The sequence below is a fragment of the Arthrobacter caoxuetaonis genome, from assembly GCF_023921125.1.
GTDB lineage: Bacteria > Actinomycetota > Actinomycetes > Actinomycetales > Micrococcaceae > Arthrobacter_B > Arthrobacter_B caoxuetaonis.
The window spans coordinates 282,075-396,172 of sequence record NZ_CP099466.1; the positions used below are offsets into that span (position 1 = coordinate 282,075).

At 64.9% G+C, this 114,098-nt stretch carries 102 protein-coding genes and 2 tRNA genes (2 of these 104 cut by a window edge); 55 read left to right on the forward strand and 49 right to left on the reverse strand.

Features of this window, described 5'->3' with window-relative positions; all coding sequences use genetic code 11:
- Positions 1 to 1,304 carry the 3' portion of an acyl-CoA synthetase gene (locus NF551_RS01395; protein ID WP_227896306.1) on the forward strand. Its footprint begins 223 nt before the window's first position, so the window shows 1,304 of its 1,527 coding nt (coding positions 224-1,527); its start codon lies off the left edge, out of view; it ends in the stop codon at positions 1,302 to 1,304.
- Positions 1,301 to 2,491, forward strand: a complete 1,191-nt coding sequence (locus NF551_RS01400; RefSeq protein ID WP_227896305.1) for an acyl-CoA dehydrogenase family protein — start codon at positions 1,301 to 1,303, stop codon at positions 2,489 to 2,491. The genes NF551_RS01395 and NF551_RS01400 overlap by 4 nt, the downstream gene beginning before the upstream one ends.
- A gap of 22 nt (positions 2,492 to 2,513) precedes the next feature.
- Here NF551_RS01400 and NF551_RS01405 read toward each other — a convergent pair whose 3' ends face one another.
- The 5 genes from NF551_RS01405 to NF551_RS01420 form a co-directional block, all read right to left on the reverse strand.
- Positions 2,514 to 3,278 carry a hypothetical protein gene (locus tag NF551_RS01405; RefSeq protein WP_227896304.1) on the reverse strand — a complete coding sequence of 255 codons (765 nt, stop codon included), beginning with the start codon at positions 3,276 to 3,278 and terminating at the stop codon, positions 2,514 to 2,516.
- 34 nt (positions 3,279 to 3,312) lie between these two features.
- Complete coding sequence (locus NF551_RS01410) at positions 3,313 to 4,431, reverse strand: N(5)-(carboxyethyl)ornithine synthase (RefSeq protein WP_231704522.1); 1,119 nt, start codon at positions 4,429 to 4,431, stop codon at positions 3,313 to 3,315.
- A 41-nt stretch (positions 4,432 to 4,472) separates the two neighbouring features.
- Complete coding sequence (locus NF551_RS01415) at positions 4,473 to 4,619, reverse strand: hypothetical protein (RefSeq protein WP_227896302.1); 147 nt, start codon at positions 4,617 to 4,619, stop codon at positions 4,473 to 4,475.
- A 165-nt stretch (positions 4,620 to 4,784) separates the two neighbouring features.
- Positions 4,785 to 4,913 carry a hypothetical protein gene (locus NF551_RS18945; protein WP_269437266.1) on the reverse strand — a complete coding sequence of 43 codons (129 nt, stop codon included), beginning with the start codon at positions 4,911 to 4,913 and terminating at the stop codon, positions 4,785 to 4,787.
- Positions 4,914 to 5,111: 198 nt separating this feature from the next.
- Positions 5,112 to 6,674 (reverse strand): sulfatase-like hydrolase/transferase, encoded by a 1,563-nt coding sequence (locus tag NF551_RS01420; protein ID WP_227896301.1) that lies wholly within the window; start codon positions 6,672 to 6,674, stop codon positions 5,112 to 5,114.
- Positions 6,675 to 6,922: 248 nt separating this feature from the next.
- On the opposite strand from NF551_RS01420, the gene NF551_RS01425 reads away from it, so the two are divergent.
- Positions 6,923 to 7,933: an NADPH:quinone reductase gene (locus NF551_RS01425; protein ID WP_227896300.1), complete on the forward strand. Its 1,011-nt coding sequence runs from the start codon at positions 6,923 to 6,925 to the stop codon at positions 7,931 to 7,933.
- A gap of 22 nt (positions 7,934 to 7,955) precedes the next feature.
- Here the strand turns inward: NF551_RS01425 and NF551_RS01430 are convergent, their stop codons facing one another.
- Both NF551_RS01430 and NF551_RS01435 read right to left on the reverse strand, forming a co-directional pair.
- Positions 7,956 to 9,029 (reverse strand): DNA polymerase IV, encoded by a 1,074-nt coding sequence (locus tag NF551_RS01430; RefSeq protein ID WP_479768621.1) that lies wholly within the window; start codon positions 9,027 to 9,029, stop codon positions 7,956 to 7,958.
- A gap of 103 nt (positions 9,030 to 9,132) precedes the next feature.
- Complete coding sequence (locus NF551_RS01435) at positions 9,133 to 9,939, reverse strand: serine hydrolase (RefSeq protein ID WP_227896299.1); 807 nt, start codon at positions 9,937 to 9,939, stop codon at positions 9,133 to 9,135.
- 38 nt (positions 9,940 to 9,977) lie between these two features.
- On the opposite strand from NF551_RS01435, the gene NF551_RS01440 reads away from it, so the two are divergent.
- Positions 9,978 to 10,955 carry a LysR family transcriptional regulator gene (locus tag NF551_RS01440; RefSeq protein ID WP_227896298.1) on the forward strand — a complete coding sequence of 326 codons (978 nt, stop codon included), beginning with the start codon at positions 9,978 to 9,980 and terminating at the stop codon, positions 10,953 to 10,955.
- A 23-nt stretch (positions 10,956 to 10,978) separates the two neighbouring features.
- Here NF551_RS01440 and NF551_RS01445 read toward each other — a convergent pair whose 3' ends face one another.
- Genes NF551_RS01445 through NF551_RS01460 form a run of 4 tightly spaced genes read right to left on the reverse strand, consistent with a single transcriptional unit; the run spans position 10,979 to position 15,134 of the window.
- Entirely contained in the window at positions 10,979 to 12,580 is a 1,602-nt protein-coding gene (locus NF551_RS01445) for an N-acyl-D-amino-acid deacylase family protein (protein WP_279324716.1), read from the reverse strand.
- Positions 12,580 to 13,347, reverse strand: a complete 768-nt coding sequence (locus NF551_RS01450; RefSeq protein ID WP_227896297.1) for an amino acid ABC transporter ATP-binding protein — start codon at positions 13,345 to 13,347, stop codon at positions 12,580 to 12,582. The genes NF551_RS01445 and NF551_RS01450 overlap by 1 nt, the downstream gene beginning before the upstream one ends.
- The gene (locus tag NF551_RS01455) at positions 13,340 to 14,239 is read right to left on the reverse strand and encodes an amino acid ABC transporter permease (RefSeq protein ID WP_227896296.1); all 900 of its coding nucleotides are present in this window, start codon (positions 14,237 to 14,239) and stop codon (positions 13,340 to 13,342) included. Before NF551_RS01455 ends, NF551_RS01450 begins: the two co-directional genes overlap by 8 nt.
- A gap of 37 nt (positions 14,240 to 14,276) precedes the next feature.
- A complete protein-coding gene (locus NF551_RS01460; protein WP_227896295.1) occupies positions 14,277 to 15,134 on the reverse strand; it encodes an ABC transporter substrate-binding protein in 858 nt (285 codons plus the stop codon).
- A gap of 446 nt (positions 15,135 to 15,580) precedes the next feature.
- Here NF551_RS01460 and NF551_RS01465 point away from each other — a divergent pair, with 446 nt between their 5' ends.
- From NF551_RS01465 to NF551_RS01480, 4 genes are all read left to right on the forward strand, one after another.
- Complete coding sequence (locus tag NF551_RS01465; protein ID WP_227896294.1) at positions 15,581 to 16,000, forward strand: hypothetical protein; 420 nt, start codon at positions 15,581 to 15,583, stop codon at positions 15,998 to 16,000.
- 4 nt (positions 16,001 to 16,004) lie between these two features.
- Positions 16,005 to 16,439, forward strand: a complete 435-nt coding sequence (locus tag NF551_RS01470) for a helix-turn-helix transcriptional regulator (protein WP_227896293.1) — start codon at positions 16,005 to 16,007, stop codon at positions 16,437 to 16,439.
- Positions 16,440 to 16,453: 14 nt separating this feature from the next.
- On the forward strand, positions 16,454 to 16,861 hold the full coding sequence (locus tag NF551_RS01475; RefSeq protein ID WP_227896292.1) for a VOC family protein: 408 nt from the start codon (positions 16,454 to 16,456) through the stop codon (positions 16,859 to 16,861).
- Positions 16,862 to 17,076: 215 nt separating this feature from the next.
- On the forward strand, positions 17,077 to 17,682 hold the full coding sequence (locus NF551_RS01480; protein ID WP_227896291.1) for a class I SAM-dependent methyltransferase: 606 nt from the start codon (positions 17,077 to 17,079) through the stop codon (positions 17,680 to 17,682).
- 320 nt (positions 17,683 to 18,002) lie between these two features.
- Here NF551_RS01480 and NF551_RS01485 read toward each other — a convergent pair whose 3' ends face one another.
- Entirely contained in the window at positions 18,003 to 18,182 is a 180-nt protein-coding gene (locus NF551_RS01485) for a Sec-independent protein translocase family protein (RefSeq protein WP_227896290.1), read from the reverse strand.
- 208 nt (positions 18,183 to 18,390) lie between these two features.
- On the opposite strand from NF551_RS01485, the gene NF551_RS01490 reads away from it, so the two are divergent.
- The 3 genes from NF551_RS01490 to NF551_RS01500 are packed head-to-tail and all read left to right on the forward strand — an operon-like array spanning position 18,391 to position 21,120.
- Positions 18,391 to 19,125 (forward strand): FadR/GntR family transcriptional regulator, encoded by a 735-nt coding sequence (locus NF551_RS01490; RefSeq protein ID WP_227896357.1) that lies wholly within the window; start codon positions 18,391 to 18,393, stop codon positions 19,123 to 19,125.
- The gene (locus tag NF551_RS01495) at positions 19,122 to 19,865 is read left to right on the forward strand and encodes a glucosamine-6-phosphate deaminase (RefSeq protein ID WP_227896289.1); all 744 of its coding nucleotides are present in this window, start codon (positions 19,122 to 19,124) and stop codon (positions 19,863 to 19,865) included. The genes NF551_RS01490 and NF551_RS01495 overlap by 4 nt, the downstream gene beginning before the upstream one ends.
- Positions 19,866 to 19,878: 13 nt before the next feature.
- Complete coding sequence (locus NF551_RS01500; protein ID WP_227896288.1) at positions 19,879 to 21,120, forward strand: N-acetylglucosamine-6-phosphate deacetylase; 1,242 nt, start codon at positions 19,879 to 19,881, stop codon at positions 21,118 to 21,120.
- Between the two features lie 63 nt (positions 21,121 to 21,183).
- Here NF551_RS01500 and NF551_RS01505 read toward each other — a convergent pair whose 3' ends face one another.
- The 3 genes from NF551_RS01505 to NF551_RS01515 all read right to left on the reverse strand — a co-directional run bounded on the left by NF551_RS01505 (position 21,184) and on the right by NF551_RS01515 (position 24,362).
- Positions 21,184 to 21,471 (reverse strand): DUF1905 domain-containing protein, encoded by a 288-nt coding sequence (locus tag NF551_RS01505; protein WP_227896287.1) that lies wholly within the window; start codon positions 21,469 to 21,471, stop codon positions 21,184 to 21,186.
- A 296-nt stretch (positions 21,472 to 21,767) separates the two neighbouring features.
- The gene (locus NF551_RS01510) at positions 21,768 to 22,802 is read right to left on the reverse strand and encodes an isopenicillin N synthase family dioxygenase (RefSeq protein WP_227896286.1); all 1,035 of its coding nucleotides are present in this window, start codon (positions 22,800 to 22,802) and stop codon (positions 21,768 to 21,770) included.
- A 660-nt stretch (positions 22,803 to 23,462) separates the two neighbouring features.
- Complete coding sequence (locus tag NF551_RS01515) at positions 23,463 to 24,362, reverse strand: Cof-type HAD-IIB family hydrolase (protein ID WP_227896285.1); 900 nt, start codon at positions 24,360 to 24,362, stop codon at positions 23,463 to 23,465.
- Positions 24,363 to 24,483: 121 nt separating this feature from the next.
- Here NF551_RS01515 and NF551_RS01520 point away from each other — a divergent pair, with 121 nt between their 5' ends.
- Genes NF551_RS01520 through NF551_RS01530 form a run of 3 tightly spaced genes read left to right on the forward strand, consistent with a single transcriptional unit; the run spans position 24,484 to position 26,365 of the window.
- Positions 24,484 to 24,783: a type II toxin-antitoxin system VapB family antitoxin gene (locus NF551_RS01520; protein WP_066299736.1), complete on the forward strand. Its 300-nt coding sequence runs from the start codon at positions 24,484 to 24,486 to the stop codon at positions 24,781 to 24,783.
- Entirely contained in the window at positions 24,776 to 25,456 is a 681-nt protein-coding gene (locus NF551_RS01525) for a LytR C-terminal domain-containing protein (RefSeq protein WP_227896284.1), read from the forward strand. Before NF551_RS01520 ends, NF551_RS01525 begins: the two co-directional genes overlap by 8 nt.
- A gap of 57 nt (positions 25,457 to 25,513) precedes the next feature.
- Positions 25,514 to 26,365, forward strand: a complete 852-nt coding sequence (locus tag NF551_RS01530; protein WP_227896283.1) for a 4'-phosphopantetheinyl transferase family protein — start codon at positions 25,514 to 25,516, stop codon at positions 26,363 to 26,365.
- Here NF551_RS01530 and NF551_RS01535 read toward each other — a convergent pair.
- Positions 26,337 to 27,536 (reverse strand): heparan-alpha-glucosaminide N-acetyltransferase domain-containing protein, encoded by a 1,200-nt coding sequence (locus NF551_RS01535; protein ID WP_227896282.1) that lies wholly within the window; start codon positions 27,534 to 27,536, stop codon positions 26,337 to 26,339. The genes NF551_RS01530 and NF551_RS01535 overlap by 29 nt on opposite strands.
- A gap of 338 nt (positions 27,537 to 27,874) precedes the next feature.
- Between NF551_RS01535 and NF551_RS01540 the strand changes: the two genes are divergently transcribed.
- The 7 genes from NF551_RS01540 to NF551_RS01570 all read left to right on the forward strand — a co-directional run bounded on the left by NF551_RS01540 (position 27,875) and on the right by NF551_RS01570 (position 37,388).
- The gene (locus NF551_RS01540) at positions 27,875 to 31,981 is read left to right on the forward strand and encodes a Pls/PosA family non-ribosomal peptide synthetase (RefSeq protein WP_227896281.1); all 4,107 of its coding nucleotides are present in this window, start codon (positions 27,875 to 27,877) and stop codon (positions 31,979 to 31,981) included.
- A 9-nt stretch (positions 31,982 to 31,990) separates the two neighbouring features.
- Entirely contained in the window at positions 31,991 to 32,932 is a 942-nt protein-coding gene (gene dapA, locus NF551_RS01545) for a 4-hydroxy-tetrahydrodipicolinate synthase (protein WP_227896280.1), read from the forward strand.
- Between the two features lie 101 nt (positions 32,933 to 33,033).
- Complete coding sequence (locus NF551_RS01550; RefSeq protein ID WP_252604974.1) at positions 33,034 to 34,284, forward strand: heparan-alpha-glucosaminide N-acetyltransferase domain-containing protein; 1,251 nt, start codon at positions 33,034 to 33,036, stop codon at positions 34,282 to 34,284.
- A 38-nt stretch (positions 34,285 to 34,322) separates the two neighbouring features.
- Positions 34,323 to 35,324 (forward strand): hypothetical protein, encoded by a 1,002-nt coding sequence (locus tag NF551_RS01555; RefSeq protein ID WP_227896278.1) that lies wholly within the window; start codon positions 34,323 to 34,325, stop codon positions 35,322 to 35,324.
- Between the two features lie 62 nt (positions 35,325 to 35,386).
- A complete protein-coding gene (locus tag NF551_RS01560; protein WP_227896277.1) occupies positions 35,387 to 35,614 on the forward strand; it encodes a hypothetical protein in 228 nt (75 codons plus the stop codon).
- Positions 35,615 to 35,647: 33 nt separating this feature from the next.
- On the forward strand, positions 35,648 to 36,970 hold the full coding sequence (locus NF551_RS01565) for a M1 family metallopeptidase (RefSeq protein WP_227896276.1): 1,323 nt from the start codon (positions 35,648 to 35,650) through the stop codon (positions 36,968 to 36,970).
- 52 nt (positions 36,971 to 37,022) lie between these two features.
- Positions 37,023 to 37,388 carry a VOC family protein gene (locus tag NF551_RS01570; protein WP_227896275.1) on the forward strand — a complete coding sequence of 122 codons (366 nt, stop codon included), beginning with the start codon at positions 37,023 to 37,025 and terminating at the stop codon, positions 37,386 to 37,388.
- On the opposite strand, the gene NF551_RS01575 is transcribed toward NF551_RS01570, so the two are convergent.
- From NF551_RS01575 to aceA, 3 genes are all read right to left on the reverse strand, one after another.
- On the reverse strand, positions 37,385 to 38,830 hold the full coding sequence (locus tag NF551_RS01575) for an amino acid permease (RefSeq protein ID WP_227896274.1): 1,446 nt from the start codon (positions 38,828 to 38,830) through the stop codon (positions 37,385 to 37,387). The genes NF551_RS01570 and NF551_RS01575 overlap by 4 nt on opposite strands.
- Before the next feature lie 188 nt (positions 38,831 to 39,018).
- Positions 39,019 to 40,650, reverse strand: a complete 1,632-nt coding sequence (aceB, locus tag NF551_RS01580; RefSeq protein ID WP_227896273.1) for a malate synthase A — start codon at positions 40,648 to 40,650, stop codon at positions 39,019 to 39,021.
- 143 nt (positions 40,651 to 40,793) lie between these two features.
- Positions 40,794 to 42,107: an isocitrate lyase gene (gene aceA / locus NF551_RS01585; protein ID WP_227896272.1), complete on the reverse strand. Its 1,314-nt coding sequence runs from the start codon at positions 42,105 to 42,107 to the stop codon at positions 40,794 to 40,796.
- 147 nt (positions 42,108 to 42,254) lie between these two features.
- Here aceA and NF551_RS01590 point away from each other — a divergent pair, with 147 nt between their 5' ends.
- Positions 42,255 to 43,751 carry a helix-turn-helix transcriptional regulator gene (locus NF551_RS01590; protein WP_227896271.1) on the forward strand — a complete coding sequence of 499 codons (1,497 nt, stop codon included), beginning with the start codon at positions 42,255 to 42,257 and terminating at the stop codon, positions 43,749 to 43,751.
- Positions 43,752 to 43,856: 105 nt separating this feature from the next.
- On the opposite strand, the gene map is transcribed toward NF551_RS01590, so the two are convergent.
- Positions 43,857 to 44,633 (reverse strand): type I methionyl aminopeptidase, encoded by a 777-nt coding sequence (gene map, locus NF551_RS01595; RefSeq protein WP_227896270.1) that lies wholly within the window; start codon positions 44,631 to 44,633, stop codon positions 43,857 to 43,859.
- A 249-nt stretch (positions 44,634 to 44,882) separates the two neighbouring features.
- Here map and NF551_RS01600 point away from each other — a divergent pair, with 249 nt between their 5' ends.
- The 9 genes from NF551_RS01600 to NF551_RS01640 all read left to right on the forward strand — a co-directional run bounded on the left by NF551_RS01600 (position 44,883) and on the right by NF551_RS01640 (position 53,695).
- Positions 44,883 to 45,266: a DoxX family protein gene (locus tag NF551_RS01600; RefSeq protein WP_227896269.1), complete on the forward strand. Its 384-nt coding sequence runs from the start codon at positions 44,883 to 44,885 to the stop codon at positions 45,264 to 45,266.
- A gap of 124 nt (positions 45,267 to 45,390) precedes the next feature.
- Positions 45,391 to 46,308, forward strand: coding sequence for an RNA polymerase sigma-70 factor (locus NF551_RS01605; protein WP_227896268.1), 918 nt, complete (start codon positions 45,391 to 45,393; stop codon positions 46,306 to 46,308).
- A 72-nt stretch (positions 46,309 to 46,380) separates the two neighbouring features.
- Positions 46,381 to 47,268, forward strand: coding sequence for an Fpg/Nei family DNA glycosylase (locus NF551_RS01610; RefSeq protein ID WP_227896267.1), 888 nt, complete (start codon positions 46,381 to 46,383; stop codon positions 47,266 to 47,268).
- A gap of 119 nt (positions 47,269 to 47,387) precedes the next feature.
- Entirely contained in the window at positions 47,388 to 48,407 is a 1,020-nt protein-coding gene (locus NF551_RS01615) for a VOC family protein (RefSeq protein ID WP_227896266.1), read from the forward strand.
- Between the two features lie 4 nt (positions 48,408 to 48,411).
- Positions 48,412 to 49,389, forward strand: a complete 978-nt coding sequence (locus NF551_RS01620) for a fumarylacetoacetate hydrolase family protein (RefSeq protein ID WP_227896265.1) — start codon at positions 48,412 to 48,414, stop codon at positions 49,387 to 49,389.
- Entirely contained in the window at positions 49,386 to 50,399 is a 1,014-nt protein-coding gene (locus tag NF551_RS01625) for a cyclase family protein (protein ID WP_227896264.1), read from the forward strand. The genes NF551_RS01620 and NF551_RS01625 overlap by 4 nt, the downstream gene beginning before the upstream one ends.
- A 32-nt stretch (positions 50,400 to 50,431) precedes the next feature.
- Positions 50,432 to 51,559, forward strand: a complete 1,128-nt coding sequence (locus NF551_RS01630; RefSeq protein WP_227896263.1) for an FAD-dependent monooxygenase — start codon at positions 50,432 to 50,434, stop codon at positions 51,557 to 51,559.
- On the forward strand, positions 51,556 to 52,680 hold the full coding sequence (locus NF551_RS01635) for an amidohydrolase family protein (protein ID WP_227896262.1): 1,125 nt from the start codon (positions 51,556 to 51,558) through the stop codon (positions 52,678 to 52,680). Before NF551_RS01630 ends, NF551_RS01635 begins: the two co-directional genes overlap by 4 nt.
- The gene (locus tag NF551_RS01640) at positions 52,673 to 53,695 is read left to right on the forward strand and encodes a fumarylacetoacetate hydrolase family protein (RefSeq protein ID WP_227896261.1); all 1,023 of its coding nucleotides are present in this window, start codon (positions 52,673 to 52,675) and stop codon (positions 53,693 to 53,695) included. Before NF551_RS01635 ends, NF551_RS01640 begins: the two co-directional genes overlap by 8 nt.
- A gap of 39 nt (positions 53,696 to 53,734) precedes the next feature.
- On the opposite strand, the gene NF551_RS01645 is transcribed toward NF551_RS01640, so the two are convergent.
- From NF551_RS01645 to NF551_RS01665, 5 genes are all read right to left on the reverse strand, one after another.
- The gene (locus NF551_RS01645) at positions 53,735 to 54,694 is read right to left on the reverse strand and encodes a LysR family transcriptional regulator (protein WP_227896260.1); all 960 of its coding nucleotides are present in this window, start codon (positions 54,692 to 54,694) and stop codon (positions 53,735 to 53,737) included.
- 80 nt (positions 54,695 to 54,774) lie between these two features.
- On the reverse strand, positions 54,775 to 55,716 hold the full coding sequence (locus NF551_RS01650; RefSeq protein ID WP_252604975.1) for an ABC transporter permease: 942 nt from the start codon (positions 55,714 to 55,716) through the stop codon (positions 54,775 to 54,777).
- A gap of 134 nt (positions 55,717 to 55,850) precedes the next feature.
- Complete coding sequence (locus NF551_RS01655) at positions 55,851 to 57,509, reverse strand: sugar ABC transporter ATP-binding protein (RefSeq protein WP_227896258.1); 1,659 nt, start codon at positions 57,507 to 57,509, stop codon at positions 55,851 to 55,853.
- A complete protein-coding gene (locus tag NF551_RS01660; RefSeq protein WP_227896257.1) occupies positions 57,509 to 58,687 on the reverse strand; it encodes a sugar ABC transporter substrate-binding protein in 1,179 nt (392 codons plus the stop codon). The genes NF551_RS01655 and NF551_RS01660 overlap by 1 nt, the downstream gene beginning before the upstream one ends.
- Before the next feature lie 214 nt (positions 58,688 to 58,901).
- Positions 58,902 to 62,525 (reverse strand): S8 family peptidase, encoded by a 3,624-nt coding sequence (locus NF551_RS01665; RefSeq protein ID WP_227896256.1) that lies wholly within the window; start codon positions 62,523 to 62,525, stop codon positions 58,902 to 58,904.
- Positions 62,526 to 62,956: 431 nt separating this feature from the next.
- Here NF551_RS01665 and NF551_RS01670 point away from each other — a divergent pair, with 431 nt between their 5' ends.
- The 3 genes from NF551_RS01670 to NF551_RS01680 are packed head-to-tail and all read left to right on the forward strand — an operon-like array spanning position 62,957 to position 66,456.
- Entirely contained in the window at positions 62,957 to 64,060 is a 1,104-nt protein-coding gene (locus NF551_RS01670; protein WP_227896255.1) for an aromatic ring-hydroxylating dioxygenase subunit alpha, read from the forward strand.
- A gap of 13 nt (positions 64,061 to 64,073) precedes the next feature.
- Complete coding sequence (locus tag NF551_RS01675) at positions 64,074 to 65,066, forward strand: PDR/VanB family oxidoreductase (RefSeq protein ID WP_227896254.1); 993 nt, start codon at positions 64,074 to 64,076, stop codon at positions 65,064 to 65,066.
- A 43-nt stretch (positions 65,067 to 65,109) separates the two neighbouring features.
- Positions 65,110 to 66,456 carry an MFS transporter gene (locus NF551_RS01680; RefSeq protein ID WP_227896253.1) on the forward strand — a complete coding sequence of 449 codons (1,347 nt, stop codon included), beginning with the start codon at positions 65,110 to 65,112 and terminating at the stop codon, positions 66,454 to 66,456.
- A 165-nt stretch (positions 66,457 to 66,621) separates the two neighbouring features.
- On the opposite strand, the gene NF551_RS01685 is transcribed toward NF551_RS01680, so the two are convergent.
- The 4 genes from NF551_RS01685 to NF551_RS01700 form a co-directional block, all read right to left on the reverse strand.
- Entirely contained in the window at positions 66,622 to 67,329 is a 708-nt protein-coding gene (locus tag NF551_RS01685) for a DsbA family oxidoreductase (RefSeq protein ID WP_227896252.1), read from the reverse strand.
- 95 nt (positions 67,330 to 67,424) lie between these two features.
- Positions 67,425 to 68,258, reverse strand: a complete 834-nt coding sequence (thiD, locus tag NF551_RS01690) for a bifunctional hydroxymethylpyrimidine kinase/phosphomethylpyrimidine kinase (protein ID WP_227896251.1) — start codon at positions 68,256 to 68,258, stop codon at positions 67,425 to 67,427.
- A gap of 94 nt (positions 68,259 to 68,352) precedes the next feature.
- Entirely contained in the window at positions 68,353 to 68,832 is a 480-nt protein-coding gene (locus tag NF551_RS01695) for a hypothetical protein (RefSeq protein WP_227896250.1), read from the reverse strand.
- Complete coding sequence (locus NF551_RS01700; protein ID WP_227896249.1) at positions 68,825 to 69,532, reverse strand: TetR/AcrR family transcriptional regulator; 708 nt, start codon at positions 69,530 to 69,532, stop codon at positions 68,825 to 68,827. The genes NF551_RS01695 and NF551_RS01700 overlap by 8 nt, the downstream gene beginning before the upstream one ends.
- Before the next feature lie 223 nt (positions 69,533 to 69,755).
- Between NF551_RS01700 and NF551_RS01705 the strand changes: the two genes are divergently transcribed.
- Positions 69,756 to 70,487 (forward strand): queuosine precursor transporter, encoded by a 732-nt coding sequence (locus tag NF551_RS01705; RefSeq protein ID WP_227896248.1) that lies wholly within the window; start codon positions 69,756 to 69,758, stop codon positions 70,485 to 70,487.
- Here the strand turns inward: NF551_RS01705 and tgt are convergent.
- The 3 genes from tgt to NF551_RS01720 are packed head-to-tail and all read right to left on the reverse strand — an operon-like array spanning position 70,484 to position 73,254.
- On the reverse strand, positions 70,484 to 71,749 hold the full coding sequence (gene tgt, locus NF551_RS01710) for a tRNA guanosine(34) transglycosylase Tgt (RefSeq protein ID WP_227896247.1): 1,266 nt from the start codon (positions 71,747 to 71,749) through the stop codon (positions 70,484 to 70,486). The two genes, NF551_RS01705 and tgt, sit on opposite strands and share 4 nt — an antisense overlap.
- A 34-nt stretch (positions 71,750 to 71,783) precedes the next feature.
- The gene (locus tag NF551_RS01715) at positions 71,784 to 72,656 is read right to left on the reverse strand and encodes a DUF6707 family protein (protein ID WP_227896246.1); all 873 of its coding nucleotides are present in this window, start codon (positions 72,654 to 72,656) and stop codon (positions 71,784 to 71,786) included.
- 58 nt (positions 72,657 to 72,714) lie between these two features.
- Positions 72,715 to 73,254: an NUDIX hydrolase family protein gene (locus NF551_RS01720; protein WP_227896245.1), complete on the reverse strand. Its 540-nt coding sequence runs from the start codon at positions 73,252 to 73,254 to the stop codon at positions 72,715 to 72,717.
- A gap of 115 nt (positions 73,255 to 73,369) precedes the next feature.
- Between NF551_RS01720 and NF551_RS01725 the strand changes: the two genes are divergently transcribed.
- Together NF551_RS01725 and NF551_RS01730 are read left to right on the forward strand one after the other, a co-directional pair.
- A complete protein-coding gene (locus NF551_RS01725; RefSeq protein WP_227896244.1) occupies positions 73,370 to 73,963 on the forward strand; it encodes a YdeI/OmpD-associated family protein in 594 nt (197 codons plus the stop codon).
- Positions 73,964 to 73,972: 9 nt separating this feature from the next.
- A complete protein-coding gene (locus NF551_RS01730) occupies positions 73,973 to 74,848 on the forward strand; it encodes a class II glutamine amidotransferase (protein WP_227896243.1) in 876 nt (291 codons plus the stop codon).
- Here NF551_RS01730 and NF551_RS01735 read toward each other — a convergent pair.
- On the reverse strand, positions 74,845 to 75,972 hold the full coding sequence (locus tag NF551_RS01735; RefSeq protein ID WP_227896242.1) for a glycoside hydrolase family 76 protein: 1,128 nt from the start codon (positions 75,970 to 75,972) through the stop codon (positions 74,845 to 74,847). The genes NF551_RS01730 and NF551_RS01735 overlap by 4 nt on opposite strands.
- 143 nt (positions 75,973 to 76,115) lie before the next feature.
- On the opposite strand from NF551_RS01735, the gene NF551_RS01740 reads away from it, so the two are divergent.
- The 4 genes from NF551_RS01740 to NF551_RS01755 all read left to right on the forward strand — a co-directional run bounded on the left by NF551_RS01740 (position 76,116) and on the right by NF551_RS01755 (position 78,981).
- The gene (locus NF551_RS01740) at positions 76,116 to 76,892 is read left to right on the forward strand and encodes an SDR family NAD(P)-dependent oxidoreductase (protein ID WP_227896241.1); all 777 of its coding nucleotides are present in this window, start codon (positions 76,116 to 76,118) and stop codon (positions 76,890 to 76,892) included.
- 9 nt (positions 76,893 to 76,901) lie between these two features.
- Positions 76,902 to 78,086 (forward strand): acyl-CoA dehydrogenase family protein, encoded by a 1,185-nt coding sequence (locus NF551_RS01745; protein ID WP_227896356.1) that lies wholly within the window; start codon positions 76,902 to 76,904, stop codon positions 78,084 to 78,086.
- Between the two features lie 92 nt (positions 78,087 to 78,178).
- Positions 78,179 to 78,625, forward strand: coding sequence for a hypothetical protein (locus NF551_RS01750; RefSeq protein WP_227896240.1), 447 nt, complete (start codon positions 78,179 to 78,181; stop codon positions 78,623 to 78,625).
- Between the two features lie 50 nt (positions 78,626 to 78,675).
- On the forward strand, positions 78,676 to 78,981 hold the full coding sequence (locus NF551_RS01755; RefSeq protein ID WP_227896239.1) for a hypothetical protein: 306 nt from the start codon (positions 78,676 to 78,678) through the stop codon (positions 78,979 to 78,981).
- Here NF551_RS01755 and NF551_RS01760 read toward each other — a convergent pair.
- From NF551_RS01760 to NF551_RS01775, 4 genes are all read right to left on the reverse strand, one after another.
- Positions 78,923 to 80,134 carry a TspO-related membrane protein gene (locus NF551_RS01760; protein WP_227896238.1) on the reverse strand — a complete coding sequence of 404 codons (1,212 nt, stop codon included), beginning with the start codon at positions 80,132 to 80,134 and terminating at the stop codon, positions 78,923 to 78,925. The genes NF551_RS01755 and NF551_RS01760 overlap by 59 nt on opposite strands.
- Before the next feature lie 155 nt (positions 80,135 to 80,289).
- On the reverse strand, positions 80,290 to 81,207 hold the full coding sequence (locus NF551_RS01765; protein WP_227896355.1) for an RluA family pseudouridine synthase: 918 nt from the start codon (positions 81,205 to 81,207) through the stop codon (positions 80,290 to 80,292).
- Complete coding sequence (locus NF551_RS01770) at positions 81,207 to 82,052, reverse strand: DNA-formamidopyrimidine glycosylase family protein (protein WP_227896237.1); 846 nt, start codon at positions 82,050 to 82,052, stop codon at positions 81,207 to 81,209. The genes NF551_RS01765 and NF551_RS01770 overlap by 1 nt, the downstream gene beginning before the upstream one ends.
- Before the next feature lie 26 nt (positions 82,053 to 82,078).
- A complete protein-coding gene (locus NF551_RS01775; RefSeq protein ID WP_227896236.1) occupies positions 82,079 to 86,899 on the reverse strand; it encodes an ATP-dependent helicase in 4,821 nt (1,606 codons plus the stop codon).
- Positions 86,900 to 87,082: 183 nt separating this feature from the next.
- Here NF551_RS01775 and NF551_RS01780 point away from each other — a divergent pair, with 183 nt between their 5' ends.
- On the forward strand, positions 87,083 to 87,571 hold the full coding sequence (locus NF551_RS01780; RefSeq protein ID WP_227896235.1) for a hypothetical protein: 489 nt from the start codon (positions 87,083 to 87,085) through the stop codon (positions 87,569 to 87,571).
- 6 nt (positions 87,572 to 87,577) lie between these two features.
- Here the strand turns inward: NF551_RS01780 and NF551_RS01785 are convergent, their stop codons facing one another.
- From NF551_RS01785 to rlmH, 4 genes are all read right to left on the reverse strand, one after another.
- A complete protein-coding gene (locus NF551_RS01785) occupies positions 87,578 to 88,288 on the reverse strand; it encodes an alpha/beta fold hydrolase (protein WP_227896234.1) in 711 nt (236 codons plus the stop codon).
- Between the two features lie 62 nt (positions 88,289 to 88,350).
- Entirely contained in the window at positions 88,351 to 89,853 is a 1,503-nt protein-coding gene (putP, locus tag NF551_RS01790) for a sodium/proline symporter PutP (protein ID WP_227896233.1), read from the reverse strand.
- A 166-nt stretch (positions 89,854 to 90,019) separates the two neighbouring features.
- On the reverse strand, positions 90,020 to 90,664 hold the full coding sequence (locus NF551_RS01795) for a DUF4232 domain-containing protein (protein ID WP_227896232.1): 645 nt from the start codon (positions 90,662 to 90,664) through the stop codon (positions 90,020 to 90,022).
- 91 nt (positions 90,665 to 90,755) lie between these two features.
- Entirely contained in the window at positions 90,756 to 91,211 is a 456-nt protein-coding gene (gene rlmH / locus NF551_RS01800) for a 23S rRNA (pseudouridine(1915)-N(3))-methyltransferase RlmH (protein WP_227896231.1), read from the reverse strand.
- A gap of 116 nt (positions 91,212 to 91,327) precedes the next feature.
- Between rlmH and NF551_RS01805 the strand changes: the two genes are divergently transcribed.
- A complete protein-coding gene (locus NF551_RS01805; protein ID WP_227896230.1) occupies positions 91,328 to 92,209 on the forward strand; it encodes a patatin-like phospholipase family protein in 882 nt (293 codons plus the stop codon).
- Between the two features lie 92 nt (positions 92,210 to 92,301).
- Here the strand turns inward: NF551_RS01805 and NF551_RS01810 are convergent, their stop codons facing one another.
- Positions 92,302 to 92,745 (reverse strand): DUF1905 domain-containing protein, encoded by a 444-nt coding sequence (locus NF551_RS01810; RefSeq protein ID WP_229973048.1) that lies wholly within the window; start codon positions 92,743 to 92,745, stop codon positions 92,302 to 92,304.
- Positions 92,746 to 92,783: 38 nt separating this feature from the next.
- On the opposite strand from NF551_RS01810, the gene NF551_RS01815 reads away from it, so the two are divergent.
- On the forward strand, positions 92,784 to 93,803 hold the full coding sequence (locus NF551_RS01815; RefSeq protein ID WP_227896229.1) for a DUF808 domain-containing protein: 1,020 nt from the start codon (positions 92,784 to 92,786) through the stop codon (positions 93,801 to 93,803).
- 57 nt (positions 93,804 to 93,860) lie between these two features.
- On the opposite strand, the gene NF551_RS01820 is transcribed toward NF551_RS01815, so the two are convergent.
- On the reverse strand, positions 93,861 to 94,463 hold the full coding sequence (locus NF551_RS01820; protein ID WP_227896228.1) for a hypothetical protein: 603 nt from the start codon (positions 94,461 to 94,463) through the stop codon (positions 93,861 to 93,863).
- 124 nt (positions 94,464 to 94,587) lie between these two features.
- Between NF551_RS01820 and NF551_RS01825 the strand changes: the two genes are divergently transcribed.
- Genes NF551_RS01825 through NF551_RS01835 form a run of 3 tightly spaced genes read left to right on the forward strand, consistent with a single transcriptional unit; the run spans position 94,588 to position 97,009 of the window.
- Positions 94,588 to 95,283 (forward strand): CDP-alcohol phosphatidyltransferase family protein, encoded by a 696-nt coding sequence (locus tag NF551_RS01825; RefSeq protein ID WP_252604976.1) that lies wholly within the window; start codon positions 94,588 to 94,590, stop codon positions 95,281 to 95,283.
- Positions 95,280 to 96,020 carry a lysophospholipid acyltransferase family protein gene (locus NF551_RS01830; protein ID WP_227896226.1) on the forward strand — a complete coding sequence of 247 codons (741 nt, stop codon included), beginning with the start codon at positions 95,280 to 95,282 and terminating at the stop codon, positions 96,018 to 96,020. Before NF551_RS01825 ends, NF551_RS01830 begins: the two co-directional genes overlap by 4 nt.
- Positions 96,017 to 97,009 carry a phosphatidate cytidylyltransferase gene (locus NF551_RS01835; RefSeq protein WP_227896225.1) on the forward strand — a complete coding sequence of 331 codons (993 nt, stop codon included), beginning with the start codon at positions 96,017 to 96,019 and terminating at the stop codon, positions 97,007 to 97,009. Before NF551_RS01830 ends, NF551_RS01835 begins: the two co-directional genes overlap by 4 nt.
- Before the next feature lie 66 nt (positions 97,010 to 97,075).
- On the opposite strand, the gene NF551_RS01840 is transcribed toward NF551_RS01835, so the two are convergent.
- The 3 genes from NF551_RS01840 to tadA all read right to left on the reverse strand — a co-directional run bounded on the left by NF551_RS01840 (position 97,076) and on the right by tadA (position 98,277).
- Positions 97,076 to 97,165: transfer RNA gene (locus NF551_RS01840), tRNA-Ser, on the reverse strand.
- A gap of 82 nt (positions 97,166 to 97,247) precedes the next feature.
- Positions 97,248 to 97,739 (reverse strand): pyridoxamine 5'-phosphate oxidase family protein, encoded by a 492-nt coding sequence (locus NF551_RS01845; protein ID WP_227896224.1) that lies wholly within the window; start codon positions 97,737 to 97,739, stop codon positions 97,248 to 97,250.
- A gap of 58 nt (positions 97,740 to 97,797) precedes the next feature.
- The gene (tadA, locus tag NF551_RS01850) at positions 97,798 to 98,277 is read right to left on the reverse strand and encodes a tRNA adenosine(34) deaminase TadA (protein WP_227896223.1); all 480 of its coding nucleotides are present in this window, start codon (positions 98,275 to 98,277) and stop codon (positions 97,798 to 97,800) included.
- 79 nt (positions 98,278 to 98,356) lie between these two features.
- Here tadA and upp point away from each other — a divergent pair, with 79 nt between their 5' ends.
- The 3 genes from upp (at position 98,357) to NF551_RS01865 (ending at position 101,038) form a co-directional block, all read left to right on the forward strand.
- A complete protein-coding gene (gene upp, locus NF551_RS01855) occupies positions 98,357 to 98,992 on the forward strand; it encodes a uracil phosphoribosyltransferase (protein WP_227896222.1) in 636 nt (211 codons plus the stop codon).
- A gap of 505 nt (positions 98,993 to 99,497) precedes the next feature.
- A complete protein-coding gene (locus tag NF551_RS01860; RefSeq protein WP_227896221.1) occupies positions 99,498 to 100,355 on the forward strand; it encodes a winged helix-turn-helix domain-containing protein in 858 nt (285 codons plus the stop codon).
- A 155-nt stretch (positions 100,356 to 100,510) separates the two neighbouring features.
- Positions 100,511 to 101,038, forward strand: coding sequence for a SixA phosphatase family protein (locus tag NF551_RS01865; protein WP_227896220.1), 528 nt, complete (start codon positions 100,511 to 100,513; stop codon positions 101,036 to 101,038).
- 3 nt (positions 101,039 to 101,041) lie between these two features.
- Here the strand turns inward: NF551_RS01865 and NF551_RS01870 are convergent, their stop codons facing one another.
- Both NF551_RS01870 and NF551_RS01875 read right to left on the reverse strand, forming a co-directional pair.
- Positions 101,042 to 102,466, reverse strand: a complete 1,425-nt coding sequence (locus tag NF551_RS01870) for a dihydrolipoyl dehydrogenase family protein (protein ID WP_227896219.1) — start codon at positions 102,464 to 102,466, stop codon at positions 101,042 to 101,044.
- A gap of 130 nt (positions 102,467 to 102,596) precedes the next feature.
- Positions 102,597 to 102,672 (reverse strand) — tRNA-Arg (locus NF551_RS01875).
- A gap of 306 nt (positions 102,673 to 102,978) precedes the next feature.
- Here NF551_RS01875 and NF551_RS01880 point away from each other — a divergent pair.
- Together NF551_RS01880 and NF551_RS01885 are read left to right on the forward strand one after the other, a co-directional pair.
- Positions 102,979 to 104,874, forward strand: coding sequence for a phosphoenolpyruvate carboxykinase (GTP) (locus tag NF551_RS01880; protein ID WP_227896218.1), 1,896 nt, complete (start codon positions 102,979 to 102,981; stop codon positions 104,872 to 104,874).
- A gap of 1,159 nt (positions 104,875 to 106,033) precedes the next feature.
- Positions 106,034 to 106,426 (forward strand): HU family DNA-binding protein, encoded by a 393-nt coding sequence (locus NF551_RS01885; protein WP_227896217.1) that lies wholly within the window; start codon positions 106,034 to 106,036, stop codon positions 106,424 to 106,426.
- Between the two features lie 102 nt (positions 106,427 to 106,528).
- Here the strand turns inward: NF551_RS01885 and NF551_RS01890 are convergent, their stop codons facing one another.
- Positions 106,529 to 106,924: a hypothetical protein gene (locus tag NF551_RS01890; protein WP_227896216.1), complete on the reverse strand. Its 396-nt coding sequence runs from the start codon at positions 106,922 to 106,924 to the stop codon at positions 106,529 to 106,531.
- Between the two features lie 271 nt (positions 106,925 to 107,195).
- Here NF551_RS01890 and NF551_RS01895 point away from each other — a divergent pair, with 271 nt between their 5' ends.
- The 3 genes from NF551_RS01895 to NF551_RS01905 form a co-directional block, all read left to right on the forward strand.
- Entirely contained in the window at positions 107,196 to 109,706 is a 2,511-nt protein-coding gene (locus NF551_RS01895; protein WP_227896215.1) for a helix-turn-helix transcriptional regulator, read from the forward strand.
- Between the two features lie 67 nt (positions 109,707 to 109,773).
- On the forward strand, positions 109,774 to 109,953 hold the full coding sequence (locus tag NF551_RS01900) for a hypothetical protein (RefSeq protein ID WP_227896214.1): 180 nt from the start codon (positions 109,774 to 109,776) through the stop codon (positions 109,951 to 109,953).
- 363 nt (positions 109,954 to 110,316) lie between these two features.
- Positions 110,317 to 114,098 carry the beginning of an SdrD B-like domain-containing protein gene (locus NF551_RS01905; RefSeq protein WP_227896213.1) on the forward strand. It continues 11,461 nt past the right edge of the window, so the window shows 3,782 of its 15,243 coding nt (coding positions 1-3,782); the start codon lies at positions 110,317 to 110,319; the stop codon falls past the right edge of the window.

Genomic DNA, 114,098 nt, shown 5'->3' on the forward strand with positions numbered 1-114,098 from the left:
TCGCGGCGACGCGGATCGGGGCCGTCTGCGTGCTGGTCAACGCCCGGCTTGCCCCGGCCGAGGCAGAGTACATCCTGCAGGACAGCGGTGCTTCCGTGCTGTTCTTCGGCCGGGACCAGGCCGAGGCCACAGGGCTGATCGCCGGGAGGATCCCCGCGTCAGTGCTGGTGGACGTGGACGGCACGGGCGCAGGGACGGCGTACGCGCAGTTGCCTGGAGATTCAGTGCCGGTGCCGGAAGTCTGCTGCGGTCTGGATGACCCGGCCGTGCTGATGTACACCTCCGGCACCACCGGCCGGCCCAAGGGTGCTGTACTGACGCACGGGAACCTGTTCTTCAACGACATCAATGTCCTGATCGAAACCGATCTCCGCCCCGACGAGGTGTGCCTGGCTGCCGCGCCGCTGTTCCACATCGCCGGGCTTAACGGTCTGGTGCTGCCAACGTTCCTCAAAGGCGGCACCATCGTGGTGCACCGCAGCGTGGAGCCGGCGAAGATATTCTCCGCAATCCAGGAGAAGGGGGTGACCAGCATGTTCGCTGTGCCGGCGATGCTCGACGCCTTGGCCCACCACAGCCTGTTCAACCAAACAGATCTGTCCTCGCTGCGCACCATCGTGGTCGGCGGAGCGCCGGTGCCTGAACGCATCCTGCGGGTCTGGGCCGGGCGGGGCGTGGCCGTCCAGCAGGGCTACGGACTGACTGAAACAGCCCCGGCGGTGCTCAAGCTGGCCGCCGAGGACGGTATCCACAAGGCCGGGTCCGCCGGCAAACCGCAGTTCCTTGTCGACGTGCGCCTCGTGGCACCGCACGGCGGTCCGGCGTCTTCCGGGGAAATTGGGGAAATCCAGACGGTAGGACCGAACGTTATCCGTGAGTACTGGCAGCGTCCCGAGGCCACCGCGTCGGCGTTTGCCGGCGGGTGGTTCCGCACCGGCGACGCCGCGGTGCAGGACGAGGACGGCTACTACTGGATCCGGGACCGGTACAAGGACATGTATGTCTCCGGAGGGGAGAACGTGTACCCGGCGGAGGTCGAGTCCGCGCTGCTGAACGTTCCCGGCGTCGCCGAAGCCGCCGTGATCGGGGTGCCGGATGAGCAGTGGGGCGAGGTGGGCAAGGCCTTCATCGTCCCCGAAGAGGGCGCCGAGCTCACAGCCGAAGGCATCCGTGCCGCCGTCGCCCACGCACTGTCCCGGTTCAAAATTCCCAAGCAGATCCAGTTCATCGATGACATGCCGCGCACCTCCACCGGCAAGCTGCTGAAGACCGATCTGCGCGCCCGCCAAGGAGCCTCCCGATGAGCACCGCCACCGCATCCGCCAAAACCCAGAACCATGACCCGCTGCTCTTTGAGGCGCTGCTGGATCCCTCGGAGCGGGCAGTGCTGGAGGACTTCCGTTCAGCCTTGTCCGGCCTGGACGACACCGTGCTGAACCGTGCGTGGGAGAGGGCGGAATTCCCGTTCGATCTCCTGCAGCCTCTGGCCGCCACCGGGCAGCTGGGCCGGCACTTGCACCCCGGAGCCGAACCCAGCCACCTGCTGCGCGGAATGCTCACCGCGGAACTGGCCCGCAAGGACGCCTCCCTAGCCACCTTCGCAGGAGTCAGCGGCTCGCTGTTCGGGCTTTCGGTGCGCCGCTTCGGTTCACCCGCCCAGCAAGCCCGGATCCTGCCCGCGGTGGCCAGCGGTGAACTGGTCGGTGCGTTCGCGCTCACCGAACCCGGCTCCGGCTCCGACATCGCCGGCGGGATGAGCACCACAGCGCGCCGCGACGGCGACGGCTGGGTCATCAACGGCACCAAACGGTGGATCGGCAACGCCACTTGGGGTCATGAAGCTGTCGTCTGGGCCAAGGAACAGGGCGGAGACGGGCGGTTCCTGGGGTTCCTCGTCCCCACCGGCACCCCAGGATGGTCGGCCGAAAAGATTGAGGGCAAGTACAGCCTGCGCAGCGTGCAGAACGCCCACATCACCCTCAACGACGTACGCGTCCCGGACACAGCCCGGCTGCCCGGAGTCGAATCCTTCCGCCAAATCTCCGAAGTCCTGAAGTTCACCCGCCTGGAGGTCGGATGGACGGCCCTGGGCAACGCGGTCGGTGCCTTCGACGCGGCCCTGGCCCACGCCGTCAACCACCACCAGTTCGGCCGCCCGCTGGCACGGTTCCAACTCGTGCAGGACCTGCTCGTCCGCGCCGAAGTGAACATCACCTCCACCCTCGGCGCACTGGTCCAGGCAGCACGGCTCGCCGACCGGGACGAGCTGCAGGAGGAACACGCCTCACTGGTGAAACTCATGGCCGCGTCCCAGGCGCGCGAGACCGTCGCCCTGTGCCGGGAGGTGCTCGGCGGCAACGGAATCGTGCTGGAGAACAAGGTGATGAAGCACTTCATGGACGCCGAAGCGATCTACACCTTCGAAGGCACGCACCAGATCAACACCCTGATCGTCGGTCGGGCCCTCACCGGCCACTCGGCCTTCGCCTAGGGGACCCGGGGAGCCCGGTGCCCTACGGTTCCTGGGTGCCGGGCCGGACGCCCGACCACGACGCCGTGCCGCCGGAACCGGGGAAGACGGTTTGCTTCATGGCACTGTCTCCGGCGACCGCGGGGGAGACGTAGTAGCCCGAAAGATCGGGCACGTCCGGGTCGTATGCCCCATACAGCCCCGGAGCGAGCGCCACGAGCCGGCCGTCCTTGAGCCTGCTGCTGAACCAGGCGGCGACTCGGTAATCCACGGATGCAGCATCCACGACCAGTGGATAGCCGGGGTACGCGGTACTGATACCGTCCGCGGGCGGCACCGCCATGCCGGCCTCGTAGCGGGCGCAGACGGAGAGGATTTCCCCGATCGTGCCCGTCCAGGCGTACGGGTCGAACGTTGCAGCCCCACTCGGCTTTTCCGCTAACGCGATGACGCCCCCCATCGCCTGCGTCAACTCTTTCAACTGTGGTGCCATCGCGGACGGTGCGTCCGCCGCGATGCCCCGGAGCGTTTCATCGAGAGGGCCGACAGCATCCGGAGATCCGGCGAAGCCGAACGTCCCGTCCCCGATCATCACGAGGGAGATTGCCTGGTACAAAGGCCCCTTGCCGTCGTTTCCGAGCAGTGCGGAGCAGGTCTGCTCTTCTGTTGCCTCAACCGCTGTTGTGCTGGAAGGAGAAGCAGACGGCGACGCCGGGACCGGAGAAGCAACCGCCTCCGACTCTGCGTTCGTGCACCCGGTAATAAGGAGCAGCAGGGCAAGGACAGGGACAGCAGCGGTTTTTCTCATGATTCCCCCGGAGAATGTGAACAGTCGTCTTACCCTACCGGCTGCCCAGCGCGGCGTGCGGGTAGCCGGACTCCCGCTGCTGGAACTGCAGCACGTCCTTGTTCTGGATGACGCCGCCGCGGATTTCGATGGCTTTCCGGATGGTCTCGTTCTCGTGCCATGCTTCGGGACCCGCAAGGACCGTCTCCAGGAAGGGCAGCAGCGCCTCGCTGATCTCCCAGCTGGCGGAGTTCCAGAGGTAGGACGGGCTGTGGTCCACGGCGTAGTAGCTGATGCGCTCGCCAACCTCGAACATGGGATCCGCGAAACTGGTGGTTTTCGCCCATTCGAAGCCCATGCCTTCGTCGCAGGAGACATCCACGATCAGGCTGCCGGGCCGGAATGCGGCCAGGTCCCCGGTGCGCAGGTAGGTCAGCGGCGCGTTGGGATCCTGCAGGGTGCAGTTCACCACGATGTCGCTTTCGGCGAGGAACGGGGCCAGCGGCACCCGGCCGTCGTCGGTGATGACCTCGCTCAGGAACGGTGCCTGCGGATCGTGGTCGAACTGGCTGATCCGCGCCGAGTGGATCGGTGAACCGACCGCCGCGACGTCGCGGTTGGTCAGCACCTGCACATCGTGGATGCCGTGGGCGTTCAGGGCGGTAACGGCGCCGCGGGCAGTGGCACCGAAACCGATGACGACGGCGCTCAGCCGCCGGCCGTAATCACCTGTGGACCCGGTCAGGGCCAGGGCATGGAGCACGGAGCAGTAACCGGCAAGCTCATTGTTCTTGTGGAAAACGTGGAGCCCGAAGCCGCCGTCGCTCTTCCAGTGGTTCATCGCCTCGAAGGCGATCAGGGTCAGCTTCTTGTCGATGGCCAGCTGCGTGATCGCGCGGTCCTGCACACAGTGCGGCCAGCCCCACAGCGTCTGCCCCGCCCGCAGCTCGGCCAGGTCCTCCGGCTGGGGCTTCGGCAGGAGAACGACGTCGGCCTCCGCCAGCAGCTGCGTCCGCGGGAGCATCCCTCCCACAAGCGGCTGCAGGACATCGTCTGCAACACCAAACGTCTCTCCGTAGCCCTCTTCAAGAATTAGCTGCTGCCGGAGTTCGGGTGCGACGCGTTCAAGGTGCAGCGGGTGGATCGCCAGCCGCCGCTCAGCGGGTTTCCGCATACTGGAGACGATTCCCAGCGTGAGGCCGTTCGAAGGGGCACTCACTTTTTGCGGCTCGCAGACTCGGTACCCGCGGCCTTGCCGGTGGGGCTGGGCGACTCTGCCGCAGCCCGCTTATCGGCACGTTTTTCCTTGATGGATTTGCTGGACTTGGCGGATGCTGATTGGCGCGGGGACTTGTCTGACATGTTCGCTCCTGTAGCGGAACCGAAAGGTTCCTGACCCCGCACCCTACAGGTTAAGGAACAGATGCGTTGGCCAGTGCCGGCAACAGCTGGCCAGGTCTGCAGCAGAAATCTTCAGCAGAAAGCCGGGCCGCCCTGCCAATGGGTGGCCCGGCAGCGGTCTGCTGGTTACTTCTGCTCGTCGTCCTTGTTTCCGTCGGCGACGTCCTTGACCTTGTCCTTGGCCTGGTCAACCTTCTCCGGGTTGTCCTTGGCTGCGTCCTTCGCCTTGTCTGCCATTCCGCCGAGATCTGCCATGGGGATTTACCCTTCTTCTCTGGGCCGGGGCGGGGAATCCTGCTGCCTCTGCCGGTCTTCCCATCGTCCACCCGGCCAACCGGCGGTGTCACCCCTGTTCCGCAGCCTTTTCGCTGCCGCCGGGAAAGCGGCGGTACCCGGCTGACGGCGTCGCGCCCCGGCGCAGGGCGCCCAATCCGCGGACCCGGCGTCGAATAGCTAGCGCGCCAGCGCCTCAGCGGCCCAGGCGTCGGTATAGAAATTCGGCGAAAGCGATTCCAGCAGCTCTGCGTAGACGTCCCGCTCGACGGCCTGCGCCGAGCCCTCCGGGACCGTGGGAGCGAACGCTGAGACGCCGAGGCCGGCCTGCCGGTCCTGCACGGTCAGCCCCGCGGCTTCCAGGATGGTGGGCAGCATGCTCAGCTGGTCAACGCCGGAACGCGGCTCGGTGGCCGTACCGCCGGGAACCCAGATCCGGTTGAAGATGGTGCGGTTCTCGTGGTGGTCCAGCTGCTCGTGGAAGGCGTCCCCGGCGCTCATGTGCTTGAGGTGGTCGCCCATGATCACGACGGCGGTGTCCTCCAGATAGCCCTGCGCCTTCATGTGCTCGACGAAGCCGGCGACCTGGGTCATCGAGCAGGCAAACGCAGAGGTGACCTTATTCTCGGTGTCCACGGTGCAGTAGTCGTAGATATGCACCGGTTCGTGGGTGTCCAGGGTCAGGACCGAGAGGTTGAACGGCTGGCCGGTTTCCTCGGACTGCGCGTGCAGCCTGTCGACCTCTTCCTTGGCGTTGGCCATCAGCCGCTCATCGCTGAGGCCCCAGTCGCTGCGGAAGCTGTTCTCCGGTTCGTCGGCAGCCCGCCAATCGTCCAGGCCCTTGACCTGGGAGTAGCCATGGCCGCTCAGGAAGGTGTCCTTTGCCGCGAAGGAAGAGCGTGCACCGCCCATGAAAGTGCTGGTGTAGCCCTGGTCCTGCAGGATGTCACCCAGACAGGTCACCCCGCCCAGATAGGTGTCCACATCGCCGCTGCCCACGCTCTTGGCATCGGTGGCCGCGCTGTCGCCGGCACCGAAAACCGTGCCCTTGAGCGGGATGCCGCACTGGGTGGAGACCAGGCCGGCCATAGTCCAGCCCCCTCCCTGGTACTGCTGGAAATCCTCAATGCTCTGCCAGCCGTCCGCTTCCTGCGTGACTTCCTTCAGGGGCGCAAAGGCGTCCTTCTCGAAGAGCTGGTCATCGGCAAGGGTCTGTTCCCCGGACTCCAGGTAGATCAGCACCAGGTTCCGCTTGCTGTCCGCAGCGGTAACGGTGGGCTCCACGTAGTAGTTGCCGACGTCGTACTTAGAGTTTGCTGCCTTGATGTAGTCCGCGATCCCCACCGTGGTGACGAATGCCGTGGTGCCGCCAACAACCACCGCGGAGACCAGGAACGTGGCAATCACCCGCATGGTCCAGCTCGGCCGGTGGGCCTGCCTGGCGGCGAGGTGCTTCCGCTTGTGGCGGCGGCGCTGCTGGAAGAATGCGATGGCCAGCGTCAGGAGCACAGGGGCGACGCCGATGGCCAGGATAGCGGTCCACACAATGGATCCGCCGCCGCCGTCGGGATCCACCGACTTAAGGTTGAGGAGCATTTGGCCGAAGGAGATCCGGCCCCACGTGTAGTGGATGACCCCTGCGGCGCTGAGCATCACCAGTCCGGCCCAAATCAGGACATAGACCAGGACGTGTCCCAGGGCGACGCTGCCGCGCCGGGTCGCATGCAGCAACCGACCGGACATGGCAGCACCTCGCATTCCTAATAAGCAGTGTGGGCAAAAAATCTGGCTGGCCTTGACATTAGGACAGCCCTTGGGTTCAAGCATCTTAGTTGGCTATTATGCCTCGTTCAACTGGGCGTCATCCGCCTTCACCCCGGCGGTTGGTTCGGAAAGCTGCTTCCGACGGTACGTGCGGCGGGAAAAGTCCGGCTCTGAAGACCGCTGCGGGCGGGGGAATAGATCAGCCTGGGATCGCCTTGGTGTCCTCTATGAAAGCAATCGTCTACTCCGAGCCCGGAGCGTCCTCTGTCCTCTCCCTCACCGAGCGCGGGGTTGCCGATCCCGGCCCCGGCGAAGTGCGGGTCCGCATCACCGTATCCGGGGTGAACCCCACCGACTGGAAGGCCCGCGCCGGCGGTGTTCCCTTCCCCGAAGTGGTACCCAACCAGGACGGCGCCGGCGTTGTCGACGCTGTTGGCGAGGGCGTTGAGGGGCTGCAGCCCGGGGACCGCGTGTGGGTGTTCCTGGCCGCCCACGGCCGTCCCACGGGAACCGCACAGGAATACGCAGTCCTCCCCGCCGGTCGTGTGGTCCCGCTGCCGGACGGGGTGGGTTTCGACGTCGGTGCAAGCATCGGCGTGCCGGCCATGACGGCCCACCGTGCGCTCACGGTGCACGAGTTTGGACCGTCCCGGCTGTCTCCCGGGGCGCTCGCCGGCCGGACGGTGCTGGTCCAGGGCGGTGCCGGCGCCGTGGGGCATGCCGCGATCCAGCTTGCCGCCTGGGCGGGAGCGGACGTCATTGCAACGGTGAGCTCTGACGCGAAGGCAGCGCTGGCCCGTGCTGCCGGAGCCCGGCACATTGTCCGATATCCCGACGGCTCCGAAGCGGACCGCATCCGCGAGATCGCGCCCGACGGCGTCGATCACATTGTGGAGGTGTCCCCGGCGCAGAACGCGGAGCTCGACGTCGAGGTGATCGCCAACCACGGCAGTGTGGCCTACTACGCGGACAACGGCGGCGGGGAGTTCACCGCGCCGGTTCGCCCGAGCTTCGCCAAGAACGTCCGCTGGCAGGGTGTACTCATCTACACGGTAGGGGAGCAGGCGCAGCAGGCCGCAGCCGAGGACATCACGGCAGCGCTGGGCGACGGCGCGCTTCCGGTGGGCGAGGACGCGGGCCTGCCGCTGACCTGGTTCCCGCTGGAGGAAACCGCTGCCGCGCACGACGCCGTGGAGAACGGTGCCACCGGCAAGGTCCTGATCCGGGTGGCGGACTGATTCGCTAAGGCCCGCGGCCGGGTTACCACCCGCCGCGGGTCGGAGTGTGGCCCTGCCGGGCATCGTCGGGCATCCTCATTTCGGCCCGCAGCCCGAGCAGCCGGATCGGCCGCCCGGCTTCGATCGCGCCTGCCAGGTCCAGCGCCCGCGCCAGGACCTCGGCGCGGTCGAAGGTCTCGGGGATCTTCCGGGCGTGGGTCTTGGTGGTGAACGGCGCGTACCGGACCTTCAGGGTCAGGCCGATGACGGGCCGCCCCTCCGCCGCCACATCCTTGAGGACCTCGGCGGCCAGCTGCGTGACGGCGTCGTGCACCTGCTCCGGTTCGGTGAGGTTCGTCTGGAACGTGGTCTCGCGGCTGTGTCCGCGGGCCACCCAGGGAGTGTCATCGACCGTGCCGGAGCCGTCCCCGCGTCCCAGCGAGGCATACCAAGGGCCCATCTTCGGGCCGAACTCCGGCACCAGCGCCTGCGGATCCGCCGCAGCCAGCTCGGCGACCGTCTTGATGCCGAGCTTGGCCAGTCTGGCGGAGATCTTGTTGCCGACACCCCACAGTTCCTTGGTGGTTTTGGCGCCCATGACGTCGAGCCAGTTCTCCGCCGTGAGGCGGAAGATGCCGGCGGGCTTGCCGAAATCTGTGGCGTTCTTGGCGCGGACCAGGGTGTCACCGATGCCCACACTGCAATGCAGCTGCGTCCGTTCCAGCACTACGGCCTGGATCTGCCGGGCGTACGCTGCGGGGTCCCCGGTTTCGACGCCGACGAACGCTTCGTCCCAGCCCAGGACCTGCACGACGGCGCCCGGCTGGGCGCGCAGGGTGGCCATCACCTCATCCGAGGCGGCGAGGTAAGCCTCGGCATCCACCGGGAGCAGCACGGCGTCGGGCACCTTCCTGGCCGCGATGCGCAGCGGCATTCCTGAACCGACGCCGAAGGCCCGGGCTTCATACGATGCAGTGGAGACGACGGCGCGTTCGGTGGGATCGCCACGCCCGCCGACGATGATGGGCTTGCCCGCCAGTTCCGGGCGCCGGAGCACCTCGACCGCCGCGATGAACTGGTCGAGGTCGACGTGCAGCACCCAGGGGATTGAGCTCACGCGGTCCAGTGTGCCCCAGAACGGCTTTATGGTCACTCGTTGGACGTTCTCTACCAAGGGCGGCAGCGGACAGGGGCGGAAACGCAGTTTACCCATCATCAGTTCATGGCAGCGAAACAGTCGCCCCAGACTGCACCGCCCAAGCGATAGAGCGGATGATCTCCACTGCCTGCTCCTGTTCGAAACCCTGGGTGCAGACAGCAAGGACATAGGAACCTGCATCACCGGGTGTGCCGATGAACGCAACGTCGTGGTGGATGCCGTCTACCCACCCGGATTTGCTGCCCCAATCGGTGGGGGCGGGGAGCGTCGTACCAATTACGGAGTGCTCCTGACGCCGTAGTTGCTTCATCATGAACCGGGTGCTGGCAGGTCCTGCCGCAGCACCGGACACGATGGTGTGCATGATCCGGGCCAGGTCCGCCGCCGTCGTTTCATGGGTGAAACCGGCATCCCGGGCGGGATGATCGCTGATGAGACGTTCCAGGCGCGACGACGAGGCCCCGCAGAGATGGAGGGCTTCGGCCGCCGCTTCCATGCCTGTCAGTTCCAGCACCATGTTCGTCGCGGAGTTGGAGGAGGCATAGATCATGCGACCCAGGGCCGCGGCCAAGGAAATGGTGCCGCCGACCGGAGGCATCCCGCGGTCCACCTCTGCAGGGTCGAAGGCGAAGTCCCCGGCGTCGGGGATGCGGCTGGGGAACCGGTCCCTGACCGTGACTGGCAGCTGCAGGCTGAGCTGGCCCGCATCTACCTGCCGCGCCGCAGCGATCAGGACAGCGAGTTTGATGGTGCTGGCGGAGTAGAAAACAGCATCGGCTTCGCGGGCGGCCAGTACCCGGCCAGCCACGTCAACGGCCAGATAGGAGATCCTTGGAACGCCGTCGCAGTAGGCGGAACTCACGGGCATGGCGAAATGCTCCCATATGGCCACCACAAGGCGGAATAATGACGGGCATGCTGTCCTTCGCCCGCCTGCTCGCCCTGCTTGAAGTCTCCCGGACGGGCAGCATCTCGGCCGCCGCCAAACGCCTCCAGCTGACTCCTTCCGCGGTATCGCACCAGATCTCCACGCTCGAGCGCGAAGTGGAGACCAAGCTCATCGAGCGGGGGCCACGGGGTGTGTGGCTCACCGCCGCGGGCAGCCGGCTCGCGGAGTACAGCGAGTCCGTTGCGGAACTGATGCACCGGGCGGAGCAGGAGATCCGGGAGCTCGGCGGGGGTGAACGCGGTCGACTGAGCCTGGGGTTTTTTGCCTCGGCCGGGCTTCAACTGGTTCCCACCGCCCTGTCCGCGTTTATGACCGGACGGCCCCATGTTGAACTGAACCTCATTCCCGGGCAGCCGCATGAGTTGGTTCCGCGCCTGCTCAGCACGGAACTCGACGTCGCCGTCGTTTTTGACTATTCGGCGGGACCGCCCAAAACCAGCCCGGGCAGGACGCCGAACGTCACTTACGAGCCGCTGCTGGTAGACCCGCACTTCATTGCAGTGCCCCCGGGATACCGGCCTCGCGCTCGCGGATTCATCAGCATCGCGGATCTCTCTGGCGAGCAGTGGATTGCCACCGAGGGAATGGATAACGAGGTGGCCCTCGTGGACCGGATCTGCGCCGCAGCCGGGTACACCCCTAACGTCCGTTGCCGGACAGACCACTACGACGTCACCCTTGGCATGGTCTCGGCGGGCCTCGGCTTCGCACTCGTTCCCGCGCTGAGCCTGGGGCCCGTCGCGGAACGCAGCCGGGTACCACTGCGTACCCTCTCTACCCCGCATCCGTCGGCACGGCATATCCGGGTGGCTACCCGAGCGGACAATCCCAATCCGCTGGTGCCCGCCTTTATAGAGCATCTTCAGAACACTGCGCAACGGCTGGGTGCTGAGATGAGACAGTTGGCAGACGCGGTCGATGCGGCCTCCTCCTGACACTGTTTCTCGGATCTGCACACTCAGGCCCGGCGCCGCACGGTCACGCCCGGTGCCGCCCCGGTCAACCGCTGGCCGCAGAGTATCTCTCGCCCGGCGACGAAGACGTGCTCAATGCCAATCGGCCGCCGCAGCGGCTCGGTAAACGTCGCCCGGTCCTCCACCGCCGCCGGATCAAAAACGACGACGTCGGCCACGGCACCGGGAACGAGCGAACCCCTGTCTGCCAGCCCGAACCGCTGTGCCGGCAGCGCCGTCATCCGCAGGACGGCGTCTTCGAGGGAGAGCAGGCCAAGTTCACGCACATACCGGCCCAGCACACGCGCGAATGTACCGGCCCAGCGCGGGTGTGGTTTGCCGTCACGCGGGACCCCGTCCGAACCGATCATTGTGCCCGGGTGGGCCATTACCCGTTGCATATCCGCCTCGTCCATGGAGTGGGAAATGATCGTGACGGCACCGGTTTCTGCCAGCAGCAGGTCAGCAACGAAGTCCACCGGATCCTGCCCGGCCTGTGCTGCCAGTTTGGCGATGCTGTGCCCTTCGGCGGCCGGGTGCTTCGGCGCCCCGGCGATGTCGATGCGGTCCCAGCCGCCGTTGCCGATGGTGTTCTCCCAGCCGGGCTCACCGTGTTCGATGGAGGCCCGCATTCGCTCCCGCTGAACTGGTTCTGCCAGTCGGGCAAGCAGGGCCTGGAACCCGCCCGCTGATGCCCAGGGCGGGAGCATCGCGTGCAGGGAGGTGCTGCCGGCCACATATGGGTACACATCGCAGGTGACGTCCAGGCCCTCCGACCGGGCGGCGTCCATCATCGCCAGCGTCGTGGCGGACTTTCCAACGCCGTTCCTGCCAGCGGTCTTATGGTGTGAAACATGCAGTGCTGTGCCTGAGCGCCGGGAGATCTCCAAGGCTTCGTCAAGGGCCGCTTCTACGCGGCTCATTTCATCCCGCAGATGTGTCACATAGGGCACCCGGTGCCTGGCAGAAACCCGCCCCAGGGCGATGAGTTCAGCGGTATCGGCGTAGGTTCCCGGCGGATAGATGAGTCCGGATGACCACCCTGCCGCCCCGGCGTTGAGGGCATCGTCCAACAGCGTGCACATCTGGTCGGTTTCTTCCGGTGTTGCCCTGCGCTGGGCGAATCCAAGCACTGCGGCTCGGAGGCTCGAATGCCCCTGCAATGACGCGATGTTGTTAACTCGTGCCGCCTTATTGTGGCTTGCGGCGAAGCCTTCCATCCCGGGAACAGGAGAACCAGCGGGGCCGAGCAGCGCCGTGCAGAAGTCCCGCAAGCTGTCGGCGTGGGCGCTGTCTTGGGCGGAGGGGAACAGGGAGTAGCCGCAGTTGCCGGCGATTTCCGTGGTGACGCCCTGCCGTGCCGCGGCCCAGGCCAGGTCCGGTGGAGTGGAACGGGCGTCCAGTGCAGTGGCGTCGGAGTGAGTGTGTACGTCGATGAATCCCGGGCTGACCACCAGGCCGGTTACGTCGATGACGGTGGCGTCCTGAGGGGTGATGGTTCCGGGCGGCACGATGCGGCCGTTGGACAGAGCGACGTCGGACTGCACGGCGGCGGCCCCGCTGCCGTCGACCACCAGCCCACCCCGCAGCAGGTAATCGCCTGGCACTAGCGGACCCTGGCCAGGAAGTCGGCGGTGCGTTGATGTTGAGGGTCTGAGAGGACCTGTTCGGCACTGCCGGACTCCACCACGACACCGTCCGCCATAAAGATCACCCTGTCGGCAACCGTCCGGGCGAAGGACATCTCATGCGTGACCACCACCATCGTCATCCCGGAGTCTGCAAGGTCCTGCATCACAGCCAGCACCTCTCCGACCAGCTCCGGGTCCAGTGCCGAGGTAGGTTCATCGAAGAGCATCACCTGGGGTTCCATGGCCAGCGCCCGTGCAATGGCAACGCGTTGCTGTTGGCCGCCGGAAAGCTGGGCCGGATGGAAATGCATCCTGTCCCCGAGTCCCACGCTGGTCAGCAGGTCCGCGGAGCGCGCCACCGCCGCTGCATGTTGTTCACCCTTGATCTTCCACGGGCCTTCCACCACATTCTCCAGCGCCGTCATGTGCGGAAAGAGGTTGAAGCGCTGGAAAACCATGCCGATGCCCTGGCGCTGGCGGCGCAGATCGTCGTACCGGCGTTCCAGGAGCGTCCCGTCCGGCTGTTCCACGAACCCCAGCAGCTCTCCGTTGATCCAGACCCGGCCGGAATCGATGGTTTCCAGGCGGTTGAGGCAGCGCAGCAGGGTGGTTTTGCCCGAGCCCGATGGGCCGATGATGCAGACGACCTCCCCGGCAGAAATCGAGAGGTCAATGCCCTTCAGGATAATGTTCTCCCCGAAACTTTTCCGGACGGAACGGGCATGGACGATCAGGTTATTCATGGTGCCCTGGCTTTCTCGAGGATGGCGGGGAGAGATTTGCCAGTACCTTCTTCCGCACGGGAGTTCTGCCGTCAAAGCCCTTGGAGTACTTTTTCTCCAGAAAGTGCTGGCCGACGGTGGCCACCGTGGTGAGGACCAGGTACCAGATGGAAGCGACGATCAGCATCGAGATCACCTCGAAATTGCCCAAATAGATCCGCTGGACCACCGTCATAAGGTCGGAGCCGGCGATGATCGAGACCAGCGAGGAGGTCTTGAGCATGGAAATGAACTGGTTACCGGTGGGCGGCAGGATGATTCGCATGGCTTGGGGCAGAATGATGCGGCTCATAATGCGGCCCCGGGACATCCCCATGGCTTCTGCCGCTTCACGCTGCCCGCTGTCAACCGAGAGGATTCCGGCCCGGATGATTTGGGACATGTAGGCGCCTTCGTTGATTGCCAGGCCCAGAAGGCCCGCAACAAATGGAGTGATGATGGACGCCTCCACTCCGAAGAGCTTGGGCCCGCCGAACGGAATGCCGAATTCCAGCCGGGGAAAAATCACGCCGAGGTTGAACCAGAAAAGCAGTTGCACAAGCAGAGGAGTGCCGCGGAAGAACCAGGAGAAGGCACCCGCGACGAGCCGCAGGACCGGATTTTTGGAGAGCTGCATGACCGCAACCACCAGACCGATGACAATTCCGACGACCATGGAGATGGCGCTGAGGGCAATGGTCACCCAGAGGCCCTCCAGGACCGGGCCGGCCGTAAGGAAGTTGGCCACCACGTCCCAGTGGATATTCGGCGTCACTACTAGGACGTAGAGGACCCAGAGCGCGAAAACGGAGGCGGCCGCACCGCCGATCCACCGGCCCCACGCGGGAGCACGCTTGGCATTGAGAGGAATCACCTCGGCATTCGTGCGTGCAGAATCTGAAGTGCCGGTGTCACTGGCCGGCATTGATTTCAGCGACCTCGACGCCGGCGTTGGCTACTCCGTATTTCTCCAGCAGGGTCTGATAACGGCCATCTTCGATCAGTTCCTGCAGCGCAGTCTTCACAGCGTTAGTCAGCTCCGGGTCAGACTTGTCTATAGCAATGCCCCAAGGGCCGGCTTCGTACTGTTCCTCCAAAACTTCGTACTTGCCGGACTTGGCAGCGAGCTCCGCGGCGACGGGATAGTCAACAACCGTAGCGACAGCGCGGCCGGTATCTAGCTGAAGCAATCCTGTGGGGGCGTCTTCGGACTCCGAAATGGTCATCGGTTCGCTGCACTCAGACTCCGAGTAGTCCTGCAGGATGGCCAGGTTCGAAGATCCCTTGGCTCCGACCACGTTCAGGCCGCATAGGTCCGAGATGTTGGTAATGCCCTCAGGGTTTCCCTTGTTGACCATAATGGCACCGCCGGCAACGAAGTAGTCCACGAAGTCGACTGCCTGTCGGCGTTCCTCGGTGTCGCTCATTGACGAAATGGCAATATCCCACTGATTGGACTGCAGGCCCGGTATCAATCCCGGAAAGGAGGCATTTGTGATCTCGAATTCCAGCCCGAGCTGCCCGGCAATCAGTTCCGCCAGTTCTGGATCGACACCGATCAACTCGGTGGTGCCCTCCTTGTACATCTCCATCGGGGGATACCCCTCGGCGGTCGCGGCCTTGAGGACGCCTTTCTCCTTGAGATCAGCCGGAACGAGGCTTTCGGCTGTTGCGTCTGCATCCGTCGCGGCTGACGTCGAATTGCCGCCGCCGACTGCAGGCTCTGCGGACCTGCCGCATCCGGACGCCGAGACCAACATCGCAATCATCCCAATGCTTGCTGCTGCCCGTCCGAATCCTCTGATTTTCGCCTTCATTGGTCTGCCTGCTTTCCTAGGTTTCCTGTCCGGCCCATGAAGCACGGTGCAATGATGGATGCTTCCACCCGACTAGGTTGCCCACAATAATTTTCACGATTTAGATGTCTCCCATCGATTTACGTCATAGCGGACCGGCCCAGCCCCGGATTGCGTCCGCGGCGCGCTGTCCCCTTCCGTAGGCAACGCCCCTGCTTGCTCTCAGGACAGTAGGCCAGAGCATCGGGCACGCCGGCTGACACCGGTGCGCTCGAACAGACGGCCGGCCCGTCGCGGCCGTCTGTTCGAGAAGGGAGAAATGTTGGCGCCCGTGGCCGTCAAAGTGCCTGCGACTAGGTAGTTTGAAGAGAACAGCCCCGGACCGGTCGGGGAGGTGCGGCCAGGGGAAGAGCGGATCCATGAACCAGCGACGGAAAACAGTGCTCGCGGCGACAGCCCTGGTGGTGCTCAGTGCAGGACTGTGGTGGGGCTGGTTCGGGTGGGACACTCAGCGGGATATCGATCCGGCAACCGGTGCGTCCTCGGGGCCCTATGAGTGGTGGCAGATCTGCGCCTGCATCGTTTCTTGGGCGGTCATCGCGTGGGCCGGCACGGAGCTGCTGGAACCTGCCGTCGTCATCTTTCTCATGCCGGCGGCGTTCACGGCGTCCTGGATCCTGAGCTCCGCACTGACGGATGATTCCGGTTTGTGGGCGATCGGTGCCGTGCTCGTCGCGGCGGGGACGCTGGCCGCCAATGCCCTCTTCGTCGGGCTGCTGCGCCTGTTGTTCCGGAAACGGAATCGGTCTGGCGCCCGGAAGGACCCGGCGCTACCGTAGCGGCATGCCCACCGCAGCAGACCGGCATCTTCAGGACCTGGTGATCCTCCGCCGGGTGCGGGACCGGATCGACCGGGAATATGCCCAGCCGCTCAACGTGGAGGCGCTCGCCCGCGATGCCCACATGTCCTCGGGCCATTTGAGCCGCGAGTTCAAGCGGGCCTTTGGCGAGGCGCCCTATTCCTACCTGATGACCCGGCGGATCGAGCGGGCCATGGCGCTGCTACGCCGCGGCGACCTCTCCGTTACCGAGGTGTGCTTCGCCGTCGGCTGTTCATCGCTGGGAACCTTCAGCACCCGCTTCACGGAACTGGTGGGCATCCCGCCCAGCACCTACCGCCGTGAGCAGGCCGAAGCAATGAAGGGCATCCCGTCCTGCGTGGCAAAGAACGTCTCCAAACCGGTCAGGAATAGAGAAGCGCAGGCTGCGGGGCGGTAACTAACGTTGCCGGCATGAACCTGAACATATTCAACAGTTTCCTGCCCCAGACCGACCCAGACGAGTCGCTCGCCTTCTACCGTGATGCCCTCGGATTCGAGGTGAGGAACGACGTCGGCTACGAGGGGATGCGCTGGATTACGGTGGGTCCGCCGGACCAGCCGGATGTCTCCGTGGTGCTCTACCCGCCGACGGCTGACCCCGCCGTCACCGAGGAAGAGACCCGGATGATTGCCGAGATGATGGCCAAGGGCACCTTTGCAACGCTCGTCCTCTCCTCTCCGGACGTGGATGCGGCGTTTGAGGGAGTGATGTCTGCCGGCGCCGAAGTCATCCAGGAGCCCACCGACCAGCCCTACGGAATCCGCGACTGCGCCTTCCGTGATCCCGCGGGCAACCAGATCCGCATCAACGGCGTTTGAGCCCGAGGAGCCGACGCCGGCTGGCTGGCGCTGCGCCGCCGGGTCCAGGTTCCGGACACTTCGTCCGGGCCATAGTGCATGGTTTCCCAGCCGTCGTTACGGGTGGTGCTGGTGCGGTCACAGCAGGGATCAGGCGTCACGTGGGCTGGGATTCTGTGCAGCGGGCAGACCCCGTCCGGCGAGCACCCGCAGGCCGGGCCGCGTAGGCTTGAGGAGTGCGCAAAGAAACCCTGTGGGAAGCCAAAAAACGCCAGAACCCGGAGCATTCAGCCTGGTACATCGAACGCTTCGAGAAGATGCGCCAGGACGGCGCCGACCTTGCTGGTGAAGCCCGGCTGGTGGACGCGATGCTGCCGCGCGGCGCCCGGATCCTTGACGCCGGCTGCGGCCCGGGACGCGTGGGCGGGGAGCTCGCCCGCCGCGGGCACGACGTCGTCGGCGTGGACGTTGACCCGGAACTGATTGCCGCCGCGCAAAAGGACTTCCCGGACCTGCCGTGGTTCACCATGGACCTGACCGAACTCGATCTGCCGGCTCAGGGCATCACGGAGCCGTTCGACCTGATTGTCAGCGCTGGAAACGTCATGGCGTTCCTGGCCCCGGGCACCGCACCGGACGCCTTGGCACGCATGGCCGCGCATCTGGCCCCGAACGGACGCATCGTCGTCGGCTTCGGTGCCGGCCGCGGCTACGACTTCGGCACGTTTTTCGAAGACGCTTCCTCCGTGGGACTGACCGTGCAGCAGAAGTTCTCCACCTGGGACCTGCGGCCGTTCGACGTCGAATCGGACTTCCTGGTCGCTGTCCTGGGGCGCCGCTAAGTCCTGGCTGCCTGCGTTCGTGGCTGGCGCCGCTGATGCTTGACCGCCGCCGCCGCCGCTGACGCCTGGCTGCGGCCGTCCCGGAACGGGATCTTGCCGGATAACAAGTAGGTCCGCTAATCCTTCGGGGAGATAACGCTCTTGTAGGCCGATCGGCCGAAACCTTCGGGGAGATAACGCTGCTTGAGGCAGGCCCAGGGGACGTTATCTCCCCGAAGGATGGCGCGGGGTGTCCCTAAACGACGACAACTCCCCGAAGGTTGCAGCGGGATGGCCCGAAGCCATCGAGTCCCGGCGAATCCGTCCTGGCGCGGCCAGGGCTAATCCCGCGGAGCCCTCGAAGCGGGCGGCAGCGGCGTACCCGGGACTGGTGCGGGCGGAACCGGAGGGATCGGCGCGCCGGTTACCGGATCGGTTTCGGCCGCCGGTGTGCCGGCGGGGACGTCCTCGTCCTTCAGCTGCCGCACCTCGGACTTGAAGATCCGCAGTGACTTGTTCATCTATTGCCTCGCCACCCATGTCACTTGTCGGACGTAGGATGTCCGATGCTTGTTGAGAACTGTAAGGTTCCTCGCAGCTGGCCGTCAAGAGGCCCAAGACACACTTTTTGAGAGGCCTGTTCTAAAGATAGGACATCCTATAACCTGTGTTGGAGCACGCAGCCGTCTGCTCCAGCCGTACCGACCATCCGCCGTCACAGGAGGACCCCTGAGCCTGCCCCACGCTGCACTGCCGGCGCGCTTCAGTGCCCAGAACCGTTCACGGGCGCTGCAGGCCGAAATCATGGAACTGATCCTCGAGCGCGATCTCGAAGCCGGCGACGCACTTCCCACCGAAGCTGAACTGGTCGCCGCGCTGGGGATCGGCCGCAACACACTGCGTGAAGCACTCAAGGTACTCCAGTCACTGGGTGTGGTGGAGATCCGCCACGGCTTCGGCATGTTCGTGGCTCCGGCGAACTTCGACGCCTTGGCAGACGGGCTGACCTTCCGCGGCCGCCTCTCCCTGCGCCACGAAGGCAAGGAAGCCCTGCAGCTGGTGGATGTCCGGCAGGCGCTCGAAGCGGGCCTGATCGGCGAGGCCATGGACCTGTGGACGCCCGAACACCTTGCCGAAATCGAGGCAACCGTCCAGGAAATGGAAGCAGAGGCGGCCGCTGGGAATTCCTTCATCGAGGTGGATGAGAAGTTCCACTACCAGCTCTTTGAACCGCTGGGAAACGAACTGCTCTCCAACTTGATGTCCGTTTTCTGGAAGGTCTACAGCAAGATCCACCTTGAGCTGGGCGGGGATCCGCTGGTCAACCTCATGGAGAACGCAGCAGTGCACCGGGGGATCCTCGAAGCGGTGAAGTCGGGAGACAAGGAACTCGCGTCCGAACGGCTTCGGCGGCACTTTGACGGTATCCGGGAACAGCTGGCTAAGCTGCCGGTTGCTCCATGAGCGCCGGCACCGTGAAACATCCCGCAGCTCCGCTGGTGCGGGTGCTGGAGCCGGCGGGAATCGGGCCGGCTGCCTCCCGGCTGGTGCTGGACGCCCTGGCCTCCCGGCACTCACCGGTGATCGGTGTGGCCACGGGTTCCTCGCCGTCCCCCCTCTACAGGGCGCTGGCCGCCAGCGGGGCGGACTTCGGCCACGCCAGCTGGTTCGCCCTGGATGAATACGTGGGGCTGCCGCCGGGCCATCCGGAGAGCTACGCGGAAGTCCTCCGCCGCGAAATCATCGAACCCCTGGGCCTGGATCCCCGCGCGGTCCACCTGCCGGACCCGCACAGCGGAGACCTGCCGGCAGCCTGCGCCGCATATGAGGAACGGATTGCCGCCGCCGGAGGAATCGACCTGCAGATCCTGGGTATCGGGCGCAACGGACACCTGGCCTTCAACGAACCCGGTGGCGCCCTGGACTCTCGAACCCGGGTCGAGGCCTTGAGCGAGGACACCCGCGAGGCCAACCGCCGCTTCTTCGACTCCCTCGAAGATGTACCAACGCACTGCCTGACCCAGGGACTGGGAACCATCCTCGATGCCGGCCAGCTGCTCCTCATCGCACAGGGCGAAGACAAGGCGGAGGCGCTCCGTGCGGCGCTGAAGGGTCCCGTCAGCCGGGACTGCCCGGCCTCCGTCCTGCAGCTGCACGGCCGGGTCACTGTTCTGGCCGACGCTGCAGCGGCCGCACTTCTGTAGGGAAGGACTCCTCATGGCCTTTGGAAACCCCGTTCCGGTCCCCGCCGATCAACCGGCAGGCCAAGAGACACGGCTTGTGCTCCGCGGAGCGGCGGTGATCGGCGCCCGCACGGTTCCGGACGCCGCTGTAGCGGTCGACGGCGGTGCGCTCACCTATGCCGGGCCGCAGGACGCCCTGGAACCGTGTTCGGGAGACGTCGTCGTCGAGCTCTCCGTCGGTGAGGTGGTGCTCCCCGGATTCGTGGACCTGCACTGCCACGGAGCCTACGGCGTCGACTTTTCCCGGGCTGATGGCCCCGCGGTCCGGGACGCTGCCGCGAAGCTGCATGCTGACGGAACAACCACGCTGCTTGCCAGCCTGGTGACCGACGCCCCGGAAGCGTTGCTGCGGCAGTTGACGCTGCTGGCCGGCCTCGCAGAAGAAGGCCTGGTTGCCGGAATTCACCTGGAAGGGCCGTTCCTGGCCGCAGCGCGATGCGGTGCACAGGACCCGCGCTGGTTGCGGGACCCTGATCTGGGCCTGGCCCGTGAACTCATTGCCGCCGGCCGGGGACAGCTGCGGACTATGACATACGCCCCGGAGCTGCCCGGAGCGGACGCCCTGGTGGAACTGCTCACGGAGAATGGCGTTATCCCTTCCCTCGGGCATACTGCCTCCCCGGCAGGCCGGGCCGGCGATTCGCTGGCGCTGTCCCGGCAGCTCCTCGCGGCGTCTGCCGTTGGCGCCGAAGCTGCCCGGCCCACTGTCACGCACCTTTTCAACGGGATGGACCCGATCCACCACCGGGCGCCTGGCGCCGTTGCCGCCTGCCTGCGGGCGGCGACGGCGGGCGCTGCTGCCGTGGAGCTCATCGCCGACAACACCCATCTGGACCCGTACCTGGTCGCCGCGATGTTCGAGCTCCTAGGGGCCGGGAACATTGCCCTGGTCACCGACTCCATGGCTGCTGCCGGGCTGAGCGACGGGCAGTACCGGCTCGGCCCGGCCGAGGTGACGGTCAGCGGCGGCGTTGCCCGGCTGGCTTCGACCGGCTCCATTGCCGGCGGAACCGCTGCCATGCTGGACCTGGTCCGCAACGCTGTGGGCGCCGGGGTAAGCCTGGCGGATGCCGTTACCTCCGCTGCAGCTGTGCCCGCCGGCGTGCTCGGCCGCAGGGATGTAGGCCGGCTGGTGGCCGGCGGCGCTGCAGACTTTGTGGTGATCGGCCCGGACCTCGAGCGTGTCAGGGTGATGCGCCGGGGTCAGTGGCTCTGATCTGAGCGGTCCTGTGGAAAACGGTCCAGTGGAAAGCGGTCCCGCGGAAAGCGGGGCGGGCGTTTAGGTCAGGCGTTCCGTGAGGTGCACTGTCACGGTGTCGCCGATGTCCTTGCCGAGCTTCTTCCTGAGCTTGGCGCTGATGGAGAGCATGTGGCCGCCCTGTCCGGTGGGCATGAGGCCGCCGCGGATGGGCTCATCATCGACGGTGGCTGCGACTTTGACGGTCTTCCCGGTGCCAAAGAACTTGGCCGATCCCGGCATCTCCACGCAGGACCAGATATCTCCCTTCACCTGCACCCCGATAGGCGCGGTGAAGGTATGGTCGAGCGGGCCCGGGACTTCTGCCATGGTGTTCTCCTTGTCAGTGCCGGCAGCGCTGCCGGCCCTGTCACCCTATCGTTTTCGGCAGGGGAGAGGAACGGTAAGCGGCGTGCCGCGGGGGCCTTGGGCGGCGCTGCCAGGATCAGTCGCACAGCCGGGCCTTGCCGCAAAGGGCACCGTCATGACCGGTGATTCCAGCCCGGCAGAGCTGCGGCGTGCTTCCTCTTCTTCGTTCTCGACGCAGGGGAACCGGCAGCTTAAACGCCGGAGGCCCGGCCCGGGTGCCATAAGCACCCGCTGCCGGACCGCCGTCGTACGTTTTGCTACTTCTTAGCCGCAACCAGTTCCGGGTGGTGGATCGCGGCGACCTGCGGGTGGGCGCGCAGCCAGCCCTTCAGGACGTTGGCACCGTAGGAAGCGAGCATCGGGTTCTGCGGGTCATCGGAGATGCCGCGTGACTGCGCTGCCAGGGCCGGCGGCAGCTGCACCGGGTCAATGACCGAATCCAGGCGCGGGGACCAGAAGAACGGAATGGCATAGCGGTCGACGCCGGCGGGCGGGGCCTGTACACGGTGGATGGTCGCGGACAGGTAGCCCTGGGTGGCGACCTCGAGCATCTCGCCGAGGTTCACGACCAGCGCGCCCGGGATCGGTTCCACGGGGAGCCATTCGTCGGATTCGTGCGGCTTCACTTCGAGGCCGCCCACCTCGTCCTGCAGGAGCAGGGTGACAAAACCGTAGTCGGCATGGGAGCCAACGCCCTGGGTTCCGGCTTCCTTCACGACGCCGCCCACGTAGTGGATCAGCTTGGCCATCCAGGCCGGGGTGCCCTCGAACGGCTCGGTGAAGTGGTCCTCCGGCAGTTCCAGCGAAACGGAGATGGCGGAGAGCAGTTCGGCGCCGACCCAGGTCATCAGCTCGGCCCACTCCATGGAGGTCTGCCGCAGTTCCGGCAGGACGGTGTCCGGGAAGAGGTTGGGTCCCTGCACCAGCCAGTACGGCTGGTCTGCGGGGTAGTCCGCGACGGGCTCGCGCTCAGGGCCGAAGTCGACCTGCTCGCGGGCATCAGGGCGGCCCTGCGTCAGCTCGGTGCCCAGGCGGGTGTAACCGCGGAAGTGCGGGGACTTGCGGTTGTCCAGCTCCAGGCGGTCTTCGAGCGGAAGGTCGAAGAAGCGCTTGGTGACATCGAAGAGGTCCTTGACGCGTTCTTCGCCTGCGCCGTAGCCAACCAGCTGGAAGAACCCGATCTTGTGGGTGGCTTCACGCAGCTTTTCGATGAACTCGGAGTTGAAGGTGCCGTCGGCATTGCGGGCAGTGCTGAGGTCCAGGACCGGGATCGATGTGGGGTTATCGCTCATTCCGGCAACGTAGCACCACGGACTGTCAACTAGGAACCAAATGTTACGCAACGCGGCGTCATAAGGGCTCTGGCTTGGGAGTTTACTGGTTGGCGTTGGGGTGTGTGCGTAACATTCGAGGGCCTCCGGGCCTCCGGGCCTCCGGGCCTCCGGGCCTCCGGGCCTCCGGGCCTCCGGGCCTCGGGCGGTGTGGGTTGGTGGCTCTGGAGCGGGTCCACAGTCGACCCGGTGCATGCCCGCACCAGCGGGACCCACAATGACTCCGGACGAGGGACCAATGACCGGACTAACGGAAGGGGCTGTTCCGCACGCGGTTTTGCTGCCGTTTGGGAAAAGTGCTGCGTCTTGTGCGTTTTACCGGGCTGCGCCGTGCAGCAAAACGCACAAAGCACAGCGAAAGTCCCTTTTCGCAGCAAAACACGTCACAAATGGCAGCGTTTTCCCCGAATGCAGCAATACCGAACCCAAAACGCAGCGTTATCCCAGTTCGCAGCAAAACCGGTGACGTCCACTGCTCCGGCAGGTCAAGGTCGAAACCGGCAGCCCTTGCCAACCGGTACCTTCACAGCCGACGCGGTGCGTCCACCCCCGGACGCGGCCCGGTTTAGTCTGCCCCCAGGCCGCCAGCCCCGGCCCAGCCGGCACCAGCCGGCACCGGCCCTAAGCCACCGCCGAGTCGTCCTCCGCAGTGCCGGCAGCCATCGAGGCCCAGCGGCGCAGGAACGCCTCGCCGGCGTCGTCGTGGATCCGGCCCGGAACAGTCAGCACAGGATAGGGCTTGGCGGGAACCCCGTCGGCCGGGCGCACATCCACGTGGGCGACGTCGAATCCCAGGGAATGCAGCTCGTCCGCCATGGCGTAATCCGTCCGGGAATCCCCGACCGTCCGCCAGGTCCGCGGCACGGGAGTCCCCGCCGCCTCCAGCAGGGACAGTGCGCGCCGGGCGCCGAGGTCCTTGCCCACGCCGAGGGCCTCGATGTCGGTGGAGATGATCGTCGGGTCGATCCGGTAATCCACGGAATCATCGGAGTCGGGTGCGTGGTGGTCCAGGCGGCAGACGCCCATGTCGAACCTGGACATCAGCGCCAGGGCATCGGCGTCGAACGCTTCCTGCTCGGCGAGGTAGTCGGCGTTGGCGACGTCGATGTTCTGTTCCACCGACACCATCGCCAGCTTCGTCTCGTCGAAGAACATGTGGCCGGCGTAGGAACCGGCCACCAGCTCCCGCACCGCATCCGCGTATTCGCGCGGCAGCGCCAGTTCGCCGTCGACTTCCACAGGGCCCGGACCTGTCCCGTCGAAGGAAAACCAGACCGCGCCCTTTTCGCAGATGGCGTGAACCAGCACGTCGTCCGGCAGGCCCGCGGCGATCATCGGTTCCATGACCTGCGTCCGGATGAAGTCATCGGAGCGGCCGGTATTGAAGACCACCGGCCAGCCGGCGGAGGCGAGGGCGACCAGATGGCCGATCACCTCGGGGGACACAGTGCGGGTGAGCGGCGAGGCCACCGGACCGTCGACGTCGAGCAGCAGGCCAAAGAGGGAAACGTAGGAAGTCACCTCTCCAGTATTCCTGCTGTGTGGCCGCCACCTGGCGTCCAAATGGGTAAAACGCGTAATCAGAGGCTTGTTGCCGGGGAGTCCTGTTTCCTTGGATGCTGAACTTCTCTACTCTGGATTAGTGATCTTCAAAGCTGTCGGCGATGTGCGCCCCTACCCTGACCATGGATACGTAACACCCAAGGATTGGGCAGCGGTACCTCCCCGGCAGGTCCGGTTGGACGAGCTGGTGACGACAAAAGCCACGCTGGATCTCGGTGCACTCCTGGCCGAGGATTCCACCTTCTTTGGAGACCTTTTCCCGCATGTCGTGCAATGGAGGGGAACGATGTACCTGGAAGACGGACTGCACCGCGCAGTAAGGACCGCGCTTCACCAGCGCACCATCCTGCACGCCCGCGTGCTGGTGATCGATGACTAACCAGCCCCCTCGAGGGCAACGCGACGGCGCTCAGGCGAAGGGCGACCAGGAGGAGTGGCATGGCCACCGGATCGTCACCGAACGTGACCTGGGAGCCGTTTTTGATGACGACGGCGATGAAAGCGCCGCACGCCGGTCCAAGCGGAAGCGCACCTTCCACGGCATCGTCCTGGGACTGCTGATCACCGTGTTGATCGCTGCTGCGGTCATAGCCCAGGGCATCACGTCGGGCTGGATCGCGCTTCCCCAGGCGGCGCCCCGCGAGCCGGTCGAAACAGGCTGTCCAGCCGGGCCGTACCTGTATCAGTCACCGGACACCGTGACCGTCAATGTCTACAACACGACGGCGACTCCCGGGCTGGCCGGGGAAGTGGCCGAAGCGCTCAAGGAGCGCGGCTTCGTGGTGGAGACAGTTGGTAACAGCACCGTCAACCGGGAAGGTATGACGGCGATCATCCTCTCCGGGCCCACGGGCGAGTCTGCCGCCTTCACGCTCCAGCAGCAGATCCCCGGGACCCAGTACATCCAGGACGACCGCGAAGATGCCTCGGTCGACGTTGTCGTCGGCTCCGCCTACGACTCCCTGGTGCCGGTTGAGAAGGCACAGGCAGCGCCTCCGGGGCCGATCACCTGTCCTTGGCAGAGCGAGGCTCCGTCGGGCGAGGCCGGCTAACCCGCCAGTCCCAGGACTCATTCCCATCCGGCGGTTTGGCCGGTACCCTGCGCCGGGATGAAACCTGGACACTTAGGGACAGCACACCCCAACGGCACGGCCCCGCCCGCTGGGACAGCCCCGCCCGCTGGGACAGCCCCGCCCGCTGGCACACCCTCACCCAGCGGCACAGCCCCGCCCGCCACACTGCTGCTGGCCGCCCTGCCCCTGGACAGCCCCGGGCCGGAGGACCCGTCCCTGACCCCTGCGGAACTCCGCCGGGCAGCTGCGTTCACCGCGGCCGCAGCCCGCTTCCGGTTCCTGGCGGGACGCTATGCAGCCCGCCGGTTCGTGGCCGAAGTCGCGGGTGCACCGCTCGCCGAGGTGGCGGCTGAGTACCGCTGCAGTTCGTGCGGCAATGAGTCCGGACTAAGCCATGGCACCCCGCACTACTCCGTCAGCGGCGGGCCGTCCGGTTTCTTCTTCAGCTTCAGCCGCGCCGGGAACAGGATCCTTGCTGCCGCCTTCGGCACAGCGCCTGTCGGCGTCGACGCCGCCGAAGTCAGCGGCTTCGACCTGCCTTCCCTTGACGATGTGATCGCCACGGAGCGGGAGAAGCGAAACATCCAGGCGCTGGCGGCTGCCAGCCGTCCTGCGGCGCGGGCCCGGCTCTGGGCCAGGAAGGAGGCCGTCCTGAAGGCTACCGGGGACGGACTGCGGATCCCGCCCCAGCAGATCGAGGCCGGAGACCTGGAAACAGTGCGCGTGCCCGCCAGCGGCGCGGTGCTGCTGGTTGTTGATCTGGATGCGCCGGCCTTGGGCCTGCCGGAGGGAACGCTGGCAGCGGCGGCCGTTCCCGGTGCCGGAGAGCTGGCTTCCGGGAACCTGGCCATCCGGCAGGTCAGGTGGAGCCAGACCCGTTTTCCGTAGCGCGTACTGGTCCGCCGCGGGCGAGCACGCTCCGCCGTGTGCCGTTTACTGCCTTCGCAATGAGTTCCTCGAGCGGGCCCTGGCGCCGGATGGTGCGCCAGATCAAAGCAAACGCAATCACGGCTGCGACCTGCAGCGCGTAGGAGAGTTCCGGTTCATCTTCGTAGAAGCCCGAGCCCAGCACCAGCAGGTGGAGGCAGTACAGCGTCAGCGTCATGCTCCCCGCCGCAGTCAGGGGAAGCAGGTAGCGTCCGGCGGCGTGACCCAGCAGCAGCATGGCGCCAAGCACCGCCGCGGCAACTCCAATGGTGTAGACGAGGTCGAGCGGAGTCGTCGAGTGCGGAGCCAGGATGCCGAACCACCAGAAGGAAGAGGTGGAGAGATACTCTTCCGGGCCCCAGACCAAGACTTCCTGGATCGCCTGGGCGTCCAGGAAGGGTGTGGCCTCTGTGATTCGCTGCAGTCCGCCCAACGGTCCGAGCACCAGCGCCGAGGTCAGTGCGGCCGCGAGGGCTGTCCCGAGTCCGGCAGCGAGAACGGCTGACTGGGTCTTCCACTCACCCAGCCGGAGCCGGCCGATCGCCATCCCCGCACAGATGTACGCCATCCACGGGATAGCCGGATACGTTCCCGTGACCAGCAACTGGGTCGCCAGCTGCCACGGATCGGTGAGCAGGTCCGTGAACGTGGGATCGAAGCCGGGTTCAGGCAGGCTCCCTCGGAGCAGCTGCATCAGCACCGGACCAAGCACCGCGAACACCGCGGCGGCCGCGAACAGGGCACGTGCCGACATGCCCAGCAGGGGAACCGCGAGCAGGAACATGACGCCGTAGTAGGCCAGGATGATGAACGCGGGCATGTCTACGTAGGCAATGGCCAGTCCCAGGCAGGTCACGGCGCCGGCCCTCACTGCCGTTCCGTAACGGGCTGCCGTCAGCGCACGGCCGGTTCTTGGCTGGGTGCCGCCCGAAGACAAGGCCAGCCCCACCCCGGCCAGCAGGGCGAACAAAGCCGCTGACTTTCCGGCGAACAATGTCCATGCCAGGGACGGCCCCCCATCCTCCGACACCGCCGGGAGCAGGTGAATAGCCATCATGCCGACCAGCGCGATCCCGCGGGCCGCGTCAATGCCCGTGAACCTTACTTTCTTGGTGATACCCGGAGCGCTCATCGGTCCTCTTCTGTAACAGCCAGGCTGCCGGGGTCCCCTGACACGGAGCCCCTCACCAGGACTCCCGACGGAACCAGTGCTGGCTGTGCACTGTCTAGGCGAAAGCTGGGAAATCCCTGTGAACAGCAATACCACAGAGCAGTTCAGAGACGAACGGGTAGCGTACCGGTAATTCCTCGCACGGTGCCCGCGTATCCGAGTGATATTGGCCCGCCCCGGTACTCATGGCCATCAGGCAATGGCATATCTAGCCTTCTTCAGGCTGCCGCAGTCGCTCCTCCAGGGAGACGGCAGGTGGCCGTTGCAGAAGAACGAGTTGCCATCAGAGAGAACGTCCCATGACTTTGTCCGAAGACCGGTCCGAAAACCTGAGAACAGCGAAAGGAGGACGGCCAGCAGACCATGCCGGCGCCGATCCCGCCCGCACGAAGCCGCAGAGCCGCGGGACTGCCGGCGAGAAGGTCCAGGTGTTCAGCCGCACGGTCCTCGCGCCCGATCGCGCCGTCTACTACGGAGGGCCCGCAACGGAACAGCGGACCCTCGTCGACATCTTCAACCACACCGCAGCCGCCTACCCCTCCGCGCCCGCCCTCGATGACGGTACCGATCCGCTCACCTATTCCGAGCTGGAAGAACGTGTCCAGGCCCTTGCGCGCAAACTGTGGTCGGCCAGCATCGGCGCCGGCGACCGGGTGGGCATCCTTGTCCCGTCCGGGTCGGCCGATCTCTACGTCGCCATCCTCGGAGTGCTGGTTTCCGGTGCGGCTTATGTTCCGGTGGACGCCGATGAACCAGCCGGACGGGCGGAAACCGTCTGGGAAGAAGGCGGCGTCTGTGCCGTGATCGGTGAAGGACTCCAGCTGGCCATCCGGCAGGGAGTACCCATCCGGGGCAACGGACCGGCTCCCCACCCCGAAGACGATGCGTGGATCATCTTCACCTCCGGGTCCACCGGCAAGCCCAAGGGCGTTGCCGTCACCCACCGCTCTGCGGCCGCACTGGTCGACGCTGAATCCCGGCTCTACTGCGTAGACGCGCCGCTGAGCCCCGGTGACCGGGTCCTGGCAGGACTCTCTGTAGCCTTCGATGCTTCGTGTGAGGAAATGTGGCTTGCCTGGGCGCACGGTGCCTGCCTGGTTCCAGCCCCGCGGTCAGTGGTGCGGTCCATCATCGACCTTGGGCCGTGGCTGGAAGAACGCCGGATCACCGCCGTTTCCACCGTGCCAACCCTTGCCTCGGTCTGGCCGGCGGAAACCGTGAGCCGGATCCGCCTGCTGATCTTCGGCGGCGAAGCCTGCCCGCCGGAACTCGGCACCCGGCTCTCCGGTCCGGGCCGGGAAGTCTGGAACACCTACGGACCCACAGAAGCAACAGTCATTGCCTGCGCGGCTCCCCTGGACGGATCGACCCCGGTCCGCATCGGCCTGCCGATCGAAGGCTGGGACCTTGCCGTCGTCGATCCCGACGGCAACCCCGTGCCTTGGGGTGAGGAGGGCGAACTGGTGATTGGCGGCGTCGGACTGGCGCGTTATCTCGATCCGGGCATCAACGCCGAGAAGTACGCCCCGCTGCCCTCGCTCGGCTGGAACCGCGCCTACCGCAGCGGCGACAGGGTCCGGGCTGACCGGGAGGGGCTGGTCTTCGCCGGCCGCCTGGATGAACAGGTCAAGCTTGCCGGCCGGCGGGTGGAACTCGGCGAAATCGACACCGCACTGGCATCCCTTCCGGGTGTTGCCAGCGCGGCCGCCGCGGTCCAGACCACTGCCAGCGGCAATGAAGTCCTGGTCGGCTTCCTCGTCGAATCCGAGGAAGGGAGCGTCGATCTGGCGGCAGCCCGGGAACACCTGAGCATCCACCTGCCCGCAACTTTGGTCCCTACCCTTCGGATCATCGCTGAACTTCCCATGAAGACTTCCGGCAAAGTGGACCGCAAGGCCCTGAGCGTGCCGGAGACAGCGGTGGAACAGCAGCTGGACGTCGAGGTTGAGCTGAACGCGGACCTGCGCTGGCTGGCCCAGCGCTGGACGGACCTGCTCGGGCCCCAGCAGCTCACCAAGGACAGCGACTTTTTTGCCCTTGGCGGAGCGAGCCTTGCAGCAGCGCAGCTGGTATCAGCGCTCCGGGAGCGCTACCCCAAGGTCTCAATCGCAGACATTTACGCACACCCCTCCCTGACGGCAATGGCCGCCAGGCTCCGTGAAACTACGGACGACGGCGCTGCGAAGCGCCAGGTCCCGGCCACCCCCTGGTGGACCGGACTGGTGCAGGCACCCCTGATCGCCGGCCTGTACGGAATCACCGGCCTGCGCTACGTCACCGGTATTGCGCTTGTGTGCTGGGTGATGAGCAATGTCCTCGCCACGCCGTGGACGCCGGATCCTCCGCTGCTTCCCCTGCTGGCAGCCTGGGTGGTGCTGTACAGCCTTCCGGCCCGCATGTTCGGAGCAGTCCTGGCCTGCCGGGCGTTACTCTTCCGGATCCGGCCGGGTGTCTATGCCCGGGGCGGCGGAACGCACCTGCGCCTGTGGGCTGCGGAACGGATCGTCACCTACGCGAAGCTTGAACCGATCATGGGCACGCCGATGGGCATCTGGTACGCCCGCGCACTGGGCTGCGGCATTGGCTCCGGCGTCCACCTCGAAGCCATGCCTCCGGTCACAGGCCTGGCGGAGATCGAGGACGGTGCGGCCGTCGAGTATGAAGCCGATCTGGCAGGGCACTGGCTGGACGGCCATGTGCTGCACATCGGACACGTGCGGATTGGAGAGAACAGCCGGATCGGTACCCGTTCAACCGTCATGGGAAATGCCCAGGTGGGCGCAGGCGCGGAGGTTGAACCCGGAACGTTCGTCTCCGGCGTCGTTCCCCCCGGGGAAAAATGGTCGGGTTCGCCCATGGAATACGTGGGCTCGGCCGGAGAAGGCTGGCCGCGTGCCGCGGCTGCGAACGAGGAATCTTCCATCCCGGTCAAGCTGCTTTACGCAGCAGGCCTGGGATGGATGACGGTGATGACGTTTCTGGCCATCCTCCCGGGGTCGATGCTGGTGCTCCTGCTCCTGCAGGATGCGGAGCAGCTGGGGCCAGCGCTTCTGGAACTGGCACTCTGGGCCCCCGTGTTCGTGGTGCTGACCATGGGAACCTACCTGGCGCTCACCATCTTCTCGGTCAGGATGCTGGCCTCCCTGCTCCCGCCCGGAATCCACCGGCTCGACAGCAGTGCCGGCTGGGCCGCATGGCTGTCCAACCAGTTGCTGGCCAAGAGCCTCATTTCCATGTATCCGCTGTACGCAGGACTGCTGACGCCGGTCTGGATGGAATGGCTGGGCGCCAAGGTGGGCAAAAACGCCGAGATCTCCACGGTGGAGACCATTCCGCACCTGACGTCAGTGGGAGACCGCTCCTTCCTGGCAGACCATTCGATGGTTTCGGCGGCGCGTGTCCGGCAAGGATGGCTGCACCTGGGTCCAACCTCGGTGGGTGAGAAATCCTTCGTCGGGAACTCAGGCATTGTGGGAGCAGATACGGCGGTGCCGGATAACGCACTCATCGCCGTCCTCTCATCGGCGCCCAGGGACATGCCGGAGAACTCCTCCTGGTTTGGCCGGCCGCCGGTGGAGCTGCCACGCCCGGTCGAAGAGGGCGATTCCTCGCGGACCTATGAGCCGCCAATGAAGCTGCGCCTGGCCCGTGCGGCCGTCGAGACGTGCCGCCTCATTCCAGCCGTACTTACCGTTTGGCTGGCGCTCGCCACCGTTTACGTCCTGGCAGCCATCTCCGAGACCGCAGGGCTGCTTCCGGCAGTGCTCCTTTCCGGTCCGATCCTGCTGTTCAGCGGCATTGTGGCGTGCCTGACAGCGATCATGGCCAAATGGCTGCTGCTTGGCCAGTTCCGGACCTCCGAACATCCGCTCTGGAGTTCCTTCGTCTGGCGCAACGAACTGGCTGATGTCTTCTCGGAATCGCTCGCTGTCCCCGGCCTGGTGCGGATGTCCCTTGGCACGCCCATGCTCAACGCCTGGCTGCGCTGGATGGGCGCAGATATTGGCCGGGGGGTCTGGTGCGAGACGTGGTGGCTGCCGGAGTTCGACCTCATCGAAATCGGCAGCGGAGCCAGCATCAACCGCGGCACTGTCCTGCAGACGCACCTCTTCCATGACCGCATCATGCGGCTGGACCGTGTGCGGATCGGTGCCGGGGCCACCCTGGGTCCCAACAGCATTGTGCTGCCGGGCAGCGCCATCGAAGAGGGTGCCACCGTAGGCTGCTGTTCGTTGGTGATGCGTGAAGAGAGCGTCCCGGCGCACAGCACCTGGTACGGGAACCCACTGACTCACTGGGATGCGTCAGCGACATCCGCTGCTGCTCCCGTGCACCGGGACGCCGTTCCCCACGGCAACGCCCGCCGGACGCATGGCCGCCGCCGTGCCGTGACGCCTTCACGATAGGAGAGAAAGATGTTCAGCCCAGCACAGACCGCCAAGTCGCAGCTCGCCGAAATCGCGTTTGGACGCATCCTGACGGCCATGGTGACGCCGTTCACCACAGCAGGCAAGCTGGACCAGGCCGGTGCGGGGGACCTCGCCCGGTGGCTCTGCCGGGACGGATTCAATGACGGAGTGGTAGTCAACGGCACTACCGGAGAATCCTTTGCGACGTCGAACTGGGAGAAGGCGTCCATGATCCATGCGGCATCCATGGCGTTGCAGGGGACCGGGCGCAAGGTGATCGCCGGGGTGGGCTCCGGCGACACGGCACACAGCATCACGCTCGCCCAGGAAGCAGCTGACCAGTACGCCGATGGCCTGCTGGTGGTCGCACCCTATTACTCTCGGCCCTCGCAGGCCGGCCTGCTGCGGCACTTCCTCGCGGTGGCTGACAGCACCGACTTGCCCGTGATGCTCTACGACATCCCGAAGCGGACCGGCGTCGCGATCAGCGAGGAGACTTTGGCAGCCGCGGCGCAGCATCCCCGCATCGTCGCCGTCAAGGACGCCAAAGGCGACCTGGAATCCACGTCCCGGGTCATCGCCGAGACGGGGCTGGTGTACTACTCCGGCGACGATGCGCTCAACTTGCCGCTGCTTTCGGTCGGAGCGTCCGGATTCGTTTCGGTGGTCGGCCACTTTGCCGCACGGGAGCTTCGTGCGCTTTTGTCGGCGTACTCGGCGGGGCGGGTCGGAGAGGCACTGGATACCCATCGCCGCCTGCTGCCGACCTATGCGGGCACGTTCCGCTGCCCGGGGGCGGCCTCCGTCAAGGCAATGCTGAACCGGCTCGGCCTGCCGTCCGGTCCGGTGCGGCTGCCGCTGGTTGACCTCACGCAGGCCGAACTGGAGCGCTTTCTGCAGGACGTGCACAGTTCAGGCCTGCTGCCTGAGCCGGTGCCGGTCCAATGACCGCAGACCAGGGCCCTCGGAACAGGTCAAACCATAAGCATGCCGCCGGGCGGCCTCCGGTCACCGGCGGACAGACGGCACGCAAGGACAGGCTGTCCGGGGTGGACGCTGCCCGCGGGGTTGCCTTGCTGGCCATGATCGCCATCCACATCCTCCCCGCGTGGAACGACGAGTTTGCGCCGACGCTCGTCTGGTCTGCCTTCGCCGGGCGCGGCGTCGCACTGTTTGCGCTCCTCGCCGGACTGTCCCTGGCCCTGAGCTCCGGAGGAGCCCGGCGGCTCGACGGCGACCGCCTGTCGGCGGCCCGCGCCGGGATCGCCGTGCGCGCCGCAATCATCCTGGGCATCGGCCTCCTGCTGGGCTACCTGGACATCACGGCCCAGGTGATCCTGGCCTACTACGGGGTCATGTTCCTGTTGGCCTTACCGCTGCTGCGGCTCTCTGCCCGGTCGCTGACGGTGCTGGCCGCGGCGGTGGCCATGGTGTTCCCCTTCATCATGCAGGGGCTGCGGGACTACCTGCCCGAACCCCCGCCCGGACAGCCGACCCTCACAGGCCTGTTCACGGACTTCGGCGCACAGGTCCCGCAGCTCCTGCTGACCGGGACCTACCCCGCACTGCCGTGGATGGCATACATCTGCGCCGGGCTGGCGATCGGACGCTTGGACCTGCGCAGCCGCAAGGTCCAGTCGGGACTCCTTGCGAGCGGGTGCGGGCTGGCCCTGCTGACCACCTTGGTTTCCGCCTTCCTGCTTGGCCCCGCCGGAGGACGCAGCGCCCTGGAAGAGCTGAACGGCGGCGGCAGCACCGGTGCGGAAGCGGTCTACGACATCCTCGTCTGGGGGCCGGACCCCACGCTGCCCACGGATTCGTGGTGGTGGCTGGCCGGGCTGGCTCCCTATTCAAGTACTCCCGTGGTCATCCTGAACACGATCGGCCTCTCGGCTGCGCTGCTGGCACTCCTGCTGCTCGTTGGCCCCCGGATTGAGCGGTTCCTGGCACCCCTGGCCGCAATGGGGACCATGACGCTCACGCTCTACAGTGCCCACCTGCTCCTGCTGGCTACGGGACTGCTCACCGGTCTCCCGTGGCTTGCCCTTCTCCTGCATATCGGACTGGCAGCGGCCTTCGCCCTGCTCTGGCGTCCCAGGATGGGACAGGGCCCGTTGGAACGGCTGGTCTCGGCGGCGGTATCCCGCGTCCGGGCTGCGGTATTGTCCAGGAAACAGCACCGTTCCGGAGACACGTTGCCGTCGCCGCAGGAGGAACCGGTGCCGCCAGGCCCTCGCAACAGGGGCAGCCGGCATCGGGCTGGCCTGCAGGATACCGATCCGCCCGGGCAGCACCGGTGACCCCCGCCGCGCACCGGATACAGCGCAGAAGAGCGGTCTTGCCGATGGCAGCGGCGCTGGTCCTGACGGGGACGGCGCCGCTCCATGCGTCAGAGCACGGTGCCCCGGCCGCCCCGGCGCCCGACGCTGGACAGGTGTCGCCGGTACCCGGGGTTTCGCCCAATCCCTGTGAACGGCTGACGGCAGGGGAAGTGAAGTTCGCCGTCGGCGGTTCTGCCCGGGTCACCTTCGCCACTGCCGCCGCTTACGGGAGTACTGCTGTCCTGCTCACCAGCTGTGTGCAAGAGGGGGATGGGAGTTACCGGCAGGAATGGCAGCGGACCGGTTTCGCCGGCCGGAACGGGTTTGCTCCCCGGGGACGCATGTGGGAAAACACCCTCTTCTCTCCCACGGGATCGTTTACGGTGACCGAGGCACTGGGACGGGAAGACCCTGGAACGGAACTGAAGTATTACCAGGTGAATGAGCACTCGCGCTGGGGAGGCGAGGAAGGGCGAACCTACAACCAGTACTTCGAGGGAGAGGGCGGCCAGGCTGATGAGAACCTCTGGCGCTACATGCAGAGCGGGCTCTACGAACAGGCTGCAGTAATCAATTGGAACCGGCCCCCGGATATGCCCGTCACGCAGGGGGCGTCCTTCGCGATCTTCCTGCATGCCGGCAACGCCGAGACCTGGGGCTGCATCTCCACGGACCTGGCAACGGTGACGAAGTTCTTGAAGACGGCGGTGCCGGGGGACCGGATGGTCATGGGAATCCAGGACGACGTCTTTCTCGCTTCAACCGTTCGGTCGGACGCACTGATGGCTGAGCGCGCAGCCGAAGAAGAGGCAGCGGAAAAGCGTGCAGCCGAACAGCGGGCCGCGGCCCAGCGCGAGGCAGAGGACGCAGCGGCGGAACCGGACTGGGAACCGTACGCCGTCGGCGTGTTCTCCCTGGCACTCTTCATCACCTATGTGGCAGCCAAGCTCCGAGGCTCCCGTTCCCGCCCTGAGCAGAGCCCCCGCGCCGAGGCCGAAGAAGAGGCTGCAATCCGTTAGCTCGGGAGGCAGTTGCAGGGTGCGGCCTGTCTGGCTGCAGAGCTGCCGATAAACTGGGGACTATGGCGGGCGGGAACAGCTTCGGCGACAGGTCTGAAACCGGCCGGCGGAACATCGAAGGCCAGGCAGACCTCGATGCGGGATTCGCTGCGGGCAAAGCACTGTATGAAGAACGGATGAAGCTGCTCCCCGGATTGTGGATGCCTCCCGCTCCGCCTTGGAACGAATTGCCCGTTGAGGTCCGTGCCCGCTGGCAGCGAACTGCAGCCCAGGCAAAAACCCACGGCTGACAAAAGCGGTTCCAGCTGGCAGGATCAGCGCCCATGCGCGCCGTCATTCCTGCCTCTTCCACCCCCGGCTCGGGTACCGGACAGAATTACGTGCCCGGCCACGGGCATCCCCAGTACTCGGTCTCCCGCTATGAGCTGGAACTGGATTATGACGTCGACTCGAACCGCCTCGAGGCCATCGCCACGCTGCTCGCCGTCGCCGCCGAGCCACTCGCCGACGTCGTCCTGGACCTTGGCCCGCACCTTACGGTGATCAGGGCGGAGCTCTCAGGTGCTGCGGTTCCCTTCGTCCGCAGCAGCCATCACATGCGGATCCTGCTTCCCGGCGCCGTGTCCCGGGGCGCTGTGATGTCCCTTCGGATCACCTACGCCGGGCAGCCGCAGCCGCTGGACGGACCCTGGGGAACTATCGGATGGGAAGAGCTGGGCGACGGTGTGCTGGTCGCCGGCCAGCCTGCGGGCGCCCCCACATGGTTTCCCTGCAACGACCGCCCTGCGGACAAAGCCTCCTACCGGATCACGGTTACGGCCGATGCCGGCTACCGCGTGGTCGCCAACGGAGTCTGCCTTTCCCGGGTTCGGAACGGTGCACGCAGCACCTGGACCTTCGAACAGGCCGAACCGATGGCCTCCTACCTGGCCACCGTGCAGATCGGCCGCTATGAACAGGCCGCCATCGGCCGGCGGGAGGTCCTCGTTGCACCGAATTCACTCTTGCCGAAAGCCCGGAAAGCCCTGGCCGGACATGAGCGGATGATGGCAGCCTTCGAGCGGTGGTTTGGGCCCTACCCGTTCGCCGGCTACACCGTGGTGGTGACCGCTGACAAGCTCGAGATCCCGCTGGAAGCCCAGACCCTCACCGTCCTCGGGCGCAATCACCTGGGCAATAAGTCCAGGAGCCTGCTGGCGCACGAACTGGCACACCAGTGGTTCGGAAACTCAGTAACGGCCGGCGACTGGCAGGACATCTGGCTGCACGAAGGTTTTGCAACCTACGCCGAGTGGCTGTGGGCTGAGGAATCCGGCCAGCACACGGCGGACGAGGAGGCCCGCAAGGCCCGCCGCCGGCTGGCGGGATGCCCGCAGGACCTGCGCCTCGCCGATCCCGGTCCGGAAAGGATGTTCGACGACGTCGTCTACGTGCGGGGAGCGCTGGCACTGCATGCGCTTCGCCGGGCCGGGCCCGACCAGGTGTTCTTCGGCCTCCTGCGCTCCTGGACGGATACCTTCCGGCACGGCAATGCCACAACGGCGGACTTCCTGGCGCTGGCCGGCCGGGCCTATGCGAATACCCGCACGGTGCCTGCCGCCCTGCTGGCACCGTGGCTGGCTGATACTGCCCTGCCGCGGCCGTAGCGGATCAGCACACCCGTTTACCTCCGGGGAGAACCGTGGCATGATCCCCGGCATGGAGATCATCAGGCAGGTACTTGTTTTCGATGCCCCGGACCTTCACACAGAAAGTACCTTCTGGGCCTCCCTGCTGGGCGGAACGGTCGAGGCCGAAGATGACTGGCACACCATCCGGGTAGACGGCCAGGAAGTCCTCGGCGTTCAGCTCGCCCCGAACCATATCCCGCCGCAGTGGCCGGACGGACAGCCGCAACAGCTGCATCTGGACCTGATGATCGAGGACCTGGATGAAGCTCACGCCGAGGCGATGGCGCTGGGCGCGAGCTTGCTCCAGGTTTCCCCGGATCCGAAAGCCGCGCACGGCTTCCAGGTCTATGCCGATCCGGCCGGCCACCCGTTCTGCCTCTGCTGGGGAGACTAACCGGCCGGTGCCGGCGCCTTGGCAGCGACGTCGTTGTTCTCGCTGTACACACCCGTCTCATCTGCCAGCACGGCGCGTTCCCGGCCGGGACCGCGTACCCAAAGCCGGTAGGCCACAAAGAGCAATCCGATCCAGACGACGCCGACGATCAGGGCGACCCGGGTATCCGGCATGATCCCCAGCAGCGCCACAATGAAGACCATGAAGCCCAGGGCGGCGTAGGAAGCAACCGGCCAGAACGGGACGCCGAATTCTGATGCCGGCAGGCGCTGGCGCTTGATTTCCCGTTTCATCGCGATGTGGGAGAGCAGGATCATCAGCCACACCCATACGGTGGCAAAGGTCGCGATCGAAGCGATCAGCAGGAAGAGGGACTCGGGCAGCAGGGCATTAAGCACGACGCCGACAAGCAGGACTGCGGCCATCACGGCCACGGTCATCCAGGGAACGCCGTGCCGGGAGATGCGGGCGAAGCCCGCCGGTGCCTGGCCCTGCCGGGCGAGGGCGAACATCATCCGGCCGGCACCGAAGGTATCCGAGTTGATGGCCGAGATCGCCGCGGTGATCACCACCGCGTTGAGGATGTGTGCGGCGGCCGGAATGCCCAGGGCGTCGAAGATCTGTACAAAGGGGCTGGTCTCGCCGTCGATCTGCTCCCACGGGAAAATCATCATCAGCACGGAGAGCGCGCCGACGTAGAACAGCAGGATGCGGACCGGGACGGTGTTGATTGCGGCGGGAATGGCCTTCTTCGGGTTTTCGGCTTCTCCTGCGGTAATACCAATGGTCTCGATGCCGCCGAACGCGAACATCACCACGGCAAAGGACGCCAGCACGCCCCAGATCCCGTTGGCGAAGAAGCCGCCGGATCCCAGGAGGGTGTCCAGGCCGGGATTAGCCGCATCCGGCAGGCCGAAACCGAAGACGATGATCGCGGCGCCGCCGGCGATCATGGCGATGATTGCCGAGACCTTGATGATGGAAAGCCAGAACTCGGTCTCGCCGAAAACCTTGACCCGCATCAGGTTCAGTGCGGCGATCAGGAAGATGACGGCGAGGATCCAGATCCAGCGCGGAACCTCCGGAAACCAGAACCCCATGTAGATCCCAAAGGCCGTCACGTCCGCAATAGCGACGATCGCCATTTCAAACGCGAAGGTCCAGCCGGTGATGAACCCGGCGAACGGGCCCAGGTAACGGCTGGCGTAGTGCCCGAAGGAACCGGACACCGGGTGCCGCACGGCCATCTCGCCGAGTGCCCGCATGACCAGGAACACCGCCGCCCCGCCAATGATGTAGGCCAGGAGCACTGCGGGACCGGCAGCCTGGATGGCTGCGGCGGATCCGTAGAACAGGCCCGTGCCAATAGCGGAGCCAAGTGCCATGAAACGGATGTGCCGGACGTTCAGTCCGCGGGCCAGCGCTTGGCCAAAGGAAGACATGGAGAAACACCTTGAAGTGGGGGATTAGCCGCAGCGGCGGCCAATCAATGGTACGCCTCCCGGCGCCTGCGCTGCCGGGAAGCGGACTCGGCCGTGAGTGGTATCTGCCACAACGGCACGCTTTAAACGGCAAGCGGCGGGGCCGGACGCTTTCGCATCCAGCCCCGCCGCCAGCCGGAACTCAGGACTTAGGCAACCGCCGGCTCACGGGATTCGTGCAGGAACCGTGCGTAGGCCGGAACGGTCAGGAAGGTCGGGAAGTGTTCGCCGCAGGCGACTTCCTCGAAGATTTCCAGCGCATCTTCGAAGCGGTCACCGTCGAAGCGCTCCAGCTTGCCGAACTCTTCTTCCAGCAGCTCCTGGACCCAGTGCGGGGTCACGATGTCGCCCTCGTCCGTCACGGCGGAGGAATGGATCCACTGCCAGACCTGGGACCGGGAAATCTCGGCCGTGGCTGCGTCCTCCATGAGGTTGTTGATCGCAGCTGCGCCGTTGCCGCGCAGCCAGGACTCGATGTAGCGGATCCCCACCTCGATGTTGCTGCGGATACCGGCCTCGGTGATCACGCCCGGAGTCGCTGCGATGTTCAGCAGTTCCTTGTCGTTGGGGATGACGTCCTCCCGGGAGCGGTCCAGCTGGTTCGGACGCTCGCCGAGCACGCCGTCGAACACCTCCATGGCCACCGGTACCAGGTCCGGGTGCGCCACCCAGGAGCCGTCGAATCCGTCGGTCACTTCGCGGGTCTTGTCAGCGCGCACCCGCTCCATGGCGACGTCGTTCGCTGCCTTGTCCTTGCGGTTGGGAATGAAGGCAGCCATGCCGCCGATGGCGTGGGCGCCGCGGCGGTGGCAGGCACGGACCAGCTGCTCGGTGTAGGAGCGCATGAACGGAGCGGTCATGGTGACCATGCCGCGGTCCGGGAGGATGAAGCGCGGACCGCGCGTGCGGAAGTTCTTGATCACCGAGAAGATGTAGTCCCAGCGGCCGGCGTTCAGGCCTGCGGCGTGGTCGCGCAGCTCGTAGAGGATCTCTTCCATCTCGAACGCTGCGGTGATGGTTTCGATCAGCACGGTGGCGCGGATGGTGCCCTGCGGGATGCCGAGCAGGTCCTGGGCCAGGATGAAGATGTCGTTCCACAGGCGGGCCTCGAGGTGGTTCTCGATCTTCGGCAGGTAGAAGTACGGGCCGCGGCCTTCGGCGATCAGGCGGTGGGCGTTGTGGAAGAAGTAGAGGCCGAAGTCCACGATTCCGCCGGCGATCGGGGTGTTGTTCACCAGCATGTGCTTCTCGGGCAGGTGCCAGCCGCGGGGACGGACCACAATGGTGGGCAGTTCCGTCAGCCGAGCGCCGCTGACCTTGTACTCCTTGCCCTCGGGCGAGGTGAAGGACAGGCGGTAGTCCAGGGCATCGCGCAGGTTCAGCTGGCCGTTGATCACGTTGGACCACGACGGCGTGGAGGAGTCCTCCATGTCCGCGAGCCACACCTTGGCGCCGGAGTTCAGGGCGTTGATGGTCATCTTGCGGTCCACCGGACCGGTGATTTCCACGCGGCGGTCTTCCAGGCCGGGGGCCGTGGTGGCCACACGCCAGGAATCGTCTTCGCGGATGTGGCGGGTTTCGGGCAGGAACGCCGGGTCGGCGCCGTTGGAGATCTTCTGCCGGCGTGCCTGCCGCTGCTGCAGCAGTTCCTGGCGGCGGGTGTGGGTCGCCTGGTGCAGCGCCTTGACGAAGTCCAGGGCCTGCGGGGTGAGGATTTCCTCCTGCCGGCGGACCGGCGAAGCGGTGAGGGAAATACCGTTCAGGGTGATGGGATCGTTCATGGCGTGCTCCTTGGCATCTTTCAAAAGTTTGGGGTTCCTCCGCCCCTCCTCCCGCCGAAAGGGCAGTTACGGCTGTTTTCAGGGCTGAAACGAGCCGTAACTGGCCTCTCGGCGGAGAGGGAAGGCATGAGGGGTGACGCGGTTTAGTGGAACTGGGCGGTCTCGGTGGAGCCGGCCAGTGCCAGGGTGCTGCCCTCGGGGTTGAGGGCGGTGGCGATGGCGTCGAAGTAGCCGGTGCCGACTTCGCGCTGGTGGCGGGTAGCGGTGTAGCCGCGGTCTTCGGAGCCGAATTCCTTCTCCTGCAGTTCCACGTAGGCGCTCATGCCGTTGCGGGCGTAGCCGTGGGCAAGATCGAACATGGAGTAGTTCAGGGCGTGGAAGCCGGCCAGGGTGATGAACTGGAACTTGAAGCCCATGGCACCGAGTTCGCGCTGGAACTTGGCGATGGTGTCGTCGTCCAGGTGCTTCTTCCAGTTGAAGGACGGGGAGCAGTTGTACGCCAGCATCTGGTCCGGGAATTCGGAGCGGACAGCTTCGGCGAACTTGCGGGCCATTTCCAGGTCCGGGGTGCCGGTCTCCATCCAGATCAGGTCGGAGTACGGCGCGTAGGCCTTGGCACGGGCGATGCAGGGCTCAATGCCGTTGCGGACCTTGTAGAAGCCTTCAGCCGTGCGAACTGGCTCTCCGTTCTCACGGATGATGAACTCCTGGTCCCGCTCATCGACGTCGGAAGTGATCAGCGTGGCTGCCTCGGCGTCGGTCCGGGCGATCACCACGCTGGGCGTGCCGGCGACGTCGGCTGCCAGGCGCGCAGCGTTCAGGGTGCGGATGTGCTGGCTGGTGGGGATCAGCACCTTGCCGCCGAGGTGGCCGCACTTCTTCTCCGAGGCGAGCTGGTCTTCCCAGTGAACGCCCGAGGCGCCGGCCTGGATCATGGACTTCATCAGCTCGTAGGCATTCAGCGGGCCGCCGAAGCCGGCCTCGGCGTCGGCCACGATCGGCACCAGGTAGTCATCCACGGACTGGATGCCCTCGGCGAACTCGATCTGGTCTGCGCGGAGCAGGGCGTTGTTGATGCGGCGGACAACGGTCGGAACCGAGTTGGCCGGGTAGAGCGACTGGTCCGGGTAGGTGTGGCCGGAATTGTTCGCGTCAGCTGCAACCTGCCAGCCGGAGAGGTAGATGGCCTTCAGGCCGGCCTTGACCTGCTGCACGGCCTGGTTGCCGGTCAGGGCACCGAGTGCGTTGGTGTAGCCCTCGTCCCCGGCGTTGCGGAGCTGGTCCCACAGCTTCTCTGCGCCGCGGCGGGCCAGCGTGTGCTCTTCCTGGACGCGGCCACGGAGCTTGACGACGTCTTCGGCAGTGTAATCGCGCTCAATGCCTTCCCAGCGGGGATCGGTGGCCCAATCCTGGGCGAGCTGCTCTGCGGTGCGTGCTGTGCTCTGTTCCTGCGTCATGCCAAACATCTCCTCGGTTTGCGGTGCGAGCCGGTGGTGCGTGAATCCGGCATTTCCTTGCTGTGCAATCAACACTCGGGCAAAAACAACCCCCTTTCTAGAGGTCTTCTATGGAAAGAAACGCAGTTCTTCGCATATTGTGAATTTGTGACCAGTGCAACATGGAACCGGCCCCTTCCTGCCGGCAAAACGGACGACGACGGCGCCTCGGGCTCCTCGCTCGACGTGATCAGCCTGGGCCGCCGGGTGCGCCATCTGCGCAAGGCCAAGGGCATGACGCTCGATGACCTGGGGGCCGCCGTCGGGACTGTGGCTTCGCAGCTTTCCCTGCTCGAAAACGGCAAGCGCGAGCCGAAACTCGGGATGCTGCAGTCCCTGGCGAAAGCACTCGACGTGAGCATCGACCAGCTGCTGGGGTCCGAGCCGCCGAGCCGCCGGGCAGCCCTGGAAATCGAGTTGGAACGGGCCCAGCGCGGACCGCTGTACCAATCCCTGGGCCTGCCGAAAGTCCGCATTTCTTCGCGTTTGCCGCTTGACGTGCTCGAATCCCTGGTCGGGCTGCAGTCCGAACTCGAGCGCCGGCTCAACGAGCAGGTGGCAACGCCGGAGGAAGCCCGCCGCGCCAATGGTGAACTGCGGGTCATGATGCGCGAGCGGAACAACTACTTCCCGGAGTATGAGCAAGCCGCACAAAAGGTCCTGGACTCCGTGGGCCACACCAACGGCCCGCTGTCCCAGCACGTCATCGCGGACATTGCCGCCCATCTCGGCTTCAGCCTGCACCACGTTTCCGACCTGCCGCACTCCACGCGGTCCGTGACGGACCTCAAGAACAAGCGGATCTACCTGACCCAGTCCCAGCGCTCCGAACACGATCCGCGTTCGGTGCTGCTCCAGGCGCTCGGGCACTACGTGCTGGACCACCAGACGCCCAGCAGCTACGGGGAGTTCCTCAGCCAGCGGGTCGCCACGAACTACTTCGCTGCTGCCCTGCTGCTGCCGGAAAAGGCCACCGTGGAATTCCTGCAGCGCGCCAAGACGGCCAAGGAAATCGCCGTCGAGGACATCCGTGACGCCTTCGCCGTTTCCTATGAGACCGCGGCGCACCGGTTCACCAACCTGGCCACCGAGCACCTGGGTATCCGCACGCACTTCCAGAAAGTGCATGAGAGCGGCATTGTCTATAAGGCTTATGAGAACGACGGCGTGACGTTCCCTTCCGACCACACAGGAGCCATCGAGGGGCAGCCGATCTGCCGCTACTGGACCTCACGCGAAGTTTTCTCGGTGCCGGATAAGTTCAGCGCCTACAACCAGTACACCGACACCCCTGCCGGCACCTTCTGGTGCACTGCGCGAACAGAACGAAGCTCCGGCGGCCTGTTCTCACTGAGCATCGGCGTGCCGTACGCGCACGTGAAGTGGTTCCGCGGCCGGGACACCACCGAACGTTCCAAGTCCCGCTGCCCGGATCCGGACTGCTGCCGGACGCCGCCGGCGGAGCTGGCATCGGAATGGTCCGGCATGGCCTGGCCGAGCGCCCGGGCACACTCGCACCTCCTGGCTGCCCTGCCGCCGGGCGCGTTCCCCGGCGTGGACGAGACCGAGGTCTACAGCTTCCTGCAGGCGCACGCGGGGGACTGACCCGTCCTGCCGCCCGCCCCACCCACCGAGAGGCCAGTTACGGCTCGTTTCAGGCGCGAAAAGAGCCGTAACTGGCCTCTCGGCGGCGGGGGGGGGGGACGGGGATTACGACGGTGTGGGCAGGGTGAGGATCTCGGCGCCGTCGTCCGTGATGATGATGGTGTGCTCGCTGTGCGCACTGCGGGCACCCGTCGAGCTGCGCAGCGTCCATCCGTCCGCGTCGAAGGTGAGCTGGTCCGTGTCGGCCATGACCCACGGTTCCAGGGCCAGCATCAGGCCGGGCGTGAGGACGTAGCCGCGCCCGGGGCGGCCGGTGTTGGGAATGTGCGGGTCCTGGTGCATGGTGGAGCCGATGCCGTGGCCGCCGAATTCGGTGTTCACCGGATAGCCGGCGTCGCTCAGTACCGTGCCGATCGCGTGTGAGAGGTCGCCGATGCGTGCTCCCGGGCGAGCTGCGGCAATTCCGGCTGCCAGCGCCTTTTCGGTGGCCCTAATCATTTCGATGCTGCCGGCCGGTTTAATGTCTCCGACAAGAAAGCTGATCGCGGAGTCAGCCGCGATTCCGTCCTTGGAGACGGCAAGGTCCAGGCTGAGCAGGTCCCCGTCCCGCAGCTGGTAGTCGTGGGGCAGGCCGTGCAGCACGGCGTCGTTCACCCCGGTGCAGATGTAGTGCCCGAAGGGTCCGCGGCCGAAGGACGGCTCATAGTCGATGTAGCAGGACGTGGCACCCGCATCCCGAATCATGTCGCCCGTCCACTGATCGATGTCCAGCAGGTTGGTGCCGACGGCTGCCCGCTTCTTCATGGCCTGAAGGATGTCCGCCACGAGCCGGCCGGTGACCCGGGCCTTTGCCGCTTCCGCTGCGTTCAGGATTTCGATCATGTGGTGCCTTTCGGGGGCAGGAGAATTCGGCGTCTGTTCTGCATTCTGGCAGAACGTGTGAGGGTGAGGCATGCCCACGATGCCAGAAGTGCAGTGACTCTCCGACTTCCTGCGGTGAAAGCTGCTGCCCGAACGACGCGCCGCCCGCTCCAGTGGAGTGTCCCTGTGACATGCCCTGCGGGGAATGTCACAGGAACGGAGCCTGTGACGTCTTCCTTGATGTAGGTATTCCCCATCAAGGAGCTGATCATGAACCTCACACTGTGGATTGCCGCCGTGCTGCTTGCCGCCATCGCGCTCGCCGCCGGCCTAACCAAGCTGTTCGTGCCGCAGGCCAGGCTTGCCGCGGCCAAGGGAGGGGGATGGACTGCCGATGTCAGCGTCGGATTCCTTCGGACCCTGGGCGTCCTTGAAATCCTGGCTGCAGCGGGTCTGATCCTGCCGGCAGTCACCGGAGTTGCACCCATTCTGGTGCCGGTGACCGCAGGCTGCTGGGTCCTGCTGATGATCGGGGCGATGATGACGCACGGCCGGCGCGGTGAGAGCGCGTTGGTGCTCCTCAACCTGGCGTATTTGGCTCTTGCGGCCTTCATCGCCTGGGGCCGGTTCGGGCCGGAATCGTTTACCGCCTGAGAAGAGTCCTGCGGTACTGCGGAGGTGCTCAAGTGCCTTGTCAGGTGCTGCCCCGGAGCGGAGGATGGTGGTCATATCAGCGGTGCCGCGGGCACGGGAGGCACCGTCGCGGAAAGGGGTTTCGGTGGGCCGGACCGAAGAGTTCCTGGAGCTTCGGCCGCTGCTGTTTTCGATCGCCTACCGGATGCTGGGCAGCGTGAGCGAGGCCGAGGACGTGCTGCAGGATACCTGGCTGCGGTATGTGGCCTACCCCGGGGAACCCCGCTCGGCCAAGTCTTTCTTGTCTGCTGCGGTGACCCGGGGATCGATCGACGTACTGCGTTCGGCACGGGTCCGAAGGGAGGAATACGTCGGCGCATGGCTCCCGGAACCTCTGGTGGACGATCCGTATGAGGACCCCGAGCGGATGGCAGAACTGGCTGATTCGGTATCCCTGGCCGCCCTGCTGCTGCTGGAACGCCTCAGCCCGCTGGAACGGGCGGTCTTCGTCCTGAGGGAGGTCTTCGACGTCGACTACGCAGAGGTTGCGTCTGCCGTGGGGCGTTCGGAGACAGCCTGCCGCCAATTGGCGGTCAGGGCGAGGGACCATATGGCCGCCGGGAAGCCGCGTTTCGCGGCGGACCGGGCCGAGCAATCGGAACTGGCGTCCCGTTTCTTTGCTGCCCTTAGCGACGGGGACGTCGCCGGCCTGCAGGCGGTACTCGCCGCCGAAGTGTCGATGGTCGGCGACGGCGGCGGCAAGGCACCGCAGTTGGCCCGGCCGGTCATCGGTGCCGAAAACGTGGCCCGCCTGCTCGCCTCCGCCTTCCCCCGCCTGGTCCGGCTGGAGGTCACCATCGAACAGCACCAGATCAATGGACAACCCGGCGCGATCGTCCGGGACCGGAACGGCCTGGTGCTCAACACGATGGTGCTGGATATCCTCGACGGGCAGATCCAGGCCATCCGATCGGTCGTCAATCCGGACAAGCTGGGGCATCTGGGCCCGGTGGCGGATGCTTGGGCCCTCGACCGTGAATTCCGGCATCCGGGGGACAGCTGACCTGTCGGACTGCCTGGATCATCAGCCGGAGAGGAGCTGGTTCGGAAAATCGGTTTCGCCTAGGGTGTACCCATGCCCGAGATGCCCGAAGTGCAGGGACTCGCCGACTTCCTGCGGTCAAAGCTGCTGCCGGTGGACGCCCCGCCCGCAGTGGTGTCCGACGTCGAAGTGCTGTCCTTCTCTGTACTGAAGACCGCCGAGGTTCCGCTGGATGCCTTGAAGGACGGGCCGGTGACCGCCGTCGGCCGCCGCGGCAAGTTCCTCATCATCACTGCCGGCGGCGTTCACCTGGTGATTCATCTGGCCAAGGCGGGATGGCTGCGCTTCTCCGATGCGCTGAAGCCCGGCAGGCTGCGTCCGGGCAAGGGTGCCATGGCATTGCGCGTGCGGTTCGCCCCGCAGGATCCCGCCGGGGATGAACCCGGCTTCGATCTCACCGAGGCCGGCACCAAGAAGTCCCTGGCGGTCTATGTGGTCCGGGACGTGGAGGAAGTGCCCGGGATCGCGCGGCTGGGACCGGAAGCGTTCGACGTCGACCAGGAGACTTTTGCGGCCCTGGTCGCCGGCCACCGCGGGCAGATCAAGGGCCTGCTGCGGGACCAGTCGGTCATCGCGGGAGTCGGCAACGCCTACAGCGACGAGATCCTGCACGCCGCGCATCTCTCGCCGTTCGCCAACGCCTCGAAGCTGACTCCTGAGGAAGTCGAACGCCTGTACCAGGCCATGGGTGCCGTTTTGGAGTCGGCAATCGAGAACGCGTCCGGCCGCCCTGCCGCGGAGCTGAAGGACTCCAAACGCCGGGCCCTGCGGGTGCACGCCAGGACCGGGGAACTGTGTCCGGTGTGCGGGGATACCGTGCGTGAAGTGTCCTTCGCCGACTCGTCGCTGCAGTACTGCCCCACCTGCCAGACCGGCGGGAAACTCCTGGCCGACCGCCGGCTGTCCAAACTGCTGAAATAGGAGCCCCGGTTATCCGCTTGGCGGATACCTCACATAGTAAATAACGTCTTCCTCGAATATATGACGGCGATCACAGTTAGAGCTGAACCACTCAGCAACTAACGAATGGAAGAACGCCCGTGGAACGACTCCTCTCCCATCTGGCTCACCTGGAAATCACCAGCCCTGATGTCGAAGCTTCTGCCCGTTTCTACGTGGAAAAATTCGGCATGCGGCAGGTCGACTCGATCGACGGCGCGTCCTATCTGCGCTGCTGGGGCGACTACTACCGCTACAGCCTGGTGATACGCCCCGGTGCCGAACCGTCTCTGGCGAACATGGCCTGGCGCACCGCGTCCGCGGAAGCGCTTGGAGCTGCGGCTGCAAGCATCGAGGCAGCCGGCGTACAGGGTGAATGGGTCGCCGGAGGGCACGCCCATGGGAAGGCCTACCAGTTCACCGGTCCCTACGGGCATCGCATGAAGCTCTTCTACGAGGTGGAGAACTACACGGCAGACCCCGGCTTCGAATCCTCCTACCCGGACCGGCCTGAACGCCGCAGCAGCCATGCCGCCGCCCCCCGCTTCCTGGACCACGTGACCATCGCAGCCAGCGACGTGCGCGGTTTCGCCGACTGGTACAACCGCGCCCTGGGCTTCCGGATCATGGCATTTACCACTCTGGATGAAGCGCCGATCACTGTCTTTTCCGTACTGACCACCAACGAGAAGTCCCACGACCTGGGGGTCGTCATGGATACTTCGGACCGCGCCGGGCGGGTAAACCACATTGCCTTCTGGGTAGACACCCATGAGGATCTGCTGCGAACCGCCGACGTACTCATGGAGAACGGCACGCCGATGGAGTACGGTCCCTCCATTCACGGCATTGGGGAACAGAATTTCCTGTACTTCCGTGAACCCAGCGGCCTGCGTGTTGAGCTGAATTCCGGCGGATACCGCAACTACGTGCCGGATTGGGAGGCCAAGACCTGGAAGCCTTCCCTTGGGTCGAACAATTTCTACCGCAACGGGTCAATGCCGCATTCCATGACAGAGTCCTTTCCGCTCGCGGACGGATTCACTGCGACGGAAGAAGGAGCGTCGGATGAAATGAAGAAGGCACTGCTGAACCCCTACGCCGAGCATGGACAAGGCTAGCCTCGTGGCCTACTCACTCCTGACCTTTGAAGACCCGGTTACAGGCACGGAACGGGCAGGGCTGGAATCAGCCGGCCTTATCCTTCCGCTGACGGCTGACAACTTGGACCTCCCCGGGGACGAGCCGGTGAGCGTGGAGAACATTATTGAGCACTGGGACAAGGCTGAAGCCCAGCTGGATCGGCTCGCGGCGTCCGCAGGGACAGGATCGCCAGGCTGGCGGGCCCGCTCCGAAATCACGCTGCGTGCCCCGCTGCGCCCACGGCAGATCCTGCAGGCAGGCGCCAACTATCGCAAGCACGTCATCGATCTGGCCGTGGCGCACCGTGACGGCGAAGGCACGGACGAAGAAATCCGTGAACGGACCGCCGTGGTAATGGATAAGCGCGCGGCTGAGGGAACCCCGTATTTCTTCATCGGACTTCCCACGGCGATGGCCTCGGCCACCGATGACCTCATTCTGCCGGGCTACAGCCAGACTCACGACTGGGAACTGGAAGTAGCCGCGGTGATTGGCCAACGAGCCTTCCGCGTCACCCCGGAAGAAGCCCTTGACTACGTCTTCGGTTACACGATGGTCAATGACATCACCACCCGGGAACTCGTCTTCCGCAAGGACATGCCAGCGATTGGCAGCGACTGGTTCCGGTCCAAGAATGCTCCGGGTTTCCTGCCCACCGGGCCCGTGGTGCTGCCCGCGAAATTCGTTGAAGATCCTCAGGACCTGATGGTCACCCTGCGGCTCAACGGGGACATCATGCAGCAGGAATCGACCGCGGACATGATCTTCACCGTGGCGCAGCTCGTTTCCCATGCTTCCGCCCAGATGCCGCTGCTGCCCGGGGATCTCATCCTGACCGGAAGTCCATCAGGGAACGGTGCGCATTGGGGGCGGATGCTCCGCGACGGCGACGTGATGGAAGGCCAGATCACCGGACTCGGAACCCAGCTGATCCACTGCAAAGACGAGGTGGCACGATGACTCAACTCAGCGACCAGGCCGGTGAAGTGGCCATCCAGCGTGGGAACACACTCGCCAGCGTCGAAGCCATGGCTGCGGCGCATAACAACTGGGGACGCTGGGGGCCGGACGATGTCCTTGGAACGTTGAATTTCATCGATGAAGCCAAACGGGTTGAGGCAGCTCAGCTGGTCCGCAGCGGGCAGACGTTTTCCCTTTCCCAGCCGTTCAACACCGACGGCCCCCAAAAGGGCTGGCGGCGCCGAACCAACCCAGTGCACACCATGACCGATACCGGTACCGACGCGGAGTTTGGTGACCAGGGATTTCCGCATGGGATCGGAGGCGCGGATGATTTCATCGCGATGCCGCTGCAATGCTCGACCCAGTGGGATGGACTTGGCCACATCTTCGACCGCGGCAACGCCTGGAACGGCCGCCGCGCCGGCCAGGTAGTGACCAGCGACGGCGACCAGGTCACCGGTATCCAGACCGCGGCGGCGCGGATCGTCACACGCGGGGTGTTGCTCGACGTCGGACGGGCGCTTGGACCGGAACTGGGCAGCGACGAGGGCGAGCTGCCGGACGGATTCGCGATCACCGCCAAACACATCGAGGCAACGATCAAGAAGCAGGGTGCCAGCTCCGATATTCGCCGCGGCGACGTCGTAGTACTGCGCACCGGACAGTATGCCCGTACGCTGCGGCAAGGCTGGGGCGATTATGCCGGAGGATCTGCCCCCGGACTCTCCTTCTCGACTGCGCCCTGGCTCCACATGAGCGAAATAGCCGGAATCGCAACTGACACGTGGGGGTTCGAAGTCCGGCCGAATGAATTCGACGTCGCGTTCCAGCCGCTGCACCAGATTGCTATTCCAAACCTGGGTTTGTACCTGGGTGAAATGTGGAACCCCGAGGAACTTGCCGCATCCTGCGCCACAGACGGACAGTACGACTTTCTTCTGACTGCCGCGCCGCTGCCCATCACCGGTGCGGTCGGGTCACCGGTCAACCCCATTGCCGTGAAATAACCCGCCTGACTGAAAACAAAGGAGTTTGCACTATGGCAGCTGTGAAGACGGTAGGCATTGTTGGTTCGGGAGCGGCGGGTTTAACGGCGGCGTCGCTGCTCGCTGATGCCGGAGTCGACGTGGAAATCCTTGAAAAGGCTGATGCTCCATCCCGGCACGGCTCCGGAATCACCCTGCAGGGCAATGCGCTGCGGATTTTCCGGCAGCTGGGCATTTGGGATGAAATTGCCGCTAAGGGTTTTGCCTTCAGTGAGCTGGGATTTCGGGCACCGGATCCGGCGGGAACCCTCCTGTCCGTGACCGATGACGCCCGGACCGGCGGAAGCGACCTGCCCGCGACGCTGGGCATGTACCGCCCGGATCTCGCCGACACTCTCCGGCGACGCGCGGACGAAGCCGGTGTCCGGATCAGCTACGGCAAGATGATCAAAGGCGTGGAACAGGACGCAGGGTCGGTCACGGCCATAACCGACGACGGCGAACGCCTCGCCTACGACCTGCTGATCGGTGCTGACGGGCTGCATTCGGTGGTGCGGCCCGCCATAGGCATTGATGTTGTGCCGGAACCGACGGGGATGGGAATCTGGCGGGCTTTCGTCGAGCGGCCGGCTGAGGTGGTCCGCACCGATCTGACCTACGGAGGCCCCTGCTACATAGCCGGCTACTGCCCCACGGGCCGGGACAGCATGTATGCGTACCTGGTTGAAGATGCACAGGAACGCAGTGTTGAAGAAGGCCCGAAGATCATGGCCGAACTCGCCGCAGCCTACGGTGGGCCGTGGAAGGAAATACGGGCCAGCCTGGATCACAGTGCGCGCGTTAACTACACCCGGTTCACCTCACACCTGGTGGATGGACCGTGGAACCGGGGCCGGGCCGTGATTATCGGCGACGCCGCCCACAGCTGCCCGCCCACCATTGCGCAGGGTGCGGCCATGGCCGTGGAAGACGCAGCGGTGCTGGCCGAACTGGTGGTAAGCCGCGATGAGCTTGACGATTCCCTCTGGGCTGAGTTCACGGAGCGCAGGCTGGAGCGCGCCCGGACCGTGGTTCAAGGATCGGTCCAACTGGGAGCATGGATGCTCACCGGAGAGATCCGGAACGCAGACGTCCCGGGCCTGATCGCTTCGGTGGCAACAACCGTAAGCTCCCCGGCATGATTGAGCCGCAAGCGGGACGGGGCACGGTCGTAGATGTCCATGCCCACGTAGTTTTGCCCGCACTGCAGGAATTCGTGGCGGCGTCCGCACCAGCGGAGTTCGCTGGTGCCCAGCAGCTTGATGCCCGCCGGCAGGGACCTGAATCACTGAAGAATTCAGGCGTCATGATCAGGGAACGCTGGCCCCAGTTGGTGGATCTGTCCCGGCGCCTGGCAGACATGGATGCGGCCGGGATCGACGTGCAACTGGTCTCGCCCTCACCTTCGCACTACTACTACTTCGCAGAGCCGGACGTCGGAGCCGAGATCGCCCGCCGGGCCAACACCGCAATGATGGAGCTGGTGGAATCGGCACCGGACAGGCTTGCCGGACTGGGATTGGTTCCCTTGCAGCATCCGGAACTCATGGTCGCCGCGCTGGAGCACGCCGTACAGGACTGTGGCCTGCTCGGTGCGGAAATTGGCTCCTACGCTCCAGGCTTTGGTGTTTCGTCCGAGGAAGGGCAAAACGCCGGCACAGTGGAATTGTCTGATGCCCGGCTGGAGCCGTTCTGGGCCCGTGCCGAAGAGTTGGGCGCGATTGTTTTCCTGCACCCCTTCGGCTGTTCGTTGGATGAACGGCTGGACCGGTTCTATCTGGCCAATACAGTCTCGCAGCCGGCGGAGAATGCAGTGGCCCTATCGCACCTCATCTTTGCGGGAGTGCTGGACCGGCATCCCGGTTTGGTTTTGATTGCCGCGCATGCCGGTGGCTACCTTCCCACAACGCTTGGCCGTTCAGACCGTGCCTGGAAGGTTCGGCCGGAGGCGCACGGGTGCGCCGCGCCGCCGTCGTCGTACATGAAGCGGCTGTGGTTCGACTCGCTCACCCACAGCCCTTCCGAACTCCGGGCTCTGGCCGGCATAGCGGGGCCGGAGCGCATCCTGCTCGGTTCCGATTACCCGTTCGACATGGGCACGGAAGACCCGGTGCATGACCTTCGCGCGGCAGGCCTCACACGCAAGGACGAGCAGATGATCATGGCCGGCAATGCCGCAGGTCTTGGCATCCGGGCCGGACACCGTGATCACGGAGCGCTGGTCAGGGCTACTGCTACGGAAGGGAAGCAGCACCATGGTTAAAGTCGCACGCTGGAACGACGGCGGCGAGGTCCGCTCCGGTTTCATCCATGGGGACCGTGCCTACCCGCTTGCTGCAGGGATGACCACCAACGACCTGCTCTCGGCAGGGTTGGAGGAAACCCTTCGGCTCTCCGAACTGACGCTCGCGGCCGGTGCCGGTGGCCAGACCGGTGAATCAGCACCCAAACCGGTTGACGCCGTCACGCTCCTGGCTCCGCTGGTCCCGGCCGCCGTCCGGGACTTCGTCGCGTTCGAGGAGCATGTCGAGGGAATGCGCATCAGCATAGAAGGTGCTCCCGGTGTGATGGAGGAGTGGTATCAGGCACCTACGTTCTATTTCACAAACCCACACACCATTCGCGGTACGGGTGAAGAAATCCCCATTCCGGCCGGGTGCAGCCAGTTGGATTTCGAAACCGAGGTGGCCGCCGTTATTGGACGGGTGCCGGGCAGCGCCGGGAGTAACCTCACGGCGGAGCAGGCGCACCGCCATATCTTCGGATACACCATATTCAATGACTGGTCTGCACGGGACCTGCAGCGGCGTGAAATGAAGGTAAGTCTGGGCCCTTGCAAGGGCAAAGACTTCGCCGGCACCCTCGGACCTTGGATCGTCACCGCTGACGAGTTTGAAGACCGGCACGACGCCGAAGGTTTCCTCAGCTTGGAAATGAGTGTGGAAGTCAACGGTATCCGAGTGGGGAAAGACCTGCTATCCAACATGGGCTGGCCGTTTGCCGAGCTGGTGGCCTATGCCTCGCAGGATTCGCGGGTTGTTCCCGGGGACGTGCTGGGCTCGGGAACATGCGGCAGCGGCTGCCTCGCCGAGCTGTGGGGCCGCAACGGTGCTCAGACCCCTCCGCCGCTGCAGACCGGGGACAGAGTGGTGATGGCCGTGGATGGCATCGGCACCATCACCAACACCGTGGGGGAGCAGCGCGACGCATCGACCCTTGTCCGGGCCCGTTCCAGGCCCCGGCTCCGGCGGAGTTACGGTCTAGTGGCGGGAGGGTAATGAACTGGGCCGGCTGATGACAGCCGGGGGGCGAACGAACTACCGGGTAGGGCGACTGATAGTCGCACTGCGGATGACGGCGTCGTCCTCAAGTTTCTGGTGCAGCTGGGCGCAGGCCCGCTGAACCACCGAACGAAGCCATAGATTGGCTGGATCTTCCGTGCGGCTGGAATGCCAGAACATGGCCTCGATCAGCACGGGTTCGGATTCCACCGGAAACTCGATGATGGTGATGTCTGCTCCACGCTGGGTCCTGAGTGCCAGCATTTTCGGGACCAGCGCCACCAGGTCCGTCCCCTCCACAAGCAGGGGCAGTGCCAGGAATCCGGATACATGAGCGGCAATCTTGCGCTCCACTCCCAGTGACTCAAAAAACAAATCGGCAGGAGTTTTGATCGACTCGCCGAAATATCCCACCGCATGCGGGAGATCTCCGAGGTCCTCTACCCTCAGCACCTCCCTCTCCAGGAAAGGACTATGCGAGTCCATGACGGCCACGAAGCTGTCCCGGAAAACGGGCTTGCTTTGTCCCGGCAGCGAATACCCGGCGGGCCCGACAATGAGGTCACAACGAGTGAAATCGGCCTGATCCAGCCTCATGCCGCTGGTGGGAATAATGTTCACGCTCACCTCCGGGGCCTCTACCTGCAGGATCCGGCGGAGCGGTTCCGCGAACATGGTGGCGGCGTAATCCGAACCCGCAATAAAGAATTCGCGATCGCTGGTGAGCGGATTGAACTGGGTCCTGATTCCTGTCACCCGGTCCAGGCTTTGCAGCGCGTCATCAACCAGCGGTACCAGGTCCTGTGCCAACGGGGTGAGTTCGTAATGGCGCCCGTCGCGGACAAGGAGCTCATCATCAAAATAACGGCGCAGCCGGGAGAGGGCAGCGCTCGTGGCCGGCTGGCTCAGCTGCAAGTGTTCCGCTGTCCGCGACACATTGCGGAGACGGAGCAGGATCTGGAGCGTCGGCAGCAGGTTTAAATCGATTGACTTCATGCGTGCCAGACTAGGCGGAGCCACCGCCCCGCCCCTCCTATAGTCTTCAGAGCTGCGGGGAGGCGTCATATTCCCACCGGCTACGTTCCCAGGCCGGATCTGCGCCGCCCCAAGTAACTGGAAAGGCCTACGGCGACGAGCAGCGCCACGCCGTTGAAAACCTGGTCCACCCAGTTCGCTGCGCCGCTTAGCGTCAGTCCGCTGACGCTAACAGCCACGAACAGCACCCCGAAGACTGTACCGACAACATTGAACCTCCCGGGCAGGATCGCCGTTGCACCCAGGAAGACCGCCGCCAGTGCAGGGAACAGAAGATAGGTTCCGTTGTCTGCGTTGGCCCCGCCTGTACGTGCCGCAAGAATCACTCCAGCCGCCCCTGCCAAGGTGCCCGAGAGGAGGAAAGCCGTCTGTGTGTACCTCCGCAGGGGCAGGCCTACAAGAACCGCTGCCCGGTTGTTGGACCCGATTGCATAGAGGGAACGCCCGAAGGGGGTGTGCGTCAGCAGGTACCAGGCAAGGAAGGCAACAATGGCCACCACGAAGACGACGCGGGGAAGCCCCAGCCAGCTGCTGCTCCCAAATGCGGTGAAAGCAGGATCCACGCCAATAATGGCCAGTCCGCCGGTATACCACTGAATGAGTCCGCCCAGCAGGGTGGCCATGCCGAGGGTCGAGACAAAAGCGTTCATTCCGAAGCGCGCCACAAGCAGCCCGTTCGTTGCCCCAACGAGGGCGGCTGCTGCCACTCCGAGAAGGCATGACAGCCAGAGCGGAAGCGAGAAATGCGCCATCGAAGCCGCAGTAATGACGCTGCTCAAGACCGCGGTGCCACCAACTGAGAAATCGAAGTGTCCTGCTACGAGCGGAAAGACGAGCGCAATGGCTACGAGGGTGATAACGGATTGGTTGGCCAGGACCACCGAGACGTTGGCACCGCTGAGGAAGACAGAGGAACTGGCGGGCAGGATGCCAAAGAAGACAATGATGAGGACCAGCAGAAGCGGGAGGGCGAACCGCTCCAAATGGGTCCCCAGAGGGGTGCGGCTCGGTCTGGACCTTGCCGGAGGGAGGGAATCAGCTGGCTCTGCGGCGCTGAGAACCGCTGAGGGCTGCCGGGTCTTCTGAGAATCATCCGGGGGCGTATGAATGGCGTCCATTACGGTCCTTCTTGAGGGGCAGGGTGGTCTGGGGCCGCGGACATGACGGCCGCGGCCAGCACATCGCGTCCGGAGTCTTCAGGAATGAGTTCAGCGGCAACCCGGCCTTCGACCAGGACAAGGACGCGGTCGCATATCTCTGCCAGTTCGTCCAGATCGCTGGAGGCTACCAGCACCCCGCATCCTTGTGCTGCGCTGCTCCGCAGCGACCGGTAAATGTCCCGGCGGGACATCACATCGACGCCTTGGGTTGGTTCATCGAGCAGGAGTAACCGCGGGTTTCTGCGCAGCCAGCGCGCCAGAATCACCTTCTGCTGGTTGCCGCCGGACAACCGGCTTATCGGCTGCTCGGTACCGTCCGTGCGGACAGAGTGCTTCAGGATCAGGTCCTGGGTCTCTTCCCGTTCCAACCGGCGGTTCATGACAAATCTGCGCCAGTACCGCGCGATGACAGTGGCAGAAACATTTTCCCGTACCGGCAGGTCCAGAAATGCCGCATCCCGATGCCTGTTTTCGGGCACATAGGCGATCCCTGAACGTACTGCGTCCGCGGGGGAGGAGGGCTGGTGGGAAACGCCGTTCAAGTTCATGCTTCCGCTGTTCAGCGGAGCGTCACCGAAGATGGCGCGCAGCACCGTGGAACGGCCGGAACCTGCCAATCCCGCGAGTCCCAGGATCTCCCCGGGTGCGACCGTCAGGTTCACCCCGGAGAGGGGGAAGCTGGACAGGTTCGTGGCCTCGAACAGCGGCGCCGGGGAATCCACGCTCGACCCGTCCGGGTGGCTGTTTCGCTGAGCAGGGTGGACAGGCCGATTCGTGCCGGAAGAACTCTCTTCCATGCGCGGGGCTCCGGACATCATTTCCACGATGGTGGCGGTGGACATTTCAGCGACCGGCCCTCGGCCGGCTACTCTGCCATCCCGAAATACCGTGACGTCGTCGGCTACCTCAGAGATTTCACGGAAGCGGTGCGTCACCAGCACGATCGTCTGTCCGCGGTTGGCCCGGGCGCGCAGGGCGGCCATCAGCTCCCGGGACTCGTCCTCCGGCAGCGACGCCGTCGGCTCATCCAGGAGCAGCGCGAACTCGCTGTCCTGCTGGTCGGCCAGTGCGCGGGCAACAGCCACCATGGTCTTCTGACTGGGTCGGAGGGTACCCACCGGATCCGTGGCACGGACTTCAATTCCGTAGGATGCCAGCAACTCATCCACGCGCCGGCGAAGTGCCTCCCACCGGATTCCGCGCAGTTTGTTGACGGGGAAGCCGGAATCCAGGCCGAAGTTCTCTGCGACGGTCAGGCCGTCAAAGAGCCCCAGATCCTGATGAACAAACCTCAAGCCTGCTTCTCGCGCCCGGCGCGGAGTCATTTGCCGTACAGGAATGTCCTCGCCGTGCACGGTGATTGTGCCGGCATCTGCCTGGTATACCCCTGCCAGGCACTTAATGAGCGTGGATTTACCGGATCCGTTGCCGCCCAGCAGGGCGTGGATGGTTCCGGCTTGGACGGCCAGATCCACCCCGGCGAGTGCGGTGGCGCCGGCGAAGGTCTTCACCAGTCCGTGGGCGCCAAGAGCAACGGAGGATGCCTGGTCAACCACACCTTCCGTGCCCGCGGGAGCCGCGGGCACGGAAGGGCAGTTCTCGTCGTGAGCAGCCACTACTTGCCCCACGCCTCCAGGTACGCCTTTCTGAAATCAATCTCCGGGTTGTAAGCGAAGGAACTGCCGTCAGCCGGCATGTTCGTGGTCGCGTCCACCACCTGCTGCCCGACACCCGAGGCCAGGATTTCCTGCCCCGCCAGCAGACGGAGTGCGGTATCAATCCCGGACCATCCGTCCCACTCAAGGCTGAAGGCTACGGAGGCGTCCTGGCCCTGTCCGTCGGCGATCAGGTCCAGGTTGCTGCGCTGGCCGAACGTCCCTATGACTGCCAGGTCGTCGGACCGCTGGGAGGAGACAATTGCCTGGGAAAGACCTGCCATGAACCATCCGTCCAGCGGAACGGCGATCGCGTTGGCCTCCGGAGCCTGGAGCAGTGCTGTGGAGAGCTTCTGCCCCATGGCGCCGGCCGCTGCATCCTGGTTACCCAGCTGCAGGGTCCCGACAACCTCACAGGTCTCGCAATCCGCGAGGGCGGCGTTGAGTCCATCGCTGATCCACGGACCGAAGCGGGCATCCGCAAAGGTGACTTCGAGCAGTTTCACGTCGCCGCCCGTCTGACCCATCAGCCAGTTGGCCTGCAGTTCACCGATCTTGTTCCACCACTGCTCGTTGTCCAATCCATCAAGTTTCTTGGTTATCCCGGTGTAGAGGGGGTCCCCGCCATCGATATCGCAGTCATTGGCGCCGACTCCCACCGTGACAATTCCGGCAGCGCGGGCTTCTTCGAGCGGCCCCTGGAAACTGGAGCAGTCCTGCCCCATCACCAGGATTACGTCTGCATTGGCGGCTACGCCCTGCCGAATGCAGCTGGCCCAGCCGTTGGGGTTGAGCTGGCCGTCGCAGACGTTCTGCTGCCAGCCGATGGCTTCGGCCGCATCCGCTGCTGCCTGGGCAGGGGTGGAACACGTGGTCTGGGACTGTCCGCAGGAGACGATCCACGCGGACAGGTCCTCAGGGACCGGGACAGCTTCGGTGGGCGGGGCCCCGACAGTACCTTCGTAAGCCGCTGCGAGGACTTCGGCTCCCGGAGCTGCAGGGCTGTCAGAAGAGACAGCTGGCTCCGGGCTTGGCGTGTCTCCTGCAGGGGCAGAACTGCAGGAAGCCAGCGCGAGGCTGGCGATAAACAAGGCGCTAAGGGCGCCCCGGGCCTTGGTTCTCGGCGTCGTGCTTCTCATCAGGTCTCCATCGACAGTCAAAGGGTGAACAACGTGATTCAGGTCACGTCGTTATGACCACTGTGATGGGGACGGATTATTTGGGGAAGCGAGAAATTGGGATAGCTCCTATCCGTTCTGTGGATACTACCTCTTTGGCTTCGGGCGGTCACCAGATGCAGCTGCGGGCCCGGGAAATATCCCGGGCCCGCAGCTTTTCAGCGCCTGGCTAGTTTTAGCGGCTGCACTTCACTGCGCCATAGGACGCGGTGTAGTCGACCTTTTCAGCCTTGCCCTTACCGAGGAACTTGTAATGGGCGGTCACATCACCGGCGGCTACGGACAGCTGGCGGGTCTTGATGACCGCCGTCGTCGTCTGTCCCGGTTCGAGCTTCATGACCTTGGCATTGCCGTGCGGGGACTTCAGGTCGATGTCCGCACGCCGGTCCCCGTTGTTGGTGAGGGTTACCGTGATTTCGGCCTTGAAGGCGTTGCACTTGCTCACAGCGCTGACCGGGTTGACGACCTTCGCCGGAACGGTGACGGGCAGGACTTCGGCGCGTTCGCCCAGTCCGGCCTTGCCGCTCAGGTCTCCTGTCGCATTGTGGAGGTGCAGGAACAGTGCCGAAGCTTCGGTGGTGTCCTTGCTGCGGTTTACGGTCAGTTTGCCGCCGTCGACGTCGGCAAACAGGGCATCCGGCGAACCGCCGGAGAACCACAGTGCCGGGTTGGCGGCGTCGAACTCAATGAAGTCCGTGGAGTCGACCGGAACCGTGGTTCCGGTTTCATCGACGTTGTACAGGCTCCAGGTAACCACTTTGTACTGCAGCGGCAGCGACTCGGCTGCCGGGTCCAGGCCCAGTGCAGCCACGGAGACCGGGAAGGTCACCGCATTGGTGTCGAAGGTATTGGAGTCCATGTTGCCCAGGAGGCCATTGGCGCCGGTCTGGTCCACGAGGGTGGAACTCCCGTCCGGGTTCAGCCGGTAGGTGGAAACCAAGACGAGGTCCAGATCAGCGGCACGGCCGGTGACGACGATGAAGTCCGTCTTGCCGTCCTTATTTGTGTCGATCTCGACGTTGACCTCGTTGTAGCCGCCCAGCAGGGGCCAGTTCTCCCACGTGCTCAGACCGAAGTTCAGCACGGCGTCGAGGGGATCGCCGCCTGCCGCCTTGACCGACGGAACCGTCGAAGACGCACCCACGGTTGCAAGGTCCATCGAATTCATGGACTTCAGTGCCAGGTCATCGCGCTTCTCGCTCTGCGCTCCAAGGACCAGGGGCGATACCAGGGAGAGGTAGGTCGAAGCGCCGGAACCCTGGACCAGGTCGCGGCCCGTGAGGGTGAGATCAGCGGCCAGGGCTTCTGAATCCGCGAAACTGATTTCCGTGCCGGCCGTCATGTCGGATGTCGGCTTGGGAGCAGAGTAGACGGGCACGCGCAGCGTCGGAACACCGGCGCTGGCGAGCTGGACGCGGCCGGAGACGTCGGCCAGGAACTGGCGCGGCAGGCCAAGCTGCACGGTGTCAGCCGCCGGGTCGATGGTCTTGGCCAGAGCCGCCGGATCAGCGACCGTGAGGGTCACGTCCACCGTTGCCTTGGAGTTGGCACCGACACTGACGCGGGGAGCGGTCGTGATCTCCACGCCCGGCATGGTCGAGGCAGGCAGGTAGCTCACGTCGAAGGTCCGCGGGCTGTCCGACTTGTTCTGGACGGTGACCTTGCGGGTCACGGTCAGCGCCTCCGCGCCGAGTTCCAGGACACCGAAGTTGACGCTGGTCAGCGCCTGATCCTCGGAATCGTAGGCCAGGACCTTGGTGTTCACTGCGTCCAGGACATCGACGCGGCCGGAACCAACACGGTTGGGGCCGTGCACGGCGCCGTTCGCGGCGAGGATGTCATGGGTTGCCGTGTTCATGATGGAGTTCTTGACTTCATACGGCGTGTAATCCGTTGCCGCGTACATCAGTGCTGCCAGGCCTGCCACGTGCGGCGCGGCCATCGAGGTGCCGGACTTCACCGACGCACCGTTGCCGGAACCCACGTTGGCCGAACCGATCGAGGAGCCGGGAGCAGCGACGTCGGGCTTCACCACACCGTTGGAGCCATGCTGGCCGCGGGAGGAAAAGGAACTGACAGTGTCCAGGGAGTTCGACGGGCCGGTGGCTGTGCCCATGTAGGCCGGATCCAGGCTCAGGGTCAGGGTGCCGGCGACGGCGGCAGGGCGCAGCCGCTCGGAGGACTCGCGGTTGAGCTGGATGCCGGGAAGGGCCGTGTTGCCGCCGATTCCCGCATCGAAAACGTCACGCGGTGAATCCAGGACGACGCCGGTAGCTCCGGCAGCCTGGGCGTTGTTGAAGCGGGCGCCTGATCCACAGGGGAAGGCTCCGTCCAGCTCCCACTGGATCCAGACCCATTTGCCCGTCAGGGAACCTGCGGGAAAAGCGTTGCAGCCGAAGGCGTTGTCCGCCGGTGCGGCAACCACATCGCCGGTAAGCCGCCCGGATGCGAGAGCCGGGTCGGAGTAGTTGAAGTTGACCGAGTACTGGCCGGCCGCGGTTCCTTCCTCTTCCCCGGGAGCCAGGACATCGGCGCGGTCCAGGGAGATCTGGGAGCCAATCGAGCTGGCCACCGTCAGGGCGGACTTTGCGCTGCCCGGTGAGCCGCCCACGTTGTAGACATCTCCGGAGTTGCCGGATGAGACCACTGAAAGGATGCCCTGCTCGGTCAGGTTGTCCACGATGTCATTCTCGGGATCGTCGACGGGTGCGTATTCGGAGCCCAAGGACATGTTCACGACCTGCGCGCGGTCAGAGAAGTCGCCGTCGCCGTTGGGATCCAGGACGTAGTCCAGGGCCTGGCCGACTACTTCGGAGGAACCGGTGCAGCCGAAGACACGGATGCTCACCAGCTTCGCCTCCGGAGCCGAGCCCGGTCCAATGCGCATGTCGTTGACGCTCTTGGAGGTCAGGGCAGAGTAGTCGCCCGTGAACGTGCTGCCGTCGGCATTGGTCCCGTAGCCTGCAGCGGTGCCGGCGACATGGCTGCCGTGGCCCTGGCAGTCCATCGGGTTGAGGTCCGGCTTGGGAACCGGCTGGTAGTCCGGTGCGCTGGAGTCTGCGTTGTAGTCATCGCCAACCAGGTCATAACCGCCAATGAATTTCTCGGCGTCGATCAGGCCGCTGTCAGCCGCGGGCAGCGTTTCGGAGGCCTGTGCTGCCTGATAGGCCTCGATGGTCCCCGGACCGCCAAAATCGCTGTGGGTGTAGTCAATGCCGGTGTCGAGAACGGCGATGGTGATGCCCTCGCCGGTCTCCTGGCGCTCCACCCACGTATTCACGGCACGGGTGTCGATGTCCGCACCCTTGTTATCGATGGTCTTGGGGACGATCCGGGTAATCTTCGCGACGTCGTCGCGCTCCGCCAGCGCCTTGATGGCTTCGGCGTCACCCACGATGCCAACGCCCGGAAGGGTGTTGGTGGTGGTGTAAAGGGTGCTGGCATCGGCTTCCTGGGCCACGGACTCAGCCTGGGACTCGATGGCTGACCGGATCTCCTGGACGCGCGGCGCGTCTACGACCGGTTGCTGTTTGCCCTCTTTGACGGCGTCCGGCTGGGTCTGGTCGAAGGCGCCCTCACCCGTGAACTGGACATAAACGGAGACTTCCCCGTTTACTCCCCGGAGACTTGGCGAGACCTTCTGTTCAGCGAATTTCTCTACTGCAAAGCCCTGCGCGGCGCCGTTGGCGCCCGTGGTTTCAGTCGCCTGGGCCGGTAGGCCAAGACCTGCCGTGAGTGCGAGTCCGGCGACGGCGGCTGTTGCCACTGCTCCCGGCCTGCGATGAATGGACCGTCTCATTGTGCTCCTTGAACGTTCCGCCGCGTGTTGCCGGAAACGCCGTCGAAGACCTGGAGACCTGAGACTCGAGACTTGTAACGCCACTGCCGGCTGCTGACACACGTGACAGCTTTCCTTTGTGCCCCCAACCCCCGTTGCGGGGTGTCAGCATGCACCTTCGGCCCCCAAAATGCCTGCAGCCGTAGGCACACCATAATCGAGCAAACAGGCACCGCAAAGATATTCGCGTTTCAGCCTGAATTCTCCCGTTATCCCTTGACAGGGGCCTTATCGGCAGGGCAAGGCCGGTCCGAAAAGCGCAAAATCTGGCCTGCGACACAAAGCGTCCGTTGCTTGCGGCAGCTCCGTGGCGGAACTAACATGTGATTCGTCTCACCAACTATCTATGGACATAGATAGTTGGCTCCACGTTTCGTTGCAGAGGACCCCTCTTGACTGTCTCAGCCGCAAAATCCACGACCACCGCCAAACTCATGTCCCACCCGCTCAACGCCTGGTACGTCGCGGCCTGGGATCACGAAGTCAGCTCCAAGGGAATCCTGGCCCGCACCGTCGCCGGCCGGCCCCTGGCTATCTACCGCACTGCCGACGGACGGGCCGTTGCCCTCGCAGATGCCTGCTGGCACCGGCTGGCGCCGCTCTCGCAGGGCAAGCTGATCGGCAAGGATGAGATCCAGTGCCCCTACCACGGCCTTCGCTACAATTCCGCGGGCCGCTGCACCTCCATGCCTGCCCAGGAAACGCTGAACCCTTCCGCCACCGTGCCGTCGTTCCCCGTGGTGGAGCAGTACCGCTACGTCTGGGTCTGGCTGGGCGACCCGACCTTGGCCGATCCCTCCCTGGTGCCGGATATGCACCAGCTCGCCAGCCCGGAGTGGGCAGGTGACGGCGAGACCATCCACGCCCCCTGCAACTACCAGCTTGTGCTGGACAACCTGATGGACCTGACCCACGAGGAGTTCGTGCACAGTTCCTCGATTGGGCAGGAGGAACTCAGCGAATCCGAGTTCGAGGTCACGCACGATGAAAACTCGGTCACGGTGACCCGGTGGATGCACAACATCGATGCACCGCCCTTCTGGCTGAAGAACATGCGTGACAAGTTCCCCGGCTTTGAAGGAAAGGTGGACCGCTGGCAGATTATCCACTACTACTTCCCGTCAACCATCTGCATTGACGTAGGCGTTGCCGAAGCCGGTACCGGAGCTCCGGAAGGTGACAGGTCCCGGGGCGTCAACGGTTACGTCATGAACACCATCACGCCGGAGTCGGAACGTTCCTCGCACTACTTCTGGGCTTTCATGCGCAACTACAGGCTGGACAGCCAGCTCATCACCACGCAGCTGCGCAACGGGGTCCACGGCGTCTTCGGCGAAGACGAGGCGATGCTGCAGGCACAGCAGGCCGCCATCGACGCCAACCCGGACTACGAGTTCTACAGCCTGAACATCGACGCCGGCGGCATGTGGGTCCGGCGCCTGCTGGAGCGAGCGCTGGAAGCCGAAGGCCGCTTGGCCGCGGCTCCCGGCGCCTGAGAGGGCAGTACCTGTGGCTGACTCCAATTCCCAGGTTTGGCAGCGCGGAACGGTGCACTCCGCCGAGGAGATCGCTGCCGGGATCCGGCGGATCGTCCTGCGCCCCGAGAAGCCCCATGCCGTCCGGCCCGGCGAGCATATAGATGTCCGGGTCCTGATCGGCGGTTCTGCCTCGATCCGTTCCTACTCCGTGGTCGATGCCAGTCCGGACGGTTCAGAGCTGGCGATCAGCGTGTTCCTCAGCCCCACAACCAGGGGCGGGTCCGCGTTCATGCATCAGCTGATGCCCGGAGACGTGCTGGAGATGACGCAGCCGCTGCAGAATTTCCCGCTGCGGGTCGGCGCTCCCAGCTACGTCCTGCTGGCCGGCGGCATCGGGATCACGGCCATCCTCGGAATGGCGGCACTGCTTCGGCGCCTGGGAGCGACCTACCGGCTGGTCTATGCCGCCCGGTCGCGCAAAGCCATGGCGTATGCCGGCGAGCTCGCCGCACTTCACGGTGAGCAGCTGGAGATCCATTTGGACGATGAAGGCACTTCCCTTGATGCGCGTGCCCTGGTGGACAGTGTGCCCGAATCGGCGGAGCTCTACATGTGCGGTCCTATCCGGCTCATGGACGCCGTGCGGCGCTCCTGGATTGAACGCGGACTGGCTCTTCCAAACCTGCGCTACGAGACGTTCGGCAACAGCGGTTGGTTCGAGGCTGAGCCGTTCACCGTGCGCGTTCCCCGCCTGGGGGTCCAGGCAACCGTCCACTCGGACGAATCAATGCTCGAAGCGCTCGAGCGTACCGGCCTGGACATGATGTTCGACTGCCGCAAGGGTGAATGCGGCCTGTGCCAGGTCCGCATCCTGGATCTGGACGGGCGCGTCGACCACCGGGACGTCTTCTATTCCGACCGGCAGAAAGAACCCAACACCAAGATGTGCTGCTGTGTCTCCCGCGCCGTCGCTGACGAAGAGCGCACTTCGACGCCGGCGACCGTCACCATCGACATTTCCTGAAAGGTCCACAGTGGACATCCGCAACAAAATAGATACTTCCAAAATGTCGCCGTACCAATGGGTGATCGTCGCCCTGGCCGCATTCCTCAACGCCCTGGACGGCTACGACGTCCTGGCCATGGCGTTTACTGCAACTTCCGTGACCGAGGAATTCGGGTTGACCGGATCCCAGCTGGGCTGGCTCCTCAGCTCCGGGCTGATCGGCATGGCGGTCGGAGCCCTGGCCTTCGGTCCCTTCGCTGACCGGTTTGGGCGCCGCCGGATGCTGATGGCGGCGCTGACCGTGAATGCCCTTGGCCTCTTCCTGTCCGCGGTCGCCGGCTCCGCACTGGAACTGGGGATGTGGCGCATTGTCACCGGTCTGGGCGTCGGCGGGATCCTGGCCACCGTCACGGTGCTCACCAGCGAGTACTCCAACAACCGCTACCGCGGTATGGCCGTGAGCATTTACACCGCCGGCTACGGCCTCGGTGCCACCCTGGGCGGAATGGGCGCCACCGCACTCATCCCGGCCTTCGGCTGGCGGTCGGTCTTCCTCACCGGCGGGCTGCTGACCGTCATCTCCATTGTCCTGGTGCTCCTGCTGGTGCCGGAATCCGTGGACTACCTCCGTACCAGGCGGCCTGCGAACGCCCAGCGGGAGCTCGCGCGGATCGTCCGGCGGCTGCGGATCCAGGGGCCGGTGGAACTTGGCAGCGCACCGGAGACGAACGGGCCGCAGAAGAGCAGTGTGGGGCAGCTCCTTGGCCGCCGCTACCGGTCAACGACCCTGCTGCTGTGGTGTTCCTTCTTCCTGATCATGTTCGGCTTCTACTTCGCCAACTCCTGGACGCCCCGGCTCCTCGTGGAATCGGGCATGAGCGAGCAGCAGGGAATCATCGGCGGCCTGATGCTGACCATGGGCGGGACGTTCGGTTCGCTGCTCTACGGGGCCCTCACCACCAAGTGGAATTCCCGGCTGACCCTGATCGCCTTCACCGTGCTGTCCGCCGCAACGCTGGTGCTGTTCATTACCACCACCTCGATCCCGGCGCTGGCATTCTCGGCAGGCGTGCTGGTCGGCATGCTCATCAACGGCTGTATCGCCGGCCTCTACACGGTGACTCCGCAGGCCTATGACTCGTCGGTGCGTACCACCGGCGTTGGCTGGGGCATTGGTGTCGGACGCGTCGGCGCCATTCTCGCGCCCATCCTGGTGGGTGCGCTGCTCGACGCAGGATGGACGCCCACGGCTCTGTATATGGGCGTTTCCGCAGTCGTGGTGTTCGCCGCGCTGGCCCTGTTCAAGCTTCGTCTTGGAGCGGGTGCCCCGCCCGAAGCGGTGCCGGGCTCAGGAGCCCTGCCGGAGCGGCAGCCCGAATCCGAACCGGCCGGCCAGGCGGGACGCTAGCTGTACTGAGACACCACGTTAGTTACACATGAATAGGGTGAAGACCTCTTGGGTTTGGCGGTTACCACGCACAGCCGGACCCGAGAGGTCTTCATGTCCCACGGTAATGCCCGTCTGGCTCCGGCCGGACGAATGATCCTGGTCGCGGGGACATGATCCAGACAGCTAGCAGCCGCTGCCGTCCACGGCGCAGGCTCCGCCTTCGGAAACGACGGGCTGGAGCGGCTGGTGGCTTTCCGCCCACGCCTGGGTGAGCGCCTGGGAGAATACCTCTTCCGGCTGTGCGCCGGAGATTCCATACTTCCGGTCCAGCACGAAGAAGGGCACACCGCTGACGCCGAGCGCACGGCCTTCGGCAATGTCTGCGTTGACCGAATCTGTGTATTCGGTACCGGAAAGGACTTCCCGCACGGTGTCCGGATCCAGGCCGGCATCGGCGCCGATCCCGGCCAGTACGTCGTGGCTGGAAATATCCTGGCCCTGCTCGAAGTGCGCCGCGAGGAGGGCTTCCTTCACCGCCGCTGCGGTCTGGGCCCCGCGCAGATCCCGGGCAAGATGGATGAGCCGGTGCGCGGTGAACGTATTGGCGACTTTCAGGTCGCCAAAGCGGTAGTCCAGGCCCACGCCGGCGGCCTGCTCAGTGACGTGCTGCAGCATCCCGGACACCTGCGCGGGATCCATTCCCTTGACCTTGCTCAGGTACTCGACCTCCGAGCCTTCGAATCGCTCCGGCAGGCTGGGGTCCAGCTGGTAGCTGCGCCAGCGGACTTCCACCTCCGGGGCATGCTCGAAGCGGGACAGGGCAGCTTCAAAGCGCCGCTTGCCAATGAAACACCAGGGACATCCGATATCGGACCAAATTTCTACCAGCACATTTCCGGCAACAACTGCGTCAAGGATTTCTATTCCCGGAACCAAAGGGTCAGCGGCGCCGGGACGGCACCGCTGACCCTTTCGTTTCCGGGGAATTAGAGGGCAGGGCCGCTGCCCGCGCCGCCCTGCCAGAGGGCATCAAACGGCGTGTTGGAAGAGACGCGGTTGCGGATGCCTTCGGTGACGAATGCCTTGGCCGTGCGGGCCGCCTCCAGGGGTGAGGCACCCTTGGCGAGCTCGGCAGTAATGGCGGCGGCAAGGGTGCAGCCGGCACCGCTGACAGCAACGTCGCCAACCTTCGGTGCGCGCAGCACCTCCATGGTCTGGCCGTCAAAGAAGACGTCGACGGCGTCGTCGCCTTCCAGCCGTACTCCGCCCTTGGCGAGGACGACGGCGCCGGAGGCCTCATGGATGCGGCGGGCGGCTTCCTTGAGGTCCTCGACGGACTCGATGGAGTCCATCCCGGAAAGGGACATGGACTCGAAATGGTTCGGGGTGACAAACGTAGCCAGCGGCAGGATCTGTGCCTTCAACGCCTGGTCGGTGTCCAGGGCGGCACCGGGTTCCTGGCCCTTGCAGATGAGGACGGGGTCCAGGACGATGTTCTGCCACTCCTGGCTCTGCAGTGCCTTGGCGACGGTGTCGATGGTGGCCGGGGTGCCCAGCATGCCGATCTTGACGGTGCCGAGGTCGTAGGCCGTCTGGATCGCTTCGAGCTGGTCGGCGATGACCTGGGCATCAACCGGGACGAAGCGGTGGTTCCAGTTGTCCTTGGGGTCGAAGGAGACAATGCAGGTCAGGGCCGCAATCCCGTAGGTACCCAGTTCCTGGAAGGTCTTGAGGTCCGCCTGTGCGCCCGCTCCGCCGGTGGCTTCCGAGCCGGCGATGGTGAGCGTGACGGAAGGTGCCGTTTGTGTGTTGAAAGACATGGCTCCATCTTCTACCTAAAAAGGCGCGGCCCGCCACCTTAAGGCGCTGCTGCCGTCGACTGTGTCAGGCGGGCTGTGCACGGCACGAAGCGGTCTAGAAACGGACATCCATGAGGCGCCAGACGGCCAGCCTGCCCAGGGCCGAGGAGACGCCTATCGCCAGGGCCATCAGCAAAGGCACACCAACCGCCCCGGCGATGAGGCCGATCACGAGCCACGCCAGCAGTGTGGGAACGAGGAAGAACGCCAGGACATGCAGCCACTGGTTTGGGACGCCGCGCAGGAGCAGTCCCAGCACGAGGCCCACCGGAGCGGCAGTGACGAGCCCGATTCCGGCTGCATAGAAGGCGGCAATGATGATGATCCAGAGGTAACCCCAGAAGTCCCGCGACGTTCCCCAGCCGATGCCTACGGTGGCCATCACCGCGACGAGCAGGCAGGCGATGGCATAGCCGGTCATGAACGCAGTGGGTCCGAAGGTGACGCGGGGTGCCGGGACAAGGCCTCCGGTACCGGAGGAGGGACTGCTGGCACGGGCCGGATCGACGTCGTCGTCGCCCGCAGTTTCAGTCATGGACTCTTGCTCCTCGCAGCAGCTTGACGACATCTTCCACGATATTCCGGACAACCGGTAGGCGGGAGAGGATCACCAGCTTTGCCACGAGGGGAGCGGTGTTGTTTACCAGGCGCCGCGAGCGGGCCTGGCCGGGGGAAGAATCGTAGACCCAGAAGAGCGTGAGCCCCATATGGACCAGCCAGAGCAGGTCCGGCAAATCGTCCCGGATGGCCAGCGGAGGCTGCGGCCGGGCTGCTTGGACGGCCTGGCGGTAAACGGCGATGGACTTGCCGCGGCCAACCTGTGCGGCGTCCTGGGGAAGGTCCGCCGCAGGATTGGATGAGGAGTGGACCGGATACCGGCTGGTCCGGGGCACCGGGAGCGCGGCGGTCTTGAGGAACTGGTGTCCAAGCGAGTGGTACGGGCCAAGGACATCGAGGTTGGCCTGCAGGATGACACGGAGGTGCTCGCCAAGGTTGTGCCCAGCGCGCAGCAGGGGAAGGGCGCGGGAACGGTGCTCATCCTGCAGGGAGCGGTACAGCTCTCCGACCAGTGATTCCTTGGAGGGGAAGTAGTAGTACGCGTTTCCCACGGAGACGCCGGCCGCTTCCGCAATGCCGCGCATGGTGGTGCGTTCGTAGCCCTGCGTACGGAAGAGTGCGGTCGCTGTTTCAACCAGCCGTTGCCGGGTGGTTTCGCTCTTTGCCCCGGCGGCCATTGAACTCCTGTTCCATCACTCTGCCGATCATTAGACCACACTTTTGAACACGTTCAAAAGTGTGGCTGAGCGGCTGCAAACAAGGCAGTGCCGGGGAGAGGAGGAGTACAAGGCCGTACCGTGGCAGAATTGACGCTGGTCTTATGACCGCCCGGGACAGCGGGCAAGTGCTAATACAGCGGGGCGAAAGCCTTGGCGAACCACTAACCGAACGGGATTACCCATGTCTTCACCTACCCCGGACGCTGCCGTCACGGCTCCGCCGGCACCGAGCTACGCTTCGCGCGGAAGCTCCCATTACGACCTGATCCTCACCCTGATGTGCGTAGTGATCATCATTTCCAACATCGGGGCGTCGAAGGGCGTTGTCCTGGGCCCTGTGTTCGGCGACTTCAGCATCATCACCGACGGCGGTTTCTTCCTCTTCCCGCTGGCCTACATCCTGGGCGACGTCATCAGCGAGGTCTACGGCTTCAAGGCCGCCCGGCGGGCCATCTACATGGGCTTTGCCATGGCCGCCTTCGCCGTGCTGGCGTTCGCCGTCATCATCGCGCTTCCGGGGTTCGACGACGGCTACGGCCTCGAGAAGCAGGCCGCGCTGGAAGCGGCACTGGGGCCGGTATGGCAGATCGTGGTGGCTTCGCTGCTGGGCTTTTTGGCCGGGCAGCTGCTCAACTCCCTGGTCCTGACCCGGATGAAGGCGCGTTTCCGTGAGCGAGCCCTGGCGGGACGGCTCATGGCTTCCACCGGAGCCGGTGAGTTCGCGGACACCCTGATTTTCTGCGCCATTGCCGCACCGGTTATCGGCATTGCCGACGCCGGACAGTTCGTGAACTACGTGATCTTCGGCTTCGTCTACAAGACCGCGGTGGAGTTCCTGTTTGTGCCGGTCACCTCAGCCGTGATCAAGGCGATCAAGAAGCGCGAGCCGACGTACGGCCAGGCCAGCGCCTAGCTGTAGTACCGGCCCAGCACCTGCTCCTTGAACTCGAAGAACGTTCCGTCTTCAAGGGCCAGGCGTGCGTCGTCGACCAGCTTCACTGTAAAGCGCTCGTTGTGGATGGAGATCAGCGTGTGGCTGACCATCTCATTGGCCTTGAAAAGGTGCTGGATGTAGGCACGGGAGTAGTTGGCGCAGGCGTAGCAGTCGCAGCCGTCCACCAGCGGCCCGAAGTCCCGCTTGAACTTGGCGTTGGAGAGGTTTTTCCGGCCGTACGGCGTGTAGAACGCCGAGTTGCGGGCCACCCGGGTGGGGGAAACGCAGTCGAAGGTGTCGGCGCCGTTCTCGATCGCGGTGAAAATGTCATCCGGTTCGGAGATGCCCAGCAGGTGCCGCGGCTTGTCTTCGGGCAGCTCTTCGCTGCACCAGCGCACGATCGTGCCGAGGTTTTCCTTCTCGAGGGCTCCGCCGATGCCGAAGCCGTCGAACTCCATGGCGCCCAGGTCGCGGGACGCTTTGCGGCGCAGGTCCTCATACTGGGCTCCCTGCAGCACGCCGAACAGCGCCTGGTAGGGGCGGTGTGAGCGCTCGGCCGTGAGCCGCTGGTGTTCCGTAATGCAGCGCTCAGCCCAGAGCCGGGTGCGTTCCAGGGACCGTTCTTGGTAGCCGCGGGAGTTCAGCAGGGTGGTCAGCTCGTCGAACGCGAACATGATGTCGGCGCCGAGCTGGTGCTGGACCTGCATCGAGATTTCGGGAGTGAAGCGGTGCTTGTCCCCGTTGAGGTGGGACTTGAACCAGACGCCGTCGTCATCGATGTGCGCCAGCCGCTCCTTGCCGGGCGCGACGTCGTCGTCCGCTCCGGTGGCATGCGTGGTGCCGTCAGCGTTCATGTTGATGACCTTCTTGAACCCGGCGCCCAGGCTCATGACCTGGAATCCGCCCGAATCCGTGAAGGTAGGGCCGGGCCAGTTCATGAACTTCCCCAGGCCGCCTGCTTCATCCAGGATGTCGGCTCCGGGCTGAAGGTACAGGTGATAGGCGTTGGCCAGGACGGCCTGCGCACCAAGCTCGGCTACGGACTCGGGCAGCACGGCCTTAACGGTGGCTTTGGTGCCGACGGCGATGAACGCGGGAGTCTGGATCTCGCCGTGCGGGGTGCTGATGACGCCGGTGCGGCCCTGGAACTCACCGCCGTTCTCCTGGACGCGGGACGCGGAATCGGGCGTGGTTTCGCGCAGGCGCTTACCGAGGGAAAAGGAAAAACCAGTGGTGGACACCCTCTTATTTTGCCTTACTGGAGGGGTCCTTCGGTTAGAGGTCCAGGTTCAGGCCCCGGATGGCACTGAGCTCGGTACGGATCCGGCGCTGGAGTTCGGCGTCGGTATAGGCCTGTGAGCCGCCGTGGGCGCGCAGGTACAGCAAAGTGTTCAGGCGCAGGATCCGCCAATCGCGTTCGCTGTGCTCGTCGCCGGACTCAGCGGCCCGCTGCACTTCCCGGTCGTAGAGGTTGGGTTCGTTCAGCTGCCGCTGCAGCAGTTCCGCGGAGAGCTTGGCCTTAAGCGGATCCGACTCCGCGTGGTCTCCGGCGCGGACTGCCTGCGCGAAGGCCGCCGACGCGTCGGAGTCGCCGGCCTCATGGGTGATCTGTGCGGCCAGCGCCAGCGCCCCCTGGATCCAATTCCAGCGCCCGTAGTTGCCGTCAAAGCCCAGGCCCGTGATCAGGCCGCAGACCGCCAAGGCGTTCTCCGCATCACCGAGATCCACGTACAGGGTGTGGGCCAGGTCCCGGACGTCCTGCAGGTTGCTGCCGGCCTTGACGTTCAGTCCGCGGGCCAGCCGGGTGACCAGTTCCTTCACTGCCCGGTCCTCCGGGTGGGCGGCCTCGGCAGCCGCCAGGACGGCGGCGTAGGTCTCCTCATCCGTTGGGATGCTGCGGATTGCTTCGGAAGCATTCTTTTCCGGAGCCGGTGCGGCGACACGGACGGCCGAACCGTACGCGATACGCAGCGATTCCCCGTCCTCCAGCTCGGCGACAACCAGTGCCGGGGTGCCAAGGTCATCCTCTTCGACCCGGACAGACGCCAGCGGTGCCAGAGTCAGCTCATCCAGGACCAGCCTCTGTCCGGGGACGAGGAGCTCGGCATTGACCCGGAAGGCATAGATCTCCGGCGCACTCTCTGGCATGGCTGTTCCTTCGCGTTAGGACACTCGGACCAAAAGTATATAAAGACTTGGTAACGCCCTAGCGTCCCCAGCCCGCTGAGGCCAGGGCCTGGCGCAGCAGGTCTCCGCGCCCGCCGGCGAACTCTGAGTAGACGGCAGGGCTCAGGGCTTCTTCCGGAGTCAGCCAGGACAGCTCCAGGGCGTCCTGGCGGGGATCACATTCGCCGGTCACCGGGATGAGGTACGCCAGCGCGACGGCGTGCTGGCGTTCGTCGGTCAGCCCGGTCTGGGAGGGGGAGGGGAAGTACTCGGCGACGGTGAACGGAACCAGGCTGGGCGGCAGCTGGGGCAGTGCCAGCGGTCCGAGGTCCTTCTCCAAATGCCGCAGCAGCGCCGCGCGGATGGTTTCGCGGTACATCACGCGCCCCGAAACGAAGGAGCGCACCATCCGGCCTTCCGGTGTGGCCTGGAGCAGCAGTCCCACTTCGGTGACGTAGCCCAGCGGATCGCACCGGACCGGGACGGCCTCGACGTAGACCATCGGGAGCCGCTGCCGTGCTTCGTGCAGGTCCTCCTCCGAAAGCCAGCCGGGATACGGGTCAGGAGTGCGAACGTTCATAGGAGTGTTCTACCCCAAAGCGGGAGTACTAGTCATTTGACGCGCTCGGCTTCGGCCAAGGGCTGAATGGTCCCTGACCTTCCGGCTGCTAAACGCGGAGCCTACGCTTAAGCGCATGAAGACAGAGCTGCCGGAACTGTTGCTTCCGGATGCTGCGGCGTGGCGGGAATGGCTGGAAGAACACCATCTCCTTTCGGCAGGGGTCTGGCTGGTCATAGGCAAGCGGGGCGGAAACGTCACGGCCCTGACCTATCAGAGCGCGCTCGACGAGGCGCTGTGCTTCGGCTGGATCGACGGGCAGGCGGCCCGCCGGGACGCCGAAAGCTACCGGCAGCGCTACACGCGGCGGGGGCCGAAGAGCATGTGGTCCCTGCGCAATGTGGGGCACATCGGGCGGCTCGAGGCAGCGGGACGGATGCACCCGGCCGGGCGCGACGCCGTGGAATCGGCGAAGGCAGACGGGCGCTGGGATGCAGCCTATGCCGGCCCCGCCAGCATGGAGATTCCCGCAGATCTCCTGGAAGCCATCGCCCAAGACGCGCAGGCGCAGGCCATGTTTGACGTCCTTTCCTCCCAGAACCGGTTTGCGCTGGGCTACCGGCTGGGCATGCTCAAGACCCGCGAAGCGCGGGAACGCAACATCGCCCGTTTTGTGCAGATGCTGGGCCGCCGTGAAACGTTCTATCCGCAGAAGCAGTTTCCCGACTAGGAGTCCACCATGTGCCGGCTATTTGGAATGCATGCAGGCCTTTCCCCGGTGACGGCAACTTTCTGGCTGCTTACTGCCCCGGACAGCCTGGCTGAGCAGAGCCGCCGGATGGCCGACGGCTTTGGGATCGGGGTGTTCCAAGGGAAAAAGCCCGTGGTGGACAAGGCGCCCATCGCAGCCTACGAGGATGCGGCCTATGCGTCGGCAGCCCGCACGCTTAAAGCCGAAACGTTCGTAGCGCATGTCCGCTACGCCAGCACGGGAGGAGCCGCGCTGGTCAACACGCACCCCTTCCTGCAGGACAACCGGCTGCTGGCGCACAACGGAGTGGTTCAGGACCTCGGCGCACTGGATGACCGGCTCCGCCAGCTTGAGGTGATGGACCTCGTGCAGGGCCAGACTGACAGCGAACGGGTCTTCGCCCTGATCACCGGGATCGCCCGGGAGAACGGCGGAGACATGGGCCAGGCGATTGCCAGGGCCCTGACGTGGATTGCGGAGAACCTGCACTTGTACGCCGTGAACCTGGTCATCACCACGCCGGAGGAACTGTATGCGGTGCGGTATCCGGATACCCACCCCTTGTACGTGCTGCAGGAAAGCGGAGATGGCCCGCACGAGGCCAAGCGTTCGTCACGGATCAGCGTGAAGAGCGACGAGTTGGAGCAGGAAAACAGGCCCTCGGTCATGATCGCGACGGAGCGGATGGATAAGAACCCGAACTGGCGGTTGATGGACTCCGGAGAGGTGCTGAGGGTCGGCCGGAACCTCGCGGTCGAGCGCTCGTTCCCGCTCCCTGATCACCCCCGGCACCTGCTGAAGCTCGCAGACCTGGACCCGGTTGCCGCCGCTTCCCAGCACCCCCGGAAAGCAGGCAGGCCTTAGCTTTCTTCCCGAACTCCCCGGACCGCTTCCACGCGCACCACACGGACGGCGGCCTCCATGACCATCCAGGCCTGCAGCTGCGTGGAAAGTTCGACGGCGCCCCCCGGGGGATAGCTTTCATCAGCGGATTTGCGCGGATCAGGCGAAAAAACGGGCAGCCCGTTGCGGGTGGCACGGCCCTGCCACAGCCGCTCCGCCAACGTGGTGACTAGGCTGCCCGCGAGCTGCCGTGCCGATTCATCCAGCGTCGGCGCCGCCGCTGCCTCTGCGAGATACCGGCAGAGGATTCCCGTGAAGAGTCCGCCGTCCCCGCTGTTGTGGGTGCGCAGTACCGGGCCGCCGCCGTCGTCCTGGGCCAGATGCGCCGCAGTCCCACGGACCAGGTCCGCCGCCCGCTCCAGGTTCGCGGCCCCGCCCAGTTCCAGCAGTGCACCGAGAACGGGACCCTGGTTGTAGGTATACAAGGCAGTTTCGACGCTCACCTGCCCGCCGGAACGCCGGACGCCGTCGAAATAGAGCCCGGTGTCCTGGTCCAGCAGGGTCTTGCCCAGCCAGTCGATGAGGTTCTGGGCGCGTTCCCGGTCTCCGCTGCGCGCAAAGTACAGTGCCGCCGGAGCCGTTGCGGGAGTGTTCTTGAAGTTGCGGCTGCGGTTCCAATAAAGACCGCCGCCGAATTCCGGTGTGTGCGCAGACCGCAGCGCCGAGCCGAGGGTGTCCCGGAGCCGCTGGTGGCGCGGCTTGGGCCCGCGCGGGGGACCGGGCAGGGAATCCAGACGCAGGGCAGCGAGCACCAGCCAGGCCATGTCGTCATAGAAGTGGTTGGTCCAGCGGCCGTAGTTGCGCAGGCGGATGGTGCGGACCAAGGTGTCCGCCAGGTCAATCGGGTCCATATCGGCCAGCCGGGTGCGGTTGCGCAGGCCGGTATCCACCAGGAGATCGGCATAGTGCGCCTGCCACCAGTAATGCCACGGTGATGATCCGCGCGGCAGCGGCTGGGGTGCGCGGACGGCGGCAAGATGCGTGCCGGGAATGCCGAACAGCCTGCCGCCAAACGCAGTGGTCACCATGTGGGCTGCCGTGTCGGCTCTCAGCTCCGCGGACCGGAGCATGTGTGGGGATGGCATGCGAACCACCCTAGACCCGGCGCGGACGCACGGACACCGTGCCGGGACATCCGATCCCCACGCGCCGGGATGCGGTGTGCCCCCGGTCACAGTAGGCTCAGTGGACCGCGTACAGACCCGCCCCCACCATCCCAGGAGGACAAATGCAGTTATCCGGCGCTTCGGCCCTAGTCACAGGAGCAGCTTCGGGGTTGGGGCGGGCCACTGCACGCCGGTTGCTCGACGCCGGTGCCGAGGTGGTCCTGGTGGACCTGCCGCAGTCCGGCGGGCTGGCGTACGCCGGCGAGCTGGGGGACAACGCACATTTCGTGCCCGGTGATGTCACGGACCCGGAGCAGATGCAGGGCGCCGTCGAGGCCGCCATGGCCGCTGCGCCGCTGCGCGTGGCAGTGAACTGCGCCGGCATCGGCACCCCGGGCAAGGTCCTGGGCCGGAACGGGGTGCTGCCCCTGGAGGATTTCACCCGGGTCATCCAGGTCAACCTGGTCGGCACCTTCAATGTCACCCGGCTGGCCGCTGCCGCCATGGCGGAAACAGAACCGGTGACGGACGACGGCGGGACAGCCGAGCGCGGCGTCATCGTCAACACGGCGTCGGTGGCGGCCTTCGACGGGCAGATCGGCCAGCCGGCCTACTCCGCGTCCAAGGGCGGAGTTGCTGCCATGACCCTGCCGCTGGCCCGGGAGCTGGCCCGGCACCTGGTCCGTGTGGTGACAATCGCGCCGGGGATCTTTGAAACACCCATGGTGGCGGGCCTGCCGCAGGACGCGCAGGACTCGCTCGCCGCGCAGATCCCGCATCCCTCGCGCCTGGGGCGGCCGGATGAGTACGCCTCGCTGGTGGAACACATCATCGGCAATTCGATGCTGAACGGGGAAACCATCCGCCTGGACGGGGCCATCCGGATGGGACCGAAGTAGGGCGTGCAGATGCTCCCCGACGCTGACTTTCTCCAGTTCGAACACCTGCTCAGCGACGCGGAAGCCGCCAAACTGGCTGAACTGCGCGCCTTCCTGGCGGCCGAGGTCACCCCTCACGCCACACGGTGGTGGAATGAAGCGCACTTCCCGGTTGAGCTGCTGCCCGGGCTCGCCTCGCTGGGACTTTCCACCCCGGTCCAGCGCGGCTACAGTCCGCTCTTCGCCGGCCTGGTGATTGCCGAGATGACACGCGCCGATACGTCCATCGCCACCTTCTTCATGGTGCACCACGACCTGTTTGTGGAAGGCCTGCACGCCTTCGGATCCGAGGAGCAGCGCTCGCGGCTCCTCGCGGATGCGCAGGCCCTGAAGATCACCGGGGCTTTCGCACTGACGGAACCGGACCACGGCTCCGACGTCGCCGGCGGCATGGCCACCACGGCGGTGCGCGACGGCGGCACCTGGGTCCTGAACGGGACCAAGCGCTGGATCGGCAACGGCACGTTCTGCGACTGGATGCTGCTCTGGGCCAGGGAACCGGCAACCGGGGAGGTGCGGGGGTTCCTGCTGGATGCCTCCCTGCCGGGAATCAAGCGCAGCCGCATCGAGAACAAGACGGCCCTGCGCACCGTGCAGAATGCGGACATCGAGCTCACCGAGGTCCGGGTCGCCGAAGAGGACCGGCTCGCCGGGATCGACAGTTTCGATGACACCAAGCACCTGCTGCGCGGCTCACGGATCATGGTGGGGTGGCAGGCCGTAGGGCAGCAGCTGGCGGCGTTCGACGTCGCCCGTGCCTACGCCGTCGAACGCCTGCAGTTTGGCCGGCCGCTCGCGGGATTCCAGCTGGTGCAGGAACAGCTGGTGCGGATGCTGGGCAACACCGTGGCCTCAACCGGGATGCTGGCCAGGGTCAGCGACCTGGAACAGGGCGGCTACGGCGGACTCTCCGGGAGTGGATACACCCGCGGGGATATGGCGCGCGCGGCACTGGCCAAGTCCTATGCGAGCAGGCTGATGCGGGAAACCGTCTCCCTGGGCCGGGGGCTGCTGGGCGGGAACGGGATCGTCACCGACTACCGGATGGCCAAGATCTTCGCCGACGCCGAGGCCATCTATACCTACGAGGGTTCCTACGAGATCAACACCCTGATCACCGGACGTGAGATCACCGGAGTCTCGGCGCTGCGCTAAGGGCCGCCGGGTGCGGCCAAGTGGTGCACCCGGTCAGTAATCAGTAGGCTTAGTTTTGAGGTGCACGTTCCGATCGAAAGGTGAAGCTGCAGATGACTGAACAGAACCCGGACCACAGCGACAACCCTGCCCTGGCCGATGATCTGGCTGAGGTGGTAACACCTGATGAGCTGAGCGTCGTATCCGGCGAGGAGCTCCTGGACGAAGACGAGCTCATGGACGCGGAGGACCTGACCTATCCAGGTGCTGCCGAAGACAACCCCGATGCCTGGCAGGATGACCCCCTGGTCAACGAGGAACCGCTGGCGGGCCAGCCCGGCGAAATGTCGGACCAGACGCTGCGCGACGAGACGCGCGAAGAGCGCTACGAAGAGGGTGACTCGCAGGTTCCGCCCGAAGAACCGACCATTGGCGAGGCAGCCCGCGACGTTGACTTCGGAGACCCGACCGCAGATCCCCTGGATGACGGCAGCGACGATCCGGCCCATGCCGGCGGCGACCCGCTCTCCTCCTTCAATCCCGATGACGAGGCCCTCTAAGGGCGGGCACGCGGCAAAGCCCTCCCGCCGCACCCGGCTAACGTTGGAGGATGCCTTCCTTCCGTGTCCAGCTGAACATCCTCGGGCTGCGCCCCGGAAATGCTCCGGAGGCGGTGATGGACGCCGCCGTGGAGGCGCTGGAGGCGAGCCACCATGTGGAGGCCAACCAGCTGGACATCGTCTCGGGTGTTCCCCGGATTACCCTCCGGATCATGGTCCCCGCCAACGAGTACGGCGTGGAAAATTCACAGGCCCGCCGCGCGGCAATGAACATGCGCCACGCGGTGGAACAAGTGGCTAAGTGTGAGCAGCTTCGGGTTCTTCGGCGGCAGCGCGGGCGCTGGCTTCCGCTGTGAGCCATTCGCGCTGCGCCCTCCTGCTCGCGTGATCGACCTGATGGCGGCGTGAACCGGCGGACACGAGGATCAGGAACGCGGCTGAAAAGGCTCCGACGGCGGGCCACACGGCGCCCGGCTCCTCCAGCAGCCGGGCCAGGCCCATTCCGGCCAGTCCGAGGACCACGCTCCAGGCGACGGCAAGTTGGCCGCGGTCCGTCATGCAGATGGTGGTCACCCCGATAACCACCGAGACCAGTGCGATCAGTGTCCAGGCCTCTGCGCCCCAGCCTCCGGCGTCGGCCTGCTGCTGCGTCAGCCAGCTTCCCAGGCATGCCAGCAGCGCCAGGATGGAGACCCCCAGGAAGACCGCCAGCGGGCCGTTGGTGAACAGCCGTTCTTGGCGGCTCCCGGCGGGCCGCGAGGCAGTCAGGTGGATGGAAGTGAGTCCGAGGCCGACCTGTGCTCCCGCCAGCCCGAACCCAGCGGCGGGATTTCCGGTGTGGACCGCCCACAGCCACAGGACGGCCAGCACGACGGCGGCTGCCGTCAGCGGTCCTGCCCAGGCGTGGCGGGGGTTTTCGCGCTGGGACGGGAGCCACTGGAAGCAGGCATAGGCAACGCTGCCGGCAAAGACGGGTACCCAGAGGATCCACACCCACGCAAACATCCCCAGAAATGACCCGGAGGGATCGAGGACATCCCCGGCGCCATGGGCCGGCACGGGCAGGCCATTCGCCGAGCGGGTCAGGAACCAGGCGGCCGGCGAGGCGGCGGTGACTGCCGCCGTGACCGTGATCCGCCGGGCCGTGGCTAGAGTTTCAGGACTGCCGGAGAGTGTGCTCGACAGTGCACCGGCGAACACCCGGGGGTTGAACCGGGCACGGGACGGGACCCGCAGATGATGATGATGTCCCTCTCCTAGGGCGGCTGGCGGGTGTGCAAGCAGACGGGTGAACTCGTCGTCAGCGGATGCCGGGATTCTTGCCGGCCGCGGAACCGCACTCCGGCCGGCTGTGCCCGCAGCCGCAGCCGCGGTGTGGATGGTGGGCGGCGCGGCCGGCGGAGGCGCGGGCGCCAGCGGAGGAACAAACGGCTTTTCGGCGCCGGGCCCCAAGGCACTGGCAACGCGGGGCGGCGGGGTTCCGGCGGGGCGTGCTGGACGGGGGAGCATGCCGTGTTCCTTTGAGTCGGTGGACTGTTCCGGGACGCTGCCCCGATGCGAATCCCAACCCTAGCCAGCGGCTGCAGGTTCGCGGAAGGGTTTTTGCGGGTCTATTTGCAGGTCAGGCCTTCCCCCAGGCTTCCCGCGGCGCTATGGTGCAGCGGCTATGGTGCTGCGGCCGCCGGCGGAAAGGCATCGAGCGAGAGGCCGCTGCGGTACTGGACCGTCTGCCGTGTCAGGGGATCCATGAACTCCACGGAGCGGGCCAGGAGCTGCAGTGGGCGGGTGTAGTCATCCGGTGCCTGGTCGAGGAGGACGGGATAGAACGGGTCATTGAGGATGCCGATCCCCAATGAGGCCATGTGCACGCGAAGCTGGTGGGTCTTCCCCGTGTGCGGGAGCAGCCGGTAGCGGCCGAGCCCGTTGGACTCTTCCAGCAGCTCGATCCGCGTTTCGGCGTTGGGTTCGCCTGCCACTTCCTGGGCCAGGAGGTAGGTGCGCGACTTGATCATCCGGCTTCGCACCGTGAGCGGAAGCTCCAGGTCCTCCCGAACCGGAGCGACGGCCTCGTATTCCTTCTCGATGCGCCGTTTCTCGAACATGACCTGGTATTTGCCGCGGGTTTCCGGGTTGGTGGAAAACAGCAGCACTCCGGCCGTCATCCGGTCCAGGCGGTGCATGGGAATCAGGTCTGGAATATCCAGGGCTACCCTCAGCCGGACCAGCGCGGATTCGGCGACGTACATCCCGCCGGGAGTCGTGGGCAGGAAGTGTGGCTTGTCCACGACCAGGAGGTTCTCGTCCTGGTGCAGGATGCTGATTTCTACCGGAAGGCGGTCTTCCTGGGGCAGCTCGCGGTAGTACCAAATGAAGGTGTGTTCGCTCAGCGGTGTCCGGCGGGTCAGAGCAGCTCCGCCCAGGCCCACCACCTCGCCCCGGTCGAAACGGTCGATGATGCCGTCCGGATCAACGTGCCCGAAGCGGTCAAGGACGTAGTCCATGGCGGTCTCCCACGGCCCTTCGCCGGGCAGGCGCAGCCGGGTGGCATTGACGCCGTTTCGTACAGGAAGGGGGGATTGCATCACCCTTCAAGGGTACCGGCGCCGGAGGCCGCCTCCCCGAGATCCGGTGGCGGCTGGCAGCGCGGACAGTAGTACAGGTCCCGCAGCTCGAGTTCGTTGTCGCCGACGAGTTCGTGGACCACCCTGGTTCCGCAGCGCAGGCAGCCGCGCTTTTCACGGTTGTAGACCCAGAGCGGATCCCGGCCGGCAAGTCCTGTGGTGATGCGGCGGGAGCGGGACTTGTTGGCTTCGAGCAGCCGCTTGGAAAGATCCACCAGGCGGGGGAGGTCAGGTACATCCCGCACCGGAGTCAGTGGATGCACCCCCACCAGGAAACACAGCTCACAGCGGTAGACGTTGCCGATCCCGGCGAGGTTCCGCTGGTCGAGCAGCGCCAACCCCACCGGCCGTTCCGGAACGGCCTCCAGCCTCCGGAGGGCTTCCGCGGGATCCCAGTCCGGTCCCAGCAGGTCCGGCCCCAGATACCCGACCGCCTCGTCCTCTCCGCTGCGCGGCAAGACACGCAGGATGCCCAGCTCGAACCCCACCGCCTGCCGCGAAACGGTCTCCAGCACAGCCCGCGCCTTGAACGCCGGACGGCGCCAGCGTTCGCCGCGGTTGTAGATGTGCCAGAGCCCTTCCATCTTTAAGTGCGAATGGACGGTCCAGCCCTCATCATCGCCGGGACCCGGAGCGATCCGGATGAGCAGGTGCTTCCCGCGCGAGGCGACCCCTTCGACAACGCGGCCGCTGAGGTCCGTCGTCGCAAACCGCGGAACCCGGAAGTCGGTCCGGGTCAGCTCGGCTCCTGCCAAGGCGGCCTGCAGGTCACGGGCTGCCCGCCAGACGGTATCCCCCTCAGGCACTGCACACCTCCGGACCGGCATAAAACTCAAACACGGTAGCGCAGTCCCTTCGGCGTCGAATAAAACCCGGCAGCCATCAGCGCCGTGGCCACCGGGGTGTCCAGCACATCTGTGCCGTTGGCCTTCTCCACAGCCATCTTCTCCGCCGCGCCGCGCCGGATGATGCCCACCAGGGCGGCGGCCGCGAGCACCAGGGCCTCGGCGTCGTCCGTGTAGGTGAGCAGGGTCTTGCCGCCTCGCTCCACGTAAAGGACCAGCTCGCCGTCGACCATCACCACCAGGGCACCGGCCTTCCGGCCGGGACGGTGCCCGCCGTCGGAGGAGGGCCATGGCAGGGCAGCGCCGTACGGGTTTGCAGGGTCTGTGGCAGCCAGCGCCACAGCCTGGGGGTCGGGCACCGCCAGCTGGTTCTCCCGCGAGAAGGAGCGGAGCCGGTCAACGGTTGCCGGAACCGCGAACTGCGCCGCACCCAGCTGCTCAATGAAGTAGCCGCGGCGGCAGCGTCCCATTTCCTCGAGCCGGGCCAGCACCTTGTACAGCAGCCCGAACCCGCCGGGAACACCTTCGCTGGCAACAGAACCCCGGGTGAGGATGCCGTACCGGTCCATCAGCAGCTCGGCCGTGGCATGGGCATGGACCGTGGTGTCTGTTTCCACCGCCGGCAGCAGGCTCCAGCGCCCGGCGACCAGCGGCATCGGGCCGCGTGCCGGCAGATTCTGCCCACCGGCAAGCCGCAGCGAAGAGCTGCTCAGGGTTCCCCGCGGTGTGCGGCCCAGCCGTCCCAGCCGGGCGGTGCGCGCCCGGGGCGTCGAAGCCCGCTGCTTGTGGGCTGTTTTTCCGCCCGCGAGCAGGGAGCGCACCGGCGTGAACGTGTCGTTGGTGATCCGGCCCGCCCACACCAGCTCCCAGAGCGCGGTGATGATCTCGGAATCGGGCAGCAGGGAGCTGCCGTCCTGCAGCGGTGTACTGTTCACCGCCTCCGCGATCTGCCGGAAGAAGTAGGCACCGGAACCGGAGAGCAGGTCCAGGAGATGGCGCTGCAGGTCAGAGGGGGCGAACTCGGGATCAGGGTTCAGGGTCAGCGCCGCGTTCTCCGCCAGATGCAGCGAGATCCAGCCGTCATTTCCGGGCAGTGATCCCGTACCGGACCAAATCACCTCGCCGGTCGCGGTAAGTTCATCGAGCATCGACGGTGCATAGTCACGCACACGTGATCCCAGAATCAGCGGCTCCCACGCCGACGCCGGAATCGGCACCCCGGAGAGCTGGTCGATCACCGTTGCGACGCCGTCGAGCCCCTTGAGTGAGGACCCCACGTTCTGCCACACCGGCAGGAAACGCCCGTAGGTGGGCGGGTCCACGGGTTCGACGTCGGAACGCAGGGCTGCCAGGGAGCGACGCCGCAGCCGGCGCAGCACCTCGGCGTCGCACCATTCAGAGCCGGCCGGCGCTCCGGGCATCGTGATCACTGCCGGCGGGAACTGGTCCACACCCGACGCCGCGTCCAGCACCTGCGCTTCCGTGGGGCGGAACTCGCCCTCCGCCACCCGGCCCTCTCCGCCCAGCCGCTGCAGTGTTGCCGTGACGACGGCGACGCCAAGTCCCAGCCGGGCGGCCGCCTCCGCGGCGGTAAAGGGACCGTGGGTGCGTGCGTAGCGCCCGACCAGGTCACCCAGGGGATCAGGTACCGGTTCAACAAAGGCCAGGGGAACCCCCATGGGCAGCGGAACACCCAGGGCATCACGCAGCCGGGCAGCGTCCTCGATCGCGGCATAGCGCTGGGTCCCGGCGATCCCGGCCTGCAGGGCACGGTTGGCGCGGACGAGTTCGCGCAGCAACGACTCGGCGTCGTCCTCCGTCGCGGGCTCGGAACCTTCGCCACCGGCGGGTTCCAGCCGTTCGGCAACTTCCGCGGCCGTGAGCGGTCCCAGCAGGCGCAGCAGGTCAGCGACGCCTTCCAGGCCCCGGGCCCGTCGGTCCGGTGCCAGCCGCTGGAGTTCGGCTTCGGTCTGCGCGATGATCCGTGCGTCCAGGAGCTCGCGCAGTTCGGCCCGGCCGAGGAGCTCATTGAGCAGGGTTGGGTCCAGCGAGAGCGCGGCGGCCCGGCGTTCGGCCAGCGGCGAGTCGCCTTCATAGAGGAAGGCCCCGACGTAGCCGAAGAGCAGCGACCGCGCGAACGGGGACGGCTGCGGCGTGGTGGTTTCCACCAGCCGAATCTCGCGGCGCTCGACGGCGGCCGCGATTTCCTTCAGCGCGGGCAGGTCGTAGACATCCTGCAGGCACTCGCGCACGGTCTCCAGCACGATCGGGAACGTCGGGAACTTGCGGGCGACATCGAGCAGCTGGGCGGAGCGCTGGCGCTGCTGCCAGAGCGGGGTGCGCTTGGCCGGGTTCTGCCGGGGCAGCAGCAGCGCGCGGGCCGCGCACTCGCGGAACCGGGAGGCGAACAGCGCCGATCCGCCGACTTCAGCCGTGACGATTGCCTCGAGTTCGTCCGGTTCGAACAGGAACAGCTCCGCGCCCGGAGGTTCGTCCTCCATGAGCGGTACCCGGAGCACAATGCCGTCGTCGGAGGCCATGGCGGAGCCGTCCAGCCCGTAGCGCTGCTGCAGCCGCGCGCCCACCGCCAGCGCCCACGGAGCGTGGACGGGCATGCCGAACGGGCTGTGCAGGACAACCCGCCAATCGCCCAGTTCGTCGTGGAAACGTTCGATCACCAGCGTCCGGTCGCTGGGCACCACATCAGTGGCCTGCTGCTGCTCGCGGAGGTAGGCAACCAGGTTTCCGGCGGCCCACTCGTCCAGTCCGACGGCGGCCAGCCGCTCCAGCGCGGCGGGCTCTGAAGTACCCGCCATTTCGCGGACGAATTTGCCCAGTGCACGGCCCAGTTCCACCGGCCGGCCCTGGGAATCTCCGCGCCAGAAGGGGAGCTTGCCCGGCTGGCCGAAGGCGGGGGAGACCAGGACCCGGTCATGGGTGATGTCCTCGATCCGCCAGCTGGTGGCTCCGAGTGCGAAAACGTCACCGACCCGGGATTCGTAGACCATCTCCTCGTCGAGTTCACCGACCCGGCGGCTGTTCTTTCCCTCAGAGTCCCCCACCAGGTACACGCCGAAGAGCCCGCGGTCCGGGATCGTCCCGCCGGAGGTGACAGCCAGGCGCTGGGCACCCGGGCGGCCGGTAATGGTGTTTTCCGTCCGGTCCCAGATGATGCGCGGCCGCAGCTCGGCGAATTCGTCCGAGGGGTAGCGGCCGGAGAGCAGGTCCAGGGTCGCATCGAACGCGGAACGCGGCAGGCCGGCGAAGGGTGCGGAACTGCGCACGACGTCGAACCATTCCTCCACATCGATGCTCCCCAGGGCGGTGGCAGCCACCGTCTGCTGCGCCAGGATGTCCAGCGGGTTGGCAGGGATAAAGAGGGGCTCAATCTGCCCGGCAAGCATCCGCTCCACGGTGACTGCCGAATTGAGGAGGTCTCCGCGGTGCTTCGGGAACATCACGCCCTGGGAGATTTCCCCCACCTGGTGGCCGGCGCGTCCCACGCGCTGCAGCCCGCTGGCCACAGACGGCGGGGACTCAACCTGGACCACCAGGTCCACCGCACCCATGTCTATGCCCAGTTCCAGGGAACTCGTGGCCACCACGCACCGCAGGCGGCCGGATTTCAGGTCGTCCTCGATCATGGCCCGCTGGTCCTTGGAAACGGACCCGTGGTGGGCGCGGGCCAAAACCGGTGTGTCGTCGTCGACAGCTGTGTCCTCCTGGCGCGAGCGGACGGAGACACCTGCCTGGGCCATCAGCTGCGCCGGCGGACGGGCGGGTACTGCAGGAACAGGCATGCCGTCGGTTCCGGTCGCGGCCTGTGCTGCTTCCAGGCGGTAGGCATGGATCTCGTTCAGCCGGGCGGTGAGCCTTTCGGCCAGGCGCCGCGAATTGGCGAAGACAATGGTGGAGCGGTTCGCCTCAATGAGGTCGGCGATCTTCTCCTCCACATGCGGCCAAATGCTGGCCTGAGGGGCGAATCCACCTTCAACGGTGTCTTGGGCCGGAGCGCCGCCGAGGTCCGTCATGTCCTCCACCGGGACGGTCACGGTGAGGTTCCAGTTCTTCCGCGATTCCGGCGCGACGATCTTCACCGGAGCGTTGCCGCCCAGGAAGCGGGCCACCGTTTCCTGCGGTTCGACCGTCGCGGACAGGCCAATGCGCTGCACCGGTTTGTCCAGCATGGCGTCCAGCCGGGCCAGGGATACGGCCAGGTGCGCGCCGCGTTTGGTGCCGGCCACGGCATGGACTTCATCCACGATGACGGTATCGACTTCGGAGAGAGTCTCCCGGGCCTGCGAGGTGAGCATCAGGAAAAGGGATTCGGGGGTGGTGATCAGGATGTCCGGCGGGCGCGTGAGGAGGGCCCGGCGCTCATTCTGCGGGGTGTCTCCGGAGCGGACCCCTACCGTGATGGACGGTGCCGGCAGTCCCAGCCGTTTGGCAGTCTGGGTGATGCCGATCAGGGGTGCCCGGAGGTTGCGCTCCACGTCCACGCCGAGCGCCTTCAGCGGCGAGATGTAGAGGACCTTAGTCTTGCGTTTGGGGGCGCGTGACCGGCCGGTTCCGGACGTTTCCGGCACGTCCGGCCGGGCAGCGGCGTCGGCGATGAACCGGTCCAGGGACCAGAGGAACGCGGCCAGGGTCTTGCCGGAGCCGGTGGGTGCGATCACCAGCGCGTTGGAACCGCCCGAAATCGCATCCCAGGCGCCAACCTGGGCAGCAGTCGGCTCAGGGAATGCCCCCGTGAACCAGTCCCGGGTGGCGGGAGTGAACTTCTGGAGCACTCTGCCTGCCGACGTCATGCACCCATTGTTCACCACCACACTGACAGGCGGGGCTCACCTCCGGCCCGTTCGGCTCCCGGCTAAATGCGCGAGGAAAACCGGCGGAACTGCTGCCATACACGCCCGGATCCTGATTTCCGCGTTTCTTAGGACGGCCTGCAGGATGATGGTTGCAGCAACAAGCACGCGTACAGGGGGATTATGGACAGCGGCACCCTTCGTTCCTTGGAGGTCACCGGTCCCGCCGTCGCACGGATGGCCCGGGCACGGCGACGGAGGATGACGGCCCAGGTGCTCATGCTCGCCAGTTGGGTGCCGCTGCTCCCGGCCATTCTGCTGGTGCTCCTGAGCGGGCTGCTTCCACCGCTGATCGGAGAAGCAGCGGGATACCTGCTCGTGGTCTGCTTCCTGCTCGGATTCGCGCTCTGGATTCCGGAATCCTTCTTCCGCAGGCGCGAGGAGGCGGCACGGCACAAAGCGTTTCCGGAGGTGGAATCAGCGCTGGCAGGGCTCCGCGCCGGCTGGCAGTTGGAGTGGTACGTTCCCTACGGTCTGGGATGGGACCGGCTGGTCACCCGCGGGAGCTGGAAACAGCGGTTCGAATGGCGGGTGGTTTACCAGGGAGGCACCATGCTGCTCACGGAAATCCCGGCAGCAGAACACCAGGAGGACGACGAGGGCAAAGACTGATGGCGGCTAAGCCGGACCGCTGGCGTCCACGGCGACCAGGATGAGCTGCGCCAGCTCCGCCGGGCGGGTGAACTGCGGCCAGTGCCCGGTGGGCAGGTCAACGAAGTCAACGTCGCTGATCCGGGCAAGTTCACTCACGTACGGATGCCCGTCCTCGATCAACTGTTGAAGGACCGACGCCGGAAACTCGCAGGCAATCACGGTAGCCGGAACATCCCAGCGCCGTTCATTGGAGAGTTGCTGGCGGTCGCGGGTGACAGCAGCCGGCTCGGGCCGCGATATGGCCCGAAACTGCTCCTTCAACGGCTCTGTCAGCCCGATGAGGTCCGCATCGTCGAAGGCATCCCAGTCCGGCAGCGGTACCTCTCCACCGGTAACAGGCAGCCCGTCATTGATCGCCGCGCCCTCGCCGAGCGGACCGGCATCCACATAGATGGTGCGCAGCACGCGGTCCGGCCGGGCATCGACTGCGCCGTAGGCGATACCGCCACCGCCGGAATGGCCAACCAGCACCACCGGGCGGTCCAGGCCGTCAATGGCCTGCACCACGGCGTCGATGTGGTCCTGCAGGCCGATGCCGCTGCGGTCTGCCTCGACGGACTCCAATCCGGGCAGGGTCAGCGGATGCACGGTATGCCCGGCCGCTTTTAGGGCGGGAGTGACCCCCGACCAGGATGATGCGTCCAGCCAGAAACCCGGAACCAGGATGATGTCCATGGGACGGACCTTAGGGGATGGCCCGCGGACAGGCCAGCCCCTGGCACCGGAAGACGGAGCAGTTAGCGTGCAGGAACCGTTTCCGGATCTTCGGCACCGCGCCGGGCGAGGTCCCGCGCCTCATCGAAGTTCTTGTCCATTCCGGCCGGAGCCCGGGTGAACAGGCTGACGACGACGGCAAGCAGCAGGTTCACGGCGAAGCCCGGGATGATCTCGTACAGGGTGGAGGAGAGTTCCGAGGTGCCCCAGGCGAAGGCCGTCACGGCACCTGCCGCCATGCCGGTGAGGGCACCGGCTGCGGTGAGCCGGCGCCAGAAGAGGCACAGCAGGATGGTGGGCCCGAAGGCCGCACCGAAGCCCGCCCACGCAAAGCCGACCAGGTCCAGGATCGAGTTGCTGCGGTCCAGTGCCAGCAGGATCGACACCACGGAAACGACCAGCACCGCACCGCGGCCGAGCATTACCAGCAGCCTCTGGGAGGCGTCCTTCTTGACCACAATCTTGTACAGGTCTTCCACCAGGGCGGAGGACGTGACGATCAGCTGGCTGGAAATGGTGCTCATGATGGCGGCCAGGACGGCGGCCAGCACAAACCCGGCCACCAGCGGATGGAACAGGGTCTGTGCCAAGCTCAGGAACACAGCCTCGGGATCATCCAGCGTCAGGTTGTTCTGCTGGAACCAGGCCGCACCGACCAGGGCGGTGAACACGGCTCCGGTGACGCTCAGCAGCATCCACCCGACGCCGATCCGGCGGCCCGCTACGGCGTCGGCAGGGGAGCGCAGGGCCATAAAGCGGACAATGATGTGGGGCTGGCCGAAGTAGCCCAGGCCCCAGGCGAGGGCAGAGATGACGGCCAGCGCCGTCGTGCCGGCCACCGGGTTGAGCATGGCGGGGTCGATTTCGCGCAGCGATTCGGCCATGCCGGACGGCCCGCCCACCAGGAAGATGCCCACCAACGGGACGGCGATGAGGGCGATCACCATCATCAGGCCCTGCACCACGTCGGTGTAGCTCGCGCCCAGGAACCCGCCGAAGAGGGTGTAGGCGATGGTCACTCCGCCCACGATCAGCATGCCGGTGGTGTAGCTGGAACCAAAGGAACTCTCGAAGAAGACACCGCCGGCCACCATGCCGGAAGAGACGTAGAAGGTGAAGAAGACCAGAATGATGATGCCCGAGACGACGCGCAGCACGCGCGTGCGGTCCTGCAGCCGGTTCTCCAAGAAGCTCGGCACCGTAATCGAGTTGTTGGCCACCAGTGTGTAGGAGCGCAGCCGCGGGGCGACGAACTTCCAGTTCAGCCAGGCGCCGATGGTGAGCCCGACGGCGATCCAGGCTTCGGTGAGTCCGGAGAGGTAGATGGCACCCGGCAGGCCCATCAGCAGCCAGCCGGACATGTCTGAGGCTCCCGCGCTGAGTGCTGCAACACCTGGCTTCAGCCCCCGCCCGGCCAGCATGTAGTCATCCAGGTTTGAGGTGCGGCGGTAGGCCCACCACCCGATGGCCAGCATGGCGGCCATATAAATGAGCAGGGCAATCAGCTTGTACGTTTCGTCAGTCATGCAGCCGTTCCGGTCAGTTCCGTATCGCGTCGGTAAGGGTCAGGACGGCCCGCGCACACCGAACAAGAACGGTGGTGCGGGCCACAAGTGCCCATAAGTATGCCAAGCGCGGAACACGACGGCCAATTTGCCATCTGCTGGAATTGGGTGACGAAGGCGCCCTGTGCTAGCGCGGACCGGTGAGCGGACCGACCTCCAAAAGCTCGACTTCTTCGTTGCTGCAGCCGTATCCGGCACGGGCGATGTTGAGGTGGGCAGTGTCTTCCGGGGGGAAAATGCGGAGCCCGGAAACCGACACCGATGAGCACTCCTCGCCGTAATTCTCCGGGCGGGTTTCGCGGAGTGTTGCAACAGCGGACTGCCCCGGAGCCAGGGTCACTGCCACGGCGTCGGTCCCGCCGGAACGGGTAGCCGGTGCACCGACCTGCGTCCCTGATATCCCGAGGTAGGAGACACCCGGGAACCCGAAGGTGGAGCACGGCTCGGAGGAGGTGTTCGTCAGCACCAGGTCGCGGTAGACGCTGCCGGCGGCACCTCCGCCCGGGGTGTCTTCGACCGCTGCGGAGAGTTTGTCTGCCGTGCAGGGTGCTGCGCCCTCAACGGAAGGCGCAGACGTTTCGGGTGCCGCGGTGGCGTTGCGGGAGCCGCTCGGGGAGCCGCTCGGTGAGGCGCCCGCCGTCGTGCCGGCCGACGGAGTGGGGGACGCTGACTCATCCGCATTGTCGCTGCCTCCGCACCCTGCCAGAACCAGGGCGGCGACAAGCAGGCCTGAGGAAAGGAGGAGCGGGGTTCGGGCGGCCGTGGTTCTCATGAGTTCACCCTGAACCTGTCGATTGACATGGTCAAACCGCACCGCGGGTCCGTCCCGAACCACACCAAATTGTTACGGAAGGGGCGAATGGTTATTCGTGGTGATACGGGCGCCCGGCGGCGATCTCCTGTGCACGGTAGACCTGCTCCGCGAGGATCAGGCGGACCAGCTGATGCGGAAAGACCAGGGGCGAGAGGGACCAGACGAAGTCCGCGCGGTCGTGGACGCTTTGGTCCACGCCGTAGGCACCGCCGATGATCAGCGTGACATTGCGTGAATTGTCCAGCGGCTTCTGCAGCGTCTTCGCGAGCTGCGGCGAGGTGATGGCTTTGCCGCGCTCATCGAGGAGGATCACGTAGTCGCTGCCGAGCTTGGCCAGCAGCCGCTCCGACTCCTCTTTGCGGGCGGCGTCGTTTTCCCGCGCGGAATGCGGGATGGAAATCCAGGACAGGTCGAAGGGTTTTTTCAGCCGCTTCTCGTAGCGGCGGATCCCGTCAACCACCCAGTCCTCGTGCTTGCGGCCGACCATCAGAACGCGTAATGCCATGCCTCTATTGAATACCGGCAGCGGACGGCGCAGAAACACGCGGCGCGGCTGCCCCTCGGTGGTCGGCGGGTCTAGACTCCCGGGCAGTGGGCCGTAAACGAACGGAGTGCGCAGCTATGAGCCAAACACGGGCGGTTGTCCTTGGCGGCGGGGGAGTAGCGGGGATCGCATGGGAGATGGGCGTGCTGGCGGCGCTGCTGGAGGAAGGCATCGACCTGAACGCCGCGGATCTGGTGGTGGGTACTTCTGCCGGGTCGATGGTGGGGGCGGCGCTGCGCGCCGGACTGCTGCCGCAGGTCCTGGCAGCACAGCTCGACGACGCCGGGGCGGCGCTGGCTGGGCCGGGAATCGATGCGCCGTACCAGGATCCGAGCGGGTTCAGCAGCGAGGCCTTTATCGAGCTGACGGCAACGGCGGGACGCGGCGACGGCGATGAGAAGGCGGCCCGGGCGAGGGTAGGCCAGCTGGCGCGCACCACTCCAGCGGTGATGACCGAGGGGGAGTGGGTGTCCAGCATCCGTTCCCTGCTGCCGCAGCAGCAGTGGCCGGACAAACCGTTTGGGATTGCGGTGGTGGATGCGGAGGACGGCTCGTTCACGGTGCTGGATGCCATGTCCGACGTCGAGCTGGCCCGCGCGATTGCCGCCAGCTGCGCCGTGCCCACCGTCTGGCCGCCGGTCACCATCCTCGGCCGGCAGTACATGGACGGCGGGATGCGCTCGGCCACCAATGCCGACGTGGCCGAGGGATACGGGAAGGTGCTGGTGCTGGCCTCCGGACCGGAGGCTCCCGTGAGCCCGTTCGGCCCCAGCCTGCCGCAGGCACTGGCGAAACTCCAGCAGCACAGCAGCACCTTCGTGGTGGAGGCGGACGAGGCAGCCCTGCGTGAATTTGGGGTGAATCCGCTGCTGCGCTCCACCCGGATTCCGGCGTCGGCTGCCGGACGGCGCCAGGGCGCGGAAGCGGCGGCGGCGATTCGGGATTTCTGGACCGCCTGAGTTTCGAGTCGGGGCATTCCATGACCACGAGGACTCCGCCGAGTGCCGCCTGGTAGGCGTAGCGTGTGCCGTTTCGCGCGCGACGCCGTCGGCTAGGGGAATGGATGACCAATACCGTTGGCCGCACGCCCACCACGTGGAGCCACGCTCAGCTCAACCGCCACCGTATCGCCGTCGGCTATCCGTTCCTTGGACCGGACGTCCTTCCTTAGGGGCAGGGCATAACCTCCGCTGCGAGGCAGCAGGGAGGTCTCCCAACCGGAATCCCCGATCCGGACACAGACAGGGATTGCTCCCCACCCGTACGTGGCTTCGGAGGCGCAGCCGCGAACGTAGTCAGCTGCGTCCTCGGACAGAAGCACCCAATAGAACGGCGGCGGTCCGCGCCACTCGAACACCTCCGCGCTGAATGATGTGTCCACGCCATGAAAGGTAGCTTCCCGGGCCCGGGGCGGCAACGGAAATGGCCACGGCAGAGGGCGCTGCGGAACTATAATCCCGGTATGGCAATTCCGCGCCTGAAGGGCGCCACCCATGAACAGCTGTCCGTCTCCAACCCGCACGGCGGCAGACTGTGAGCGGCGGACTCGTTGCACTGCTGGACGACGTCGCCGCCCTGGCCCGCATAGCGGCCGCCTCAGTGGACGACATCGCCGCCGGAGCCGCCAAAGCGGGTGCCAAGGCCGCCGGCGTCGTAATTGATGACGCCGCAGTCACGCCGCAGTACGTCTCCGGTGCCGACCCGTCCCGCGAACTGCCGATGATCAAGAAGATCTTCTGGGGTTCGCTGCGCAACAAGCTGCTGATCATCCTGCCTGCGCTGCTGCTGGTCAGCGCCTTCATTCCGGGCGTCATCCCGTTCATCCTGATGCTCGGCGGTACCTACCTCTGTTATGAGGGTGCGGAGAAGGTGTGGCACAAGTTCTTCGGCCACCATGAGGCCACAGAGGCTCCAGCAGTCGAACGTGGTCCGGGAGCAGAGTCCAAGGTCATCAAGGGTGCCATCACCACAGACTTCATCCTGTCCTGCGAGATCATGGTCATCTCCATGAACGAGGTGGCTGACGCGTCGATCTGGGTCCGCGCAATGATCCTGGTTGTCGTCGCGATCGCAATCACGGTGCTCGTCTACGGCGCAGTTGCCTTGATCGTCAAAATGGACGATATCGGCCTGCACCTGGCAGCCAAGGACTCGGCAGCCGGCAAGCGCGTTGGCGGGCTGCTGGTCAAGGGAATGCCCTCCGTGCTGGCGGCGATCACGCTGGTGGGAACGATTGCCATGCTCTGGGTGGGCGGTCACATCATGCTGGTTGGCGCGTACGACCTCGGCTGGCACGCACCGTACGACCTCGTCCATCTCCTGGAGCATCCCGTGGCCGGGATTGCGGTTGTGGGAGGCTTCCTGGGCTGGCTCGTGAACACGCTCTGCTCCGCGGTCTTCGGACTCGCCTGGGGCCTGGTGGTCATGGCCGCACTAGTCCCGCTGAAGAAAGTCCTGCCGTTCGGCAAGAAGAAGGACGGGCAGGAATCCGGTGACACCCGCGCTGCTGTTGCCGGGCACCCGTCGGAGAAACCGGACACTGACGCGGGCTAGAAAATGTTAAAAGCGAAAGGCCCCGGTTCCCTTTACAAGGGAACCGGGGCCTTTCCGTTAAGAGTCCCGTGAACGGCGGGACTTCAGCGGAATGAATACAGCGTAGAACGCGCCCCAGCACAGCCAGAAAACAGTCGAGATGCGCCGTTCAGAGAGTCCAGGAAACCTGCGGCGACCCACAGCGGCAATCCCGGATACTGCCGCCGTTACCGCGAGGAACCGGATCATTCGGCCGGGCACGCTCCAGGCAAGGAATGCCACGAGCGGGGTCCGCTGCAGTCCGGCTGCCCGCGCGTAGAGCTTGTACGGGACTCCGCGGGTGGGTCCCCGCAGCAGGGAAGCGGGGCCGGACACGGCGATCTCCTGCTCCACCTCGCCGATCATGGCATCCGTTACCGCCGGAATTTTCGTTAGCGCCTTACGCGAGGTGTCTGCGGCTACCTTCTGGCCCCACCAATATGTCACTGCCCCTCCGGCCATTGCGCCGCCGAGGGCTGAGACCGTGGTGCCGATCGCGCGTTTCGGCCGGCGCAGCCCCACCCAGGATGTCCACACATCGGGCACCACAAAGAAAAACGTCGCTTCTGCGAAGCCCCAGGCGCCGGCGATTCCGTGGTCCCGCAGGGCGTTTCTGAACGCTGATTTGCGCCGAGCTCTCATGCTCACACTGTAATGAATGGTGAAAGGGAACTACGGGATTGATCGCGGGTTGCTGCCGGTTCCGCCGGCCAGCTCGTAATAGCGTATGGGCTACGGCAAAAGGCAAAATGAACGGACACTCCACATGAGCCACGGAACAGATAGGCGGGAAATACCGCAGCGCAGCAGCCGGTGGGCGGCAAAATCAGCAGATATTCTTGCGGCGGCGAAACTCACCCCCAATCAAATCTCAGTCGGTTCAGTGGTATTCGCCGCAGCGGGCGCCGCGGCGCTTATCTGTTCGGCATATACCGACGACGCAGTAATTCGTGCTGTTCTTCTTGCCGCGGCTGCTGCCTGTATACCGCTGCGTTTGTTGTTGAACATGCTCGACGGAATGCTGGCCGTAGAAAAGGGCATGAGCTCACCGGTGGGCGATATCTACAATGAACTGCCTGACCGGATCTCCGATGTGCTGTTCCTGGGGGCAGCAGGCATCGCGACCGCCGGGCTGGTGACCGCCGGCCGAGTGGATTTCGGGGTGACGCTGGGATTCCTTGCGGCGATACTCGCCGTGCTCACTGCCTACATCCGCTGCCTCGGGGCAGCCCTCGGCACGGGAAACTTCTTCGACGGGCCCTTGGCCAAACCCCACCGCATGTGGTTGCTGATGATCGGCGTCCTGGCGGGCATCGCCGAAACCTGGCTTCCCTGGCCGGAAGGGTGGGCGCTGTTCGGCACACTGGCCCTCATCGCATTGGGTTCCCTGCTCACGTGTATGCGCCGGTTGCGCCGTGTCAGCGCTGCGCTGCGTGCCCGCAGCAGGGACTTGCCATCATGAACGTCGGCAGGGCCTCCCGGCGCGGTCTCGCGAAACTTATCAGCGCCTTCGCGGGTGCGCGCGTGGTGACTGCAGCCGGAGAATCTGGGCTGGATCTGCCCGAGCAAGCCATCTACTACGCGAACCATTCGAGCCATCTGGACTTCCTCACCATCTGGGCCGCACTGCCGGCAGCGCTTCAGCAACGTGCCCGGCCGGTGGCTGCCAAGGACTACTGGGGCTCCGGGGTGCGCAAGGCTTTTGCGGAACGGATCTTCAACGCCTATTTGGTTGACCGCCACGGCTCCAGCAGCCGCCGGCAGCGCACGTCGGACTCGGGGGTCAGCCCCAAGGGCCAGGTGGAGGGCATGGCGGAGGTGCTGGCAGCCGGTGACTCGCTGATTATCTTCCCTGAAGGCACCCGCGGCGAAGGCGACACAATCGCCGCGTTTCACGGCGGACTGTACAAACTGGCCCGTCTCCACCCTCAGGTCCCCGTGGTCCCCGTGACGCTCGCCAACCTCGGCCGGATCCTCCCCAAAGGTGAGATGATCCCAGTGCCTCACCTCTCCACCGTCATCTTCTGCGAGCCACTTCACCTGGAGCCCGATGAGGACAGACAGACGTTCCTGGCCCGCGCCCGCCAGGTTCTCGTGGAGGGCCTGGCGAAGCATCAAGGCCCACAACCTGCAGATGCCCCCGGAGAGGACGACGGCCCCTCGGCCGCTCCTCGTCAGGCCAGGCAGGACAAGCCGTGAGCGATTGGGAACTGGGTTTGCTGGACTCGTCTTCGCTCAAACTCCTCGGCGGCGTCGTCCTTGTTCTGGTTTTGGCTTCCGGGACCGCGTGGCTGCTGGGGCGCCGATTCGGCAACACGAGCACCATCGTGAACTTGAAGCAGCGCATCAACGCCTGGTGGTTGATGGTCGCACTGTTAGGTGCTGTTTTGGCAGCCGGCGAGACGGTGACGATTGTGCTGTTTCTGGTGCTGTCCCTTCTGGCGCTGCGCGAGTTCATCACCATCTCACCGACCGGCCGCGGAGATCACAAAGCGCTCGTGTGGCTGGTGTTCATCATCCCCGCGGTGCACTACTGGTTCCTGTGGGAACACTGGTACGGCATGTTCAGTGTGTTCATCCCGGTGTACGCCTTCCTCTTCCTGCCGGCGCGCAATGCACTCGCCGGGCAGACCACCGGGTTCCTGCAGCGGACCGCGGTCATTCAGTGGGCGCTGATGGTATGCGTTTACGCCATCAGCTACGCCCCGGCGCTCCTGCAGCTTCCGGTAGCCATGGAGGCAGGGCGGGATGCGGCCGAAGGCTCGGCGCCCGGAACCGGCGGGGCTACCGGCGCGCATCTGCTGCTGTTCCTGCTGATCGTGGTGCAGGGCTCCGATGTGCTGCAGTACGTGTGGGGCAAGACGCTCGGGAAGCATCCGATCGCGCCGAGCGTGAGTCCCAACAAGACCTGGGAAGGATTCATCGGGGGAGTGCTTTCGGCCACCGCCCTGGGGGCTGCCCTCTGGTGGATCACACCGTTCACCCCGCTGATGGCCGCGCTCCTGGCGTTCATCTCCTGTGTGATGGGTTTCGCCGGGGGCCTGGTGATGTCTGCCATTAAGCGCGACCGCGGCATCAAGGACTTCGGCTCCACCATTCCCGGTCACGGCGGCATCATGGACCGTCTGGACTCGCTCTGCTTTGCGGCACCGGTCTTCTTTCACGCCGTGCGCTTCTTCTACACCTGACGGCGGGCACGGCAAAGCAAAGGCCCCGGTTCCCTGGATTTACAAGGGAACCGGGGCCTTCTCAGTTGGCGGTGACGGTGGGATTTGAACCCACGTTGGCTTTTACACCAAACAACATTTCGAGTGTTGCACCTTCGGCCGCTCGGACACGTCACCAACGCGTCAACCTTACCGGGTCCGGGGCCTCAAGCCCAAAACGTCCCGCTTGCTTGAGCCCGCCTCAGGTGCCGCTGCGCGCCTACAGGTCGACGACGTCGTTCTTGCCGATGTCCGGGGTGTCCCCGGTGACGGAGCTCTTGGCGATCTTGAAGATGCTGGCAACCTTCGGCTCGTCGGATATCCAATACTCGGCGGTATCGCTGTTGACCTTGATCAGGGCAATGGAGGGGTCTTCACGGCCCTGTTCGAACCATGCAGCTGCGGAGGCCTTCCAGAGTTCCTGGATTTTCTCCTGGTCCCGGGAGATCTCGGCTCGTCCGCTGATGGAAAGGTAGCCCTTTTTGTCGGCAATGGAGACGTTGACATTGGGGTTGTTGCGGATCTCGTCAGCCTTGGGGGAAGGGTCCTGGGTGAAGAACCACAGGTTGCCGTCCGCATCCGTTTCCTGCAGTTCCAGCGGACGGCTGACCAGTTTCCCGTCCAAATCGACGGTCGTGAGGTTCCCGATGCTTGCATGCTCAAGGATTTTCACTACGCGGTCGATTCCTGCCTGCTGCTCCTGGGAAGTCATGCCTGCTCCTTGCGCCGAGGTAACTGAACGACAGCAAGCCTACTGATTACTAGTCGCTCTAGGTACTCCCGGCGATACGCCGTGAGCCGAAAAAGCTCCGAAGGAGGTCCGCACATTCGGCTTCCCGCACTCCGGGGAAGACTTCCACCCAATGGTTCAGGCGGGGTTCGCGAAGAATATCGAACACCGATCCGGATGCCCCTGCCTTCTCATCCCAGGCACCGAACACCACGCGGGGAACCCTGGCAAGCACGATGGCCCCGGCGCACATCGCACACGGTTCGAGCGTGACCACCAGGGTGCAGCCGGCCAGCCGCCACTCGCCGAGAGCCGCGGCGGCCTCGCGGATGGCAACAACCTCTGCGTGCGCGGTCGGGTCCCCGGTCGCCTCCCGCTCGTTGCGCCCGGTTCCCAGGACCTCCCCGCCGGGACCGATGACGACGGCGCCGATCGGGACATCCGACGTCGCCAGGGCGGCACGCGCCTGGTCCAGGGCCATCCCCATCCAGGCGTCGTGGGAGGGGGTGATGAAATCCATACGCCTATGGTCCCTCATCCCTGTGTCCGGGGCGCAAATCCGCCCGGTTCGCCGGGGGCCGCGGTGATAGTTTGGACTTATGCGCGTACTAGTAGTGGATCATCCCCTCGTAGCCCACAAGTTGACCGTCCTCCGGGATAAGGACACCCCTTCCCCGGTCTTCCGTCTGCTCACCGAAGAACTCGTGACCCTGCTGGCGTACGAAGCCACCCGCAATGTCCGGGTAGAGCCCGTGAACATCGAAACCCCGGTCACCTCGACCGTGGGAACCGGCCTGGTGAAGCCCACGCCGCTGGTTGTTCCGATCCTGCGTGCCGGCCTCGGCATGCTGGAAGGCATGACCCGGCTGGTCCCCACCGCCGAAGTCGGCTTCCTGGGCATGGCACGCAATGAAGAGACCCTCGAGGCCATTACCTATGCGGAGCGCCTACCGGACGATCTGACCGGCCGGCAGGTCTTCGTCCTGGACCCGATGCTTGCCACCGGCGGCACCCTGCGGGAAGCCATTAAGTTCCTCTTCCAGCGCGGAGCAGCGGAGATCGTCTGCATCTGCCTGCTGGGTGCACCCGAAGGCCTGAGCGTCCTGGAAGAAGAGCTCGCAGACGCCAACGTCACCATCGTCCTGGCGTCCATCGATGAACGGCTTGACGAAAAGGCCTACATCGTGCCGGGTCTCGGAGATGCCGGAGACCGTCTCTACGGGATTGTGCACTAGGCACCCGACCGATTAGCGGCAAATGTCCATTATGTGGACATGGACGACCTCGCTTGACACTGAGCGGCTCATAAGCAGGCTTATGAGCCGCTCATTTCTTTAAGTGGGCGATCCACTCGCTGCGCCTTATAGAACAAGGGTTCTTTCGTAGAAGTGGCCCAGCGGCAGTGGATGCGAATGATGCAACATCTGGTGAGTTCTGTCACAAAACGGCCATATGTGTCCACTATGTGAGACCGTGTAACCATTGTTACTTGTGCGAATAGCTTTATTACATGCAATAATCCGTAACGTGAACATCCACACGACAGCATGTGTCGCAGATCTTCTTTTTGGCACCTGTGCCAGCCAGAAGAGCTGCTGTCGTTGATTGCAGGCCTAGGACACCACCCCCCGTCCGTGGCACCACACCAGCCCACCGAAAGGGCGCAACCCCTGCGCCGTCTCGACCGGGAACACCCCCTGCATAGAGCCGTCTGACGGCAATTCACCATGAGGTCCCAAAATGTCAGTAGCATCCGGGTACGTCCACATCTCTCTCCGCAACGCACAGACCCGCTCGGCGGGTATGCCTCAACGCCAGGCAGCGCCCGGGTTCCGGCCCTTCGGTGCCCCGGGTGCCTTGCAGCAGTTCCCAGGCCAGGTGATTCCCACCGGCGCCCGTCCGATGGGTGCAATTAGCCCGGACGGTCTGCCCATGACCGCCCCCACCCCTGTTGTGGCGCCGTCAGGCATCCCCGGCCCGCAGCCGGTGGCCAGTGACACGGTCGCCCGCGGCTTTGTCATCTATGTCGGCCTCGACGAAGACACTGCTGCCGCCAACGGGACAACCCTTACCAAGCTTGCCCAGGAAATGCGTGCACACGTCCAGACCCTGGTTCCGGGCGCCCAGAGCCACGCCGCGGTAGCACTCGCTCCCGTCGGTGCCTCCGGAACAGACATCGACGTCGTGCGCCAGGCGCTGGGGGACCCCACCGTCAATCGCCGCCAGCGGCAGGAGACAACCGCGCCGGCTCCGATCCAGCCGAGCGCACCCCGGCCCTCCGGCGTGCTGATCGACCTGTCCCGGCGCGAGGTGCACCTGGACGGCGAAACGCTGAACCTGACCTTCAAGGAGTTTGAACTCCTCAACTACCTGGTGGAGAATGCCTCCCGCACGGTAGGGCGTGAAGAGCTGCTCTCCGGCCTCTGGCGCAATGCCGAGGAAGTACCTAACGAGCGGACGATCGACGTCCACATCCGCCGCCTGCGTTCCAAGCTGGGACGCCTGGCCAACACGGTCCGCACGGTCCGCGGACAGGGTTACCGCTTCTACGAGCACCCCGAGGTTGTTGTCTGGGCTGCTCCGGAATACAGCATCTAGCGACACCCCTTCCCATCGAGAGGGCAGTTACGGCCGGTTTCAGCCCTGAAACCAGCCGTAACTGCCCTCTCGGCGGTGTGGAGCCGGCCGGGCTGGAACTGAGCGGCGGGCCGGAAGCGGAACGCCCTGCAACCGGGCGCGGATAGACTTGGCCCATGAGCGGCCACCACATCAAGAAACTCATGCTGCTGAGGCATGCCAAGGCAGACTGGCCGCGCGAAGTCACGTCCGACCACGAGCGCCCGCTCTCCGGCCGCGGGCACCGCGACGCCCCGCAGGCCGGGATCTGGATGCGGGAGCACGACGCCGTCCCGGACTTTATTCTTTGTTCCTCCGCCCTGCGCACCCGCCAAACGTGCACCTGGGTCTGCGACGAGCTCGGCGACAAAGCCCCCACCGCCAAACTCGAGGACCGGCTCTACGATGCCTCGGCGTCGTCCATCCTGAGCGTTATCAACCACGTTCCGGAAACTGTCACCAGCCTCCTGGTGATCGCGCACATGCCCGGCGTGCAGGAACTGGCCATGCGGCTGGCCTCGGTCTCCTCGAATGAAGATGCCGTGATGGATATGGCCACCCGGTATCCGACGTCGGGACTCACCGTCATGGAGGTGGAGGTTCCCTGGGCTGAGCTGGACGGCCGCGACGCGAAGATCACCGACTTCGCCGTTCCCCGCGGCTAAGGATCAGAGCCCGTACTTCTCCAGCAGCCGCAGCCAGATTTCGCTGATGGTCGGGTACGCCGGGACAGCGTGCCAGAGCCGTTCCAGGGGCACTTCCCCGGTGACGGCGATGGTCGCGGCATGCAGCAGCTCCGCCACTCCGGGACCGGCAAATGTGAACCCGACCGGAATACCCCGGTCCTCATCGACCACCATCTGGGCCCAGCCCTCGTAGCCGTCGGCAAACAGTGCGGACCCTGCCACGCTGATCGGCAGGGATGTTTCAGAGGCCCGGATGCCGCGCTCCTTCGCCTGGTCAGGGCGCAGGCCCACCATGGCAACTTCGGGATCGGTGAAGACCACCTGGGGAACGGCAGCGTGGTCCGCCGTCGCAGCATATCGGCTCCATCGCGGAGGCTCGCCAAAGCCGATCTCGCCCCTGGCCCGGGCAGCGATCGCCGCTCCGGTGGCACGGGCCTCGTACTTTCCCTGATGCGTCAGCAGGACCTTCCCGGCAGCATCGCCCACAACGTACAGCCAGTTCCCGGCTTCGGCGACAAGCCCGCTGTCATCGCAGGAAATGCCGTGCGGGTCCAGGCCGAGGTCTTCCAGTCCCAGTCCGTCAAGCGCGGGACGCCGGCCGGTCGCCATCAGCAGCCGGTCGCCGTAAAGGAGCTCCCCGCCCGGCAAAGCCAGCACGACGGCGCCCGACGCATCCTCGAATACCCGGTCCGCGGTGGTGCCGGTGAGGATTTCCACCCCCTCGGACCGCAGCGCCCCGGCCACCAGTTCCGCGGCGGGCCGCGGGAACATCTCCAACAGGCCATGCCGCACCAGCATGGTCACCTCGGACCCCAGCCGGGCATACGCCTGTGCCAGTTCAGTCCCGGCGACGCCCCCGCCAACGACCAGGAGCCTGGGAGGCACTTCCTGTGAGGACGTCGCGTCGGCTGTTCCCCAGAATTCGACCTGCTCCAGGCCGTCCAAAGGCGGCGTCACCGGCGACGCGCCTGTAGCCAGGACGACGGCGTGGCGGGCCTGGATGCCTACCCGGACTCCGGCGTCGTCACGCACTTCGACGCGGCGTTCACCGGTGAGCCGCGCCCGGCCGCGGACCAGGCCTATCCCGGTTTCTTTCACCCACTCAACCTGGCCGGCGTCGTCCCAGCCGGAAGTGAACGAGTCCCGGCGTTTGAGGACGGCGGGGACGTCGAGCGAACCGGTCACGGCCTGGCGGCTTCCATCAACAGCCTTCGCTTCCGCCAGTGCTGTGCCAGGCCGCAGGAGTGCTTTCGAGGGCATGCAGGCCCAGTAGGAACATTCGCCGCCAACCAGGGCGGATTCAACCAGGATCGCCTCAAGTCCGCCCTGCACCACGCGCGCCGCAGCATTTTCCCCCACCGCGCCGGCGCCGAGAACTATGACATCTGTTTCCAGGGTTTCCGCCATGGCCCGAGCTTTCCATCTGTCCGGGTCCGGAGCAAGGGTCCGAAGATGCCGCAGAATCGCAGGCTGCGCAGCAGAGGGCATGAAAAAACCCGGCCTGACCGCATTTCTGCTGGTCAGACCGGGTTTTCAGTGGTGCGCGCGAAGGGATTCGAACCCCCAACCTTCTGATCCGTAGTCAGATGCTCTATCCGTTGAGCTACGCACGCATTCTTTGGAATATCCTTGAAGTTGGCAGGTTTCCCCGGCTTCTTTCAAGTTCTTCCGTGGCTGTTTGGCCGTAGATAACTATAGCGGGGTTGCGGGGAGAACGCCAATCGGGTTCCGTTACGACAAAACACTAGACCGGTCTATATGACCTTCGTCACTTAAGCGGGTGGTGCAGGCTGGATTTCCCTTGAAATCTAGGGAAATTCGGGCCGGTTGACCAAACGGGCAGCATCTTTGCGCCGCTGGAGAGCAGGAGCTTGGAAATAGCATCAAAAAACACCACTGACCCAACGAAGGGAAGAGTCATGGGCGATGACGCGCGTCAGCTAGTTCTCGATGAGAGCGGCAACGCTGCTCCTAGCCAGTTGCAGGACAGCAAGAACCAGGGAACCTCCAGCGAGGCACCCACCACCCACCGTGCCCTGCTTGACTGGGTGCAGGAAGTGGCCGAGCTGACGCAGCCTGCCCGGGTCTATTGGGTGACTGGCACGGAAGAGGAAAACAAGGCGCTGACGGATGAACTGGTGGAAGCCGGCACCCTGACCCGCCTGAATCCGGAGACCTTCCCGAATTCCTTCGCTGCCTTCTCTGATCCCAAGGACGTTGCCCGGGTCGAGGAGCAGACCTTCATCTGCTCCGAAAAGAAGGAAGACGCCGGCTTCACCAACAACTGGATGGACCCGGCGCAGATGCACGCCAAGCTGGACGGCCTTTTCGCCGGTTCCATGCGCGGACGCACCATGTACGTCATTCCCTTCGTCATGGGCCACCTGGAAGCAGAGGACCCCAAGTTCGGCGTCGAGATCACCGACTCCGCATATGTCGTCGCCTCGATGCGCATCATGGCCCGCATCGGCACGGACGTCCTGCGCAAGATGGAAGAGCTGGATGCCTTCTTCGTTCCGGCACTGCACTCCGTTGGTGCGCCGCTGGCCGAGGGTGAAGCCGACGTTGCCTGGCCCTGCAACGAAGAGAAGTGGATTGTCCACTTCCCCGAAGACCGTTCCATCTACTCCTACGGCTCCGGCTACGGCGGCAACGCCCTGCTCGGCAAGAAGTGCTACGCCCTGCGCATCGCTTCCGTCATGGCGCGGGATGAGGGCTGGCTGGCTGAGCACATGCTCATCCTCAAGCTCACGAGCCCGGAAAAGAAGGACTACTACGTTTCCGCGGCCTTCCCCTCTGCCTGCGGCAAGACCAACCTGGCTCTGCTGGATCCCACGGTTGAGGGCTGGAAGGTCGAAACCCTGGGTGACGACATCACCTGGCTGCGCTTCGGCCACGACGGCGAACTGCGTGCCACGAACCCCGAAGCCGGCCTGTTCGGCGTCGCACCGGGCACCGGCTGGAGCACCAACCCCAACGCCATGCGCGCGATTGCCAAGGGCAACTCCATCTTCACCAACGTCGCGCTGACCGACGACGGCGGCGTCTGGTGGGAGGGCATGACCGACGAAGCACCGGCCCACCTGACGGACTGGCGCGGAAACGACTGGACCCCGGAATCGGGCACCCCGGCCGCCCACCCGAACTCCCGCTTCTGCACGCCGATCGACCAGATCGACATGCTGGCCGAGGAATACTACTCCCCGGACGGTGTGCCGGTTTCGGCCATCCTCTTCGGCGGCCGCCGCAAGACCACCGTTCCCCTGGTCACCCAGGCCCGCGACTGGACCAGCGGCATCTTCATGGGCTCCACGCTCTCCTCGGAGACGACGGCGGCCGCGGCCGGCGCCGTGGGCGTGGTCCGCCGCGACCCGATGGCAATGCTGCCGTTCATGGGCTACGACGCCGGTGACTACCTCAAGCACTGGATCACCCTCAGCGGTGCAGCCAACCAGGACAAGCTGCCCGGCATCTTCCTGGTCAACTGGTTCCGGCGCACCGCCGACGGCGGTTTCGCCTGGCCCGGGTTCGGTGACAACTCCCGTGTACTGAAGTGGGTCATCGAGCGCCTTGAAGGCAAGGCCGACGCCGTCGAGACCCCGATCGGGTTTGTCCCGACCGGCGATTCGATCGACCTTAAGGGCCTGGACATGACTCCGGCCGACGTCGAAGCAGCAGTGCGCGTGGATCCGGCTGAATGGGAGACCGAGCTGGCCGGGATCGACGAGTGGTACGCCCGCTTTGGTGCGTCACTGCCCGAAGAGCTCTCGGCCAAGCTGGCAGAACTCAAGGAGCGCTTCGCCGCGGCGAAGTAAGTCGTGAAAAAGCAGGGCCCCGCACTCAAAGTGCGGGGCCCTGCTTTTTGGGTTCTGCCGGGTCTAGGACTCAGCAGGCGCTTCGGTGTCCTCAGCCCAGACGACCGGTTCGCCGGATTCCCAGGTGGGGTCGCTGAAGGTCCATACGCCGTCCTGGTCGGAGTAGGCGCTAGAGGGGCGTTGTGCTGCCCGGAGGAGGTCCAGGATGGCGTTTTTTTACGAATCCGGTGATGAAGCCGGTGTCTCCGGCTACAAAATATGCTCATAAACGAGCAAGAATGTAGAGTAATACCGAGAAGTAGCCAGCCGCAGGTTATGCGACTCATAAAAAGGCAAAATCCGGAGGGCGTCGACATGAACGCGAACAAGCCGAAACTCAATATTCCTACTTACGGGGCTTGGACGCCGCAGGCGCAGCGCCAGGAGCTCTCCGGCGTTCATAGGGCCTTCACTTCGATGATGGTTATGCAGTGCGCGGCCCCTCGTCGTGCAGTAGGCCTCGGGCATGGCTGTTGGGGCTAACCCTGATCTGGTGGAGCGTACGTCGGCCCCTGAAGCCAAGCAGCGCCCGGGCCGGGTCCGTACGATGTGCCACTCGATGGCCCATGACGGCCTCTCCGAGGGGGACAGAAAGCTTGGTCTACGAGACTGCTTTCCCGGACGCCCTCGACGCATTTCCGTGGAGACGAGGGCGATCATCCCCGCCGGACGTCGTGTGTTCCGACCTGGAGACGCGTTAGCGCGAGTACTCCAGACGCCGTAACTCGACGCCACAGCGGATGATCCGTGCGCGGGTGAACCAGGAATACAACGAAACCGATGCCGGACGAGTGCTTGGCCTCGGGAGCGATTCAGTGGAGCCCCTGCAGGATCCGGACTTTGAATTCGGAGGGCAACTCGACAGGCCTGTATTCAGACCAATACGGCAAGGAGTTGGAACATGAAGATTCCAGGGTTTCCCAGCGGGGACGAGCCGCAGGGTGGATCCGAAGCACCGAGTATTTCGAGGAGCCAGAGGATGGCGGTATGCAGATGGGTTAGACCTAGACTGCGTGCTGCGCAAAGCTCATAAATGAGCTGGTAGAGCGCCGCACCGTGGTCTGCAGTGTGTGAGGTTCTATCGTATGAGGTTGGAGTGCTTCCGGCTGAGACGACTTTTTTGGAGAAGAACGTAATGGTCAAGAATGGTGATGGTGGTGGTCGCGTGAATAAGAGGGAGTACGTCGTTCGTGTTGCCCGTCGCGCAGGCGTGCCGATTCGAGTTGCAACGGATGTGTATGAGGCGGTTATCGAAGAGATTCTCGACATTGTCGAGAACGGTGACCGGCTCACTCTGACGGGGTTCGGTAAGTTCTACCCGCAGAAGCACAAGGGGCACCGTGTGCAGCGAATCAACGAGGAGGGCAAGCTCGAGGGGACCGAGGATCCCGAGACCGTTGATGACTATGCTGTGTTGAAGTTTTCGGCGACTCGAGCGGTTAACCGCAAGATCGGCTCGAATCCCCACCATGATCCGGCTCTTGGCACTGACGACAAAGAAGACGCTTCGTAGAAGCTAGGAAAGACAGAAGCCCCGAGGGATACACTCTCGGGGCTTCTGCTTTTGGGGGAACGACCGGCCGTTGTTGGGGGTTACTCCGGCTGGTCGAGTTGTTCAGCAGCTGCAGCGCTGAACAGGGTTACCGGGATCGATTGCGCGTTGCAGCACGATCATCGATTCTCCGGTGTCTGGATTGATCCTGAACCACGAGCAGCATTTGGATGTGAGAAGCGCTATGCAACTCCATCCGGCTACGATTCGTTCGATTTCAAGACCGTCTTCGATGTCACTGACATCGTCGATGAGAACCGTACCATCCACACTACTGACCGGACCGCAGTCAAGAGAGTCGTCGTCGAGATAGACATCGAGGGATATGGCGGATGCCGAGGGGTACTTATTGAGGACAAGCCTGGCGATACGAAGTGCGTCCTCGCAGTACGTTGAGTGCCCACGAGTGAGCTTTTGGTGCTCGGGGGAAACATTCAAGTCACTCTGGATATCGGTCACTGTACTCCCTTTGAGGTGGCCGGAGGCCGCGCAGTTCGCGTTTCCGAAAGTGTGAACCTTTCAAGTCTTGATCATGCCCGTGATTGTTAGTTGTGGGTTTCCCTATTTGCAGTACAAATTCAGCCTGGATGCAGTAGTTATCCGTGTCCGGAGCGGTTGTGGTCTGGCCGGTATCCTTAGTTACGAGACTGGCGAGGGGTCCTGCTTGGCACCTCTACGAAGGAGAGTGTCTTTGGTTCGGGTGGATAGCCTGCAAGTTACGCTGGCGAAGTTGTCTGCCGGCATCAACGTTGAGGTCGTCGGGACCAAAGGAAGCGGCCGGAGCACCTTCTTAAAGAAGCTCGATGAGGATCTTGCTGCGGCGGGTTTCAACACCGTGTTCATACGGGGTATCTCGGCCCTTAGTGCGCAGCCGCTGGCCGCCCTCCAGGTCTCCTCACTCCCGATAGGTCGGGTACCCCGGACCGGATCAGTCACCCTGGCGGTTGTCGCCGAGCAGCTCGCGGAGCTTGTTACCGGGAAGTCGGTGATTCTTATCGATGACTGGGATGACCTTGATGACCTGACGCGTGGCGTGGTTCAGGCCGTACGGCACAGGTCCGGTGTGCCGGTGGCAATATCCAAGCGTATGGACCGCCACGTCGGTGCGGAGTCAGAGGTCTCACCCTCCTTTGAGGTCGAGTTGGGCCCGGTTCGTTTCGATGAGCTGCAGGTCGCGCTTGAGAGAAAACTTGGCGGACCTGTGGCGTCAGCGCTGGTCAATGAGGTCTTTGTTCAGTCCGGCGGGCACATCGGCATCGCCATGTCTCTTGTCGACGGTCCGGTGAAAGGGCGGCGTATCAGGGAGGGTGGGCGTGCGTGGAGCGGCACGGGCGACCTTTACAATCCTTCACTTCGGGGTTCATTCGCTGCCTTGCTAGCGGGTCTAACCCCCATTGCTCACGGCATGCTGGGGTTGTTCTCCCTGGCGGATCGTGTCCCTCTTCGTGTTGCACGTGAGGTTGCCGAGTGGGAGGTGATCGAGGAACTGGAGGCTCGCGGTTTCATCAAGATATTCGGCAGGACAGAGCCAACCGTAGTCGTGCATCCACCTGTCTTGTCCTCCTTTCTGCGGGATGAAATGTCAGAGTCGCGCCGAGTGCGTCTTGGGGAGTGGATGGCTACACAAGACGGGTTTGAGGCTGCTCTTTCTGGGACGTTGGAGATCACTCCTATTTCGGACCAGGTCTCAACCTTCGCAAGTGTGGCCAATGGTCACACCCGGTCCCAAAAGGTTGAGGCACAACGTGTCTGGGAAGCAGACCCTTCGCCGCTGAATGCGGCGAGGTATATCGGTACCCTGCTCTGGGACAGCACCGCGGAGCCTGATTATGACGAGGTGATGAGGCGCATGCCGGAGCCCGATAGAGCCTCAATTTCATTGAGCGGCGCCGGTTACCTGATAGCGCGGGCGAGCTGGCTGGCCTATCGGGTTGGTGATCTGGATGCAGCGATCGAACTTCTTCGCGAAGTGGCCGGTCAGAAGAACGACGGCGGGCGCATCGCTCTAGCCAAGATTGTGCAGCTGCAGGCGATGCTCGGGACGATCCCAGAGGGCTATGAGCGGCTATTGGTCTCGTCCGAGGGGTCTCCCGTGGTGGTCAACGACATGCTGGCGCTGGCCCGCGCGATGGTTTGCGTAGTGCGAGGCAGTACATCCGAGGCCAGGAGAAACCTGGCGGACATCTCGATTGCACCGGCGGGGCTGATACCGCTTCAGATGGAGTTTATAGAGAAGCTGCTCGACCTTTACGAGGGTCGTATCCAGGAGGTGGCGGAGTTTGCGCGGACGAAGTTCCTGCAGGCGGTGGAGGGCCTCGACATATCGATCATGCGGGCCTACGGTTGGCTGGCGTGTATGGCGCTCCTGTATCTCGATGACTGGGACGGTCTGGAAGAGATACTGAGCCCCGCTCTTGGTGTCGGTAATACTGCGCTACCCGGAGTGTTCCAGCTAGGGATCTTGAATACCGCGGTTCTCGTGGCGCTCGTACGGGATGATACCGGCTTGGCGCGCCGTTATATCGCCGAGATGGACCAGGTGAAGGTGGCCGACGGGGGTCTTCTCCACCAGCAGCGGGATCTTGCTCGCGCTCGGCTTCTGGTGCATGAAGGGTCGGTCAGCGAGAGCGCACAGTTGCTCCGTTCCGCTGGTGATCGGCTTTGGGCGAGAGGTGCCCGCGTGGCCGCGGTGCAGTGCTATCTCTTCTCTCAGGAAGTGTCGTTTCACCCGGAGCTCCTGGGGCAGGACCGTGAGAGGTTCTCCCAGGTCGATGGTCATCTGCTTGCTGTAGATACGGGGCACTTCACTGCGATGGTCGACAGGGATGTGAGCAAGTTGGTTCAACTGGCTGACGAGCTTGAGGCGATGGGGCTCCCTGGATGGACGATGTCGACGCTCGAGAATGTGCTGGACTTCCAGCCGGCAGCAGAAGGTGATGCTGAGGCTGCGGAGCTTGAGGTCCGTGTCCGAGATTTGAAGCGGCGGGTTCCGGCCGTGTTCCAGCTGCGCTCCCACCGCCGTTTTCTGGGTGTGCGCGTGAGCGACCGTGAGTGGGATTTCATCCGTGAGGTTGTTACGGGTGCGAGCAACAAGGAGATCGCGGATCAGCTGTCTGTCTCGGTGCGAACCGTGGAGAGCTCCGTGGCGCGCATCGCCAAGAAGCTCGAGGTGCGCGGCAGGAGAGGCATTGTTGCCTGGTACGAGGCTCAGCAGGGTGCCGGGGTCTCGCCGGCGAGGTGAAAAAAGCGGCAGCGTTGGTTTCTTTAGCCGGTCCAGGGCCAGCACCGAGAAGCCGAGGGAGTCGCGGGTGCTTGAGCTCCTCATGCAGTACTGCATGGCGCAGCGGGCAGGGCTTCCGTGGGTGGATGGCATCGGTTATGCCGGGATCATGAACCCGCTTAAGAACGTCTCATATCTGCTGGATCTTGAACACGCTGAGCACGAGCTGCTGTTCATTCAGGAGCGTGTCCTGGGATGCAAGCTCTAGGAGCCCGCCCGGAAGGCAGAGCCTCGCAGCCGGCGTGGCTGCGGGTTCTTTGCTCTGGAGGTTCGCTACTCCGTCGCGGCGGAAGAACGCCCGGTTAGAGCCATGACGGTGATGCCGAGTGAAGCCACTGCTGTGGCGATGTTGGGGTTGATGGTTCGCCTATACGCCTCCGGCGGGTCATTGGTCTAATCGGCACCGCCAGTTTACGGTATGACCACACGTTTTTACTCATAAATCAGCAGTTTTTCGCCTAAAGACGATAGATTTGAGTCATCAAGTTACTTGGGCGCATTTCGTCTTGCGCCGATTATGGGAAGGCCATTCGTGAAGCTCACACGGCTCCTGACTGGAATAATGGCGGGTTTGCTCGCCATAACCATTGCAGCGACAGACGTGGTCACCACAAGTGACCTGGCGGCTGCAGACACCGGGGAATCACCCTCGATAACCCTCAACGGTACGGTCGTAGAGGGCGCACCCGGTTACCTCACGTCGAAGTCGATCATCATGACGTCCGCGCAAGAAGCGCGTCTGAACTACCGACTCGTACCCAGTTACTCGACTGGTGCCACAAGCAAGGTAACCGTGACTCTGTTCATGCCCTCCCTGGAGCAGGACGGCAACGGTGGTTGGAAGATCGTGGATCGCGATGCAGCGCCCACGGCTATGGGTCTCCAGGGCCGCGTCAGCGCCGGCGGTGGCTGGGCCACTCCCAACGGCACTGTCTCCCAGGGCGGCAAGATCGTTCTTGAGTACATCGGTGATCTTGAAGCCGGTGTGAACCCTGCGTTTGACCTGTTCCTCAGCACCTACAACGACGGCACTGATGGTCCATTCGGCGGTGTCCCTGAGGGAACCGCGTTCGACGTGCACGGTTACGTAACCTACGAGCAGTACAACGGCGAAGGCGAGGGTTGGGAGACCCTTGGCCGCGACGACGTTGATTCCCACGTCCAGGTCATCGCTACGGACCTTCAGTGGGAGCCGCAGTTCACCGCGTTTACGGCGAACGGCGGATCGACCTCTGTGCCGATGTGGGATCGCTTCCAGTACTTCGACTACATCTACAAGCTGCAGAACACCTCTACGAACCCTGCCTCGAACATTGAGGCGTACTCGGTCAACTTCGACATCGACACGACCGACAACATCAACGGCATCATCCCCGCCGATATCAACCGCTGGTCGTACAACCCCGGTGGAGAACCCACCTTCAACGATGACGCTGACTACACCGAAGGTCAGTTCATTGGTGTCCCCGGTAAGGGCGGTGTGCTCATCTACGACATCACCGACATCTACAGCCCCACCTGGGACGGCGCGACCGGTCTCGGTGACCCGCTGCCCTACATCTACACCGGTGCCGGCATGATCACCCTCGACCGCCAGAACGGTGAGAACCGCCAGCAGGTCAAGCCGGGCACCGAGCGCATCTACATGGTTTCGCTTCCCATGAGCCGCCAGGGATTCCCCAACATCCCGACCAACTTCTACGTTGACGCGATCACCAACATCGTCCTGGGTGAGAGCACCAACTGGACCAAGACCAAGACCGCTGTGCGCGAGGTGCTGAACCCCTCCTATGGGTTCGACTTCACCCACAAGCCGGAGAAGGCTGAAGCCGTCTACGGGACGGACACCTACACCGAGCTTGCAGGCTTCAAGAACACCAGCAACGCACCGGTTTGGAACCCCTCGATCGAATACACCTCGGTCGAGAACTTTGACGTTAACGAGGTTGTGTACCTCTTTGACGAGGCAGATGCCGAGAGGTTTGAGAACGCTACGCTGCGCTACCAGTACAGCTACGAGAACGACCGGAAGGAACTGGTCAACATCACCCGTGAGCTCAAGGTCAACGCTGTCGTTGACCCGGAGAACCCGGGCAAGATGAAGGCCGTCTTTGACGTGTCTGAGCTGCAGGGCAAGAACTGGGACAAGAAGTTCTACTTCGAGGACTTCGCAGGCCGCATCAACCCCGGCCAGAGCGTCCCCTTCGCGATTCAGGTGCACGGCACAGCAATGGAGGTCAAGACGATGACCTTCCCCGCGGTGACCACCTACCTTGAGAAGTACGCGAACAACGAGGACTACACGCAGGAAACCACCTACGCGGAAGTTCCCCACACGGTCAAGCGTGACGCTTCGTTCCGTGTCATCCTCCCCACCGAGGTCATCCCGAGCACCGGCGTCACCATCAACGGCAACGGCAGCACCAACAGCACCTACCCGCAGACGGTGGCGTGGGACAAGGAAGCCACCCTTGGCTTCAATTTCGGCACGAACAACAACGAGGCCGAGACTTCCGAGACCACCATTACGGTGAACACCACCACTCTGGAAGCCATCAAGGACGCCAAGCTCGTCATCAAGCCTGAACTCTTCTCGAGCGCAGAAGACGTGCGCATCAAGATCGTTACCCTGGACGGCACGGAGATTCCGGTCGACCTGGCGGGCAAGGATCTCACGCAGGCGATTGAGGTTGCCCTCCCCGAAGGTTTCGCCAAGATCGTCGTTGAGACGGGTGAATTCCACACCAACGGTGCACAGAACTTCATTGACGTGGTCGGCAAGGTGTCTGCAGGTCTGAAGACCTCGCACACCGTTTCCGTGAAGACGGAGACCCACCAGCCGGCACCGTTCAACAAGTCCAGCACTTCTACTTCGACCGGTCACATCCGCATCCAGCTTCCTGCTGACCTGAACCCGAGCACATCGATCGTCGGTATCTACGGTGACCGCCGCACGAACGACCCCACGTACATTCCGTACGAGGTTCCCGTGAGCGCTGAGTACCGTCTCAGCACCGGCGGTGTGAACGCACCTGAGTTCACCTACACGATCACCGAAGCAGAACCCTCAAAGATGCCCGCTGAGCCTACGGACTCCAGCGGCATCCTGATCGACAACAAGCTCAAGCTGAGCGAGGAGTTTCTGGCAGCCGGCACCGACATCGCCATCACGTTCGTGGACGATGAGGGCAACGAGCAGAAGTTCACCACTCCTGAGGTCGACTACAAGGACATCACGCTCGACAACATCGCGAAGATCGTGATCTCGGGCAAGAACCTGAACATCGGCGCAGCTATCCCCGTTGTGACGATCGACTATGACTCCGAGCTGGACATGGGTGCGAGCCAGCGCCTGCTGGCCAAATTCGAGGGCACCCCTCAGGACCCGTATGTCGCGAACAAGACGGTTTCCGCGACGCACCGCATCGAGGTTGCAGAGACCCGCACCACGGTTGAGATCGAAGGCGTGAATCAGGTCACCCAGTCCGCGGGTGCAGGCAGCACCTACGATCAGTGGGTCGACCGTCAGCGCTCGTGTGGCTACTACAGCTGCACGATGACCGACTACACACTGGATCAGGGTTACAAGACCCTGGGCGGTTTCGCTACCTCGATGTACCGTCCCGGTGGCGACAACAACAACAACGACCAAACGACGGTCATTGACGTGAACCTGCCCCACGAGCAGTTCGACACCTACTACGTCAAGATCCGCGAAGACCTGAAGCCCTACATCCAGGACGTGCAGATCTTCCGCATGGTCGATGGTGAGGAGCAGCTGTGGAAGACTGTTCCCGCTTCGGACTGGGTGGAGAACACCACTGAGGGCGCCAAGTACTGGCGCATCAACACTGCCCACCAGGGCGTGGATGGCGCTGCACTGTTCGAAACCAAGGCTTCGACTGACGAGGCGAACCACCCGTACTACAAGGCTCCCTTCGCGGACAACGTGGTTCCTGACCAGCCGGTCAGCCGTGTCTCTGTGTCGCTGAAGTTCGAGCGCAAGGACCTGGCTTCTGTGCCTGAGCTCTCGGGCACCACCAGCCGCGTGATCGAGTACATGGGCCGCTTCTTCGAGACCTCGGAAGAGGGCAAGAAGGCAACCACCGCCAAAGTGGAAGACACCATCGGCAAGAAGTACCCGATCAAGCGCGGCCACATCCCGACCCCGGTGTACTCGCTGGTGCACTACCCGTTCGCCCAGGCCGAGACCGGTGCGCAGGATGCAGTTTCGCTGCAGCGCAAGGTCGTCACGATGGGCACCGAGGGCAACTACCTCGCAAGCGTCTGGAACGTCGCGAACCAGTACTACGGCGGCTACCACTGGCCGCACGGCGCAGACATCAACGTCCC

Excerpts from the sequence above, each read along its gene's own strand:
- thiD (WP_227896251.1), bottom strand. The coding sequence starts at position 68,258 with ATGTCTTTCAACACACAAACGGCACCTTCCGTCACGCTCACCATCGCC.
- NF551_RS01750 (WP_227896240.1), top strand. The coding sequence starts at position 78,179 with ATGACTGAACAGAACCCGGACCACAGCGACAACCCTGCCCTGGCCGAT.
- NF551_RS01415 (WP_227896302.1), bottom strand. The coding sequence starts at position 4,619 with ATGTCAGACAAGTCCCCGCGCCAATCAGCATCCGCCAAGTCCAGCAAA.
- NF551_RS01845 (WP_227896224.1), bottom strand. The coding sequence starts at position 97,739 with ATGACTTCCCAGGAGCAGCAGGCAGGAATCGACCGCGTAGTGAAAATC.
- NF551_RS01505 (WP_227896287.1), bottom strand. The coding sequence starts at position 21,471 with ATGGCAGAAGTCCCGGGCCCGCTCGACCATACCTTCACCGCGCCTATC.
- NF551_RS01740 (WP_227896241.1), top strand. The coding sequence starts at position 76,116 with ATGCAGTTATCCGGCGCTTCGGCCCTAGTCACAGGAGCAGCTTCGGGG.
- rlmH (WP_227896231.1), bottom strand. The coding sequence starts at position 91,211 with ATGGCATTACGCGTTCTGATGGTCGGCCGCAAGCACGAGGACTGGGTG.
- NF551_RS01405 (WP_227896304.1), bottom strand. The coding sequence starts at position 3,278 with ATGAGAAAAACCGCTGCTGTCCCTGTCCTTGCCCTGCTGCTCCTTATT.
- NF551_RS01540 (WP_227896281.1), top strand. The coding sequence starts at position 27,875 with ATGACTTTGTCCGAAGACCGGTCCGAAAACCTGAGAACAGCGAAAGGA.
- NF551_RS01645 (WP_227896260.1), bottom strand. The coding sequence starts at position 54,694 with ATGAAGTCAATCGATTTAAACCTGCTGCCGACGCTCCAGATCCTGCTC.
- aceB (WP_227896273.1), bottom strand. The coding sequence starts at position 40,650 with ATGAACGATCCCATCACCCTGAACGGTATTTCCCTCACCGCTTCGCCG.
- putP (WP_227896233.1), bottom strand. The coding sequence starts at position 89,853 with ATGACTGACGAAACGTACAAGCTGATTGCCCTGCTCATTTATATGGCC.
- NF551_RS01705 (WP_227896248.1), top strand. The coding sequence starts at position 69,756 with ATGTCTTCACCTACCCCGGACGCTGCCGTCACGGCTCCGCCGGCACCG.
- NF551_RS18945 (WP_269437266.1), bottom strand. The coding sequence starts at position 4,913 with ATGGCAGATCTCGGCGGAATGGCAGACAAGGCGAAGGACGCAGCCAAG.
- NF551_RS01635 (WP_227896262.1), top strand. The coding sequence starts at position 51,556 with ATGATTGAGCCGCAAGCGGGACGGGGCACGGTCGTAGATGTCCATGCC.
- NF551_RS01825 (WP_252604976.1), top strand. The coding sequence starts at position 94,588 with ATGAGCCACGGAACAGATAGGCGGGAAATACCGCAGCGCAGCAGCCGG.
- NF551_RS01745 (WP_227896356.1), top strand. The coding sequence starts at position 76,902 with ATGCTCCCCGACGCTGACTTTCTCCAGTTCGAACACCTGCTCAGCGAC.
- NF551_RS01470 (WP_227896293.1), top strand. The coding sequence starts at position 16,005 with ATGCCCACCGCAGCAGACCGGCATCTTCAGGACCTGGTGATCCTCCGC.
- tadA (WP_227896223.1), bottom strand. The coding sequence starts at position 98,277 with ATGGATTTCATCACCCCCTCCCACGACGCCTGGATGGGGATGGCCCTG.
- NF551_RS01735 (WP_227896242.1), bottom strand. The coding sequence starts at position 75,972 with ATGCCATCCCCACACATGCTCCGGTCCGCGGAGCTGAGAGCCGACACG.
- NF551_RS01695 (WP_227896250.1), bottom strand. The coding sequence starts at position 68,832 with ATGACTGAAACTGCGGGCGACGACGACGTCGATCCGGCCCGTGCCAGC.
- NF551_RS01530 (WP_227896283.1), top strand. The coding sequence starts at position 25,514 with ATGAAACCTGGACACTTAGGGACAGCACACCCCAACGGCACGGCCCCG.
- aceA (WP_227896272.1), bottom strand. The coding sequence starts at position 42,107 with ATGACGCAGGAACAGAGCACAGCACGCACCGCAGAGCAGCTCGCCCAG.
- NF551_RS01805 (WP_227896230.1), top strand. The coding sequence starts at position 91,328 with ATGAGCCAAACACGGGCGGTTGTCCTTGGCGGCGGGGGAGTAGCGGGG.
- NF551_RS01660 (WP_227896257.1), bottom strand. The coding sequence starts at position 58,687 with ATGAGAAGCACGACGCCGAGAACCAAGGCCCGGGGCGCCCTTAGCGCC.
- NF551_RS01500 (WP_227896288.1), top strand. The coding sequence starts at position 19,879 with ATGGCCTTTGGAAACCCCGTTCCGGTCCCCGCCGATCAACCGGCAGGC.
- NF551_RS01760 (WP_227896238.1), bottom strand. The coding sequence starts at position 80,134 with ATGCTCCCCCGTCCAGCACGCCCCGCCGGAACCCCGCCGCCCCGCGTT.
- NF551_RS01720 (WP_227896245.1), bottom strand. The coding sequence starts at position 73,254 with ATGAACGTTCGCACTCCTGACCCGTATCCCGGCTGGCTTTCGGAGGAG.
- dapA (WP_227896280.1), top strand. The coding sequence starts at position 31,991 with ATGTTCAGCCCAGCACAGACCGCCAAGTCGCAGCTCGCCGAAATCGCG.
- NF551_RS01440 (WP_227896298.1), top strand. The coding sequence starts at position 9,978 with ATGACGGGCATGCTGTCCTTCGCCCGCCTGCTCGCCCTGCTTGAAGTC.
- NF551_RS01495 (WP_227896289.1), top strand. The coding sequence starts at position 19,122 with ATGAGCGCCGGCACCGTGAAACATCCCGCAGCTCCGCTGGTGCGGGTG.
- NF551_RS01610 (WP_227896267.1), top strand. The coding sequence starts at position 46,381 with ATGCCCGAGATGCCCGAAGTGCAGGGACTCGCCGACTTCCTGCGGTCA.
- NF551_RS01410 (WP_231704522.1), bottom strand. The coding sequence starts at position 4,431 with ATGCGGAAACCCGCTGAGCGGCGGCTGGCGATCCACCCGCTGCACCTT.
- NF551_RS01730 (WP_227896243.1), top strand. The coding sequence starts at position 73,973 with ATGTGCCGGCTATTTGGAATGCATGCAGGCCTTTCCCCGGTGACGGCA.
- NF551_RS01525 (WP_227896284.1), top strand. The coding sequence starts at position 24,776 with ATGACTAACCAGCCCCCTCGAGGGCAACGCGACGGCGCTCAGGCGAAG.
- NF551_RS01865 (WP_227896220.1), top strand. The coding sequence starts at position 100,511 with ATGAGCGGCCACCACATCAAGAAACTCATGCTGCTGAGGCATGCCAAG.
- map (WP_227896270.1), bottom strand. The coding sequence starts at position 44,633 with ATGATCGAAATCCTGAACGCAGCGGAAGCGGCAAAGGCCCGGGTCACC.
- NF551_RS01460 (WP_227896295.1), bottom strand. The coding sequence starts at position 15,134 with ATGATTGCGATGTTGGTCTCGGCGTCCGGATGCGGCAGGTCCGCAGAG.
- NF551_RS01510 (WP_227896286.1), bottom strand. The coding sequence starts at position 22,802 with ATGAGCGATAACCCCACATCGATCCCGGTCCTGGACCTCAGCACTGCC.
- NF551_RS01560 (WP_227896277.1), top strand. The coding sequence starts at position 35,387 with ATGGCGGGCGGGAACAGCTTCGGCGACAGGTCTGAAACCGGCCGGCGG.
- NF551_RS01810 (WP_229973048.1), bottom strand. The coding sequence starts at position 92,745 with ATGGGTGGCGCCCTTCAGGCGCGGAATTGCCATACCGGGATTATAGTT.
- NF551_RS01485 (WP_227896290.1), bottom strand. The coding sequence starts at position 18,182 with ATGAACAAGTCACTGCGGATCTTCAAGTCCGAGGTGCGGCAGCTGAAG.
- NF551_RS01765 (WP_227896355.1), bottom strand. The coding sequence starts at position 81,207 with ATGCAATCCCCCCTTCCTGTACGAAACGGCGTCAATGCCACCCGGCTG.
- NF551_RS01450 (WP_227896297.1), bottom strand. The coding sequence starts at position 13,347 with ATGAATAACCTGATCGTCCATGCCCGTTCCGTCCGGAAAAGTTTCGGG.
- NF551_RS01575 (WP_227896274.1), bottom strand. The coding sequence starts at position 38,830 with ATGTCTTCCTTTGGCCAAGCGCTGGCCCGCGGACTGAACGTCCGGCAC.
- NF551_RS01630 (WP_227896263.1), top strand. The coding sequence starts at position 50,432 with ATGGCAGCTGTGAAGACGGTAGGCATTGTTGGTTCGGGAGCGGCGGGT.
- NF551_RS01820 (WP_227896228.1), bottom strand. The coding sequence starts at position 94,463 with ATGAGAGCTCGGCGCAAATCAGCGTTCAGAAACGCCCTGCGGGACCAC.
- NF551_RS01785 (WP_227896234.1), bottom strand. The coding sequence starts at position 88,288 with ATGGACATCATCCTGGTTCCGGGTTTCTGGCTGGACGCATCATCCTGG.
- NF551_RS01570 (WP_227896275.1), top strand. The coding sequence starts at position 37,023 with ATGGAGATCATCAGGCAGGTACTTGTTTTCGATGCCCCGGACCTTCAC.
- NF551_RS01400 (WP_227896305.1), top strand. The coding sequence starts at position 1,301 with ATGAGCACCGCCACCGCATCCGCCAAAACCCAGAACCATGACCCGCTG.
- NF551_RS01475 (WP_227896292.1), top strand. The coding sequence starts at position 16,454 with ATGAACCTGAACATATTCAACAGTTTCCTGCCCCAGACCGACCCAGAC.
- NF551_RS01600 (WP_227896269.1), top strand. The coding sequence starts at position 44,883 with ATGAACCTCACACTGTGGATTGCCGCCGTGCTGCTTGCCGCCATCGCG.
- NF551_RS01665 (WP_227896256.1), bottom strand. The coding sequence starts at position 62,525 with ATGAGACGGTCCATTCATCGCAGGCCGGGAGCAGTGGCAACAGCCGCC.
- NF551_RS01860 (WP_227896221.1), top strand. The coding sequence starts at position 99,498 with ATGTCAGTAGCATCCGGGTACGTCCACATCTCTCTCCGCAACGCACAG.
- NF551_RS01680 (WP_227896253.1), top strand. The coding sequence starts at position 65,110 with ATGTCGCCGTACCAATGGGTGATCGTCGCCCTGGCCGCATTCCTCAAC.
- NF551_RS01625 (WP_227896264.1), top strand. The coding sequence starts at position 49,386 with ATGACTCAACTCAGCGACCAGGCCGGTGAAGTGGCCATCCAGCGTGGG.
- NF551_RS01830 (WP_227896226.1), top strand. The coding sequence starts at position 95,280 with ATGAACGTCGGCAGGGCCTCCCGGCGCGGTCTCGCGAAACTTATCAGC.
- NF551_RS01725 (WP_227896244.1), top strand. The coding sequence starts at position 73,370 with ATGAAGACAGAGCTGCCGGAACTGTTGCTTCCGGATGCTGCGGCGTGG.
- NF551_RS01425 (WP_227896300.1), top strand. The coding sequence starts at position 6,923 with ATGAAAGCAATCGTCTACTCCGAGCCCGGAGCGTCCTCTGTCCTCTCC.
- NF551_RS01870 (WP_227896219.1), bottom strand. The coding sequence starts at position 102,466 with ATGGCGGAAACCCTGGAAACAGATGTCATAGTTCTCGGCGCCGGCGCG.
- NF551_RS01780 (WP_227896235.1), top strand. The coding sequence starts at position 87,083 with ATGGACAGCGGCACCCTTCGTTCCTTGGAGGTCACCGGTCCCGCCGTC.
- NF551_RS01640 (WP_227896261.1), top strand. The coding sequence starts at position 52,673 with ATGGTTAAAGTCGCACGCTGGAACGACGGCGGCGAGGTCCGCTCCGGT.
- upp (WP_227896222.1), top strand. The coding sequence starts at position 98,357 with ATGCGCGTACTAGTAGTGGATCATCCCCTCGTAGCCCACAAGTTGACC.
- NF551_RS01465 (WP_227896294.1), top strand. The coding sequence starts at position 15,581 with ATGAACCAGCGACGGAAAACAGTGCTCGCGGCGACAGCCCTGGTGGTG.
- NF551_RS01565 (WP_227896276.1), top strand. The coding sequence starts at position 35,648 with ATGCGCGCCGTCATTCCTGCCTCTTCCACCCCCGGCTCGGGTACCGGA.
- NF551_RS01755 (WP_227896239.1), top strand. The coding sequence starts at position 78,676 with ATGCCTTCCTTCCGTGTCCAGCTGAACATCCTCGGGCTGCGCCCCGGA.
- NF551_RS01700 (WP_227896249.1), bottom strand. The coding sequence starts at position 69,532 with ATGGCCGCCGGGGCAAAGAGCGAAACCACCCGGCAACGGCTGGTTGAA.
- NF551_RS01880 (WP_227896218.1), top strand. The coding sequence starts at position 102,979 with ATGGGCGATGACGCGCGTCAGCTAGTTCTCGATGAGAGCGGCAACGCT.
- NF551_RS01435 (WP_227896299.1), bottom strand. The coding sequence starts at position 9,939 with ATGCCCGTGAGTTCCGCCTACTGCGACGGCGTTCCAAGGATCTCCTAT.
- NF551_RS01420 (WP_227896301.1), bottom strand. The coding sequence starts at position 6,674 with ATGTCCGGTCGGTTGCTGCATGCGACCCGGCGCGGCAGCGTCGCCCTG.
- NF551_RS01535 (WP_227896282.1), bottom strand. The coding sequence starts at position 27,536 with ATGAGCGCTCCGGGTATCACCAAGAAAGTAAGGTTCACGGGCATTGAC.
- NF551_RS01715 (WP_227896246.1), bottom strand. The coding sequence starts at position 72,656 with ATGCCAGAGAGTGCGCCGGAGATCTATGCCTTCCGGGTCAATGCCGAG.
- NF551_RS01775 (WP_227896236.1), bottom strand. The coding sequence starts at position 86,899 with ATGACGTCGGCAGGCAGAGTGCTCCAGAAGTTCACTCCCGCCACCCGG.
- NF551_RS01795 (WP_227896232.1), bottom strand. The coding sequence starts at position 90,664 with ATGAGAACCACGGCCGCCCGAACCCCGCTCCTCCTTTCCTCAGGCCTG.